This is a genomic window from Rhizobium sp. CAU 1783, from assembly GCF_054551725.1.
Genome location: NZ_JBTOLM010000006.1, coordinates 57,062 through 149,666, shown reverse-complemented (window position 1 = coordinate 149,666; position 92,605 = coordinate 57,062). Strand labels below are relative to the sequence as shown.

Annotated in this window: 90 protein-coding genes and 1 pseudogene (1 of these 91 only partly in view); 58 read left to right on the top strand and 33 right to left on the bottom strand. The window is 63.4% G+C overall.

Features of this window, described 5'->3' with window-relative positions; translation table 11 throughout:
* Positions 1-418 precede the first annotated feature (418 nt).
* The 3 genes from ACX93L_RS20505 to ACX93L_RS20495 are packed head-to-tail and all read right to left on the bottom strand — an operon-like array spanning position 419 to position 3,782.
* A complete protein-coding gene (locus ACX93L_RS20505) occupies positions 419-1,351 on the bottom strand; it encodes an N-carbamoyl-D-amino-acid hydrolase (protein WP_459406562.1) in 933 nt (310 codons plus the stop codon).
* A complete protein-coding gene (locus tag ACX93L_RS20500; protein WP_459406561.1) occupies positions 1,351-2,601 on the bottom strand; it encodes a Zn-dependent hydrolase in 1,251 nt (416 codons plus the stop codon). The genes ACX93L_RS20505 and ACX93L_RS20500 overlap by 1 nt, the downstream gene beginning before the upstream one ends.
* Positions 2,598-3,782, bottom strand: a complete 1,185-nt coding sequence (locus ACX93L_RS20495) for a diaminopropionate ammonia-lyase (protein WP_459406560.1) — start codon at positions 3,780-3,782, stop codon at positions 2,598-2,600. Before ACX93L_RS20495 ends, ACX93L_RS20500 begins: the two co-directional genes overlap by 4 nt.
* 154 nt (positions 3,783-3,936) lie before the next feature.
* Between ACX93L_RS20495 and ACX93L_RS20490 the strand changes: the two genes are divergently transcribed.
* From ACX93L_RS20490 to hydA, 6 genes are all read left to right on the top strand, one after another.
* Complete coding sequence (locus ACX93L_RS20490; protein WP_459406559.1) at positions 3,937-4,830, top strand: MurR/RpiR family transcriptional regulator; 894 nt, start codon at positions 3,937-3,939, stop codon at positions 4,828-4,830.
* Between the two features lie 138 nt (positions 4,831-4,968).
* Entirely contained in the window at positions 4,969-6,048 is a 1,080-nt protein-coding gene (locus tag ACX93L_RS20485; protein ID WP_459406558.1) for an extracellular solute-binding protein, read from the top strand.
* Positions 6,049-6,050: 2 nt separating this feature from the next.
* A complete protein-coding gene (locus ACX93L_RS20480; RefSeq protein WP_459406557.1) occupies positions 6,051-7,154 on the top strand; it encodes an ABC transporter ATP-binding protein in 1,104 nt (367 codons plus the stop codon).
* 4 nt (positions 7,155-7,158) lie between these two features.
* A complete protein-coding gene (locus ACX93L_RS20475) occupies positions 7,159-8,028 on the top strand; it encodes an ABC transporter permease (RefSeq protein ID WP_459406556.1) in 870 nt (289 codons plus the stop codon).
* Positions 8,025-8,801 (top strand): ABC transporter permease, encoded by a 777-nt coding sequence (locus tag ACX93L_RS20470; protein WP_459406555.1) that lies wholly within the window; start codon positions 8,025-8,027, stop codon positions 8,799-8,801. Before ACX93L_RS20475 ends, ACX93L_RS20470 begins: the two co-directional genes overlap by 4 nt.
* 10 nt (positions 8,802-8,811) lie before the next feature.
* Complete coding sequence (gene hydA, locus ACX93L_RS20465; protein ID WP_459406554.1) at positions 8,812-10,230, top strand: dihydropyrimidinase; 1,419 nt, start codon at positions 8,812-8,814, stop codon at positions 10,228-10,230.
* A 51-nt stretch (positions 10,231-10,281) separates the two neighbouring features.
* Here the strand turns inward: hydA and ACX93L_RS20460 are convergent, their stop codons facing one another.
* The 3 genes from ACX93L_RS20460 to tauA form a co-directional block, all read right to left on the bottom strand.
* A complete protein-coding gene (locus ACX93L_RS20460; RefSeq protein ID WP_459406553.1) occupies positions 10,282-11,115 on the bottom strand; it encodes an ABC transporter permease subunit in 834 nt (277 codons plus the stop codon).
* Positions 11,112-11,921 carry a taurine ABC transporter ATP-binding protein gene (locus tag ACX93L_RS20455; protein ID WP_459406552.1) on the bottom strand — a complete coding sequence of 270 codons (810 nt, stop codon included), beginning with the start codon at positions 11,919-11,921 and terminating at the stop codon, positions 11,112-11,114. Before ACX93L_RS20455 ends, ACX93L_RS20460 begins: the two co-directional genes overlap by 4 nt.
* 80 nt (positions 11,922-12,001) lie before the next feature.
* Positions 12,002-13,012 carry a taurine ABC transporter substrate-binding protein gene (gene tauA / locus ACX93L_RS20450; protein ID WP_459406551.1) on the bottom strand — a complete coding sequence of 337 codons (1,011 nt, stop codon included), beginning with the start codon at positions 13,010-13,012 and terminating at the stop codon, positions 12,002-12,004.
* A 328-nt stretch (positions 13,013-13,340) separates the two neighbouring features.
* On the opposite strand from tauA, the gene ACX93L_RS20445 reads away from it, so the two are divergent.
* Entirely contained in the window at positions 13,341-14,768 is a 1,428-nt protein-coding gene (locus ACX93L_RS20445; RefSeq protein ID WP_459406550.1) for an FAD/NAD(P)-binding protein, read from the top strand.
* A gap of 109 nt (positions 14,769-14,877) precedes the next feature.
* Here the strand turns inward: ACX93L_RS20445 and ACX93L_RS20440 are convergent, their stop codons facing one another.
* From ACX93L_RS20440 to ACX93L_RS20415, 6 genes are all read right to left on the bottom strand, one after another.
* Complete coding sequence (locus ACX93L_RS20440; RefSeq protein WP_459406549.1) at positions 14,878-16,242, bottom strand: O-acetylhomoserine aminocarboxypropyltransferase/cysteine synthase family protein; 1,365 nt, start codon at positions 16,240-16,242, stop codon at positions 14,878-14,880.
* Entirely contained in the window at positions 16,239-16,574 is a 336-nt protein-coding gene (locus ACX93L_RS20435; RefSeq protein WP_459406548.1) for a hypothetical protein, read from the bottom strand. The genes ACX93L_RS20440 and ACX93L_RS20435 overlap by 4 nt, the downstream gene beginning before the upstream one ends.
* Entirely contained in the window at positions 16,564-17,355 is a 792-nt protein-coding gene (locus ACX93L_RS20430; RefSeq protein WP_459406547.1) for an ABC transporter ATP-binding protein, read from the bottom strand. Before ACX93L_RS20430 ends, ACX93L_RS20435 begins: the two co-directional genes overlap by 11 nt.
* Positions 17,355-17,900: an ABC transporter permease gene (locus ACX93L_RS20425; RefSeq protein WP_459406567.1), complete on the bottom strand. Its 546-nt coding sequence runs from the start codon at positions 17,898-17,900 to the stop codon at positions 17,355-17,357. Before ACX93L_RS20425 ends, ACX93L_RS20430 begins: the two co-directional genes overlap by 1 nt.
* 460 nt (positions 17,901-18,360) lie before the next feature.
* A complete protein-coding gene (locus ACX93L_RS20420; RefSeq protein WP_459406546.1) occupies positions 18,361-19,398 on the bottom strand; it encodes an ABC transporter substrate-binding protein in 1,038 nt (345 codons plus the stop codon).
* 168 nt (positions 19,399-19,566) lie between these two features.
* The gene (locus ACX93L_RS20415) at positions 19,567-20,625 is read right to left on the bottom strand and encodes an isopenicillin N synthase family dioxygenase (protein ID WP_459406545.1); all 1,059 of its coding nucleotides are present in this window, start codon (positions 20,623-20,625) and stop codon (positions 19,567-19,569) included.
* A 466-nt stretch (positions 20,626-21,091) separates the two neighbouring features.
* Between ACX93L_RS20415 and ACX93L_RS20410 the strand changes: the two genes are divergently transcribed.
* From ACX93L_RS20410 to ACX93L_RS20370, 9 genes are all read left to right on the top strand, one after another.
* A complete protein-coding gene (locus ACX93L_RS20410) occupies positions 21,092-22,498 on the top strand; it encodes an LLM class flavin-dependent oxidoreductase (RefSeq protein WP_459406544.1) in 1,407 nt (468 codons plus the stop codon).
* Between the two features lie 36 nt (positions 22,499-22,534).
* Positions 22,535-23,803, top strand: coding sequence for an SfnB family sulfur acquisition oxidoreductase (locus ACX93L_RS20405; protein ID WP_459406543.1), 1,269 nt, complete (start codon positions 22,535-22,537; stop codon positions 23,801-23,803).
* A gap of 10 nt (positions 23,804-23,813) precedes the next feature.
* A complete protein-coding gene (locus ACX93L_RS20400) occupies positions 23,814-25,076 on the top strand; it encodes an SfnB family sulfur acquisition oxidoreductase (RefSeq protein WP_459406542.1) in 1,263 nt (420 codons plus the stop codon).
* 80 nt (positions 25,077-25,156) lie between these two features.
* A complete protein-coding gene (mgrA, locus tag ACX93L_RS20395; RefSeq protein WP_459406541.1) occupies positions 25,157-26,200 on the top strand; it encodes an L-glyceraldehyde 3-phosphate reductase in 1,044 nt (347 codons plus the stop codon).
* Positions 26,201-26,453: 253 nt separating this feature from the next.
* On the top strand, positions 26,454-27,416 hold the full coding sequence (locus tag ACX93L_RS20390) for an aliphatic sulfonate ABC transporter substrate-binding protein (protein WP_459406540.1): 963 nt from the start codon (positions 26,454-26,456) through the stop codon (positions 27,414-27,416).
* 28 nt (positions 27,417-27,444) lie between these two features.
* The gene (locus ACX93L_RS20385; protein ID WP_459406539.1) at positions 27,445-28,407 is read left to right on the top strand and encodes an aliphatic sulfonate ABC transporter substrate-binding protein; all 963 of its coding nucleotides are present in this window, start codon (positions 27,445-27,447) and stop codon (positions 28,405-28,407) included.
* A gap of 24 nt (positions 28,408-28,431) precedes the next feature.
* Positions 28,432-29,601 (top strand): FMNH2-dependent alkanesulfonate monooxygenase, encoded by a 1,170-nt coding sequence (gene ssuD, locus ACX93L_RS20380; protein ID WP_169595260.1) that lies wholly within the window; start codon positions 28,432-28,434, stop codon positions 29,599-29,601.
* A 73-nt stretch (positions 29,602-29,674) separates the two neighbouring features.
* Positions 29,675-30,511: an ABC transporter permease subunit gene (locus ACX93L_RS20375; RefSeq protein WP_459406538.1), complete on the top strand. Its 837-nt coding sequence runs from the start codon at positions 29,675-29,677 to the stop codon at positions 30,509-30,511.
* Between the two features lie 10 nt (positions 30,512-30,521).
* Complete coding sequence (locus ACX93L_RS20370; RefSeq protein WP_459406537.1) at positions 30,522-31,349, top strand: ABC transporter ATP-binding protein; 828 nt, start codon at positions 30,522-30,524, stop codon at positions 31,347-31,349.
* Positions 31,350-31,417: 68 nt separating this feature from the next.
* Here ACX93L_RS20370 and ACX93L_RS20365 read toward each other — a convergent pair whose 3' ends face one another.
* Positions 31,418-32,878 carry an FAD/NAD(P)-binding protein gene (locus ACX93L_RS20365; RefSeq protein ID WP_459406536.1) on the bottom strand — a complete coding sequence of 487 codons (1,461 nt, stop codon included), beginning with the start codon at positions 32,876-32,878 and terminating at the stop codon, positions 31,418-31,420.
* Between the two features lie 174 nt (positions 32,879-33,052).
* On the opposite strand from ACX93L_RS20365, the gene ACX93L_RS20360 reads away from it, so the two are divergent.
* The 4 genes from ACX93L_RS20360 (at position 33,053) to ACX93L_RS20345 (ending at position 35,220) form a co-directional block, all read left to right on the top strand.
* Positions 33,053-33,601 (top strand): flavin reductase family protein, encoded by a 549-nt coding sequence (locus ACX93L_RS20360; RefSeq protein WP_459406535.1) that lies wholly within the window; start codon positions 33,053-33,055, stop codon positions 33,599-33,601.
* Between the two features lie 179 nt (positions 33,602-33,780).
* Positions 33,781-33,975, top strand: coding sequence for a hypothetical protein (locus ACX93L_RS20355; protein ID WP_459406534.1), 195 nt, complete (start codon positions 33,781-33,783; stop codon positions 33,973-33,975).
* A 13-nt stretch (positions 33,976-33,988) separates the two neighbouring features.
* Positions 33,989-34,114 (top strand): hypothetical protein, encoded by a 126-nt coding sequence (locus ACX93L_RS20350; RefSeq protein ID WP_261345130.1) that lies wholly within the window; start codon positions 33,989-33,991, stop codon positions 34,112-34,114.
* 80 nt (positions 34,115-34,194) lie between these two features.
* Positions 34,195-35,220, top strand: coding sequence for an acyl-CoA dehydrogenase family protein (locus tag ACX93L_RS20345; protein WP_459406533.1), 1,026 nt, complete (start codon positions 34,195-34,197; stop codon positions 35,218-35,220).
* An 11-nt stretch (positions 35,221-35,231) separates the two neighbouring features.
* Here ACX93L_RS20345 and ACX93L_RS20340 read toward each other — a convergent pair whose 3' ends face one another.
* Together ACX93L_RS20340 and ACX93L_RS20335 are read right to left on the bottom strand one after the other, a co-directional pair.
* A complete protein-coding gene (locus ACX93L_RS20340) occupies positions 35,232-35,687 on the bottom strand; it encodes an RrF2 family transcriptional regulator (protein ID WP_459406532.1) in 456 nt (151 codons plus the stop codon).
* A gap of 239 nt (positions 35,688-35,926) precedes the next feature.
* On the bottom strand, positions 35,927-36,328 hold the full coding sequence (locus tag ACX93L_RS20335; RefSeq protein ID WP_459406531.1) for a hypothetical protein: 402 nt from the start codon (positions 36,326-36,328) through the stop codon (positions 35,927-35,929).
* A 54-nt stretch (positions 36,329-36,382) separates the two neighbouring features.
* Here ACX93L_RS20335 and ACX93L_RS20330 point away from each other — a divergent pair.
* From ACX93L_RS20330 to ACX93L_RS20215, 24 genes and pseudogenes are all read left to right on the top strand, one after another.
* A pseudogene (locus ACX93L_RS20330) lies at positions 36,383-37,024 on the top strand (ABC transporter ATP-binding protein); the annotation flags it as partial.
* Positions 37,021-37,389, top strand: coding sequence for a hypothetical protein (locus ACX93L_RS20325; RefSeq protein ID WP_459406530.1), 369 nt, complete (start codon positions 37,021-37,023; stop codon positions 37,387-37,389). The pseudogene ACX93L_RS20330 and the gene ACX93L_RS20325, both read left to right, overlap by 4 nt.
* Positions 37,364-38,389 (top strand): NADH-quinone oxidoreductase subunit B family protein, encoded by a 1,026-nt coding sequence (locus ACX93L_RS20320; protein WP_459406529.1) that lies wholly within the window; start codon positions 37,364-37,366, stop codon positions 38,387-38,389. The genes ACX93L_RS20325 and ACX93L_RS20320 overlap by 26 nt, the downstream gene beginning before the upstream one ends.
* Entirely contained in the window at positions 38,386-39,828 is a 1,443-nt protein-coding gene (locus ACX93L_RS20315; protein ID WP_459406528.1) for a nickel-dependent hydrogenase large subunit, read from the top strand. The genes ACX93L_RS20320 and ACX93L_RS20315 overlap by 4 nt, the downstream gene beginning before the upstream one ends.
* A gap of 248 nt (positions 39,829-40,076) precedes the next feature.
* Positions 40,077-41,159: a hydrogenase small subunit gene (locus tag ACX93L_RS20310; protein WP_459406527.1), complete on the top strand. Its 1,083-nt coding sequence runs from the start codon at positions 40,077-40,079 to the stop codon at positions 41,157-41,159.
* Positions 41,160-41,185: 26 nt separating this feature from the next.
* Positions 41,186-42,976: a nickel-dependent hydrogenase large subunit gene (locus tag ACX93L_RS20305; protein WP_459406526.1), complete on the top strand. Its 1,791-nt coding sequence runs from the start codon at positions 41,186-41,188 to the stop codon at positions 42,974-42,976.
* Between the two features lie 12 nt (positions 42,977-42,988).
* A complete protein-coding gene (gene cybH, locus ACX93L_RS20300; RefSeq protein WP_459406525.1) occupies positions 42,989-43,708 on the top strand; it encodes a Ni/Fe-hydrogenase, b-type cytochrome subunit in 720 nt (239 codons plus the stop codon).
* Complete coding sequence (locus tag ACX93L_RS20295; RefSeq protein ID WP_459406524.1) at positions 43,709-44,305, top strand: HyaD/HybD family hydrogenase maturation endopeptidase; 597 nt, start codon at positions 43,709-43,711, stop codon at positions 44,303-44,305.
* A gap of 11 nt (positions 44,306-44,316) precedes the next feature.
* Complete coding sequence (gene hupE, locus ACX93L_RS20290) at positions 44,317-44,892, top strand: nickel permease HupE (RefSeq protein ID WP_459406523.1); 576 nt, start codon at positions 44,317-44,319, stop codon at positions 44,890-44,892.
* A gap of 110 nt (positions 44,893-45,002) precedes the next feature.
* Complete coding sequence (locus tag ACX93L_RS20285; RefSeq protein WP_459406522.1) at positions 45,003-45,299, top strand: HypC/HybG/HupF family hydrogenase formation chaperone; 297 nt, start codon at positions 45,003-45,005, stop codon at positions 45,297-45,299.
* A 170-nt stretch (positions 45,300-45,469) separates the two neighbouring features.
* Positions 45,470-45,919: a hydrogenase accessory protein gene (locus ACX93L_RS20280; RefSeq protein WP_459406521.1), complete on the top strand. Its 450-nt coding sequence runs from the start codon at positions 45,470-45,472 to the stop codon at positions 45,917-45,919.
* Complete coding sequence (locus ACX93L_RS20275) at positions 45,916-46,764, top strand: hydrogenase expression/formation protein (RefSeq protein WP_459406520.1); 849 nt, start codon at positions 45,916-45,918, stop codon at positions 46,762-46,764. The genes ACX93L_RS20280 and ACX93L_RS20275 overlap by 4 nt, the downstream gene beginning before the upstream one ends.
* Entirely contained in the window at positions 46,761-46,976 is a 216-nt protein-coding gene (locus ACX93L_RS20270; protein ID WP_459406519.1) for a rubredoxin, read from the top strand. The genes ACX93L_RS20275 and ACX93L_RS20270 overlap by 4 nt, the downstream gene beginning before the upstream one ends.
* Positions 46,966-47,496, top strand: a complete 531-nt coding sequence (gene hybE / locus ACX93L_RS20265) for a [NiFe]-hydrogenase assembly chaperone HybE (protein WP_459406518.1) — start codon at positions 46,966-46,968, stop codon at positions 47,494-47,496. The genes ACX93L_RS20270 and hybE overlap by 11 nt, the downstream gene beginning before the upstream one ends.
* Positions 47,493-48,608 carry a hydrogenase assembly protein HupF gene (locus ACX93L_RS20260; protein ID WP_459406517.1) on the top strand — a complete coding sequence of 372 codons (1,116 nt, stop codon included), beginning with the start codon at positions 47,493-47,495 and terminating at the stop codon, positions 48,606-48,608. Before hybE ends, ACX93L_RS20260 begins: the two co-directional genes overlap by 4 nt.
* Positions 48,601-48,942, top strand: a complete 342-nt coding sequence (gene hypA / locus ACX93L_RS20255) for a hydrogenase maturation nickel metallochaperone HypA (protein WP_459406516.1) — start codon at positions 48,601-48,603, stop codon at positions 48,940-48,942. The genes ACX93L_RS20260 and hypA overlap by 8 nt, the downstream gene beginning before the upstream one ends.
* Positions 48,942-49,841 (top strand): hydrogenase nickel incorporation protein HypB, encoded by a 900-nt coding sequence (gene hypB, locus ACX93L_RS20250; protein WP_459406515.1) that lies wholly within the window; start codon positions 48,942-48,944, stop codon positions 49,839-49,841. The genes hypA and hypB overlap by 1 nt, the downstream gene beginning before the upstream one ends.
* 3 nt (positions 49,842-49,844) lie before the next feature.
* A complete protein-coding gene (hypF, locus tag ACX93L_RS20245; protein ID WP_459406514.1) occupies positions 49,845-52,121 on the top strand; it encodes a carbamoyltransferase HypF in 2,277 nt (758 codons plus the stop codon).
* Entirely contained in the window at positions 52,112-52,339 is a 228-nt protein-coding gene (locus ACX93L_RS20240; protein WP_169595223.1) for a HypC/HybG/HupF family hydrogenase formation chaperone, read from the top strand. Before hypF ends, ACX93L_RS20240 begins: the two co-directional genes overlap by 10 nt.
* A complete protein-coding gene (gene hypD / locus ACX93L_RS20235; RefSeq protein ID WP_459406513.1) occupies positions 52,336-53,493 on the top strand; it encodes a hydrogenase formation protein HypD in 1,158 nt (385 codons plus the stop codon). Before ACX93L_RS20240 ends, hypD begins: the two co-directional genes overlap by 4 nt.
* Positions 53,490-54,542: a hydrogenase expression/formation protein HypE gene (hypE, locus tag ACX93L_RS20230; RefSeq protein WP_459406512.1), complete on the top strand. Its 1,053-nt coding sequence runs from the start codon at positions 53,490-53,492 to the stop codon at positions 54,540-54,542. Before hypD ends, hypE begins: the two co-directional genes overlap by 4 nt.
* A gap of 3 nt (positions 54,543-54,545) precedes the next feature.
* The gene (locus ACX93L_RS20225) at positions 54,546-56,231 is read left to right on the top strand and encodes an enoyl-CoA hydratase-related protein (RefSeq protein WP_459406511.1); all 1,686 of its coding nucleotides are present in this window, start codon (positions 54,546-54,548) and stop codon (positions 56,229-56,231) included.
* A complete protein-coding gene (locus ACX93L_RS20220) occupies positions 56,228-57,682 on the top strand; it encodes a sigma-54-dependent transcriptional regulator (RefSeq protein WP_459406510.1) in 1,455 nt (484 codons plus the stop codon). Before ACX93L_RS20225 ends, ACX93L_RS20220 begins: the two co-directional genes overlap by 4 nt.
* Entirely contained in the window at positions 57,666-59,036 is a 1,371-nt protein-coding gene (locus ACX93L_RS20215; protein WP_459406509.1) for a sensor histidine kinase, read from the top strand. The genes ACX93L_RS20220 and ACX93L_RS20215 overlap by 17 nt, the downstream gene beginning before the upstream one ends.
* A gap of 66 nt (positions 59,037-59,102) precedes the next feature.
* On the opposite strand, the gene ACX93L_RS20210 is transcribed toward ACX93L_RS20215, so the two are convergent.
* Genes ACX93L_RS20210 through hutI form a run of 5 tightly spaced genes read right to left on the bottom strand, consistent with a single transcriptional unit; the run spans position 59,103 to position 64,981 of the window.
* The gene (locus tag ACX93L_RS20210) at positions 59,103-59,687 is read right to left on the bottom strand and encodes a HutD/Ves family protein (RefSeq protein ID WP_459406508.1); all 585 of its coding nucleotides are present in this window, start codon (positions 59,685-59,687) and stop codon (positions 59,103-59,105) included.
* Positions 59,688-59,698: 11 nt separating this feature from the next.
* Positions 59,699-61,372: a urocanate hydratase gene (hutU, locus tag ACX93L_RS20205; RefSeq protein ID WP_459406507.1), complete on the bottom strand. Its 1,674-nt coding sequence runs from the start codon at positions 61,370-61,372 to the stop codon at positions 59,699-59,701.
* 12 nt (positions 61,373-61,384) lie between these two features.
* Positions 61,385-62,185, bottom strand: coding sequence for an N-formylglutamate deformylase (gene hutG, locus ACX93L_RS20200; protein WP_459406506.1), 801 nt, complete (start codon positions 62,183-62,185; stop codon positions 61,385-61,387).
* 1 nt (position 62,186) lies between these two features.
* Positions 62,187-63,722, bottom strand: coding sequence for a histidine ammonia-lyase (hutH, locus tag ACX93L_RS20195; protein WP_459406505.1), 1,536 nt, complete (start codon positions 63,720-63,722; stop codon positions 62,187-62,189).
* Complete coding sequence (hutI, locus tag ACX93L_RS20190) at positions 63,719-64,981, bottom strand: imidazolonepropionase (RefSeq protein WP_459406504.1); 1,263 nt, start codon at positions 64,979-64,981, stop codon at positions 63,719-63,721. The genes hutH and hutI overlap by 4 nt, the downstream gene beginning before the upstream one ends.
* 121 nt (positions 64,982-65,102) lie before the next feature.
* On the opposite strand from hutI, the gene ACX93L_RS20185 reads away from it, so the two are divergent.
* Entirely contained in the window at positions 65,103-66,449 is a 1,347-nt protein-coding gene (locus ACX93L_RS20185) for a formimidoylglutamate deiminase (protein ID WP_459406503.1), read from the top strand.
* 97 nt (positions 66,450-66,546) lie between these two features.
* A complete protein-coding gene (hutC, locus tag ACX93L_RS20180; RefSeq protein WP_459406566.1) occupies positions 66,547-67,266 on the top strand; it encodes a histidine utilization repressor in 720 nt (239 codons plus the stop codon).
* A gap of 6 nt (positions 67,267-67,272) precedes the next feature.
* Here hutC (ACX93L_RS20180) and ACX93L_RS20175 read toward each other — a convergent pair whose 3' ends face one another.
* Complete coding sequence (locus ACX93L_RS20175; RefSeq protein ID WP_459406502.1) at positions 67,273-68,385, bottom strand: histidinol-phosphate transaminase; 1,113 nt, start codon at positions 68,383-68,385, stop codon at positions 67,273-67,275.
* Positions 68,386-68,517: 132 nt separating this feature from the next.
* Between ACX93L_RS20175 and ACX93L_RS20170 the strand changes: the two genes are divergently transcribed.
* From ACX93L_RS20170 to ACX93L_RS20125, 10 genes are all read left to right on the top strand, one after another.
* Complete coding sequence (locus ACX93L_RS20170; protein ID WP_459406501.1) at positions 68,518-69,285, top strand: SDR family NAD(P)-dependent oxidoreductase; 768 nt, start codon at positions 68,518-68,520, stop codon at positions 69,283-69,285.
* A 312-nt stretch (positions 69,286-69,597) separates the two neighbouring features.
* The gene (locus tag ACX93L_RS20165; RefSeq protein WP_459406500.1) at positions 69,598-70,731 is read left to right on the top strand and encodes an ABC transporter ATP-binding protein; all 1,134 of its coding nucleotides are present in this window, start codon (positions 69,598-69,600) and stop codon (positions 70,729-70,731) included.
* Positions 70,732-70,765: 34 nt separating this feature from the next.
* Positions 70,766-71,881 carry an ABC transporter substrate-binding protein gene (locus ACX93L_RS20160; RefSeq protein ID WP_459406499.1) on the top strand — a complete coding sequence of 372 codons (1,116 nt, stop codon included), beginning with the start codon at positions 70,766-70,768 and terminating at the stop codon, positions 71,879-71,881.
* A 124-nt stretch (positions 71,882-72,005) separates the two neighbouring features.
* On the top strand, positions 72,006-72,950 hold the full coding sequence (locus tag ACX93L_RS20155; RefSeq protein WP_459406498.1) for an ABC transporter permease: 945 nt from the start codon (positions 72,006-72,008) through the stop codon (positions 72,948-72,950).
* On the top strand, positions 72,947-73,747 hold the full coding sequence (locus tag ACX93L_RS20150; protein ID WP_459406497.1) for an ABC transporter permease: 801 nt from the start codon (positions 72,947-72,949) through the stop codon (positions 73,745-73,747). Before ACX93L_RS20155 ends, ACX93L_RS20150 begins: the two co-directional genes overlap by 4 nt.
* 39 nt (positions 73,748-73,786) lie before the next feature.
* A complete protein-coding gene (gene hisD, locus ACX93L_RS20145) occupies positions 73,787-75,115 on the top strand; it encodes a histidinol dehydrogenase (RefSeq protein ID WP_459406496.1) in 1,329 nt (442 codons plus the stop codon).
* 3 nt (positions 75,116-75,118) lie between these two features.
* Complete coding sequence (locus ACX93L_RS20140; protein ID WP_459406495.1) at positions 75,119-76,132, top strand: zinc-dependent alcohol dehydrogenase; 1,014 nt, start codon at positions 75,119-75,121, stop codon at positions 76,130-76,132.
* A gap of 58 nt (positions 76,133-76,190) precedes the next feature.
* A complete protein-coding gene (gene hutC / locus ACX93L_RS20135; RefSeq protein ID WP_459406494.1) occupies positions 76,191-76,922 on the top strand; it encodes a histidine utilization repressor in 732 nt (243 codons plus the stop codon).
* Positions 76,923-76,963: 41 nt separating this feature from the next.
* On the top strand, positions 76,964-78,256 hold the full coding sequence (locus tag ACX93L_RS20130) for a hypothetical protein (protein ID WP_459406493.1): 1,293 nt from the start codon (positions 76,964-76,966) through the stop codon (positions 78,254-78,256).
* Between the two features lies 1 nt (position 78,257).
* Entirely contained in the window at positions 78,258-79,403 is a 1,146-nt protein-coding gene (locus ACX93L_RS20125; protein ID WP_459406492.1) for an alpha-hydroxy acid oxidase, read from the top strand.
* Here ACX93L_RS20125 and ACX93L_RS20120 read toward each other — a convergent pair.
* The 10 genes from ACX93L_RS20120 to ACX93L_RS20075 form a co-directional block, all read right to left on the bottom strand.
* Positions 79,366-80,328 carry a DMT family transporter gene (locus ACX93L_RS20120; protein WP_459406491.1) on the bottom strand — a complete coding sequence of 321 codons (963 nt, stop codon included), beginning with the start codon at positions 80,326-80,328 and terminating at the stop codon, positions 79,366-79,368. The two genes, ACX93L_RS20125 and ACX93L_RS20120, sit on opposite strands and share 38 nt — an antisense overlap.
* 67 nt (positions 80,329-80,395) lie before the next feature.
* On the bottom strand, positions 80,396-80,971 hold the full coding sequence (locus ACX93L_RS20115; protein WP_459406490.1) for a TetR/AcrR family transcriptional regulator: 576 nt from the start codon (positions 80,969-80,971) through the stop codon (positions 80,396-80,398).
* 242 nt (positions 80,972-81,213) lie between these two features.
* A complete protein-coding gene (locus tag ACX93L_RS20110) occupies positions 81,214-82,332 on the bottom strand; it encodes a DmpA family aminopeptidase (protein WP_459406489.1) in 1,119 nt (372 codons plus the stop codon).
* Between the two features lie 30 nt (positions 82,333-82,362).
* A complete protein-coding gene (locus ACX93L_RS20105; protein ID WP_459406488.1) occupies positions 82,363-83,124 on the bottom strand; it encodes a DeoR/GlpR family DNA-binding transcription regulator in 762 nt (253 codons plus the stop codon).
* Positions 83,121-83,798 (bottom strand): adenosylcobinamide amidohydrolase, encoded by a 678-nt coding sequence (locus ACX93L_RS20100; protein ID WP_459406487.1) that lies wholly within the window; start codon positions 83,796-83,798, stop codon positions 83,121-83,123. Before ACX93L_RS20100 ends, ACX93L_RS20105 begins: the two co-directional genes overlap by 4 nt.
* Positions 83,799-83,863: 65 nt before the next feature.
* Positions 83,864-84,565, bottom strand: a complete 702-nt coding sequence (locus ACX93L_RS20095; protein ID WP_459406486.1) for a cysteine hydrolase family protein — start codon at positions 84,563-84,565, stop codon at positions 83,864-83,866.
* 10 nt (positions 84,566-84,575) lie between these two features.
* Positions 84,576-85,382 (bottom strand): ABC transporter permease, encoded by an 807-nt coding sequence (locus tag ACX93L_RS20090; RefSeq protein ID WP_459406485.1) that lies wholly within the window; start codon positions 85,380-85,382, stop codon positions 84,576-84,578.
* A gap of 3 nt (positions 85,383-85,385) precedes the next feature.
* Positions 85,386-86,282, bottom strand: coding sequence for an ABC transporter permease (locus tag ACX93L_RS20085; RefSeq protein ID WP_459406484.1), 897 nt, complete (start codon positions 86,280-86,282; stop codon positions 85,386-85,388).
* Between the two features lies 1 nt (position 86,283).
* Positions 86,284-87,414, bottom strand: a complete 1,131-nt coding sequence (locus ACX93L_RS20080; protein ID WP_459406483.1) for an ABC transporter ATP-binding protein — start codon at positions 87,412-87,414, stop codon at positions 86,284-86,286.
* 29 nt (positions 87,415-87,443) lie between these two features.
* A complete protein-coding gene (locus ACX93L_RS20075) occupies positions 87,444-88,583 on the bottom strand; it encodes an ABC transporter substrate-binding protein (RefSeq protein ID WP_459406482.1) in 1,140 nt (379 codons plus the stop codon).
* A gap of 305 nt (positions 88,584-88,888) precedes the next feature.
* Between ACX93L_RS20075 and fabG the strand changes: the two genes are divergently transcribed.
* Entirely contained in the window at positions 88,889-89,662 is a 774-nt protein-coding gene (gene fabG, locus ACX93L_RS20070; protein WP_459406481.1) for a 3-oxoacyl-ACP reductase FabG, read from the top strand.
* A 58-nt stretch (positions 89,663-89,720) separates the two neighbouring features.
* Here fabG and ACX93L_RS20065 read toward each other — a convergent pair whose 3' ends face one another.
* Positions 89,721-91,049 (bottom strand): aspartate aminotransferase family protein, encoded by a 1,329-nt coding sequence (locus tag ACX93L_RS20065; protein ID WP_459406480.1) that lies wholly within the window; start codon positions 91,047-91,049, stop codon positions 89,721-89,723.
* A gap of 10 nt (positions 91,050-91,059) precedes the next feature.
* On the bottom strand, positions 91,060-92,049 hold the full coding sequence (locus ACX93L_RS20060; RefSeq protein ID WP_459406479.1) for a phosphotransferase enzyme family protein: 990 nt from the start codon (positions 92,047-92,049) through the stop codon (positions 91,060-91,062).
* A 272-nt stretch (positions 92,050-92,321) separates the two neighbouring features.
* Between ACX93L_RS20060 and mog the strand changes: the two genes are divergently transcribed.
* Positions 92,322-92,605, top strand: the 5' portion of a protein-coding gene (gene mog / locus ACX93L_RS20055) for a molybdopterin adenylyltransferase (RefSeq protein WP_459406478.1). 238 nt of this gene lie beyond the right edge of the window; the window shows 284 of its 522 coding nt (coding positions 1-284); the start codon lies at positions 92,322-92,324; its stop codon lies beyond the right edge, outside the window.

Sequence of the window (92,605 nt, the reverse complement as noted above, 5' to 3'; positions counted from 1 at the left end):
GTTCAAATCCTGCCCCCGCAACCAACGAAACTTGTAAGTTCTCCCATTCCCGAAACTTCTGCAAAAGCTCCTCAGCATAACCCGCGAGGAGCTTTTTGCGTTTGGCAGCCATGTCGATGCTCGACTGACCTGATGACCTGAGACCCTGACCTTCCTCCAGTTTTGAGAGAGTCTTGGGTTTTTGACCTGGCCTCATGCGGCATGTTCTTCCATTGCCATTTTCATTGTGAATGGACTGCCCTTAGCATCGCAGACATGCCCGGCCTGTCCTTGGGCTGCTCCTAGCCCGAGCGCGGGTAACACGCAGTGTAGGAGTATCCAGTAACCGTAGATGATCCGAGCTCTGGAGGCATCTCAAGACGCCTCCAGAGCTCAGAGACACACCGGCAAACCTCGAGACAAGCGGTCCTGCTTAAGCTCAGCCGACGGCTTCCTGATCGACTGCCGTGAGCGCGGTATAGATTTCCGGGCGGCGGTGGAGCCGGAAGTTGAAGATGTTCGCGCGGATCTCGGTGCAGCGATCGAGATCGCATTCGTGCACGACCAACTCGTCGCCGAGCGTGCTCGCCATGGCGACGATCTCGCCGGTCGGCGCGATGATGCAGCTCTGGCCGATGAGGTCGCAATTTTCCTCCCTGCCGGCCTTGGCGACTCCGACCACCCACATGCCGTTCTGATAGGCGCCCGCCTGCATGCAGAGATGGTTGTGGAAGCACTGGAGATGGTCATGCTCCGGCGCAAGCGGGTAGTGGACCGGGGTGTTGTAGCCGATCAGCGCCATCTCGGCGCCGCGCAACGCCAGCTCGCGATAAGTCTCCGGCCAGCGCCGGTCGTTGCAGATCGCCTGGCCAATCTTGCCGTCGAAAACGTCAGCCGCGGAGAAAGGCTCGATTCCCGGCTCGAAATAGCGCTTTTCCAGGTGCTGGAACGCCCGCCAGGGCTCGTTTTCCTTGTGACCCGGAAGATGGATCTTGCGGTATCGGTGCACGATCTCGCCGGTCTTGTTGACGATGATTGAGGTATTGTAGTGCCGGACGCGGCCGTGTTCTTCCGCCAGTTCCGCATAGCCGAAGGAAAATCCGATGCCGAGCGCCTTTGCCTTGGCGAAGAGCGGGCCGACGGCGTCATTGGGCATCGAGCGTTCAAAGAAGGAATCGACCTCCGCCTGGTCTTCCATGAACCAGCGCGGAAAGAAGGTGGTCAGCGCCAGTTCCGGATAGACGACCAGATCGCATCCGCGGGCGGCGGCCTTTTCGAGGAGTGCGATCATGCGGGCGACGACACTTTCGCGGCTCTCCGAGCGGGCGATCGGCCCGAGCTGGGCCGCGCCGGTGACAACTGTTCTGGCCATCAGGCGTCTTCTCCATTTGTCGGCAGGGCTTGTTTCAGGGTGAGCTGAAGCAGCACATTCGCCCCGTTGGCGAGATCTGCCGGTGCTGTGTATTCGGTGATGTTGTGGCTGATGCCGTTGACGCTCGGCACGAAGATCATGGCAGCCGGTGCGATCCGGGCGAGCATTTGCGCGTCATGGCCGGCACCCGAAAAGAGCCGGCGGGTGGAAAGGCCGATTGCCTTCGCCGTGTCATCCACCTGTTCAATAAGCGTGGGAGCAAAATCAACCGGCTGAAAGCGCGCAAGAGTGCGACGCTCGATCGTGACCATTTCCTCACCGGCGACCTGTTCGATCAGTGCCGCAAGCTTTGCTTCCGCTGCCTGAAGCAAGGTTTCGTCGGGATTGCGCAGGTCGATTGTCATCACGGCCTTTTCGGCGACGACGTTGACGAGGTTGGGCGTTAGGGTGATCGCGCCGACGGTGCCGACCTGGTCTTCGCCCATGGCTCGAACGAAGGCGCCGACCCCTGCCGCGATGCGAGCGGCAGCAAGGCCGGCATCGCGACGCAGGCGGATCGGTGTCGTTCCGGCATGGGCAGAGCGGCCGCGGATTGTCAGTTCGGTCCAGGAGATGCCTTGAACGCCCAGCACCGTGCCGACGGCGATCGCCTCGTCCTCAAGGACCGGACCCTGCTCGATATGCAGTTCGAAATAGGCAGCGATCTCCTCCGGGCCCTGATCAGTGCCGGCATAGCCGATCGCCTGGAGCTCGTCGCCCAGCCTCTTGCCATCGATCGAGATGATATCGAGAGCTTCCGCGAGCGGCAGCCCCCCGACGAAGACGAGGCTGCCCAGCATGTCGGGAGCGAAGCGCGCGCCTTCCTCATTGGTGAATGCGGCGACGACGACCGGCAGATCGGTCTCGATGTTCCCGCCGTTCAGCGTGGCGATGACTTCCAGTCCAGCCAGAACGCCGAGTGCCCCGTCATAAAGGCCGCCGGTTGCGACGGTGTCGATGTGTGAGCCGAGCATGACGGCGGGGCCTTCGCGGCGGCCCTCACGGGTGCCGAAGATATTGCCGATCGGATCGATCGCCACGTCGAGTCCGAGCGCCTTCATTTCAGCGACCAGATGGTCGCGCCCGAGCTTTTCCGAAAGGGTCAGGGCAAGCCGGCAGACACCGCCGCCTTCCAGCGCGCCGATCTTGCCGAGACGTTCGACACGGGAGGTGAGGCGCGCTGAATCGATGCGGAGATCGCGGAGGATCATTCTCCTGCCTCCACCGCCCTGCCGCTCCTGCCGACGATAGACTGATAAAGCTCCGGATCCGTGTCGCCCTCGCTACCGAAGAAGAGCACCACCGAATTCGTGTCCAGTCCGAGTGCTTTGCGCCAATCGGGTTTTGCCGAAGCAACGAGATAGCCGGCAAGGCCGGCCACGCCGCTTTCTCCGCCGACGAGCCGCGTGCCGGCCTCACCGGAGGCAAGCAGGCGCATGGTTTCCGCCACCGCATCGTCCGGGATTGCCATGAAGGCGCTGGCGCCGCCTTCGAGGATTGGCCAGGCGATAATCGAGGGTTCGCCGCAGGCAAGACCCGCCATGATCGTTTCGAGATCGCCGCCGATGGCTGTCGGCTTGCCCGCTGCGGCGCTCTCCAAAAGGCATGCCGCCGTTTCAGGTTCGACTATCGTGACAACCGGGGCATCTGCCCCGAGCGCTTCCCAGAAATGGGCGGTGACAGCCGCGGCAAGACCGCCGACGCCGCCCTGTATGAAGATGTGCGTTGGGCGGAGGCCACCAAGCTGGTGTTCCGCTTCGTCGGCCATAACGCTGTAGCCCTGCATGACGTTGCGTGGCACGTCGGTATAGCCGGGATAGGAGGTGTCGGAGACGACGTGCCAGCCGTTCTCAGCCGCCATGCGGGCGGCCTCGCGAACGCTGTCGTCATAATTGCCGGCGGTGCGGATGACCTTTGCCCCGTAGGAGGCGATCGCCTGTTCCCGGGCTTCGGAAACGGTGGCGTGAATGAAGATCACGGCCTGGCAGCCGAACATGCGGGCGCCCCAAGCGACGGAGCGTCCATGATTGCCATCCGTTGCGCAGGTGACCGTCACTTTCGAAACGATGCCCGAATGACGTCCGTCGAGGATGTCCTGCGGTGCCGGCTTCGTGCCGGTCTCTTTCTCGATCAGGGCGGACAGCAGCCGGTAGACGGCATAGGCGCCGCCGAGAGCCTTGAACGAGCCGAGGCCGAAGCGACCGGCTTCCTGCTTGTAGAAGATGCGGGCAACGCCGGTTGTTGCAGCCAGCGCATCGAGGCTCACGAGAGGCGTCTCGGCATAACCGCGCCAGGCGGAGATGGTTGACAGAGCCTCCTTACCGGCGTCGCGCGACAGGATCGGCTTGAAGGCCTCGGGATAGGGGCTCTTTTGTGCGGGATTCCCCGCCACGAAACGGGCTTTGACAGAAGCGAATTGGGAGACCATCGTTGGGAGATTCCAAAACCGGGAAAACTGTGCGAAAGGATACCCGGCGATTGCAGTCAGTCAACACGGAATGAAAAAGATTTTTCGTTGAGGTTGATTTTTGAAAATGGAGCCGGGGATGAACGAGCAGGAAGACAGCCGTCCGATCGATGTCAGGATCATGGGAATCTATGACGAACTGACGGCGAGCGAGCGGCGCCTGGCTGCCGTCGTCATGGAGGCACAAACCAATCTCGCGAGCTTCACAGCAGGCGAATTGGCGGCGAAGGCAGACATTTCGAATGCGACCGCAGCCCGCTTCTTCAAGCGCCTCGGCTATGCCAGCTACAATGATGCGCGCATGCATGCCCGGCAGGCGGAGGACTGGGGGTCGCCGCTTTACGAACTGACGGGCACGGGCAGGAAGCGCCTCGCTCCCGGCGATTTCGGGCTGCATATTGCCCAGGATTTGCAGAATCTCACGCGGACGGCCGAGATGCTGAGCGAGGCAGATCTGGACCACGCGGTCCGGATCATTGCCGGGGCGTCGCGGGTCTTCGTCGTCGGCTTCCGCAATTCCATGGCCCTTGCAAACTATGCGCGTGGCCTGCTGACCAATGTCAGGGCGGATGTGCATCTCTTGCCCCTCGCAGGCGTTTCTATGGGCGAGGAGCTGGCCGGTATCGGTGAACGGGATGCCTTCCTTGTGCTCGGCTTCCGCCGCCGCCCCGCACTTCTGCGGGAGATCATGGCCGTTGTGAAGGAATCCGGTTCTCCCTCGGTGCTGATTGCCGACATGACGGCAGCGCGCACCGCGCAGCTCGCAACCGTCACGCTGCGCTGCCACAACCGCGGCCACTCCATGTTCGATAGCTATGCGGCGCCGATGAGCGTCATCAACTATGTCTGTTCCTCGGTCAGTCAGCAGCTCGGCGATTCGGCGGTCGAGCGGCTGGCCGAGATCGAGCACCTTCATGAGCGTCTTGATCAATTGGCAGGTCCCGTGCAGAACAAAAAAATGCCCAAGGATTAGTCATTTGATGAAAAATGAAACGTGATTTTCATATTGCATAATCTTTGAAAATGTTTTTTTATTTTGCTCGGGCCGGCCAAGAATGACCGGCTACCTGTTTAACGGTCTCTCAGAGGGGACCCCATAAGGACCGAGCCCATGGATTTTCGCATCAACCGTCGTGGACTTCTGAAAACTGCCGCTGGCGCTGCAGCGTTTGGCGCACTGCAGCCCTTCAATCGGGCATTCGCAGCCACCGATATCGTCTGGATGACCTGGGAGAACCTTGCCAAGGATGATTACCTTGCCGCCTTCCTGAAGGATGGCGACGTGTCGATCACCAAGAACTTCATCGGCACCGATGATGAGCAGTTCGCCAAGCTGCGCGCTGGTGGCGCTTCCTCTGTCGACCTCATCACGCCCGGCCTCGACAAGGTCGAATACTACGTCGCCTCCGAGCTCCTGCAGCCGATCGATTTTGCCAAGGTGCCGAACGCCTCCCTGCTCTACGACACCTTCAAGAAGACGGATCTCGGCAAGAAAGACGGCAAGACTTACGGCATTCCTTTCTACTGGGGTATCAATCCGATCGTCTACCGCGCCGATCTCATGGATGCAGAACCCGACTGGTCCGTCTTCTTCGAAGGCGACAAGTATGCCGGCAAGCTTGCCATGCGCGACTATGCGCTGGAAGGCATCATGATCGCGGCTCTCTACCTCGGCATTCCGAAGGATAAGATGTTCGATCTCGATGACAAGGAATTGGCCGAGGTCAAGAAGGCGCTGATGGCGCAGAAGAAACTGCTGCGGACCTACTGGAACTCCATCGGTGATCTGACCAACCTCTTCGCATCCGGCGAAGTCGTCTGCGCCTTCTCCTGGGTCCCGCCCTATTACGACCTTTCGGCCCGCGGCCTGAAGATGGGTATGGCGAAGCCGAAAGCCGGCGTCATCGGCTGGTGCGATACCATTGCGGTTCCGGCTGCCGTCGAAGGCGAAAAACTCGACAAGGTGTTCAGCTTTGTCAACTATCTGCTCGGACCGGACTACGGCGAAAAGCTTGCATTCGGCGGCCCCTATGCACAGGGCACCTCCGCGGCGCTCGACAAGCTTCCGGATGACCAGAAGGAGAAGATCTTCGTCAAGGATCTCTCCATCATGGACAACTTCGTCTGGAAGAAGAACCCGGCCCGTTATAACGACTGGGTTGCCCTCTGGAACGAAGTGAAGGCCAGCTGATCATGGATGCCGCAGACCGGTTAGAGGACGAGACGGAAGGGCGAGAGCAGCGCTCCCTTCTGCGCGGCATCGCCGTGCACAAGGAATATGGCGGTGTCCATGCCGTCCGCGGAGTGGACTTCCGCATCGCTCCGAACAGCTACGTGACCCTTCTCGGCCCGTCCGGCTGCGGCAAGACTTCCCTTCTGAGGATGATCGGTGGCTTCGAGGAGATCTCCTCGGGGATCATCGAGCTGGACGGCCGGTCGCTGGCGGGCACTCCCTCCAGCCGGCGACCGGTCAACACGGTCTTCCAGAACTATGCGCTCTTTCCGCATCTCTCCGTCGAGGAGAATGTCGGCTTCGGTCTCGCCTATCGCAGCCTTTCGAAGCCGGAGATCGCAGCAAAGGTCGAGCAGGCACTGTCCATGGTTCAGATGACGTCCATGGCGAAGCGGCGCCCGCGCCAGCTTTCCGGCGGCCAGCAGCAGCGCGTCGCGCTTGCCCGCGCCATCATCAACGAACCACGGCTTCTGCTGCTCGATGAGCCGCTGTCGGCGCTCGACCGGCGAATGCGCAAGGACATGCAGATCGAATTGAAGGATCTGCAACGCCGGCTCGGCATGACCTTCTTGCACGTCACCCACGACCAGGAAGAGGCCTTTGCCCTTTCTGACGAGATCATCGTCATGAACAACGGCCGGATCGAGCAGCAGAGCACGCCGGCCGAAATCTATCGACGGCCGGCGAGCGCCTATGTGGCGGATTTCATCGGTGGCGCCAATCTCGTGCCCGGCAAGATCCACAGCGTCTCCGATGGCGCCGCCGCGATCGAAACGCCACTGGGCATGTTCGGTAGCCCGAGCGTCGGCGGACTGCGCCCGGGCGCTCCGGCGGTCCTCTGCCTGCGGCCGGAACTCCTGCGGCTGGGGGGCGCTGACGGGTTCGAGGCGACGGTCACGCACGTCGTCTTCCGGGGGGCTGAATGGCTGGTGGAATCCCGAGCCCTCGGCGATCTCACCCTCTCCCTCGTTGTCCATGAGGCGGAACCGCCCACGGTGGGCAGCATCGTCCGGCTTTCATTCGATCCGGCGCGCGCCTGGATCGCCGCGGCAGACGGGACCTGAGCCCATGGAGACCTCCCGTACCGGTTTCTGGCTTTCGTTTCCGGTCTATGCCGCGGTCGCGGCCCTTTGCATCGCGCCACTGCTGATCCTGCTCGGCTACTCCTTCTTTCAGGTGAGTTTCGTCGCGATTCTCAAGGAACCCACGCTCAAGAACTATGTCCGGATCGCCGGATCCGATACCTATCGCTGGCTGATCATGAAAGCGTTCGGCTCCGGTCTCGGCATTGCGGCGATCACCGCCATCATAGGCTATCCCGTCGCGTGGTTCATCGCCAAGCGGGTGAAGGTGATGAAATCCGCCATGCTGACGCTGCTGCTGGTGCCGCTTTATACGGGTGATCTCGTGCGGATCTTCGCCTGGCGCATGCTGCTCGGCGCGGAAGGCGTACTCAATACCTTCCTGATGTGGACCGGCGTGATCCGGGAACCGATCGGGGCGCTGCTCTTCTCGTCGCTCGCCACCCATATCGTGCTCACCTACAATTACCTGCCCTTTATGGTCCTCGGCCTGTGGCTTGCCTTCGAGGCCCTCGACGACCGGCTGCTGGAGGCCGCGTCCGATCTCGGCGCCGGTACCTTCTCCACCTTCCGTCGCGTGACACTGCCGCTCACCGTGCCCGGTCTCGTTGCCGGCAGCATGATGGTCTTCGTCATGGTCGCCGGGGATTATCTTACGCCACAGCTCGTCGGCGGCGCCTCCGGTGTCACCATCATCAGCGCCATCAACGACCTGTTCGGCACGGCCTTCGACTGGCCGCTCGGCTCGGCGATCGCTTGGACCATGCTGGCCATCCTTATGCTTCTCTTCGCGGCGGCGGCAGTGACAGTCAGCCGCTCGACGCTCGGCAAGGCGCTGGCAGGAGGCGAGGCATGACGGCACGGCGTCTTCCTCTGCTGTGGGTCTGGCTGGTTTATGGCTTCATGTACCTGCCGATCGCGATTATCGCGCTGTTCTCCTTCAACGCGTCGGAGATCATCGCCTTCCCGCTCCAGGGCTTCACCTTGCATTGGTTCGGCCAGGTGCTGTCTGACGCACGCCTGACCGGCGGCCTCGGTCTCTCCTTTCTCGTATCCGTGCCGGTGGCAGCCCTTTCGACGCTCTTCGGCGGCATGGCGGCCCTTGCCTTGACGCGCTATCGGCTGCGCCATCGCGGATTGCTGTTTGCCATCATTCTCCTGCCCTTTCTCATCCCGAAGGTCATTCTGGCCGTGGCACAACTCATCCTCCTGTCGGAGCTCGGGATCGGGCGCAGCCTGCTGACGATCATTGCAGGTCAGGCGATCATCATCCTGCCGTTCACCACGCTGGTCATCGCCTCGGTGCTGATGCGCATCGACAGGCGGCTGGAAGAGGCGGCCGCCGATCTCGGTGCCAGCGCCTGGAGCGCCTTCCGCCGGGTGACCTTGCCGCTGATGAAGAATGGCCTGCTCGCGGCGTGGTTCATCGCCTTCGTGCTGTCGTCTTCCGAATACGTGCTGACCTCGTTTCTCAGCGGTCGCAGCCAGCCGCTTTCGATCCTCGTCGCCTCGGATTTCCGTTTCAACATTTCGCCGGCATTGAACGCGCTGGCACTGATGATCGTGGTCGCCAATCTCGCGCTGATCGCCTGCGGCGAATTCATGCGGCTGCGATCGAAAGAGCAATAGAGGACCTGCAATGGCCGATTTCAACCTCCTTATCCGCGGTGGCACCTGTGTCACCGCTGCCGATACCTTTCGCGCCGACGTGGCGATCCGGGCGGGCCGGATCGTCGCAACCGGAGAAGATCTCGGAAGCGCCGACAAGGTGATCGATGCATCTGGCCTGCTGGTCATGCCGGGCGGCATCGACAGCCATGTGCATCTCGCCCAGCATGCGGCGCCGGGCACGCCGCAGATGGCGGACGGTTTCGAGACTGGCACGCGTTCGGCAATCGCCGGCGGCACGACGACGGTGCTGTCCTTTGCGGTGCAGCCGCGTGGCGCCGGGCTTCGCGAGAGTGTCAAGGCCTATCACGAGAAGGCCGAGGGTCAGTCGTTCTGCGACTACGGCTTCCATCTCATCATCACGGATCCCACCCCGAACGTGCTCGGCCAGGAGCTGCCGGCGCTGGTGGGCGACGGCTACACTTCGTTCAAGGTCTTCATGACCTATGACGACATGGTGCTGAACGACCGGCAGCTTCTTGACGTTTTCGACTGTGCCCGCGGCTGCGGCGCGCTTGTGATGGTCCATTGCGAGGGCTATGACGCCATCCGTTACATGACGGAACGGCTGGAGCGCGCCGGCAAGACCGCTCCTTATTACCACGGAGAGTCGCGGCCGCAGGTGGTCGAGCGCGAAGCGGCGCACCGGGCGATCAGCCATGCCGAGCTGGTCGATGTGCCGATCATGATTGTCCATGTTTCCGGCCGGGAGGCGATGGAGCAGATCCGCTGGGCACAGCAGAAAGGCCTGAAGGTTTATGGCGAGACCTGCACCCAATACATCGCGCTGACCGCCGAGGACATGAAGGGCTTCAACATGGACGAGACGGGCGGCAAATATGTCTGCTCACCGCCGCCCCGCGATCGTGCAAGCTGGGATGCCATCTGGGAAGGCATCCGCGGTGGCGTGTTCCAGACATTTTCCTCCGATCATTGCCCCTTCTTCTGGGAGGGAACGGAGGGCAAGCAGAATCCCAAGGCGAAGACCTCGTTTCGCTGGGTGCCGAACGGCATTCCCGGCGTCGAGAATCGCATGGCGGTCTTTTTCTCGAAGGGAGTGAGCGAAGGCCGCATTTCGCTCAACGAATTCGTGGCGCTTACCTCGACCAACCACGCGAAAATGTACGGCCTCTATCCGCGCAAGGGTTCCATTGCTCCCGGCTTCGACGCCGATATCGTGCTGTGGGACGCGAATCGTGAGGAAACGATCAGCCAGTCGCTGATGCATCACGCCGCGGACTACACGCCTTATGAGGGGCTGCGAGTGAAGGGATGGCCGGTGATGACGCTGCTGGGGGGCAAGGTCGTGTGCGAGGAGGGCCGCATTCTCGGCAAGCCCGGCGATGGCCGCTTCTTGGCTCGCGCGCTCTCGCCTTATGCGGCGGCCTGACCGCGAGCGCCAATCCTCCGACTTCTCCGACGACGGCTTCCCGCAGCCTTTCTAGTCGTGCGCCCATGGAACGAGCACGCGCTCGAGAGCCCGGGCGGCGAACTCCAGCAGGATGGCGATCAGGGCAATCACGCCGATTCCCGCAATAACCACATCGGTGACCAGGAACTGGGCCGCAGACTGGATCATGAAGCCGAGCCCGCGTGTCGCGGCGATCAGTTCCGCCGCCACCAGCGTCGACCAACCGGTGCCGAGGGCGATCCGTATGCCGGTGAGGATCGACGGCAGGCTGGAAGGCAATATCACGTGCACCAGCAACTGGAACGGTGTGCCACCGAAGGAGCGCGCGGCGTTGATATGGTCCTTCGAAACCGCGCGAACGCCTGCGGCGGTGGACAGGATGATCGCGGGCAGCATGGAAAGGGCGATGACAGTGATCTTCGAGGCTTCGCCGATGCCGACCCAGATGATGATCAGCGGCAGGTAGGCAAGTGGCGGAAGCGGCCTGAGGAATTCGACGATCGGATCGAGAATGCCACGGCCGATGCGGCTGGTGCCGATGGCAAGCCCTGCCGGCACGCCGACAAGGATCGAGGCGAGCAGACCGCCGAGGATGCGGCCGAGGCTCGCAATTACGTGCTCGGCAAGGGTGGCGTCCACGAAGCCGACGGTCATCAGGCTCCATGCCGACTGGGCAACCAGCACCGGCGACGGGAGGAAGACGGGTGAGACCAGTTGCAGATGCGCCGACAAGGCCCATATCGCGACGATGATGACGACGGTGAGACCCGAATAGACGGAGATGGGAACGACGAGCCCGCGGCGCGGCGTTGGCGGCGATGTATTCTCGGCGAATTCGGCAGGGATTTCGCTTGCGAGGGTCATGCTGCGGCCTCCGTTTCTTCGGAAATCGAGTGGATCAGTCCCGTCAGGCCGTCATGCATGCGCTTGTAGAGCGGCGATGCCTTGACCTGGGCGAGGGAGGCGCCGCCCAGCAGTTCGGCGGCAAAGCCGGTCTGTATGTCCGCCGCCAGCCTGCCGGGATTGGAGGAAAGCACGACGACGCGCGAGGCGAGCAACAGGGCCTCGTCGATGCTGTGGGTGATCAGCAATGCGCCGGCCCGGCTCTTCGACCAGACGTCGAGCAGGAAGCCCTGCATCCTGGTTCGGGTCATCGCATCGAGCGCGCCGAGCGGTTCGTCGAGCAGGAGAAAAAGAGGGTCGGAGGCGAGCGCGCGGGCGATCCCTACGCGTTGACGCATGCCGCCCGACAGTTCCGATATGCGGCGTCGGCCGGCGTCCGTCAGTCCCACGACATCCAGCAGTTCCTGCGCCCGAGTATGGCGCGCCGCCTCGGGCACGCCGCGAAGCTTGAGCGGAAACGCGATGTTGTCGCGAGCGTCGAGCCAAGGATAGAGCGCATCGTCCTGGAAGACCACGGCGCGATCGGCACCAGGTCCGGAGACCGTGGTGCCGTCGACGGCAATGCGCCCGCCGGAGGGCTGGAGAAATCCGGCTGCCAGATTGAGAAGGCTCGTCTTGCCGGAGCCCGAACGTCCGATGACGACCACGAATTCACCGGTCTCGATCGAAAGATTGATCTGGTCGAGAACCAGCGGCGTCTGGCCCTCGGGTGCGCCCTTGCGCGCCGGGTAGCGCAGCGAGACGTCATGAAAGGACAATGTCGTCATGGTTAGCTCTCCTCCCGAGGCTGCGAATGGAAGTGACCCGGCCCATGTCTGCCGGGTCACTGGCGATCGGTTTGCGCTGGTCAGAACGCGAGCTTGGTCGCGTCAACCACCCAGCGGGGCGAAACATAGGGCGCGTAGTCGTCCAGGACCGCGGGGATCTTTCCCTGCTCCTTGAGGAAGGCCGAGGTTTCCGCGACCGCCTTTACGGTACCGCCACCGAGGAGATCCGCCTTGGCCTGCTCCTCGAGCGTCGGGAAGATGTAACCCTTCAGGAGAGCGGGAACTTCGTCCTGCTTGGCGCCCGTCAGGCGTGCAATCTTCTCGGCCTCGGGGGAGGTGGCGTTCCAGGCGTCCGGATTGGCGCGATAGGCAGCGGTTGCGTCTCCGGTGACGCGAACGAAGGCAGCGACGATGTCCGGATGGGCGGCCGCAAACGCCTTGCTGACGATCCATGCGTCGAAGGTTGGGCCGCCCCAGTCCGCGACGTCGGCCGATGTCGCGAGCACCGTGCCGGACTTCTTGATCTCGGCCAGGACCGGATCCCAGACATAGGCGCCATCGATGTCGCCGCGCGACCAGGCGGCGGCAATCTCCGGCGGGCGCAAATTGAGGATCTCGACCGATTTCGGATCGATATTCCAGTGCTTCAACGCAGTCAGCAGGCTGTAGTGCGCGGTCGAGACGAAGGGCGTCGCGATCTTCTTTCCGGCCAGGTCTTCCGGCTTGGCAATGTCGCGGACGGCAAGCGCTTCCGCCTCGCTGATAAGGCCGACGAGCGCGATCGTTTCGATCGGCAGGCCGCGGCTGGCGGCAGCGGCGAGTGGCGACGATCCGACATAACCGATGTCGAGCGAACCGGAGGCGATGGCTGCAATGACGTCAGCGCCGCCATCGAACTTCTGCCAGTTGATCTTGGCTCCGGTCACTTTCTCGTAGGTGCCGTCCGCCTGGGGAACGCGCGATGGCTCGACGATCGGCTGATATCCGATGTTCAAGGTAACGTCCGCCGCCGAAGCTGACGCTCCGTACACGACCGTGAAAAGGGCGGTCGCGGCAAAAAGGCCGGCCAGGTCTCTGCGTGTCAGTGCCATGATGTTTTCCTCTCCTAGATTGGTCGTCGGCATAGTGACCGGCGATTGGGAGTATGATGATGTAATCGATCAAATTAGTAGAGATAATTCCAACTCATTTTTCCTGGCAGCTGGTCACGATATTCCCCGTCTGATGGGTTTGAAGGAAGTTCGATCCGCACCCGAAGGATCGGCGACCGCGGCCCGAAATGGGAAAACAATCTCTAAGCAATCTTAATCTATAGAAATAGATGCTTTTTCCGAAGCCTTCAGTTTGGATAGTCTCCTCCCGCCATCGTGCGGTTGCGGGTAACCGCATCCAACCATTGTCTGCCCAGGAGAAATCTTAATGCCATCCTTCGTCCGCCTTCCCGTTGTTGCGATCATAGGTGGCGGCTTTAGCGGGGCGGCAATCGCCCTGCATCTGGCAAGAGCCGCCCGCGCGGGGCAGGAGGCGCGCATCATCGTCTTCGAACCGCGGGCGAAACTTGGCAAGGGGCTCGCCTACGATACCGATGAGCCGACCAACCGGGTCAACGTGCCGGCATCGAAGATGAGCCTGTTTCCGGATGAACCCGACAGCTTTTCTCAATGGATCGAGGAAACGAACGCCCTGGCTGATGACGACGAAGCGTCTGCCCGCGACGGTCAACCCTTCCCGCGTCGTCATGTCTTCGGCGATTATGTTCACGCGAAGATAGCACCCCTGCTGTCGAACGGGACGGTCGAGCATCGCCAGGCAAGGGTAACCAGACTGACGCGTTCGAACGGCCGTTGGCGTGTCAGCGCCGACGACGGATCAGACATCGAGGCGGATCTCGTCGTTCTGGCGACCAGCCATCCGGAGACCGCCCCCCCGCGTGTGCTCTCTCCCCTTGTGGGCGATCCCCGCTACATCACCGATCCGACGGCGGCCGGGGCCCTCGATGCGATCGGCAAGGACGACCGCATCCTGATCGTCGGCAACGGACTGACTTCGGCCGATGTCGTGGCGGCCCTCACGGTGCGCGGCCATGTCGGGCCTATCATGTCCATTTCGCGCCGCGGTCTGCGGTCGCGCGGCCATCCGGCAATCGTCGGCGACCCCTATGGCGACTTCGTTTCGCAACCGGCGCGGTCCGCATCGCAACTCCTGTCGCGTATCCGCAAGACACTGCGCGAGGCCGGGGATCAGGGCCTCGGTTGGCACGTGGTTCTGGACGCGGTTCGTGGCCAGGGTCAGGAGATCTGGCGAACGCTCCCCCTGTCAGAACGCCGCCGGCTGGTGCGTCACGTGCGTCCCTATTGGGATGCGCACCGATTCCGCATTGCGCCGCAGGTCGAGAATGTACTGGACCACGCTGTTCGAACGGGGCGCCTGGAGATCCTGGCCGCCTCGATCGCCTGCGCATCGAAGAGGGATGAAGCCTTGACTATTGTTGTGAGGCTCAGGGGAAGCCGTGTCTACCGCGAGCTGACGGTGGATGCAGTCGTCGTGACCACGGGTCCGGCGCATGGAAGCATCCTCGAGTCGCAACCCTTCCTCGCCGAGCTTGGGCAGCGAGGCTATCTGTCCCTGTGCCCGAGCGGGCTCGGGCTTCGCTGTGACGATCGGTCCCGTGCCTTCGGTGCGGACGGTCACGTGGCGCCCGGCCTGTTCATCGGCGGGCCGTTGGCGCGCGGCACCTTCGGCGAGCTTATGGGCCTGCCCCAGGTCACGGACCACGCCGTCTTCGTAGCGGATCAGTTGCGCACTTCCCTGGCCGAAATCGCGATCGAACCCGAGGCCCGTCGTTAAGTCCCGGGCTCCTTCCCGTAGGACGGTATCGATCGGTCAGTGGGTCGAAAAACAGAAGGGCCGGATGTAAGCGTACATCCGGCCCTTCTGCTTGCTGCTTGAAGCCTTGTCAGGCAGCTTCGATCGCTTGGGAGAGATCGGAGATGATGTCATCGGCATGTTCGATGCCGATGGAAAGACGGACATAACCCGGCGTTACCCCCGTCGCGAGCTGGTCGTCGGCAGAGAGCTGGGAATGCGTTGTCGTCGAAGGATGGATGGCCAGCGAGCGGGCATCGCCGATGTTGGCGAGGTGATAGAAGAGCTGTAGCGCATCGATGAAGCGGCGTCCGGCCTCGCGTCCCCCCTTGAGCTCGAAGCCGATAAGCGCTCCATAGGAGCCAGACTTCAGGTACTTCGCCGCACGTTCGCCGGCGATTCCCGTCTGGAACTTCGGAAAGATCACGTTCGAGACCTTCGGATGTGATTTCAGGAAGTCTGCGACCTTGACCGCGTTCTCGTTGTGCTGGCGCAGGCGCAACGGGAGCGTCTCGAGCCCCTGGATCAGCTGGAATGCGTTCTGCGGACTGATTGCTGCGCCGATGTCACGCAGCAAGACTGCCCTCGCGCGGAGAATATAGGGGAAGAAGCCGATCGCATCGGCCTTTTCAATCCAGGTCTTGCCCTGGTAGCTGGGATCCGGTTCGTTGAGGTTCGGTTGCCGGTTGGCGAGATCGGCCCAGGGGAAGTTCCCCCCGTCGATGATTGCCCCGCCGATCGATGTCCCGTGGCCGCCGATGTATTTCGTCGCCGAATAGACCACCACCGCGGCCCCATGCTCGAGTGGGCGAATGATGAGCGGTGCCGCCGTGTTGTCGACGATCAGTGGAATACCGAAGCGGCGGCCAATGGCGGCGACCTCGGCGATGGGGAAGACCTCGAGCTTCGGGTTGGGTAGAGACTCGGCGTAGTAGGCGCGGGTGCGATCGTCCGTCGCGCGCGCAAAAGCTTCCGGATCGGCCGCATCGACGAAGCGGGTCTCGATGCCGAAGCTCTTGAGTGTTGCCGCGAACAGCGCCCAGGTGCCACCATAGAGGCCGGCTGCGCTGACGATGTTGTCGCCGGCGCGGGCCACGTTGAGGATGGCAAAGGCCGATGCCGCCTGGCCGGAGGAAACGGCGAGGGCGGCCGCGCCGCCTTCGATTTCCGCCAGTCGTTGCTCGAAGGCATCCTGGGTTGGGTTGGAGACGCGACTGTAGAGATGGCCTGGGGCCTCGAGCGCGAACAGCTTGTCGGCGCCTTCGGTGCCTGGCAGCTGGTAGGACGTGGTCTGGTAGATCGGTACCGCGACGGCCCCGGTTGTCGGATCGAAGCGGAAGTTGCCGCCATGGAGCGCCAGCGTCTCCGGATGGAGGCTCCTGAAGGTCGGCGCGCCCGGCGAGACCTGCGGAGCTGCCGATTGCAGGATGGTTTCGGTCGACTGCTGAATTGTCATGGTTCTACCTCCGTTGAGCTTGGCTGATGGATTGCACGGGCATTGGCCCGAAAGGTCAGGATGACGAGAGCCGTGGCGAGAAGGGCGGCGCCGGCCCACAGGGCCTCCGGCGCGTACCAGCGGATGCCGAAGAGATGGTTGTTGGTGCAGAGCGCCTGGGCGAGATTGCAGAGGTCGGATGTACCGGCGAGGCATGTTGCCGCCTGCGCATGCGTGATGTAGCCGTTCTCGACGACGGTGCCGAAGATGAGCCACCACCAGCCGACGGCGAGTGCCGTGAGAATGGCGCCGAGGATGGCGAGCAGGACCGGGAGCCGCGGATCAGACGTCATGGGCGACCCCGAGCTGTCCGAGCAATGTCTGGCGCAGATTCACGAGATCGGCATCGTCGCGCCGGCGCGGATGTGGTTTCTCGACCGGCACCTCGGCGACGATGCGGGCGGGTCGGTCGGAAAATACGATGACGCGATCGGCGAGCAGCAGCGCTTCCTCGACGTCGTGGGTGACGAGGAGTGCGGTGAAGCCGACGTCCTTCCACAATTGCAGCAGTTCGTTCTGCATCGACAGCCGGGTGAGGGAGTCGAGCTTGCCGAACGGTTCGTCGAGCAGCAGCAGCTTCGGTTCATTGACCAGCGCCCGGGCGATGGCCACGCGTTGCGCCATGCCGCCCGAGAGCTGATGCGGATAGGCATCGGCAAAGGCTTCCAACCGCACCAGTTTCAGGATTTCGTCGATCCGGTGCCCCTGTTCCTTGAGCACGCCCCGGGCATCCAGCCCCGTCGCGATATTCTTGCGGACGGTGAGCCATGGGAACAGCGTGGCCTCCTGGAACACCAGGATACGATCCGGATCCGGCCTGTCGATCGGTTCGCCGTCTTCGCGCAACGTTCCTTCAAGCGGCGTCTCCAGCCCTGCCGCCAGGCGCAGGAGGGTCGACTTGCCGCAACCGGACGGGCCGAGAAGCGCGACGAACTCGCCCGGCTTCACCGTCATCGAGACACTGTCTAGGACCGGAAGTAGCCGGTCGCCGAGGTCGTAGGCGTGTGTGACGCGATCAATGTCGAGGGTGACATTGCGAATCTGGGGCGAGGTGGATTGAAAGGCAAGCGCCATCAGAGGATCCCCTTCTGCCAGCCAAGCAGACGATCGCGGGCGACGAAAAGCAGGCGGACGAGGCCGGCGCAGATCAGTGCCGTGACGATCAGGGCTGCGTAGACATTGGCATAGGCCGAATAGGCCGTGTTGAACTGCAGGTACCATCCAAGGCCGAACTTGGCGCCGAGCATCTCTGCGACGACCAGAACGGCAAAGGAATAGTAGAGCCCCATGAACAGGCCGACGAAGACATTGGGCAGCGAGGCCGGGATCGCGACCTTGAAGATCAGGTAGCGGTTGGAGGCCCCGAGCGTGCGGGCCACGTCGTAATAGGCGCGGTTCACCTGTCCGACGCCCGCGGCGGTCAGGATCGCGACGGGAATCCCGGAGGCCAGCGCGACGAGAAAAATCGAGGCGTGAAAGGTGCTCGGGAAGATGAAGAAGGTGCAGGGGATCCAGGCGCTGGCCGGGACCGGCCCGATCAGTTTCAAAAGTGGCATGCCCCAATAGGCGAAGCGCTTGGACCAGCCGAGCGCGACACCGGCGGCAAAGCCGACGACGATGCCGGAGAAGAAGCCGAGACCCCAGAGACGCGCGGTGTAGGCGACGCAGACGAGCAGGCGTTCCCAGTCCGTGACATAGACATGCAGCAACCCCTGCGGCGGGGAGAAAAACGGCTTCGGCAACCAGCCGAGCTTGGCCGTGACGAGTTCCCAGAGCGCCAACCAGACGCCGAGCGCGATGAACCACGGACCATAGTGGACCAGCGTCTGTGCGGACCGGCCGAACAGCGGCACCACAAGCGAAAGGACGAGGAAGGATGCGGCCACGATGCCCGTGACGACGGCGAAGAGTTCGGTCGCGCCCCAGCCGATGACATCCGGCAGCAGGGCGGTCACGGCGCTCGTTGCGGCCCAGGCTGCAGCCGCGAGCAGGCCGTCGCGCCACAGGAGGGTTCTCCGGGGCGTATCCGCCCCGGAGAGAAGTTGGACTTCGCTTCGAATGACCTCGCTCATGGCCGGCTCACGCGAAGATGTCGATGGTGATGCGATTGGCGATCTCCTCGGGATCGGTCGAGGCATCGGCAACGCCGGTCAGCTTCAGATCCTCGTAGCCGATCTTGACCTCCTTCAGCAGTTCCTTGCCGAACCAGTGGTCGTGATAGGTGAACGAGGCGAGAACTTCCGTCAGATCCTCAAGCGGCAGGCCGGGTTTCAGCGTATCGAAGTACCACTTCGCCACTTCGTCCGGATGCTGGGCGGTATACTGGTGGATCTCGAGATTGGCGGCCGCGACCCGCTTGATCGCATCCTTGTTGGCTTCGTAATAGTCGCCGTTGACGCCGAGAACGCAGCAGACGCGGTCCTGGAAGGCGCCGGTCTGGGTGTCGGCGATCTTCACGAAGCCGTGCTGTTTCTCGTAGGAATAGGCCCAGGGGTCCATGTGAGCGACGGCATCGGCTTCTCCCTTCAGGACGCCTTCGGCGACGAGGTCGAAGGGGAAGACCTTCCAGGTGACATCCGTTTCCGGATTGAGGCCCGCTTTGGCCAGCGCGGCGGAGAAGGCGACGCGGGACGGTGACATGACGTCGAAGGTGCCAATCGTCTTGCCCTTGAGGTCCGTCAACGTCGTGATGCCCGAATCCGGTTTGACGAGGACCCGCTGGCAGCCGCCATGGGAGCCGGCGAAGAGCTTGACGTCGAAGCCCTGCTCGATCGGCTTCAGCCAGTCGTAGAGCAGGCCCGGTCCGGCTTCCGCCTTGCGGGTGGCAAGCGCCTGGATCAGCGTCTGGCCGCTGGCTCCCTGGTAGAACAGCTCGACCTCGAGGCCGTGCTTGGCGTAGATGCCCTTGGCGAGACCGAAACCGACAGGCGAGTGGCAGGCGGCGACCTCGGTCCATTCGAGCTTGATGGGAATGAGATTGCCGGCAATGGCATAGGAGCCGGTTCGGCCTGCCAGCGCGCCGAAACCGGCTGCTGCGCCGGCAATACCGGCGGTCTTCAGGAGGGTGCGGCGCGAGAAGGTGCTCGCGGCCGGTTTCTTGGAAGTGTCGATGGTCATCGGTTATCCCCGTTGCTGTATGCGGGGACAGGATAAATATAAAATATATATTTGATAGATTTTATAGACTAATGAAAAACTCCTTGGAGGATTTTTCTTCTCGGCAGCCATCGCCTTGTGGCAGGCCGGTATCGGCCCCGGATGCTGGGTTCCGGGGCCGCCGGGGGATCAGTAGGCCGACGCCACGGCCTCACCTGCAAGTTGCTCCGGCGTGAGCAGGTCCGCATGGTGGGCGCGGGCGACGTCCGGATGCGAGCGCAGGCGGCTCTTCAGATGATTCTGGCCCACTTCACGGAATATCGGGTTGAGCGGATCGACGGTCACGCCGCGCTCGTCCCGCTTCAGTTCCTGCGGCAGGTCTATGACCGGAATAGTGGCGTCGTAGCGCGAACCGAGGAAGAACGCGACCGAGAAGCGTTCGACACCGGCCGGCGGGGCGACGACATCGTGCACGTCGGCCCGGACGAAGCCGTTGGTCGCCAGTTCCAGCAGCTCGCCGGTATTGATGACGAATGTGCCCGGGACCGGCGGGGCATCGAGCCAGACGCCGTCTTCGGTCTGGACGCGGAGCCCTGGAACGGTGTCCTGCAGGAGGACGGTCACGAAGCCGCCATCCTTGTGGGCGCCGACGCCCTGGTCGGTCTCAGCCACTTCGCGGCCGGGATAGCGGATGATCTTCAGGAGCTGCGAGGGCTGCGGCTCGTAGATCTGGGCGAAGGCATCTTCCGGCTGGCCGAGGGCGACCGCGATCGCCTTCAGCACATCGATCCCGACGCGGGTCACCTCTGCCTGATAGGCAAGAAGCAGCGGCTTCAGGTCCGGAAGCGCGGCAGGCCACTGGTTCGGCCCCAGAAGGCGCTTCCAGGCCGGCGTATCCGGCCCGATCTCAACGGCTTCGCCTTCGGTGTTGATGTCGAGCTGTTCGCGCCAGTCCTGCTGGCCGCGGGTGCGCTCGTAGCCGGCTCGGTTGTAACCGCGGAAATGCGGCGACTTGACCATCTCGATTTCCAACTTCTCCTCCAGCGGCAGGGCGAAGAAGCGCTTCGACGTCGCAATCACGTCGGCGATCAGCTTCGGATCGACGCCGTGGCCGGTGAGATAGAAGAAGCCGTGATCGTGAAGGGTCTTCCGCAGATCGGCAATGAAGCGTTCCCGTTCGGCAGTGCCGGCGTGGAAACGAGAGATGTCGATGAGTGGGAGATGGACGGGCAGGGTGTGGATGGTCATTTCAGTTCTCCTGGTTGCATGTCCCCCGGACGCCGCGCGCAGGAGGATGGTAAGGTGCGACCTCCGCAACGCGTCGAAACGCAGGCAGGATCGCGTGAGGGTTTGCCGGGTCCATGAGCGCTACCGCTCATCGGTGGGCGGCGGTGTCACGCTCGTGCCGGCTGCCGAAAGCGCTCATCTGGTGCGGATCGAACGCTATAATATATAAAATAGATAGACAAAGTATGTTTGTGTCGCCCGTTCGACTACAAGGGAAATGGTTTTGCCCTGGAACCCGCATCGACATCCGTCCCCCCCGTCCTTTTGGGCCGCGGGGTGGACTCAGGGGTTTTCATCAAATGGCGCTTCTACAGAAAAACCTTTCTCCAATTAATCCATAAAAAATATAGAATAACTGTTATTGTCTGCCTGCTCTGCGATGCTGCACCCCTGTTGGAACCGGGCTGACGCATACAGGAGCCTTTCGATGAGCAAGACCATTCACTTCAACGCCTTCGACATGAACTGCGTTGGCCATCAGTCGCCGGGGCTTTGGGCCCATCCGAGGGACCGCTCGTGGAAATACAAGGACCTCGATTACTGGCAGGATCTCGCCCGTACGCTGGAGAGCGGCATCTTCGACGGCATCTTCATCGCCGATGTGATCGGCTATTATAACGTCTACAAGGGCAACAACTATCACGCCATCCACCAGGCGGCACAGATCCCGGTCAACGATCCGCTGCAGCTTGCGGCGCCGATCGCCCTCGCCACAGAACACCTCGGCATCGGCATCACCGCCTCGACGTCCTTCGAGCATCCCTACACCTTTGCCCGCCGTCTCGCGACGGCCGACCACCACACCAAGGGTCGTGTCGGCTGGAACATCGTGACCTCCTACCTGGAGAGCGGCGCGAAGAATGTCGGCCAGGCCGGATTGCAGCGCCACGACAACCGCTACGATATCGCCAACGAGTATCTCGAGGTGATCTACAAGCTGCTGGAAGGCTCCTGGGAAGACGGCGCCGTCGTGCGCGACCGTGAGAACCGCGTCTTCACGCTGCCGGAAAAGGTTCACGAGATCGGCCACCGGGGCAAGTATTTCGACGTTCCCGGCTATGCGTTGACCGAACCGTCGCCGCAGCGCACGCCGGTTCTTTATCAGGCCGGCGCCTCCGGGGCTGGCAAGAAGTTCGCGGCAGAACACGCCGAATGCGTCTTCGTCGCCGCGCAGACCAAGACCATCCTGCGCAAGTACGTCAATGACGTCCGTGAGCGGGCCGTTGCCGCGGGTCGCTCGCCGGACAGTCTCAGGATCTATAACCTCCTGACGGTCATCGTCGACGAAACGGACGAAAAGGCCAAGGCCAAGTTCCGGGACTACCTGGACTACGTTTCCTATGACGGCTCGCTGGTCTTCATGTCCGGCTGGACCGGCATCGATTTCTCGCAATACCGCCCGGACGATCTGGTCCGCAAGGTCGAGACGAACGCGATCCATTCGGCGGTGGAAAGCCTTTCGGAAGGTGACCCGAACAAGCGCTGGACGATCCGCGAGCTTGCCGAATGGGGTGGTGTCGGCGGCATGGGTCCGGTCGTCGTCGGTTCTCCCGCGACCGTTGCCGACGAGCTGCAGCAATGGGTCGAGGAAACCGGTGTCGACGGCTTCAATCTCGCCTATGCGGTAACCCCGGAAACCTTCGAGAACATCGTCGGCTATCTTGTTCCCGAACTGCAGAAACGCGGCGTTTATCCGAAGGAGTATCGTCCGGGCACCCTGCGCGAAAAGCTCTTCGGTCGCGGCGCCCGGCTTGAGGCCCCGCATCCGGGTGCCCGGTATCGCGACATCGAGGCGATCAAGCGCGCCGAAGCGCTGCGTCCGACCGGAAGCTGATTTTTTCTTTCCCCTTTTCTCAATGAGGACATGACCATGGGCACTCTTCCCGAAACCAAGATCGACTATTCCATTCACCCGCGCGTCAATTCCACCGATCCGGTGGCGCCGCGCCCTCGTCCGGCGACGCCGGCCCACGTCGTCCAGACGGACGCCGAAGCCATCGAGATCGCCGAGCGGCTTGCCGAGCGGTTCAAGGTCGGTGCTGCCCTGCGTGACCGCGAGGGGCTGCTGCCCATTGCCGAACTCGACGAGTATTCGCAGAGCGGTCTTTGGAGCATCAACGTGCCGAAGGCCTACGGAGGGCCCGGCGTTTCCTACACCACGCTTGCCAAAGTGATCGAGACCATTGCGGCAGCCGATCCGGCGATTGCCCAGATCACCCAGAACCACCTTGCGATCGTCGGCACGATCGACCTCGACGGTACCGACGAGCAGAAACGCGATCTCTTTGCCCTGGCGCTGTCGGGCATCCGTTTCGGCAATGCCTTTTCCGAGCTGAAGTCGAAGACGGTTGCTGCCTTCGAGACGCGCGTTCGCTTCGAGGGCAATGACGCGATCGTCAACGGTGAAAAGTTCTACACGACGGGCGCGCTTCTTGCGCATGTTGTGCCGATCGTTGCCGTCACCGAGGACGGGCAGGCCTATCTGGTCTTCGCCGACCGGGACGCCCAGGGCCTCACGGTCACCAACAACTGGTCGAGCTTCGGGCAGCGCACCACGGCTTCCGGCGGTGTCCGGATCGAGAACGTCAAGGTACCGAAGGCCCGTGCGTTGCACGTCACGTCCTTCGAGCATCCGACGGTGGCCGGACCGGTGTCGCAGATCATCCAGTCGGCGATCGATCTCGGTATCGCCCGTGGCGCGATCGAGGATACCATCGCCTTCGTCAAGACCCAGAGCCGGCCGTGGCTCGATAGCGGCAAGGAGACCGCAGGCGAGGATCTCTTCACCATTGCGGCGATCGGCGATCTCCAGATCAAGCTGCACGCAGCCGAGGCCCTGCTCGAGATTGCCGGACGTGCGATCGACGTGGCCGATGGCGATCCGAACGAGGGAACGGTTTCGGAAGCGACCATCAAGACGGCCGAATCCAAGGTGCTGACAACCGAGATCGCCATTCTTGCCACCAACAAGCTCTTCGAGCTTGCCGGCACCCGTTCGACGCTGGCTGAGCACGGCCTTGATCGTCATTGGCGCAATGCCCGCGTGCATACGCTCCACGATCCTGTCCGCTGGAAGTTCTACCATGTCGGCAACTACTACCTGAACGGCGTCAACCCGCCGCGTCATGCGTGGAACTGAGGTGAGGCGAATGAGCCAGAACGACAGGAAACTCCACCGGGAGGCCGCGTTGACGGCAGGCCGCCCGGCACCCCATATCCCGCCGTGCCGCGTGAAAGCCAACGTCATCAAGGACGATGTCGAGGCGATTGCCGTGGCACAGGAACTGGCGCGCGAATTCGCGGCGGGTGCCGTCGCCCGCGACCGCGAGCGACGTTTGCCGATCGCCGAAATCGAGCGCTTCTCGCAGTCCGGCCTCTGGGCGATCACCGTGCCGAAGGTCTATGGCGGGGCTGGAGTCTCCGCCGTCACGCTCGCCGAGGTGACCGCGATCATCTCGGCGGCCGATTCATCGATCGGTCAGATCCCGCAGAATCACTTCTACATGGTGGAAGCGCTGCGGCTTGCCGGCTCGGAAGAGCAGAAGAGGCACTATTTCGCGCGTATCCTCGATGGGGACCGTCTTGGCAACGCCTTCACGGAAATCGGCACCAGGACGCCGGTCGACTACAAGACGAGCTTCGTGAAACGCGACGGGAGACTGCTGCTCAACGGTCAGAAATTCTATGCGACCGGTTCGCTGTTCGCCCACGTTATCGTTGCCGTGGCGAAGGACGAGGCGGGCCGGGTCCATATCGTCTTCGTCGACCGGTCCACTCCTGGCCTTGACCTGGTGGACGACTGGTCGTCCTTCGGCCAGCGGTCGACCGGCAGCGGCACAGTGACCTTCGACGACGTCGAGATCACGCCGTTCCAGATCGTTGACCACGACGTCGTTTTCGAAAAGCCAACGCCGATGGGGCCATTCGCCCAGATCATTCACTCGGCCGTCCAGGTTGGCGTTGCCAGGGGTGCCCTGGCCGAGGCGATTTCCTACATAAGAGCTCACGCGCGCCCCTTCTTCGAGCTCTCGATCGACCACGGCTATGAGGATCCGCATTCGATCCACCAGATCGGCGATGTGACGATCCGCGTTCATGCGGCCGATGCGCTGCTGACACGCGCCGGACGGCTGCTGGACATTGCAACCGCCAATCCGAACGAAAGGACTGTCGCGGAGGCTTCGATTGCTGTCGCCGAGGTCAAGGCACTCGGAACCGAAGTCGCGCAACTGGCGGCGAACAAGCTGATCGAACTCGGCGGTGCCCGTTCTACGCTCGAAAGCTACGGCCTCGACCGGTTCTGGCGCAATGCCCGCACCCATTCGCTGCACGATCCGGTGCGTTGGAAATACCACCATATCGGCAACTACTACCTCAACGGCCAATTGCCGCCGAGGCATGGTGCCCTCTAGTTGGGGGCAAGTCCAACTTGCCGGACACAGGCTTTCGACAAAGCCTGTGTCCGGTCTCTTTCGGTCAATGGAAACACTCGATGACCTACACCCCCGCACCCGACCGTTATGACAACGCCATCTATCGTCGTGTCGACCGAAGCGGCCTCAAACTACCGGCAATTTCGCTCGGTCTCTGGCACAATTTCGGCGACACGACGCCGCTCGACACGCAGCGATCGATCCTCTTCAAGGCCTTCGATCTCGGGATCACCCATTTCGACCTCGCCAACAATTACGGACCGCCGGCTGGGAGTGCCGAGATCAATTTCGGTCGTGTCCTGAAGCAGGACCTCGCCGGTCACCGCGACGAACTGATCATCTCCACCAAGGCGGGCTGGGACATGTGGCCAGGCCCCTACGGACGGGGCGGCGGCTCCCGCAAGGCGCTGCTCTCGAGTCTCGATCAGAGCCTGCAACGGCTCGGCGTCGACTATGTGGATATCTTCTATTCGCACCGTTTCGATGCCGAGACCCCGCTCGCGGAGACCGCCTCCGCACTGGCTTCCGCCGTCGAGCAGGGCAAGGCCCTCTATGTCGGCATCTCGTCCTATTCCGGCACCAAGACCCGGGAGATCGCGGAGCTGCTGGCCGAGCGAGGCGTGCCGCTGCTGATCAACCAGCCGTCCTACAATCTCTTCAATCGCTGGGTCGAAAAGGATCTGCTCGCCGCGTCCGGGGAGGTCGGGGCCGGGGTCATCGCCTTCACGCCGCTGGCCCAGGGATTACTGACCGGCAAGTACCTGAACGGTATTCCGGTGGACGCCCGGGTCAATCGTCCCGGCGGCGACTTCCTGAGACCGGACCATCTCAAGGAGGAAAACATCGAACGTGCGCGGTCCTTGAACGAGATCGCCGCCCGCCGCGGCCAGTCCCTCGCCCAGCTGGCTCTGGCCTGGGTGTTGCGCGACCCGCGTGTCACATCCGCGCTGATCGGCGCCAGTTCGGCCGCGCAGGTCGAGGAGAACGTGGCCGCGCTGAACGGCCTGTCGTTCACGGACGCGGAGCTCGCCGAGATTGATCGCTATGCCGTCGAGGGCGGGGTCAATCTCTGGGAGAAGCCGTCGCACGATCAGGCGGTCTGAGAACGCAGCTGCCGGCAATAGGCGTGGTTGGACGGTGATGAACGCCGTTTCGCCACGCTTTGGCGCGCGTACGAGTTGGAATGCGATGCGGTCATATCGGCTGTTCCGCTTCACGGAATCGCCGTTGCCGCGACAGATAATCTCCACTCGGGCTGATCGGTTGGAATAAAATTCCTTACAAAAACTATAGAGATTATTACCGTAGGACCATCGTTTTAGCGGCGCTTGCGAGGCGCTCGATCGGAGGTCGGACATGATTACCAGGAGACAGGGTCTCAAACTCGCCGCGGCGCTTGCCGTATTCGCTGTTCCGTTTGCCGGGGTGGCGCGTGCCGAAGCCAAGGTCATCCGCATCGGCTGGCAGAAATTCGGGGTTCTGGCCCTTGCCAAGCAGCAGGGCGCGCTCGAAAAGCGCTTCGCCGATCACGGCATAACCATCGAATGGTCCGAGTTTACCTCCGGCCCGCCGCTGCTTGAGGCACTCGGCGCAGGTGCGCTCGATTTCGGCCCGACCGGCGACGTGCCTCCGCTTTTTGCTCAGGCCGCGGGCGGTGATCTGGTCTATGTCGGCACCTACAAGCCGCCGGCAGCATTCCACGGAATCCTGGTGCACAAGGATTCCCCGATCAAGACGCTGGCCGACCTCAAGGGCGTCAAGCTTGCCTACAAGCGCGGATCGAGTGCGCATAACTTTGCATTCAAGGCGCTCGCCAAGGCCGGCCTCACGCCGAATGATGTCGAGAGCGTCGACCTGCCGCCCCCGGATGCGGCGGCCGCCTTCAAGAACGGAAGCGTCGACGCCTGGTCGATCTGGGATCCCTATTTCGCCGTCGCCGAGAAAGATCCGAACGCACGCCTGCTAAGCACCTCCGAGGGTATTGTCGAGGCGTGGGGTTATTTCCTTGGCAACGGCAAGTTCGCGGCGGAAAATCCGGAGCTGATCACCGAGATCCTCGACGAGCTCGCAAAGGTCGGCGCAGCCGCCCAGGCTAACATCGATGGAACCGCAGAGGCGCTTTCGCAGATCACCGGTGTTCCCGTGGACGTCACCCGCGTCACCCTGACGCGGGCCGGTTCTGATCTCGGAAAGGTCGCCCCTATCTCGGACGAGGCCGTCGCCTACCAGCAGGCACTGGCCGACGATTTCCACGCGCTCGGGGTTCTGCCCAGGAAACTCACCATCTCGGACATCGTCTGGCGAGCAAAAGCCAGCTGAGCCCGTCAACCCGCAACGGAGAGACCAGATGATTACGCGCAGGCAAAGCTTGGCCCTGATCGGGGCGGCGGCAACGTCGCTGGCGATGCCCGCCATACGGCCGGCCCGGGCAGCAACCGAATTCCGCATTGGTTGGCAGAAGAATGGCGTGCTGGCGCTCGCAAAGCGCACCGGCGCTCTGGAAAAGCGTCTCGCCAGGCACGGCGTCACCGTGACATGGGCCGAATTCACCTCAGGTCCCCCACTGCTGGAAGCCCTCGGCGCCGGCTCACTCGACTTCGGTCCGACCGGCGACGTACCGCCGCTCTTCGCTCAGGCGGCTGATGGCAATCTGCTTTATGTCGGGACCTATCGCGGCCCCTCCACCGGGTCGGCCATTCTCGTCCACAAGGACTCGGGCCTTGACAAGCTTGAAGACCTGAAGGGCAGGAAGGTCGCTTTCAAGCGCGGATCGAGCGCCCATAACTTCACGGTCAAGGCCTTGCGCAAGGCGGGTCTTTCGATCGGCGACGTGGACGCGGTCGATCTTCCGCCGCCGGATGCCGCTGCCGCCTTCAAGACCGGCAGTATCGACGCCTGGGCGATCTGGGATCCCTACTATGCGGTTGCCGAGGCAGATCCCCACGCCCGTGTGCTAACCACGGCGGAGGGTATCGTCGACAGCTGGAGCTTCTATTTCGGTAACGGCGACTTCACGGCTGCCAATCCGGACGTGATCGCCGACGTGATCGATGAACTGGCGATCACCGGTGCCTGGGCCCAGTCCCATCTCGACGAGACGGTTGCCGCACTTTCGCAGATCACCGGCGTACCGGCCGAGGTCACGCGAACCGTGCTGACGCGCAAGGGCGCCGATCTCGGCCGAGTTCATCCGCTGACCGACGAGGCGATCGCCTACCAGCAAGCCCTTGCCGATGAATTCCACGATCTCGGCATCCTGCCGAAGAAGCTCGCAATCGCCGACATCGTCTGGCGTCCGAAGGCGAGCTGAGCCATTTCCTGAAAGGACATTGACATGACGAAGACCGAAAAACCGCTCGATTTCCTTTGGTTCATCCCGACTTCGGGCGACGGATCCTATCTTGGCTCCGATGACCGCAGCCGGCCCGCCGATCCGGGCTATTTCCGCGAGATTGCGACGGCCGTCGATCGGCTGGGCTATTCCGGTGTGCTGATCCCGACGGGTGTAGCCTGCGAAGAATCCTTCGTGCTGGCCGGCCATCTTGCGGCCGTGACGGAGAAGTTGAAGTTTCTGGTCGCGATCCGCCCGGGCACGGCGTCCCCGGCCTATTATGCCCGCCTTGCCTCGACGCTCGATCGTGTGTCCAATGGACGCCTGCTCCTGAACATCGTCGCCGGCGGCAGTGCCCAGGAACTCGCCGGAGACGGCATCTTCCTTCCGCATGACGAGCGCTATGCCCATGCCGATGAGTTTTTCCAGGTCTTCAACAGCCTGATCGAGACCGGCAAGGCCAATCTTGACGGAAAGTACATCAAGGCGCTGGACGCCCAGCTCGGCATTCCGCCGGTCCAGGAACCGCGTCCGCCGCTCTATTTCGGGGGGTCGTCGGATGCGGCGATCGAGTTCTCCGCAGGTTTGGTCGACAAATATCTGACTTGGGGCGAACCGCCGGCACAGGTTGCCGAAAAGATCGCCACCGTGCGCAAGGCCGCCGCCGCCAAGGGCCGGACCGTGAGCTTCGGCATCCGGCTGCACTTCATCGTCCGCGAGACGGACGAAGAGGCATGGGCGGCCGCCGACAAGCTCATCTCGAAACTCTCCGACGAAGCCATCGCTGCGGCCCAGGAGGTGTTCGCCAAGAACTCCGACTCCGTCGGTCAGGCCCGTATGGTGGCGCTCCACAATGGTCGACGCGACAAGCTGGAAGTCTCGCCGAACCTCTGGGCCGGCATTGGCCTGGTTCGTTCGGGCGCCGGCACCGCGCTGGTCGGCTCGCCAAAAACGGTGGCGGCGCGCCTGCGCGAATATCAGGAGCTCGGCATCGATACGATTGTCGCCTCCGGTTATCCGCATCTCGAGGAAGCCTATACCGTCGCCGAACTGCTGTTTCCGGAGATCGGTCTCGGCGGCCCCCGCAACCAGATCCGCTCTTCTTTCGGCGAGCGTCAGGTCTTTGGCGGGGGTGGTCACGGCGGCAACGTCAAGCTCGTTTCCGGCTCTTGAGCCCGGGATCCCTGGATAGCCTCACGTCGGTCGACCACTCGCCGACGTGAGGCATAGGCAAGAGGAGTACCCCATGACCGCATATGACATCGCAACGGAAGCCCGGTCCGAGCGCCGGCGCGAGGAAGGGCGCTCGCTCCGGCTGCCGTCCTTTCGCCTCGGGCCGTTCCTGCCCTTCCTGCTTCCGGTCGCGGTGATTGCCGTCTGGCAGCTCCTGTCGTCGGCGGGGTGGATCTCGTCGCGCGTCATGCCGGCGCCAAGCGATGTGGTTCTCGCCTTCGTCGACCAGTTGAGCAGCGGTGCGCTGCTGAACGACATCGCCGTCAGTGGCGCCCGGGCCCTGGCCGGTCTCCTGGTCGGCGGCTCTATCGGGCTGGCTCTCGGAATCGCCAATGGCGTCTCCCGGCTGTCGGAGCAACTGACCGACACGACCCTGCAGATGCTGCGCACCATCCCGCATCTGGCGATGATCCCGCTCGTCATCTTGTGGTTCGGCATCGGCGAGGAATCGAAGCTCTTCCTCACCTCGCTTGGTGTGCTCTTCCCCGTCTATCTCAACACGTTTCACGGGGTGCGCAACGTCGACCGCGACCTGCTGGAAATGGGCCGGGTTTACGGCATGAGCGGGTTCACCTTGTTCCGCAAGGTCATCTTTCCCGGTGCCCTGCCCTCGATCTTCGTCGGCTTGCGCTATGCGCTCGGCATCATGTGGCTGACGCTGATCGTCTCGGAATCGATCGCCGCCTCCTCGGGCATCGGGCACATGGCCAATGAAGCGCGCGAATTCATGATGACCGACGTCGTCGTGTTGTCGCTGCTGATCTACGCGGCACTTGGCAAGCTGGCCGACATGATCGCCCGGGCACTCGAACGGCGCAGCCTTTCCTGGAACCCCGCCTATCAGCGCTGAGGAGCGAACCATGAACCGCTATTCTCTTCACATGCTCGCGGAGCGCCCGGAATACATGAGGACCGATGCGGATGATGCTAAAGGTCCGGTCGCCGCGGATCGAACCGGCCCCGTGGCCATTCGTCTGCGCGGCGTCGAAAAACGTTTCGGCGACAATCACGTCCTGCGGGGGATCGATCTGGACGTTCCTGCGGGCCAGTTTCTCGCAATCGTCGGCAAGAGCGGTTGCGGCAAGAGCACGCTCCTGCGGCTGCTGGTTGGCCTCGACGAACAGAGTGCCGGATCGCTCGGCTTCGGCGACACCGATGGCCACCCGGCATCGCCGAATGCGCGCATTGTCTTTCAGGAGCCGCGGCTTCTGCCCTGGGCGAGCGTGCTGGACAATGTCGTGGTTGGGCTGGGCGAGGGTGTGGACCCATCCCGCGCGCGGCGTGAAGCGCTGGCGGCCCTGGAAGAGGTCCAGCTTCCCGAAAAGGCCGCACAATGGCCGTCTCGCCTGTCCGGCGGTCAGCGGCAGCGCGTCGCGCTGGCGCGAGCGTTGGTCAGCAGACCCGGCCTGCTTGTGCTGGACGAACCGCTCGGGGCGCTCGATGCGCTGACCCGCATTACCATGCAACAGCTCATCAGCCGCGTTTGGCGTGAACTCGGGTTCACTGCCGTCCTCGTCACCCACGATGTCAGTGAGGCGGTGAACCTTGCGGATCGGGTGATCGTGCTCGATGAAGGTCGAATTGCCCTCGATCTCGAGGTCCGGGCGGAGCATCCGCGGCATCATGGTGATCCCGCCCTCGGCGCGCTGGAGCGGCAGTTGCTCGAAGCGATCCTCGGCGAAGGGTGAAGGTGAGGAACGGAAACGAATGGGTGACGGGACGGCCTCCGACCTGACGATAGGAGGCCGTCTTGCGACTAGGAATGCTTGAAGAGTGAGTGACGAGCAGTGTTGCCTTCGAGGATCGTCGAGGCAATCTGTTCGCATTGCGCGGCAATCTCAGGAACGCCGGTCAGTTCGCCGAAAGTGCCCCGTGCCAACGGACCGGCGATGAAGAGGCCGTGCACAGCCAGACCGTTCCGTCCAATCGCGCGGCTTTGACGGTCGCAGGCAAGGCCGAGCCCATGAGGGTCCCCCTTCACGAGGCCGTCGGCTTCCAGATCGGTGAGGTAAGGTTGTGCGGCGATGGCGCCCTTGTGATCCGGTCCGGTCGCCACCACCACCCACTCGAAGCTCTGTCTCTCCACGACGCCTTCCGGCCTGACGATCAGGTCGACGGAAATAGCGTGGGCGCCGCGCTCGACGCGACAGATGCGGCCGACCCGGAAGCTGAGGCCTCCGTCATCGACGGCCTGGCGGACAAGGGCGGCAACCTGTGGCGGCATCCTGTAGCGATGTGTTTCGAAGCGTCGCCGAAGATGCCGGAGCAGACGAGACTGTTCGGTTTCGATCAGCGCATGCCAGATCGTCTGCCCCTGCTGGCGCAGGGCATCGAACACGCTTTGCCACGGCAGGCCGGCGCGCTCGGCATCGGCTATGGCCAGTCGGACTCGCCGCAGAAGGTCGCGCGCGCTGGATGGAGCCGGAACCACGAAGTTACCCGTGGAAGCCGGCTGTACGGGCGGCTGTGCCTGGGGCAACAGACCAGACCGGGAAAATGCCACGATTTCTCCGTTGTGACCGCGATTTCGAAGCGATGCCACGATGTCGAGCGCTGTGAGGCCGGCGCCAAGCACCAGAACCCGCTCGCCGGAGCGAATGGGCGCGAGGGCATCCGTTTCTGACGGATCGGTGATGAACCGAGGATGGCCGTTGAGCGCCAGTGCGATCATGCCGGGAGCCTTGGGTTTGGGATGGCTCGTCGCGATGACGACGATGTCCGCGTCGACCCCGGTGCCGAGGTGGCCGCTCACGCGCCACCCGCGACCGTTCCTCTTCACAGTCTCCACGCATTCGCGGACATGTCGAATGGAGCCTTTGTCGAGGAAGGGTTGCATCGTTTCGGCCATGAAGCGGGCGAAATCGGAGCGTCGGGCATAGATGGCGCCTGTTTCCGTGCGGGCGTCGGGGTCCGCTTCGACCGCGCCGCTGGTTTCGAGCCAGCGGACAAACGCCGCGGGTTTGCCGGGGGTGCCACGCATGCGCGCTGCCTCGACATTCAGTCTGAGCGCCGGATCGGTGGTGTCGTAGGCAAGGCCCGACCCAAGCGATGAGCGCGGTTCGAAGATCGTGATCTCATGTTCGCCCCAGTCGGAGGCAATTGCCAGCTCGCGGGCGAGCGAGGCACCAGTGAAGCCGCCGCCGATGATGGCGACGCGGCAGTGCCGGTTGCCGAGCGGTGTGATATGTCTTTCAAAGGGCAGGGTAATTCGCAGCATTCCGTTCTCCCTTCGGTTGAAGCGGCGGACCTCGAAAGTGCCTCCGAACGCAATTGGCACAGACATATTTTCTATAAAATATATAGATTATAAAATCGGATGTCTACGATAACGACGTTTGCGCCGTTAGAAATGTTCCCCGACATGTGTTCGCCATCTTCCACGGAGGTCCCGATGAGCAGCTCTTCCATCAACCTCGGCCTGGTCAGGCGCGACCCGATCTACGCGGCTGCGGAGCACGCCGTCGACGCGGACGGACTGAAGTCTGCGCTCCGCAATCTGACGGGCGGCGTCAGCATCATTACGGCCGGCGAGGGAGAAGCGCGCACGGGTGCGACCGTGACGTCGGCTACTGCCCTTTCGGTCGAACCGCCGCGCATGCTCGTCTCCCTTAACCGGACGTCATCGACCTGGCCGGTGGTCGAGCGTTATGGACACTTCTGCGTCAACATCGTCGGTCCGCTGCATGAAGGCCTGGCAAACCAGTTCGCCGGTCGCGGCGGTCTCAAGGGGCCGGACCGTTATCGCGGCGCCAGCTGGACCACGCTCGTCTCCGGTGCACCCGTCCTGGAAGATGCGGCATCGGCGATCGACTGTGAGGTTGAAGAGGTGCTGGAGCGCCACAGCCACGCGATCGTCATCGGCCGTGTCGTTGGCATCCGCGTTCTCGGCGGCGGCTCCCTAGTCTATGGCAACGGTCGCTATTCGGCATTTGGCGGGTGACGGACTTCCCTCCGGGGCCGGCTTCGACATTTTTTCCCGTCGCCTCGGCCGGCGGAAAGATGTCCCAAGCCGGCTCCGTATAATAGAATAGTGTTTTTATCGAAAATATTGACGATCGGACAAAATGCGGCGACACTGGGGCATCTGCTCATGATGAGCGCAGCAGGAGGAATGAAGACATGCCTTTCGGTATAGAAACCTTTTCCTTCGATCTGTTCGGGATCTCGCGCAGGCCCGCGAAGGTTGATCGCTCGACGTCGAGCGAAGTCTCGACGCCCGGGGAAGAGACCGAGGCTCGACAATCCGGCGAGGGTGCCAAGTCTGCCCGCGACCGCGAAAACTTCTTTTTCTGGGGCATGTTCCCGGTTCTCTAGTCAGGAGGCGATCATGGCCCAGTTTCAGTCGAGTTCCTTGAATGCCCGTACGAACACATCAGCGCCGGCGGATCGTCTGGCGCATGTGGCCGTCGCCTGCGCAGTGTTCTTCATCGCATCCATCGTCGTTCTGCTTTGACGGCACACGTTTTCTCTGTCGTCGGCCGGCGCACGGCAAAGCCGCTGTCTCAGCCGGGACGGGTATTCGAGGATCAAGCGATGGGAACCATTACGCATCTGCATGAGCACCTGCGCCCTGTGCCCTCCCGTATCGACGCGGAGGACGCCGTGGTGGCCATTGCGTCGGCCCTGCGCCCCACTCCGGCCGAGCCGAAGCGCGAGGCCGCAGCAGACATTTTGGGGCCATCCGGTCTGCTGGCGGTGTCGGTACCGAGTGATTTCGGTGGTCTCGACGTCTCCAACATCATCCTCGCCGATGCGGTCGCCCTTCTGGCCGCGCTTTCGCAAGATCTCGCCGAAGCCTTCGCTTCCCACTGCGTGACATTGGAAACGGTCCGCGGCGGCGGATCCGAGGAGCAGCGGCGGAGTGTTTTCGCGAGGGTCGCATCAGGGGATCGCTTCAGCGGCCCTACCGCGATCGGGATTGACCCGCAGGGCATCACGACATCCTTTGAGCCGGAAGGAATGGGGTTCCGACTGACCGGGCGGGCGGAGTTCACCAGGACCGCTTTGGCTGCCGAATGGCTTGCGGTGCCCGCCCTGGGCGACCAGGAAAAGGTTGCGTTGCTGCTCATCTCACGTGGTACGCCCGGTGTTGTTGGCCAGCCTCTCGGTGATGCAGGACGTGTTGCCACGGTCGTGTTCGACAGTGTGCATGTCGCTGCAGATGCCGTGCTTCCGCTCTCGCATCAAGCGCCCGCAATGTCGGAAGCGTTGGCACTGCTGCTCGTTGCCGCGACCTCCCTCGGCAGGGCGCGCCGCCTTGCCAGAGAGCGTCTGGCTGCAACGACCGATGTGTCGGGCGTCGATGAATTTCTCGTTGGCAAGGGCGAGGTGGAGATCGAGATGATTGGCGCGCTGCTGGCGCGCGTGGCGGAAGCGATAGATGTGGCGCAGGTCAATGCATCCGTCGCGGCGATTGCGGATGCACGGCGGCTTGCCTTGATCCTCGGGATCGCCCTGCGGGGCCTGAATGATGGCAGGCTCGACCTTCGCGGAGACGAGTCCGCGGTCAAGGCTCTTGGCAGGCAGGCCATCTCGGCCCGCCAGCCACAGTCGCACTGATCAGGAAACGCTTATTGCGCCTGCGGCTCGGCCAGGAGTGCTGAAGCACCCTTCTTGCCTTCGGTGAACTGGGTCAGCGTCATGTTGTCGAGAATGGTGGCGATGGCGTCGCGCACCTCGGTCATCGACAGTCTCACCTGACAGGCTTCCGGGTCGGCGCAGTCGTCACAGGCTTCGAAGGCGGTGCGGCTCGCGCAGCGGATCGGAGCGAGCGGCCCGTCGAGCGCCCGGATGACCTGGCCGATCATGATCTCGTCTGCCGGCTTGGACAGCGAATAGCCGCCGTTCGGTCCCTTCTTCGAGCGAAGAATGCCGTTGTTTCGCAATTCGAGAAGGATGGTGTCGAGAAACTTCTTCGGGATGTTGTTGCGCGTGGCGATCTCTGTGACGAACGCGGTTTCGCCCGGACCGAGCTGCGCCAGATCGACCAGCGCCTTCAATCCGTATTTGCCTTTTTTCGTGAGCATTGCGGGACTCGATCAGGTTCTTGCAAGCTGGCGGCCTGTGGCTGGCCAGCCGTGTCGCGGCTATATTCTCTAAAATAGATAGTTTTTACTTGTTAAGCGTGCAAGCGCTAACTCGCGCTTTGTGCCGCCCAGATAGGCCGTTCGGGTGATTTCTTCGGAACCTGTGCTTCGATTCCTGATTTTTCCCGGTCATCCGCGAATGCGTGCGAGAACACGGTCCAGTCCGTCGAGGAGCGCCGTCATGCCGCCATTCCAGTCAAATCCATCCACACCTGTTCGTGGAGCTCGCCCTTCGTGGCGCTCGCTGCGGCAAGCAGGTCGTATTCCTCACGGGTTTCGCGCTGGACGGCCGTGCCGAGCGAATTGAACAGAGCTGCGGTGAACTCGTCGGGCGGAAAGATCGCCGTGACACCCTCCCGGTCTTCGACGAAGGGCAACGGTAGCGCCTGGGTAAGGTGGACATCCGTGCCGATCCATTCGAGAAGGGTCTGGCGCTCGGTCGCTGCGATGATGCAGATGACGCGCTGGCCGCGCTGGAAAACGAGGGGCCGAATAACCTCCTCGGCGATCTGCGGGCGAATGGCGAGGAAGACGGCTTCGGATCCATCGATGACGGACTTGTTGTCAGAGGCAACCCGCACGTCCGCGAATTCGGCGGCGAGGGCGCCCGCGGTCTCCGCATTGCGGGGCTATTCAATCAAACGCCGCCCCGGCAGCTGGCGCAGACACTCGGATTGTTGCCGCAGTCGCCGATTGCGCCTGAAGGTACAACGGTTGTCGACCTCGTCAGCCGCGGACGGCATCCGCATCACGGAATGCCGTCGGGCTGGACCCGGCGCGACGATGAGGCGTTGGCTGCGGCCCTATAGGTAACGAGAACGGTTGATCTTGCCGAGCGGCCAGTGGACGAGCTTTCCGGCGGGCAGCGCCAGCGTGTGTGGATTGCCATGGCCTTGGCGCAGCAGACGGATCTGCTGCTGCTGGACGAGCCGACCACCTTTCTCGACATCAGCCATCAGGTCTAGGTGCTCGATCTTTTGACCGACCTGAACCACACCCGCGGGACCGCCATCGTCATGGTCCTCCACGACCTGAACCTTGCCGCGTGTTACGCCGACCATCTGGTTGCGATGGCGCAGGGACGCCTGCATGCCTCCGGCAGACCGGAGGACGTCCTGACCGCAGAAAACGTGCGCGATGTTTTCGGACTGGAGAGCCGCATCATTGCCGACCCGACGTCGGGAAAGCCGATCATGCTACCCATCGGCAGGCACCGGATGTTCGCGGAACGGGATCATCTGGCAAAATTGGACAATCTAGGGAAAGAGGAGCGATGATGACCGGAGTTCACGAACTCAAGCTCACGGGTACCGCGGTGCCGATGAACGCCTCGGCCATGCTCGATGAGATCTGCGAGCATTTTGTCGAGCACTCCGATGTCCGGCGAAACGGGAGAGCCGTCCAGCTGACCAGCGAGACGGGAACCGCGGATATCCGCATCGAGCAGAAAAGTAGCCGGACAATTAATGTGCCTGCCGATGGCGCGCCCGGGATCTTCAATGCGCTGATATGTCTGACCCTAAGACGATCGCTCGGCGCCGGAACCAGTCGGGCGGCGGACTGTTGTCCGAACGCTTGGTTGACCGACCCGCTCCGAGATGCGAGGTTCGGCAACTATGTTCACCGGCAAGACCACAGTTGATCGACCGAAGAGCTTGCTTTGGCTGCAAGCCGGCAGTTGCGGCGGATGCACCATGTCCGTGCTGGACAATGGCGCCCAGGGCTGGGCGCGTGAACTGAAGGCCTTTGGTATCGACCTGTTGTGGCACCCATCCCTGAGTGAGGAGACGGGCGTCGAGGCAATCGAGATTCTCGAAGCTGTGGCCGACGGCCGGACACCACTCGATTTTCTCTGCATTGAAGGCTCCATCCTACGCGGTCCCAACGGCACCGGGCTTTTCAACCGCCTCGCCGGCACAAATCGCACCATGTACGAATGGGTGAAGCGCTTGGCCCCCCGTGCCGAATATTGCCTGGCAGTCGGCACCTGTGCATCCTACGGTGGCATTCATGCCGCCGCTCCGGACCCGACTGATGCCTGCGGACTGCAATATGAAGGCTCGCTTTCAGGTGGGGCGCTCGGCAGCGATTTCCGTTGTCGGTCCGGCCTGCCGGTCATCAACGTGGCGGGCTGCGCACCGCATCCCGGCTGGATCATGGAGACGATCGTCGCTCTGCAGATGGGCGATTTCGATGACCGCGATCTCGACCGTCTAGGCCGGCCGAAATTCTACGCCAAGACGCTTGCGCACCACGGCTGCGAGCGCAACGAATATTATGAATTCAAGGCGAGCGCCGAAAAGTTCTCCGATCTCGGATGCATGATGGAGCATCTTGGCTGCAAGGCGACGCAGGCGGTCGGCGACTGCAACCAGCGCGGCTGGAACGGCGGCGGCTCGTGCACCCATGGCGGCTTTTCCTGCATCGCCTGCACCTCGCCGGCCTTCGAGGCCTCGACGGGCTTCCTCGAAACGACGAAGGTCGGCGGCATCCCGGTCGGTCTGCCCCTCGACATGCCGAAGGCCTGGTTCGTCGCCCTTGCAGCCTTGTCCAAGTCCGCGACGCCGGACCGTGTGCGTGAAAACGCCACCTCCGATCGCGTCATCCTCGACCCCAGGCGTAACGGAAAGCCCCGCGAATGAGCCGCGTCGTCGCAGGTCCGTTCAATCGCGTGGAGGGCGATCTTGAGGTAACCCTCGACATCAGCGACGGCGTCATCGCCAAGGCCGAGGTCACCACCACGCTCTATCGCGGTTTCGAGCAGATGCTCGCGGGCCGGCCCGGCCTCGACGCACTCGTGGTCGCGCCGCGCATCTGCGGCATCTGTTCCGTATCGCAGTCGATTGCCGCCGCCGCCGCCCTGCGCGACCTGGCGGGCGGCCGTGCCGCACCGAACGGCTACCTTGCCGCCAACCTGGCGCATGCGGCCGAAAACATCGCCGATCACCTGACCCATTTCTACCTGTTCTTCATGCCCGATTTCGCGCGTGACGAATATGCCGGGCGTCAGTGGTTTGGCAGTGCCGTCGAGCGCTTCAAGGCGGTGAGTGGCGGAGGCTCGGCCGAATTCCTGCCGATGCGAAAGCGTCTGCTGGAGGTCATGGGCGTCATCGCCGGCAAGTGGCCGCATTCGCTGGCCTTCCAGCCCGGCGGTACCACGCGGGCGATCGATGTCGGCGAGCGTGTCCAGCTGGCGACCCTTCTCGGCGAGTTCGAGGTGTTTCTCGAGAGGGTGCTTTACGGCGTGCCCCTGGCGCAGGTCTTTTCCATGGAGACGGAGGACGAGCTTGCCGCCTATGCGGGCGAACTCGGTGGCGACTTCCGCTTCTTCCTGCGCCTCGCCGACGATCTGGCCTTGTCGCGGCTCGGCATGGGACCGGGTAGGCTGTTGTCCTACGGCGCCTACCACACGGCGGACGGATCGCTGATGCCCGCCGGCGTCGCGGCCGCCGACGGAACGGTTGCCGCGCTTGATGTCGAGGCTATCTCCGAGGACGTCGCGCATTCGTGGTTCATGAAGAACGGGGACAGGCCGTGGGATTCCGAGACCGTGCCGACCGCGGAGAAGGAAGGGGCCTATTCCTGGGCCAAGGCCCCGCGGCTCGCAGGTTATCCCGCGGAAACAGGCGCCGTTGCCCGGCTCGCGGTTGCCCGGCATCCTCTGATCCTCGCTCTCATTGCCCGCGACGGCGGCACGTCTGTGCGAACACGGATCGTCGCCCGGCTGGTCGAGACGGCTTTCCTCGTCCACAGCATGCAGGGGTGGCTCCGCCAGCTTCGCCTGAAGGAAGAGTTTTGCAGTCATTTCGCCCTGCCGCATGAGGCAACGGGTGTCGGGCTAGTGGAAGCCGCCCGCGGCGCGCTCGGTCATTGGGTGAGCCTCCGTTCCGATAGGATCGAGCGCTATCAGATCATTGCACCGACCACTTGGAACTTCTCGCCGCGCGATGCCGCCGGCGTTTCCGGGCCGCTCGAGAGCGCCTTGGCCGGCCTCGACACCGGCGGCCTTGGTGCGAAGTCGGCCACCCTCCAGCATGTGATCCGGTCCTTTGACCCCTGCATGGTTTGCACAGCCCACTAAGCCGGCCGGCAGCCGCGCCCGGAGCCGGCAAGACCGTTTGCAGCGATGTAAGCCGCCTTTACGGTCAGCTCTCCCGCTGGCGCCGGGCTGCCATTCCCGAATCCGGAAATAGTTCATTTATATCAATAGTGTGACAGGGAAGTCTTCGACGTGGGCCGAACTGGTCCGCTTCTTGCTGTTCCCTCCTGAGACAATACCGCGACGTCCGTCGGGCGCCGTGATCGGGGATGGAATGCCGGAGGAGCACTATGGCAACTGCTGAGACTTTCTATGACGTCATTCGCCGCCAGGGGATCACCCGGCGCAGCTTCACCAAATTCTGCAGCCTGACGGCCGCCAGCCTGGGCTTCGGGCCCGGGGCCGCGACCGCGATGGCCGAGGCGCTCGAGACCAAGGAGCGCGTGCCGGTCATCTGGATGCACGGGCTCGAATGCACCTGCTGTTCGGAAAGCTTCATCCGCTCGGCGCATCCACTGGTCAAGGACGTCGTCCTGTCCATGATCTCGCTCGACTATGACGATACGATCATGGCCGCCGCCGGCCATCAGGCAGAAGCGATCCTCGAGGAGACCAAGGAAAAGTACAAGGGCAAGTACATTCTCGCCGTCGAGGGCAACCCGCCGCTCAACGAGGACGGCATGTTCTGCATCGACGGCGGTCGGCCCTTCGTCGAGAAGCTGAAATGGATGGCCGAAGACGCGATGGCCGTCATTGCCTGGGGCGCCTGCGCGTCCTGGGGCTGCGTCCAGGCCGCCAAGCCGAACCCGACCCAGGCCACCCCGATCGACAAGGTCATCCGCGACAAGCCGATCATCAAGGTCCCCGGCTGTCCCCCGATCGCCGAGGTCATGACCGGTGTCGTCACCTTCATCACCACCTTCGGCCGGCTGCCTGAACTCGACCGCCAGGGGCGCCCGAAGATGTTCTACTCGCAGCGCATCCACGACAAGTGCTATCGCCGCCCGCATTTCGATGCCGGTCAGTTCGTCGAGGAATGGGACGATGAGGGCGCACGCAAGGGCTACTGTCTCTACAAGATGGGCTGCAAGGGCCCGACGACCTACAACGCCTGTTCCACCGTCCGCTGGAATGGCGGCGTTTCCTTCCCGATCCAGTCGGGCCACGGCTGCATCGGCTGCTCGGAAGACGGCTTCTGGGATCAGGGCAGCTTCTATGACCGCCTGACCAACATCCACCAGTTCGGCATCGAGTCGAACGCCGACAAGATCGGCATGACCGCAGCCGGTGTCGTGGGCGGGGCGATCGCCGCGCATGCGGCCCTGACCGCCGTCAAGCGCGTCACCACGAAACGCGAAAAAGCCGACGCTTAAACAGATCCGGGGTAGGAAACAGCATCATGACCATTCAAACGCCGAACGGCTTCTCGCTGGACAATTCCGGCAAACGCATCGTCGTCGATCCCGTCACCCGCATCGAGGGTCACATGCGGGTCGAGGTCAACGTCGACCAGGACAACATCATCCGCAATGCGGTCTCGACCGGTACCATGTGGCGCGGCATCGAGGTGATCCTCCGAAATCGCGACCCGCGCGACGCCTGGGCCTTTACCGAGCGGATCTGCGGTGTCTGCACCGGCACGCACGCTCTGACCTCGGTGCGCGCGGTTGAAAACGCGTTGGGAATCACCATCCCGGAAAACGCCAACTCGATCCGCAACCTGATGCAGCTCGCGTTGCAGGTTCATGACCACGTGGTGCATTTCTACCATCTTCATGCGCTCGACTGGGTGGATGTCGTCTCGGCAATCTCGGCCGATCCGAAGGCCACCTCGGCGCTGGCACAGTCGGTATCCGACTGGCCGCTTTCCTCTCCGGGTTACTTCAAGGACATCCAGACCCGCCTGAAGAAGTTCGTCGAATCGGGTCAGCTCGGCCCGTTCAAGAACGGCTACTGGGGAAGCCCGGCCTACAAGCTGCCGCCCGAAGCCAACCTGATGGCGGTCGCGCACTATCTGGAAGCCCTCGACTTCCAGAAGGAGATCGTCAAGATTCACACCATCTTCGGCGGCAAGAACCCGCATCCGAACTGGCTGGTCGGCGGGGTTCCCTGTCCGATCAACATCGACGGCACGGGTGCGGTCGGCGCGATCAATATCGAGCGCCTGAACCAGGTGACCTCGATCATCGACCAGCTCATCGAGTTCAATGACAAGGTCTACGTTCCCGACGTCATCGCCATCGGCTCGTTCTACAAGGACTGGCTCTATGGCGGCGGCCTATCGAGCAAGAACGTGCTTTCCTACGGCGACGTGCCGGAGCATGCCAACGATTATTCGGAAGCGAGCCTGAAGCTGCCGCGCGGCGCGATCATCAACGGCAATCTCGCAGAAGTCCTGCCCGTTGATCACGCCGACCCCGAGCAGATTCAGGAATTCGTTGCCCATTCCTGGTACAAGTATCCGGACGAGACCAAGGGCCTCCACCCGTGGGACGGCGTCACCGAGCCGCACTACGAGCTCGGCCCGAACGCCAAGGGAACCAAGACCAACATTGAACAGCTCGACGAGGGCGGCAAGTACTCCTGGATCAAGTCGCCGCGCTGGCGCGGCCATGCCATGGAAGTCGGGCCGCTGGCGCGCTGGATCATCGGCTACGCCCAGAACAAGGCGGAGTTCAAGGATCCAGTCGAAAAGCTGCTCAAGGACCTCGACCTTCCGGTTTCGGCACTGTTCTCGACCCTCGGCCGCACCGCTGCCCGCGCGCTGGAATCCCAGTGGGCCGGCTACCAGATGCGCTATTTCCAGAACAAGCTGATCGCCAACATCAAGGCCGGTGACCAGAGCACGGCCCATGTCGACAAGTGGAAGCCGGAGACCTGGCCGACGGAAGTCAAGGGCGTTGGCTTCACCGAGGCGCCGCGCGGAGCGCTTGCCCACTGGATCAAGATCAAGGACGGCAAGATCGAGAACTACCAGTGTGTCGTCCCGACCACCTGGAACGGCAGCCCGCGCGACCCGAATGGCAACATCGGAGCCTTCGAGGCGTCGCTGCTCGACACGCCGATGGCCAATCCCGAACAGCCGCTGGAAATTCTCCGCACCCTGCATTCCTTCGACCCGTGCCTGGCATGCTCGACGCACGTCATGAGCCCGGATGGACAGGAAATGGCCAAGGTTCAGGTCAGGTGAGGAGGAGCCGCCATGAGCATGAACAAACCACTGGCGGGCGACTCGCACGGTGAGGCCGTCGTCGAGCGCGAAACCGTCTACGTCTACGAAGCACCGGTGCGCATCTGGCACTGGGTGAATGCCTTCGCCATCTTTACGCTGGCCTTGACCGGCTATTTCATCGGAACACCGCTCCCGAGCATGCCGGGGGAGGCAAGTGCACACTTCCTGATGGGGTACATCCGGTTCGCGCACTTTGCGGCAGGTCAGATCCTGACGGTCTTCCTCCTGATGCGGATCTACTGGGCCTTCGTCGGCAATCCGCATGCCCGGCAGATCTTCTACGTGCCGTTCTGGAGCGGGCAGTACTGGAAAGAATGGCTGCATGAGGTCAAGTGGTACAGCTTTCTCACGAGCCAGCCGAAGAAGTATATCGGCCACAATCCGCTTGCGCAGTTTTCGATGTTCCTGGCCTTCACCGTGCCGCTCGTCTTCATGGTCGCCACGGGCTTCGCCCTCTACAGCGAGGGGACCGGACACGACAGCTGGCAGTATGCCCTGTTCGGCTGGGTCTTCTCGATCTGGCCCAACAGCCAGGACGTCCACACGTACCACCACTTCGGCATGTGGGTGATCCTGCTCTTCGTCATGATCCATATCTACGTGGCCGTGCGCGAGGATATCATGAGCCGCCAGAGCATCATTTCTTCGATGATCTCGGGCGAACGTCTCTTCAAGGATCGGGAGGACTAGATGGAGACCTCCACTTCCTCCGGTCCGAGCATTCTCGTGCTCGGCATCGGAAACATCCTCTGGGCTGACGAAGGCTTCGGCGTTCGTGCTGTCGAGGCCTTCCACAAGGCCTACGAGGTGCCCGACAATGTCACCATCCTCGACGGCGGCACGCAGGGGCTCTACCTCGTGCAATTCGTCAATGATCACGACCGCCTGATCGTTTTCGATGCCATCGACTATGGCCTGGTTCCTGGCACGATGAAGGTCGTTGAAGACGACGAGGTCCCGAAGTTCACCGGGGCCAAGAAGATGAGCCTGCATCAGACCGGCTTCCAGGAGGTGCTGAGTGCCGCCGACTTCATGGGGCACTACCCAGAGCGCCTGGCGCTCATCGGCTGCCAGCCGCTGGATCTCGAAGACTGGGGTGGTCCGCTGACCCCGCCGGTCAAGGCGGTCATCCCGGCGGCGGTTGAAACGGCGGTCCGCATTCTGCGCGGCTGGGGCGTGGCCGTGAAGGCAAGGCCGGAAGGGGTGGACGTTCTGCCACTCCTCGAGAACGACATCGATTTTGAAAACTACGAGCGGCGTGTCGAACTGGCCGCACTCAATCCATGAGGAGGAACCCAATGAACCACAAGACCTTGGCGATGACGCTTACCGCGCTGGCGCTGCCAGGCGTAGCCAATGCCCATGTCGGCCTGCATACCGATGGCGCGCTTGCTGGGATCGGCCACCCGTTCAGTGGCCTCGATCATGTCCTGGCCATGGTTGCGGTCGGCTTCTGGGCTGCATCCCTCGGCGGGCGGGCCCGCTGGATCGTTCCGCTGACCTTTGTTGCCGTGATGGCGCTTGGCGGCGTCCTGGGCATCCTCGGTGTCCGGCTTCCGATGGTCGAAACCGGGATTGCCCTAACGGTAGCCGTAGTGGGTCTGTTGGTGGCTTTCGAAGTGAAGGTTCCGACCCCGGCCGCCGCCGGCATCGTCGGTCTCTGCGCGCTGTTCCACGGCCATGCCCACGGCAGCGAGCTTCCGTCAATGGCCAGTGCCGGCGGCTATGTGTTCGGCTTCGTGGCGGCGACGATCGTCCTGCATCTGATCGGGATGGGCCTTGCATCGCTGCGTTTCGGCAGTGCCGGGCGGTTTGCCGGACGAGCAGCAGGCGCGGCCGTTGCCCTGGCGGGCGCCGCCCTGATGGCTGGTTGATCTCTCCCGGGGCTTGAGCCTCCCGGAAGCCGCGCGGACCCCGCCGCCGCGCGGCTTCTACTGTTAAGGATTCGGAAAACGTCGCGGGCATCACGAGGGAGACGGACGTCATGTGCATAGGAATTCCGATGCGGGTCATCTCGGACGGTGATTTCGTCGCCGAATGCGAGCGCCATGGCGTGATATCGTCGGTTTCGCTCATGCTGGTCGGCCCGCAGGCCGCCGGAACCTATCTCCTGACCCATCTTGGCTCGGCCATCCGCGTTCTTGATCCGGTGGAAGCGCGCGCGATCGACGATGCGCTTGCCGGGCTTGCCGAGGCAGTCGAAGGCAGGTCCTTCGAATCCCTTTTCGCCGACCTCGTTTCCCGCGAACCGGAATTGCCGCCGCACCTCCGTTCGGAATGAAAAGTAAACTTTCAGTGTGGAAATTGACTTTCCATATTTCCGGCGAAACTATCTCTGCAGCCTGAAAATTTCCCTTCCAGAACAACGGAATCTTTCTTTTCTCGGTTTGGCACGGCGTTTGCTGTTCAGTTTCTGAGAATGTTCTGAATGGTGAAATTGTGGAGGAGATAATGCCATCCAATCTGGTCCGCGCCCTCAGCGAAAGGGCTCGCCTGCCTGTCGTCGATGAGACGAGCATCGATGCCTTTCTCTCGCCGGCTGCCGGCGAGCCCGAAAATACGGTGCTGTTCTTCACCGGCGATCCCGCGCAGCGGCCCGAAGCCGACGACGTTGCCGTCGTCCTCCCCGAACTCCTCCAGGCATTTGGTGGCCGCCTACGCGGTGCGGTCGTGCAGCGCGGCACGGAGGACAAGCTCAAGTCACGGTTCAACGTGGTTGTCCTGCCGAGCCTCGTCGTGACCCGTCGTGATCAGCCAGTCGGTGTGCTGGGTAAGATCCGCGACTGGTCCGAATATGTCGAGAAGATCGGCGGATGGCTGTCGCCAGATGCGCCGGTCATGCTGCCGTCCGGCGGACCGAAGGTGGAAATCACCCATGCTGGCAAGGAGATCGTAAGATGAAGGCAGGTTTCTGGGTTGCCCCCGAGGGCGAAGATGCCGCAATGACGGTGATGCCGATCGGCGCCGAACCGCCGCTGCGTGCACGCAAGCTGAATTTCCTTGCAACGAGCACGGCCGAGGAGATGATCCGGCGATGTCGCCGGACGGCAGAGCTTCTTCCGGAGCTTGCCGATGCGCTCGCGGTCCAGATGGCCGATCAACCGGGTAGGCTTTTCGACATCACCGACTTTCCCGAAGACGACCGCGAGCTGATCACCCAGACCCTCGGCGAAGGTGAGGTGGCCGGTGTTGCTGCGTTGGCTGGCGGAGTTACGGCACAGATGCAAGAGGCCGTGATGGCCGGCGTCTGGCGCATCCGCTTCACCGATGCAGACGGCCGGCTGCTCGCGGATTACATCGAAGTGGCGAGCATTCCGGCCGCCGTGCGCCAGGCCTGCTCCGTGCTGCAGCCGACGGTCAGCCATGGGCCGGCTCCGGCAGGCGCGATGAACGTCATGCCGGTTCTCACCGAGATCGGCGACCGGACGGGCCGCTATCGTGAGGGAGACCCTGCTCACATCATCACGTTCTCGCTCTTTCCGATGAGCCCCGAGGACATGAGCTTCCTGCAGGACACGCTGGGTGCCGGTCCGGTACAGCTGACCTCGCGCGGCTATGGCACCTGCCGGATCGTCGCGACCGGCGTGCGCAATGTCTGGTCGGTCCAGTTCTACAACGCCATGGACACGATCATTCTCGATACCCTGGAGATCTGCGACATTCCCGCCGTCGCGATCGCGGCGGAAGAGGATTTCCGCGACTCCGAGGTGCGTCTGCGCGAGATCGAGGAGGCCTATTTCAAATGAGCGCCTTCGAGAACTTCGGCAAGCGCGAGACCGTGTCGGACGACGACCGCATGGAATGCGGCATCTGCTGGCATGTCTATGATCCCGCCGAAGGCGATCCCGTCTGGCAGATCCCCCCGGGCACGCCCTTCTCGGCGCTGCCCGAGGACTGGCGCTGTCCGAATTGCGATGCGCTCCAGTCGAAATTCATGAGGCTCGGCGATGCAGGCTGACATGGCTGCGGACGAGCTAGCCGGCGGCGATCCGGCGCTGGCGCTGGGGCAGCGGCTGGAGACGTGCTACCGGCACATCCATGCCACGGCCATGGCCGACGTGCCGATCTGCAATCCGGCGCTCGGTGTGGCGGCGACCGGTTTCAGAACCTATGGCGGGCGTGCCTTCGGCATCGTCACGACACCCTGGTTCATGAACCTGGTGGCCAGCGACCTGCCAGACGGCACGCCGTCTGCACCGACAGGCACCGGCATGACGGTACGCATCGGCTTGCCCGCCGGCGAGGTCGATTTCATCGCCGGCGAACTCGATGGTTTCGGCAGGGTCGATTCCTGTTCGCTGTTTTCGCCGGTCTTCGAATTCGTTTCGATGGAGGCAGCGCTAGAAACGGCAAAAGAAGCAGTTCGCGCCTTCTTCGATCCGGCCGCCCTTGAGCCCTCACCGCCGCCACCCGCCGCCGTCAACCGGCGGGATCTTCTGCGCGGCAGCTTCGGAAAACGCGAGGAGGTGTCGGAATGACGTTTCTTCTCGGAGCCGGTGTCATCAGGATCGACGTGACGGTGTCGCGCGCGCTCGCATGCTCCGTGGCGGTCAAGGCGAACCGGCCCCAAGGTTTGACACGGATGTTCGTCGGGCGCCGGCCCGAGGAGGCTCCCGCACTTGCGGGACAGGTCTTTTCACTTTGCAGTTTCTCGCAGTCGGTCGCAGCGCGGCTCGCAGTTCTCAGTGCGGCTGACCTCCCGATTGGCGATGACGAACGGCGGCGCGCCGCTGCTGGTCTGCTGGCTGAGAGGATTTTTGAATCCCTCAGGGCGCTGATCCTTCATTGGCCGGTTTCAATGCCCGAACCCCTGACGGCCGCGGCTGGAAAGCACCTGCGGGAAGCGCTTGCCGCATCGCAGGCGATCATCGCGGAAGTCAAGGCGAAGGATGTCGACCGCCAGAGACTGGCGGCGGCAGCTGCTCGATTGTCCGGTGCCGCGACGGGTCTCGGCATTCCCGCGCAGGGTTCCATACCGCTGGCGGGTACCGCCTGTGCGGCAATCCTCGGCGATGCCGCCAGTGACCACGCCTTTGCCGGCCGTCGGCCTGACCGCCTGACGATCGCCGACGACGCGGAAGTCGTTGCCCGTCTTTATGAGGAAGCCGACTATGCGGCACTGCCTCATCTGTCCGGCCGGGTTGCGGAAACCGGCGCCTATAGCCGACCCGGTGGGGTCGACGGAAACCAGCAAAGCTCGCATCTTGCCGATCGGTTTCTCGCCCGGACCGGTGACGTTGGTCGCTGCCTGGGAGCACTTCACGCCCTTGTCGAAACCGGCGAGCAGGACTGGGCCTTGCTCGCCGACTCCGGACCCAGCCCGGGGGCGGGCGGCTATGGCGCGGTGGAATGTGCGCGCGGCAGGCTCTATCATCAGGCCGAACTTGGTGCCGACGGCAGGCTTTCGGCCTACCGCATCCTTGCGCCGACGGAGTGGAACTTCCATCCGGCCGGCCCCTTCGTGGAAACCGTCCTGTCCTCGCGCATCGGCACGGGAGAAATGGCGGTGCGGTCGGTCTCGCGGCTCGCGGTGCTTTTCGACCCTTGTGTCGCCTTCGAGGTGGACGTCCGGGAGGCGACCCATGCATGAGATGTCATTGATGGAAAGCGTGATCGACATTGCCTGCGAGACGGCCCGGCAGAACGGCGCGACCAGGGTAAAGTCGATCCGTCTCGATGTCGGCGTGCTGAGTCATGTCGATCCGCATGCGCTTCTGTTCTGCCACGAGGCGGTCCGCCATGGCACGATCGCCGCGGATGCGGAGCTGGAGATCAACCGCGTTGCCGGACAAGGCTGGTGCCTCGACTGCGGCAAGACGGTCGCCTTGCAGGAGCGCTTCGGGGCGTGCCCGGACTGCGGAAAGTACCGCGTGCAGATGACTGCGGGCGATGAATTGAAGATCAGGGACATGGAGGTGATCTGATGTGCACGGTATGCGGTTGCGGAACTTCGACCATCGAGGGCCAGAAGGGCGGTTCAGGCGCTCATGGGCACGACCACGAACATCGCCACGGCCATGGACACCATCATGACCATGATCACGCCCACCATCACCATGCCGACGAGCACGACCATCATCACGCGGAAGATGGCAGCGTCCATTATGGGCAGGGGATCGCAGGGGTTCATGTTCCGGGCATGAGCCAGGAACGCATCATCCAGGTGGAGCGTGACATTCTGTCGAAGAACGACGCTTACGCGATCGAGAACCGGCGCTATTTCGGCGAGCATGGCATCTTCGCGCTGAACTTCGTCTCCAGCCCCGGTTCGGGCAAGACCAGCCTGCTGGTGCGCACCATCAGCGATCTCAAGGGACGCCTGATCATCAACGTGATCGAAGGTGATCAGCAGACCTCGAACGACGCTGCCCGCATCCGCGAGACGGGCGCGCGGGCAATCCAGATCAACACCGGCAAGGGTTGCCATCTCGACGCCCACATGGTCGGTCATGCGACCGAGGATCTTGCTCCAGAGCCGAACTCGGCGTTGTTCATCGAGAATGTCGGCAACCTGGTCTGTCCTTCGGCCTTCGATCTCGGCGAGGCGCACAAGGTCGTGGTCCTCTCGGTGACCGAAGGCGAGGACAAGCCGCTCAAATATCCCGACATGTTCGCTGCCGCCGATCTCATGATCCTCAACAAGGCCGACCTGTTGCCGCATCTCGACTTCAATGTCGGGCTCTGCATAGCGAACGCGCTGCGCGTCAATCCGCGCCTGCAGACGCTCACCGTCTCGGCTCGCACCGGCGAGGGCATGGAGGCCTTCTACGCCTGGCTCGAAACCTCGGCCGCACGCAGGTCGACGCGGACAAAGGTGGCCTGACCGATGACGGCTGCGCTCGCACGATCGCTGGAAAGCCCGGTGCGCCGGCTGCGGCTGAGAGTGCGCGGCGCGGTTCAGGGCGTTGGCTTCCGGCCTTTCGCCTACCGGCTCGCCCGCTCGATGCAGCTTTCCGGCTTCGTACTGAACGACAGTGCCGGCGTGCTGATCGAGATCGAGGGGGCCGCTGCTACAGGCTTTTCCGAGGCGATGCGGAAGGGAGCGCCACCGCTTGCCCGCATCGACGAAGTCGACGTGATGGAACTCGCGCCAGCTGGCGGCGAAACCTTCGAGATTCTGGAGAGCCTCGGCGGCCGCACCGCCACGCGCATCGGCGCGGACGCCGCGACCTGTCCCGACTGTCTCGGGGAACTGCGGGACCGGGGAAGTCGCTTCTTCGGCTATGCCTTCGTCAACTGCACCCATTGCGGTCCTCGTTTCACCATCACCCGCGCGCTTCCCTACGACCGGGCGCAGACGTCGATGGCGCCCTTTCCCATGTGCCGGGCCTGCGCGGCCGACTATGCCGACCCTGAGAACCGGCGCTTCCATGCCGAGCCGGTTGCCTGTCCCGCCTGTGGCCCGAGGCTCAGCCATCCGGTCGAAGACGTGGCCGTCGCCATCGAGACCGGGGCAATTGTCGCGTTGAAAGGCATCGGTGGTTTTCACCTCGTCTGCGACGCCAGCAACGACGGGGCGGTTTCCCGGTTGCGACAGCGAAAGGCGCGCGACGAAAAGCCCTTTGCCGTGATGGTTGCCGACATCGAAGCGGCGCGGAGGCTCTGCGTTTTGACTGACGTCGAGGAGGTCCTGCTGGCGTCCGCCGCCCGGCCAGTCGTTCTGGTCGAGCCCCGTGCGGCAGGACTCTCGCCGCTTCTTGCGCCGGGCCTTGGCCGTATCGGCGTGATGCTTGCCTATGCGCCGGTCCATCACCTGCTTTTCGATGCGCTGGCTTCGATGGATCCGCATCGTCCCGCCGCGCTGGTCGCTACCAGCGCCAATCCCGGCGGCGAGCCGCTGGTCGCGGACAATGCCGATGCCGAACGCCGCCTTGGCGCCATCGCCGACCTGATCGTCACGCACGACCGCGATATCGCCGTACGCGCCGACGATTCCGTCATGCAGGTGGTCGATGGCGCTCCGGCCTTCCTCCGCCGTGCGCGTGGTTTCGTCCCCGAACCGGTCGATCTCGGCGAGGACGGGCCATCGGTCATCGCGACGGGCGCGGACCTGAAGAATACTGTCTGCGTGACGCGCGGGCGGGAAGCGTTTCTCTCGCAGCATGTCGGCGGTCTCGACAATGCCCAGGCGATCCGCTTCCAGGAAGAGGCGATCGCCCATCTCTGTTCGATCCTCGACGTCAAGCCGGACTACGCCGCCTGCGATCTGCATCCGGATTTTCGTTCGGTGCGGATCGCCGAAAGCCTCGACCTGCCGCTGATCAAGGTTCAGCACCATCTGGCCCACGTCGCCGCCGTCGCCGCGGAACATCGTCTTGCCGGCCCGGTCGTCGGGCTGGCGCTGGACGGTCACGGTTTCGGGACGGACGGAACGGCCTGGGGCGGTGAAATGCTTGTGGTTGACGATAGTGAATGGCGGCGTGCGGGCTCACTTTCGCCCCTGTCTCTGCCGGGTGGCGATAAGGCTGCGCGCGAGCCGTGGCGCATGGGCGTCTCAGCGCTGGTTGCCGCGGGCCGCGTTGATCTTGCCGCCAGCCTCTGGTCTGGGCATCCGGGCGTCTCGCAATTGGTGACGATGTTCGCCCGCGGCATGCAGCCTGCCATGACGACGAGCCTCGGCCGCCTTTTCGATGCGGCGGCAGCGATTGCGGGTGTCCGCCTAGTCCAGACTTATGAAGGGCAGGCGGCGATGGAGTTCGAGGCGCTGGTTCGTGCACCTCGCTGCCTCGATGGCGGCTTTGTCATCCGCGACGGCATTGTCGATTTCGGCCCTCTCCTCCTGCATTTGGCGGACCGGCGGCCCGTCCCGTCCGCGGCTGCCGATCTTTTTCATGGCACGCTGATCGCCGGTCTTGCGGAATGGGCGGCCGCCGAAGCGCGCCGCCTCGGCATCAGGCAGGTCGCGCTTGGCGGCGGATGCATGATGAACCGCGTCCTCGCGGGTGGTTTGGCCCAGGCCATTCGAGCGCATGGCCTCGAGCCGCATTTGCCACGCCGCGTACCCGCCAATGACGGCGGCATCGCGCTCGGCCAGGCGGCCAATGCGCGGCAGGTCATCATGAAAGAATCTATGCAAGGGGAGGAAGGCCGGACATGTGCCTAGCGATACCGGTTCAGGTCAAGGAAGTATTGCCCGACGACATGGCAAAGGTGACGCTCGACGGCGTCACAAAGGTCGTGTCCATTGCGCTCGTCGATGATGTGAAGCCCGGAGACTATCTGGTGCTGCATGTCGGCTACGCGCTCGCCAAGATCGACCCCGAGGAGGCGGAACGGACGCTTGCGCTCATCCGGGAAGCGGCGCTGGGAGAAGTGGTATGAAATACATCGATGAATATCGCGACGGCAGGCTCGCCAAGGACATCGCCCGGCAGATCGTCGCGGCTGCCGATCCGGCGCGTTCCTATCATTTCATGGAGTTCTGCGGGGGCCATACCCATGCGATCTCCCGCTACGGCCTCGAAGACCTGCTGCCTTCCAATGTGCGCATGATTCACGGGCCAGGCTGTCCCGTCTGCGTGCTGCCGATCGGCCGAATCGATGCCGCGATCGCCCTTGCCATGCGGCGCGAAGTCACACTCTGCACCTATGGCGATCTGATGCGCGTGCCGGGGTCCAACGGTTCGAGCCTCCTGAAGGCGAAGGCCGCGGGCGCCGACATCCGCATGGTCTATTCGACGCTCGATGCCTTGAGGATCGCCGAGGCCGAACCGCACCGGGAAGTCGTTTTCTTCGCTATCGGCTTCGAGACAACGACGCCGCCGACGGCGCTGGCGCTCAAGGCCGCGATCGCGAAGAAGCTTCCCAATTTCTCGATCTTCTGCAACCACGTGCTGACCCCGGCGGCGATCCAGAACATTCTGGAAAGCCCGGATGTGCGCAAGCTCGGCACGATCAAGATCGACGGTTTCATCGGCCCGGCGCATGTCAGCACGGTAATCGGCACGGAGCCCTACGAGTTCTTTGCCGAAGAGTTCCAGAAGCCGGTGGTGGTCGCGGGCTTCGAACCGCTCGACGTCATCCAGGCGATCCTGATGCTGGTGCAGCAGGTCAATGACGGCCGACACGAGGTGGAGAATCAGTATATCCGCGCCGTCACCACGCTCGGCAACGAAAAGGCTCAGAACGAGGTGGCGACCTTCTTCGAACTGCGCGAGAGCTTCGAATGGCGTGGCCTCGGCGAAGTGCCCTACGGCGCGTTGCGCCTCAGGCCGGAATATGCGCAGTACGATGCCGAAAAGCGGTTCTCGATGGTGACGCCCGCGGCAAAGGACAATCCCGCCTGCGAATGCGGAGCCATCCTGCGCGGCGTTAAGAAGCCGGCGGACTGCAAGCTGTTTGGCACCGTGTGCACGCCCGACACGCCGATGGGGTCATGCATGGTGTCTTCGGAAGGCGCTTGCGCCGCACACTGGACCTACGGCCGCTTCCGGGAGAAGGCGCGTACGCAGGATGAGGGGAGGGCCGTCGCATGAACGTTGCGATAAAGGCTTACAAACGCAAGCTCGACATTGCCAACGGCCGCGTGGATCTGTCCCACGGCGCGGGTGGCCGGGCCATGGGTCAGTTGATCGAGGGCATCTTCCACAAGGCCTTCGACAATGAATGGCTGAGGGCCGGAAACGACCAGTCGGCCTTTGTCGTACCTGGTGGCCGCATGGTTATGACCACCGACGGCTATGTCGTCTCACCGCTGTTCTTCCCCGGCGGCAATATCGGCACGCTTGCCGTTCACGGCACGATCAACGACATCGCCATGGCCGGTGCCGTGCCGCTCTATCTTTCCGCGAGCTTCATCATCGAGGAAGGCTTTCCGCTCTCCGATTTGGAGCGCATCGCCGAAAGCATGGGGGACGCCTCTCGCGAAGCCGGCGTTCCGATCATCACCGGCGACACCAAGGTGGTGGAGCGTGGCAAGGCCGATGGCGTCTTCATCTCGACGGCCGGCGTCGGCATGGTTCCGGCCGGCCTCGATCTGCGTTCGGACGCAGCCCGGCCGGGAGATGCGGTCATCGTCTCGGGTTCGATTGGCGACCATGGCGTCGCCGTCATGTCGAAGCGTGAAAACCTCGAATTCGACACCGCCATCGTCTCCGACAGCGCCGCACTGCACGGGCTCGTGGCGTCAATGGTCGTGGCAGGCGGCCAGCACATCCGCCTGATGCGCGATCCGACCCGCGGCGGCATCGCTGCGACGCTGAACGAGATCGCCCACCAGTCAAAGCTCGGCTTCCGCATCGACGAGGATGCCATTCCGCTGAAGCCGGAAGTGGCGGCAGCCTGCGAGTTCCTCGGGCTCGACCCGCTGAACGTCGCCAATGAGGGCAAGCTCGTGGTCGTCGTTGCGCCGGAGGGTGCCGAGGCGGTGCTTGCCGCCATGCGGGCGCATCCTCTGGGGGCGGAAGCCGCACTGATCGGCCATACCGTGGCCGACGACCATTGTTTCGTGCAGATGGCGACCAGCTTTGGCGGCGGCCGGATCGTCGACTGGCTTTCTGGCGAGCAGTTGCCGCGGATCTGCTGAACGATGCGTATCCTGCTTCTCTGCCACAGCTTCAACTCTCTGTCCCAGCGCCTGCATGTCGATCTCCGTCGGGCGGGACACGAGGTTTCGGTGGAGCTCGACGTCCACGATGATCTGACCCGCGAGGCGATCGCGCTGTTTTCGCCGGATCTCGTCGTCGCGCCTTTCCTGAAGCGGGCCATCCCGGCCGACGTCTGGCGCCGCACGCTCTGTCTTATCGTCCATCCCGGCATTCGTGGCGACAAGGGGCCGAGTGCGCTCGACTGGGCAGTCCTCGATCAGGAAGAGATCTGGGGCGTGACGCTGGTCGAAGCCCGCGAAGAGATGGACGCAGGCCCCGTCTGGGCCTGGCGGGAGTTCCTCATGCGCCCCGCGCGAAAGTCGAGCATCTATCGCCATGAGGTGACCGAAGCCGCCGTGGCCTGCGTGTTCGAGGCCATCGGTCGGCTGAAACGGCAGGAGGGCGCTGCCATGCCAGCGAATTGGGGGGCTGGGCGCGAACGTCCCGCCTGCCGTCGGGCCGACCGGATGCTCGATCCGGCGGGGCAGACCGCGGAAGAGGCATTGCGCATCATCCAGGCATCCGACGGTGATCCCGGCGCTTCTCTGACGATTGGATCGGAGACGTTTCTCGTGTTTGACGCCAGCCTGGCATCCGGCCTCTCCGGAGCACCCGGCACGCTTCTCGGGCGTTGCGGCAAGGCCCTGGCTGTTGCGTTCCGCGAAGGTGCGCTGTGGATCGGTCATCTGCGTGCTGCTCGGCCCGGAAGTCTCAAGCTGCCGACGATAACCCTGCTCGGTTCGGAAGCACGGGAGCTTCCGGTGGTGCCGGGCCCGCAAGCCTGCCGCTATCACGAGGTGGACGGCGTCGGCTACCTCGATTTCCGTTTCTACAACGGTGCCATGTCTGCCGAAGACTGTGACGAACTGCGCGAGGCGATTGTTGCGGCCAGGGAGCGGGCGCTGCCGGTGCTCGTTCTCCAGGGGGACGCAGATTGCTGGTCTAACGGGATCCATCTCGGTCTGATCGAAACCGCAGACAGTGCGGCAGACGAATCCTGGCGCAACATCAACGCCATGAACGATCTCGTGCGGGAGATCATCGTCTCGGACGACCGGTTGGTGATTGCCGCTGTTCTTGGCAATGCCGGTGCCGGAGGCGTCTTCCTGTCGCTTGCCGCCGACGAGGTCTGGATGCGCGACAGTGTCATTCTCAATCCGCATTATAAGGACATGGGGAACCTCTATGGTTCAGAATACTGGACCTATTTGCTGCCAGCCCGTGTCGGCGAGGCGCGTGCCCACCGCGTGACGCAGGCGAGGCTGCCTATGGGCTCAGACGAGGCCCTCGAGCTGGGTCTCGCGACCCATGTGCTTCCGGTTGATGTTGATCTTGCCATGCGCGAAGTTCGTTGGCGTGCCGCCGAACTCGCGCGCGCGCCCGATATCGCCGACCGAATCGCTGCAAAACGCGAGCGCCGGATGCGGGACGAAGCTGAAAAGCCGCTCTCAACCTATCGAGCCGAGGAACTGCAGCGGATGCGGCGCAACTTCTACGGTTTCGATCCGAGCTATCACGTGGCGCGGTTCAACTTCATCCGCAAGACACCGAAGTCGCGCACACCGGTCACACTCGCCGTTCACCGTGCCGGAGGGGACACGGCGGGCCGCAGGAGGAAAGTCCAATGACAAACCCGCACGCAACCGTTCTCGTCGTCGACGACGAGGTGCGCTCGATCGAAGCGATCCAGCGGGTGTTGTCCGATGAGTTCGAGGTCATCGGTGCCCGCAATGCCAAGGAGGCGGAAGAGGTGCTGGAGGGCGAGATGGTGCAGGTGATCCTGTGCGATCAGCGCATGCCCGGTGAATCCGGCGTGGAATTCCTCAAGCGCGTGCGCGAGCTTTGGCCGGATACCATTCGCATCATCATATCCGGCTATACTGACAGCGTTGATATCATCGAAGGCGTCAACAATGCCGGGATCTACCAGTACATCACCAAGCCGTGGAGCCCGGACAAGCTGATCGACTGCGTGCGCGAGAGCGCCAACCTCTGGCGTCTGCAGCACGAAGTTTCCGACATGCGCATCGAGGTGAAACCGGCGAGCGAGGCCTTGCAGAAGGTCATCAGCGATCGTCGGCGCAGCCAGGGCCAGTCCTTCGGCTTCGATCGCATCATCCACAGGCCGGAGAGCCCGCTTGTCGGCTCGATCTCGCTGGCGAAACGCGCCTCCCGCTACGATGTCTCGGTCCTTGTCACGGGCGCGTCCGGCACCGGCAAGGAACTCCTGGCACGTGCTATCCATCAGGAATCGGCCCGCGCCGATAGGCCCTTCGTGGTCGAAAACTGCGGTGCGCTGCCGGACGAGCTGCTCGAAAGCGAACTCTTCGGCTGCAAAAAGGGTGCCTATACCGGCGCCTACCAGGATCGCATCGGGCTCTTCGAGCTCGCCGACAGCGGCACGATCTTCCTTGATGAAATCGGCGAGACCTCCCCGGCCTTCCAGGTCAAGCTGCTGCGCGTGTTGCAGGAGGGCGAAATCCGCCCGCTCGGGGCGCAGCGTCCGCGAAAGGTGAATGTCAGGGTTATTTCCGCCACCAACCGTGACCTGCTGGCCGAAGTTGCCGCGGGCCGCTTCCGCCGCGACCTCTACTATCGCCTCGCCGCCTTCCCGATCCACATGCCGGCACTGAAGGACCGCGTCGAGGACATTCCGGCGATCGCGGCCCGGATCCTGACCCAGATAAACCAGTCCTTCAACCGGCAGGTGGCCGGTTTCCACCCGCGTACCCTTGATCTCATGACGGCCTATGCATGGCCAGGCAATGTGCGTGAACTGCAGAATGAGATTCAGCGCATGACGGTACTCTCCGACGGCAACGCGCCGCTGGCGCCAGATCTTCTGTCGCCGGCGATCCGCAACGGCGAAGCCGCAGTAGCGCCGGTCTCGGACGGTACACCTCGCCAGCTGAAGGACATGGTGGAGGAGATCGAACGGGCCGCGATCGAGGCAAGCCTTGCGCGACACGACGGCAACATCAGCCGCACGGCCGATGAACTGGGCTTGTCGCGGGTTGGATTAAGAAGCAAGATCGAGCGATACGACCTCAGGCGCTATCGCGATGACGAAACTGACTGATACGGCGGAACGTCAGGGTGGCGAGGATCTCATAGGCAAGATCTCTCTGCCTGACGTCTTCGCGCTCGATGGTTCGAGCGAGGCCATGTGGGTGGATGTCATTCACCGCATGGAGGAGGTCTATTCCGAACTCCTGCGCAACGAGACGGATCTCGAGCGCAAGAATGCCGAGCTGGAGGAAGCGCAGACCTTCATCTCGAGTGTCGTGGCGTCCGTCTCGGACATCCTCATCGCCTGCGGCAGCGACGGGGTGATCCGCAAGGTCAACCCTGCCTTCCTGACGCTGGTCGGGCTCGAAGAGGCCACGGTCATCGGTACGCGTATCTTCGACTATGTCGTCGAGACCGACCGCAAGGAGGCCGAGAGGTTGATGAGCGCCGGCCAGGAGGGGCGCGTTCTCGAAGGCGACCTGCATTTCAGGGCCGCTGCGGGGCGTGAGGAATGCCTTGCAATGCGCTGCGCCGCGCTGTTCGATGGTCGCCGGCGACGCTTCGGCGCCGTTCTGACCGGCCGTCCGATCAGCGAGCTCAGGCAGGCCTATCAGGCGCTGCATCAGGCACATCTCGATCTACAACGGGCTCAGCGAAAGCTGATCGAGCAGGAAAAGATGGCAAGCCTCGGCCGACTGGTCGCCGGCGTGGCCCATGAACTCAACAACCCGATCAGCTTCGTCTATGCCAACATCTACACGCTCGATCGCTATCGCAAGAATCTCGTTTCCTATCTCAATGCGGTGCACGAGGGTGCTGGCGACGAGCAGATCGCCGAGCTGCGGAAACGCCTGAAGATCGATGCGATCCTCGCAGACATTGCCCCCTTGCTCGAAGGCACGATCGAGGGTGCCGACCGGGTGAGCGACATCGTCAAGAATCTGCGACGGCTTTCATTCACCGAGACGGCGGAGCGCCGGCCGGTCGATCTCGACCGGGTGTTGCGCAATTCGGCCCATCTCGCCACGCGCGCCAAGAACTCCCGGGCCAGCCTGACGATCGACAGCGATCCCGACCTGTTCATCGACGCCCATGAGGGGCAGATCCACCAAGTCGTGGTGAACCTGATCGACAATGCACTCGATGCTGTCGCAAATCGGGCCGATGGCAAGGTGCACCTCAGCGCGAGGCGCAGGGGAAAGGCCGTCGAACTCGTCGTCAGCGACAACGGACCCGGTATCGCCGAGGCCGAAATGAGCAAGGTGTTCGAGCCTTTCTTCACCACCAAGGATGTCGGCGAAGGAACCGGGCTGGGACTCTGGATATCCTTCACCATCGTGCAGGATTACGACGGCGAGATCACCGTCAATAATAATGCCGACGGCGGCGCCGAGTTCCATGTGATCCTGCCGCTTTCCAGCTAGGGCAGGTCCGCCTTCCCGTGATCGAAAACACGGTCCGGATGGCGGATGATCCGACAAGCTACCGTGTCATTCCCCGGAGGACGCTGCCCCGGACAGAACGATCACGAAAGCGTTTGTGGGCTCGTCTGTCTCGATGGTCGCCTGCTCGCCCACCTGGAGTGTCAGCGTGTCGAACGCGTGGAGGCGTGACCAGGTCTCGCCTGTCAGCACCTGCATCGCTCCTGTCGGGATGAAAAGGGTTAGATCGGCGGCGCGAAGCGGCCACAATCCGTGGATCGTTTCGTGCGACATGGCATGGGCAAACCGCCCGCGCCGCGTCATCACGTTCAGATCCATCGTAGGCCCACCAATGTTGCGGCTGGAAATCGTCCAGTCGCCGGGGAAGGCAAAAGGCGGTCCGCCGCGCGTCAGCGCGACGGTCCGTTTCTCGGGCAGGTCGAGCAGCAGGCCCTCGCCGTCGAGCAGTGCGATCGTGCGGTCGATCCCGGGGAACAGGGAAAACGGACCATCCGCGCCGACATGGGCGATCGACAGACGCCAGTCGAACGCGTCGATGCCGCCGTCTTGCGGTACCAGCATGATCTCTTCCGTCATACCCTGGCCGTTCTTCCAGGGCATGCGGCTGTAGCTCTCGCGCCGGATGATCCGCATGGTGCTTCGCCTCAGTTGCCGAGAATGCCGGGCAGGCGAAGGCCCTTTTCCTTGGCACACTCGACGGCGATGTCGTAGCCCGCATCGGCATGGCGCATGACGCCGGTTGCCGGGTCGTTCCACAGGACCCGTTCGAGGCGGCGGGCGGCATCATCGGTGCCGTCGGCGCAGATCACCATGCCGGAATGCTGGGAGAAGCCCATGCCGACCCCGCCGCCATGGTGCAGCGAGACCCAGGTGGCACCCGAAGCCGTGTTGAGCAGTGCATTGAGCAGCGGCCAGTCGGAGACGGCGTCCGAACCATCCTTCATTGCCTCCGTCTCGCGGTTCGGCGAGGCAACGGAGCCGGAATCGAGATGGTCGCGGCCGATGACGACCGGGGCTTTCAGCTCGCCGTTCCGCACCATCTCGTTGAAGGCGAGGCCGAGCTTGTGGCGGTCGCCCAGACCCACCCAGCAGATGCGCGCCGGCAGCCCCTGGAAGGAGATGCGCTCGCGCGCCATGTCGAGCCAGTTGTGCAGGTGCTTGTTGTCGGGAAGAAGCTCCTTCACCTTGGCATCGGTTTTGTAGATGTCTTCCGGATCGCCGGAGAGAGCGGCCCAGCGGAACGGGCCGATGCCGCGGCAGAAGAGGGGACGAATATAGGCCGGAACGAAGCCGGGGAAGGCGAAGGCGTTTTCCAGGCCTTCTTCCTTTGCGACCTGGCGGATGTTGTTGCCGTAGTCGAGGGTCGGCACGCCCATGTTCCAGAAATCGACCATGGCGGCGACATGGATCTTCATCGACGCACGGGCGGCGTGTTCCACCGCCTTCGGGTCGCTTTCCTGCTTGGCGCGCCATTCGGCCACCGTCCAGCCGAGCGGCAGGTAGCCGTGGATCGGGTCGTGTGCCGAGGTCTGGTCGGTGACGATGTCGGGCTTCACGCCGCGCTTGACCAGTTCCGGGAAGATTTCCGCTGCGTTGCCGAGCAGGCCGACCGACTTCGCCTCGCCGGCCTTGGTCCATTCATCGATCATCGCCAGCGCTTCATCGAGCGTCTTCGCCTTGGCATCGACGTAGCGGGTGCGCAGCCGGAAATCGATGCGGGTCTCGTCGCATTCGACGGCCAGGCAGCAGGCGCCGGCCATGACGGCGGCGAGCGGCTGGGCGCCGCCCATGCCGCCGAGACCGCCGGTCAGGATCCACTTGCCCTTCAGGTTGCCGGCATAGTGCTGGCGGCCTGCTTCAACGAAGGTCTCGTAGGTACCCTGAACGATGCCCTGCGTGCCGATATAGATCCACGAACCGGCTGTCATCTGGCCGTACATGGCAAGACCCTTCTTATCCAGTTCGTTGAAATGTTCCCAGGTGGCCCAGTGCGGCACGAGGTTGGAGTTGGCGATCAGGACGCGCGGCGCATCCTTGTGGGTGCGGAACACGCCGACCGGCTTGCCCGACTGCACGATGAGGGTTTCCTCTTCGGTGAGCGTCTTCAGCGTCGCGACGATCCGGTCGAAATCCTCCCAGGTGCGCGCCGCGCGGCCGATGCCGCCATAGACGACCAATTCATGCGGACGTTCGGCTACGTCGGGGTCGAGATTGTTCATCAGCATCCTGAGCGGCGCTTCCGTCATCCAGCTCTTGGCGTTGAGTTCGGTGCCCTGCGGCGCACGAACGTCACGGGTGTTGTGGCGTGGGTTGGTCATGGTCTTTTCCTCTCAGGCAGCGAGATGGAGCGCAATCTCTTCGATGCGCTCAAGGATCGATTTCAGGTGTTTCCGCAGGCGTGCAGCCCGTTCGGGGTCGTAGGCGAAGGGGGGCGCTTCGTTCGTCAGATGACTGATCTGCGCGAGTTCCATCTGGATGGCGTGCACGCCGTTCTCGGGCTTGCCGTAGTGGCGCGTCGTCCAGCCGCCCTTGAAGCGGCCGTTGACGATCGCCGTGTAACCTTGGGCAGCGCGGGCAATCTCGGTGACAGCCGTCTCGATGCGCGGATGGCAGGTCCGGCCCATGTCGGTGCCGATGTTGAAATCGGGAAGCCGTCCCGCAAACAGGAAGGGGATCAGCGAACGGATCGAGTGGCAGTCATAGAGCACGGCAATGCCATGGATCGCCTTGACGCGCTCGATCTCGGACACAAGAGCCGCATGATAAGGTGCGTGGAAATTCTCCAGCCGATAGCCGATGTCGGCTTCGGTCGGTGTGGCGCCATCCTTCCAGATGGGCAGTCCGTCGAAATCCGTTTCCGGCACCAGGCCGGTGGTGTTCTGACCCGGATAGAGGCTGGCGCCCGTCGGGTCGCGGTTCGCGTCGATCACATAGCGGTGGAAGGTGGCGCGTACCGTCGTCACGTTCGGCAGGAGACCGGCGTAGAGGTCATGGATATGCCAGTCGGTGTCGGCCAGCAGTCGACCGTTTTCGTTGAGGCGTTCCCAGATGTCCGCCGGCACCTCCGTGCCCGTGTGGGGGAACGCGAGAATAACCGGCGAAGTGCCGCGGGTGACGTCGAAGACCGCCATCTCAACCCTCCAGGGCCGGCAGCAGGCCTTCGGACACGCTGGCCGTCAGCCTTCCGTCCGCCACCAGTGCGCTGGCCGCGGCAAGATCGGGTGCCATGAAGCGGTCCTCGTCGAGCGTCGCGACCACGGCGCGCAGGGCGGCGATCGCCTTCTGCAGTTCCGGGCTGGTCGTCAGCGGCTCGCGCAGTTCCACGCCCTGGGCGGCCGTCAGCATCTCGATGCCGACGATCGAGAACAGGTTGTCGGTCATCTGCAGCAGGCGTCGCGCGCCATGGCAGGCCATGGAAACGTGGTCTTCCTGGTTGGCGGATGTGGGGGTCGAGTCCACCGAAGCTGGATGCGCCATCTGCTTGTTTTCGCTCATCAGCGCGGCGGAGGTCACTTCGGCGATCATCAGGCCGGAATTCAGCCCCGGCTTCCGGGCGAGGAAGGCGGGCAGGCCGTAGGAAAGGGCAGGGTCGACCAGAAGCGCGATGCGCCGCTGGGCAATCGCCCCGATCTCGCAAACTGCGATGGCGATCTGGTCGGCGGCGAAGGCCACCGGTTCCGCATGGAAATTCCCGCCGGAGACGACGCTGTCGTCCGACAGCACCAACGGATTGTCGGTGACCGCGTTGGCCTCGATTTCCAGCGTGCGGCCCGCCATGCGCAGAAGGTCGAGGCAGGCGCCGTCGACCTGCGGCTGGCAGCGGATGCAATAGGGGTCCTGCACCCGTTCGTCGCCTTCGAGATGGCTCTGGCGAATGACCGAGCCGTCGAGAAGCGCGCGCAGCGCCGCGGCGGTGTCGATCTGGCCCTTGTGGCCGCGCAGCGTGTGGATGTCGGCGGTAAACGGGGCGGACGAGCCCATCGCTGCATCGGTCGACAGCGCGCCGGTGATCAGCGCCGCCTGCGCGGCCCGATGGGCGCGGAACAGACCGGCGAGCGCCAGTGCCGTCGATGCCTGGGTGCCGTTGATCAGCGCGAGCCCTTCCTTGGCCGCGAGCACGACCGGCGTCAGCCCCACGCGCTTCAGCGCCTCGGCACCAGAGAGCCGTTCCCCCTGATAGAAGGCTTCCGCTTCGCCCATCATGACGGCGGCCATATGGGCAAGCGGCGCAAGATCGCCGGAGGCGCCGACGGAGCCCTTTTCCGGAATCAGGGGGGTCACGCCCCGTTCCAGCATGCCCTCAATGAGGCGAACCAGCTCCAACCGGACACCGGATGCGCCGCGACCGAGCGAGATCAGCTTCAGCGCCATGATCAGGCGAACGACGTTTTCCGGCAGCGGATTGCCGACGCCGCAGCAATGGGAGAGGATGAGGTTGCGCTGGAGCGTCGCGACATCGGCGGCATCGATCTTGATCGACGCGAGTTTGCCGAAGCCGGTGTTGATGCCGTAGACCGGGGCGTTGCCGGCCGCGATCTGTGCGATGCGGGCGGCGGCACGTTCGATCCCTGCGTCGAAGGCGCGGTCGAGCACGGCCGTCTCGCCGTTCCAGTAGATGGCTTCCAGTTGCTTCAGCGAAACCTCGCCGGGGCGCAGCGTCACGGTCATCGGTTTATTCTCTTTCCCTTGAAAACATGTGCGAACAGCGGATTGAAGCCGATGCGGTAGACGAGCTCCGCCGGGCTCTCGATGTCCCAGATGGCGAGATCGGCGGATTTTCCGATCTCGATCGTTCCGGTGGTTGCACCAAGGCCGAGCGCCTGCGCGGCAACACGCGTCGTGCCTGCAAGGCATTCCTCGACGGTGAGGTGAAACAGCGTCGCCGCCATGTTCATGGCGAGCAGCAGCGAGGTGAGTGGCGAGGTGCCGGGATTGCTGTCGGTCGCGACCGCGATCGGTGTGCCGGCCTGGCGCAGCAAGGCGACCGGTGGCTTCTTCGTCTCCCGGATCGCATAGAAGGCACCAGGCAGAAGCACCGCAACCGTTCCGGCCTCGGCCATCGCGCGCCCACCGTCGTCGTCCAGATATTCGAGATGGTCGGCCGAAAGCGCGCCGTAGGACGCGGCCATCCTGGCACCGCCGAGATTGGAGAGCTGTTCGGCGTGAAGTTTGACGGGCAGGCCGAGCGCCCTTGCCTTGTCGAACACCCGACGCATTTCATCGACCGAAAAGGCAATGCCCTCGCAGAAACCATCGACCGCGTCGACAAGCCCTTCCGCATGGGCGCGCTCAAGCCCGGGCAGCACCACGTCGTTGATGTAGTCGTCGTTCCGGCCCTTGTACTCGACCGGTGTCGCATGGGCGGCAAGGTAGGTGGTGACGACGCGCACCGGCCGCAGGCTTTCGAGCGCGCGGGCGGCTCGGAGCATGCGTAGTTCCGCCTCGATGTTGAGGCCGTAACCCGACTTGATTTCGATGGTGGTCACGCCTTCGGCGATGAGCGTGTCGAGCCGGGGCAGGGCCGTCTCGACCAGGCCTTCAACGGTAAGCGCATTGGTGGCGCGCACGGAGGACACGATGCCGCCGCCGGCGCGCGCGATGTCCTCATAGCTAGCACCTTCAAGCCGCATCTCGAATTCGCGGGCGCGGTTGCCGCCGTAGACGAGGTGGGTGTGGCAGTCGATCAGGCCCGGCGTCACCCAGCGACCGCCGAGGTCGTGGGGTAAGGAGTTCGCTCGCATATCCTGCGTCACGTCAGCTATTTCCCCGACCCAGGCGATCCGTTCGCCTCGGGTCAGGATTGCGCCGCCGTCGATGATCCCGAGCCCCACCTTCGACGGGTCGAGCGTCGCGATGCGCGCATTGGTCCAGAGCGTCTGATGCTCCGGCGGTGCACCTTCCCGAGTTGCAGATTCGTTCCCGGCCATCTGGGTTGACCCTTTCATTTGTTGAAAACATGTATATACATAATAAGACGATTGGCAAGGCCAAATTTGAAATCGGCGGTGCGCCAGGCATACTGGTCCGCCCAAACCGGAGACGATGTCCGTGATGACGATCCATGCGAAGTCCGCGCTCTTGGCCGATGGATGGGCCTCCAATGTCAGGATCGACGTCGACGGTGCGAGGATCGCGGGTCTCACCAAAGATGCCGACGCCGCGCCCGGTGATGATCGCCGTGACGTCGTCGTGCCGGCCCTTGCCAACCTTCACAGCCATGCCTTTCAACGCGCCATGGCCGGGCTTGCCGAAACGAGGGGGCCGTCGGATGACAGCTTCTGGAGCTGGCGGACCACCATGTATCGCTTCGCGCTGTCGATGACGCCGGATCATGTCGAGGCGGTCGCCGCCCAGCTCTATATGGAGATGCTGGAGGCCGGCTATTCGCGGGTCGGCGAGTTTCACTATCTGCACAACGACAGGGATGGCGGCCACTACGGGGACATTGCCGAAATGGCCGGTCGCATCGCCGCCGCCTCGGCCGAGGCCGGCATCGGATTGACGTTGTTGCCTGTCTTCTATGCGCATTCCGGTTTCGGCGGACAGGCGCCGATCGAGGGCCAGCGCCGCTTCATTCATTCGCCCGAGAGCTTTGGCCGGCTGATGGAGCGCTGCACGGCACTGGTCCACGCACTGCCCGGCGCCGTCCTTGGCATTGCTCCGCACAGCCTCAGAGCGGCGACGGAGGAGGAATTGCGCGCGGTGCTGCCGCTTGCCGGTACCGGACCGATCCACATCCATGTCGCCGAGCAGGTGAAGGAAGTCGAGGACAGCCTGGCCTTCTCGGGCGCGCGCCCCGTTGAATGGCTGATCGACAACATGCCTGTCGATGGCCGCTGGTGCTTCATCCATGCCACCCACATGACGGATGACGAGACGCGGCGGATGGCGCGAAGCGGTGCGGTTGCCGGGCTTTGCCCGATCACCGAGGCCAACCTCGGCGACGGTGTCTTCAATGCCCCGCTCTTCCTCGGCGAAGGGGGACGGTACGGTGTGGGTTCCGATTCGAACGTTCTGATTTCACTGCCGGAAGAATTGCGTGTCCTCGAATACTCCCAGAGGCTGACCCGCCGGGCGCGCAATGTGATTGCCGATCCGGGTGGTTCGACTGGCCGCAAGCTGTTTGACGGTGTTCGGATCGGCGGGAATGCTGCGCTCCAGTCCTCGACCGGTCTCGAGGTTGGAGGCGATGCCGATATCGTCGCGCTCGATGTCTCCGCGGCGGCGCATGTCGAGGGTGACCAGCTGCTCGATCACTGGATCTTTGCCGGCGGCATCACGGTGGACGCCGTGTGGGCCGGCGGCCGCAAACGTGTCGAAGGCGGGCGGCATCTGCATCGGGAGGCGATCACGCGCCGGTTCCGCACGGTGATGACGGATCTGCTCGGCAGCTGAGTCGTCGAAGCGCGGTGCAATATTTCCTTTCTGTCGTGGCCGATGCTGGGCTACATCAGCGCGAGGCTCATACAGAAAGCGGCGAGTCGTGGCGGATATCATCGGCAGGGACCCGACCCTGCACCAGCGCATATTGAGCGATATCGAAGGCAAGATCGTTTCCGGCGAGTGGCCGCCGGGCCATCGTTTGCCGTTCGAGGTCGACCTGGCAGCGCAGTATGACTGCTCGCGCATGACGGTGAACAAGGTGATGACGCAGCTCGCCAAGTCCGGCCTGATCGAGCGGCGCAAGAAGTCGGGCAGTTTCGTCACGCAGCCGCAGGCGCAATCTGCCGTGCTCGAGATCAATGACATCGAGGCCGAGGTCCGGTCGCTGAACCTTGCCTATTCCTTTGCGCTGAAACGCAGCGAAACGCGCAAGGCGACAGCCGCCGACGTCCGCCTCCTCGAGGTCTCGCCCGGAACCAGGGTGTTGTCGATGACCTGCATCCATTTTGCCGGAACGCGGCAGTTCTGCGTCGAGGAGCGGTTGATCAATCTTGCCAACGTGCCGGAAGCGGAGACCGCCGATTTTGACAGCCTTCCTCCCGGCCAGTGGCTGATCCGCCAGGTTCCCTGGAGCACGGCTGAACATCGGATTCGGGCCGTATCGGCTTCGGCCGACATGGCCTCCATGCTCGGCATATCCAAGGGTACGGCCTGCCTGGTCGTCGAGCGTCGCACCTGGAGCGGGCTCGGGCCGATTACGCAGGTCCGCTTCACCTATCCGGGCGACACGCATGCGCTCGTCGCCCGGTTCACGCCGGCGTCTCAATAGGCTGCGTTAGCCGGCAGTGCCGATGTCCTTCAGCCCACCGAGGAAGTGGTCGTTCTCCGCGCGGGATCCGATGCTCACCCGGATGAAGGTTTCGAAGCCTGGCTGCTTCCACGGCTTGATGATGACCCCGCGCCTGAGCAGCGCTTCGGCGATCTGGGTCGCGCCCGTCCGCATGTCGACGAACAGGAAATTGCATTTCGATGGTGCCGTTCGATAACCCAGCTCGTCGAGGGCGGCCTTCATGCGCTCGCGCTCGTCGAGGGCAAGCTCGATCGAGCGCTTGAGGTGGTCTGCGTCGTCGAGGGCGGTGACGGCCGATGCCTGGGCGATGGCGTTGGTGTTGAAGGGGGTGCGGGCACGGTTGAGGAAGTCGCAAAGGCTTCCGTCACTGACGATGCCGTAGCCGATCCGCAGGCCAGCCAGACCGAAGGCCTTGGAGAAGGTGCGCAGAACCACCCAGTTGCGGGCGCTATCCCTCAGCATCTCGACTGCGTTCGGATAGTCCTCGCCGGCGGCATATTCGGCATAGGCCTCGTCGACGACGATCAGCGTTTCCGGATGCAGCGCAGCGACGACTGACGACAGTTGCATCGGCGTCAGCCAGCAGCCGACGGGGTTCATCGGGTTCGAGAACATCAGCATGCGCGGCTTGTGGGAAACGGCATCCAGAAGTGCGTCCATGTCGACGGTCAGGTCCGACGTGACGGAAATCCGCTCGACCTTGCCGCCCATCAACGTCGTGTAGTCTTCATGCAGGGGAAAGGACGGATAGAGGGTCGCCACGGTGTCGCCCGGGCGGACCACCGAGCGGCAGATGACGGCGATCAGGTCTTCGGAGCCGTTGCCCAGGATGACCTGGTTGTCCTCGACGCCGAAATCGGCGGCCAGTCGGGCGCAGAGTGCGCGACCCTGCGGATCGGGATAGAGCCGGGCCAGCTCGCCAATGTCAGGAAAGAGCCGCCGCAGTGTTGGCGACGGGCCGAGCGGATTCTCGTTCGAGCCGAGCTTGGCGATGTCATCGACTTTGTACTTCGCCCTCACCTCCCCCAGCGTCAGGCCTGCATTGTAGGGAGCGATCGAGCGGATTTCCTCCCGGATGGGGCTTGAAGGGTTCGCCATTTTGCAGTCTCCATGAGGTGCGTTTGCCAAGCCTCATTCATAGGCTCGGATTGCCGGTCTGTATATATGTATAGACATGTTATTGCGAAAATGCTGTGATTCCTGTCAGGGAATTCGAAACAAGGAGCCGTCATGACCCGTCCAATCTTCGACCTTTCCGGCCGCCGCGCCCTCGTGACCGGCGCCAGTCGCGGCATAGGTCAGTCCATCGCGGTCGCCCTGGCGGAGGCTGGCGCCGATGTGGCCGTTACCGCGCGGACGGTCGAAGGGCTGGCGGAAACGCGGGCACTGATCGAGAAGGCCGGCAGGCGCGCGGTGACGCTGGCTCAGGACGTGCGCGACGTCGAGGACTGCGGAATCGTCACCCGGGCGGCGGCCGACGCTTTGGGCGGCCTCGACATCCTGATCAACAATGCCGGGTTCGAGAATGTCCGGCCATCCTTCGACGTGGACGAGGCGCTCTGGGAGCAGATCCTGTCGACCAATCTGAAGGGTGCGTTCTTCTGCGCCCAGGCGGCGGGGCGGATCATGGCCGAAACGGGTGGGGGCGCGATCGTCAATCTTTGCTCGCTGACCTCCTATGTCGGCATCCCGACAGCGGTGCCGTATGGTGCCTCGAAGTCCGGACTTCTCGGCGTGACACGCGCTTTGGCTGCCGAATGGGCAACGCATGACATTCGCGTCAACGCCATTGCGCCCGGCTATTTTCGAACTGCCATGACAGAAGTCTTCTACGAGAACGACGACTGGCAATCGCGCATGCTGGACAAGATTCCCCAGCGTCGTTTCGGCAAGGAAAGTGACATCGGCGGCGTCGCCGTCTTCCTCTGCAGCGAAGCTGCGGCCTACATCACCGGCCACTGCATCCCCGTCGATGGCGGCTATCTGGCCTCCATCTGACGTAAACTGCACACGCCGCGCCCACGCGCTATCCGGCGGTGTAAACCGTACCGGACACGCGCGGAGCGCGCTTGCTTTTCCTGCGGCGGGCGACAAGACTGGTCGCCGCGATCGGTCTTGTCTTTCGCGTCTGCACAAATATTGATCAAGCAACTTTGCGGCGCAAAAAATGCGCAAATTTGGTTGACGGTACTTGTACGAATATGTATAGACAACTTAATGCAAGGGCCGGGCGATCGCCTTTCGCCGGGTCGGTAAAATGAAGTTTCGCGGCGGCTTCGGTCGCTCGACGAAACAGGACAGGGGAATGTCATGGGCGTTGTTGCTGCGGACCTCCATCCGGCCGGATCGACCGGTCAGATCGCTGTTTCCGTCCAGGATGTCGGCATGGTTTTCGGCGATGTCCATGCCGTCAGGAATGCCTCGTTCGATCTGCCGAAGGGCAAGTTCCTGACAATTCTCGGCCCCTCCGGCTCGGGCAAGACGACGCTCCTGCGCATGATCGCCGGCTTCGATCGTCCGACCAGTGGCGAGATCTTCATCAATGGCCAGCCGGTCAGTGCGGTCCCGCCGCACCGGCGTGCGATCGGTATGGTGTTCCAGAAACTGGCGCTCTTCCCCCATATGACGGCGGCCGAAAACGTCGCTTTCCCGCTCAAGATGCGCCGCCACGACGCCCGGACGATCCCGGAAAAGGTCGAGCGCTATCTCAATCTGGTCCGTCTCGGCGGCTATGGCGGCCGGCGCATCAACGAGCTCTCTGGTGGTCAGCAACAGCGCGTCGCGATCGCCCGCGCCCTCGTGTTCGAGCCGGACCTGCTTCTGCTTGACGAGCCGCTCGCCGCGCTCGACCGCAAGCTGCGCGAGGAGATGCAGCTCGAATTCCGCCGCATCCAGAAGGAACTCGGTGTGACGACGATCAACGTCACCCACGACCAGCGCGAGGCGCTGGTGGTGTCCGACGAGATAATCGTCATGAGCGGTGGCGCGATCCAGCAGAAGGCGCGGCCGGTCGATGCCTATCGCGCGCCGTCCAATGCCTTCGTCGCCAATTTTATTGGCGTCACCAATTTCATTGAGGGCAAGATCGTCGATCTTGCTGCGCCGACGGTGGTCATCGAGGCGAACGGTTTGCGCCTTGTGGGTGTCGCAGCCGAGGCCGCGCTTTCGGCGGGGGCTGCCTGTGCCGGCGCGGTGCGTGCCGAACAGATCCGCATCGCCCCGAAGGACGGTCGACTTGAAGGCCTCGATACGGTCGTTGAAGGCCAGGTCGTCGACTGTATTTTCGAGGGCGAGCGCGTCGTCTATGAAATCCGGGTTCCGGGACTGGCGGGCGTGCTGATGCGCGTCTTCGACCACGATCCCGAATCGCATCTGCAGTTCGGCCCCGGCGACGAAGTTCGTCTCGGCTGGAATGCACGGGATATGCATGTCTTTCAAAAATGACCCCGAGAAGGTCCAGCCAGAGGAGAATTCAGTAATGTCGAATGAAAAATTCCTGTCCGCGCAGATCCGCCGCCGGACGCTGCTTGCATCCATGGCCGCGGCCGGTGCCTCCGCTGGTCTGTCGACGCTCGGTGTCGGTCGCGCCTTTGCTCAGGAGCCGGAAAAGCCGGCCGAGATCATCGTTCGCGCCTGGGGCGGCAGCTGGGTCGACGCGCTGAAGGCTGGCGTCTCCGACAGCTTCACGAAGGCAACGGGCATCGCTGTCCGTCACGACCTGACCGAAGACAATGAAATCCAGCCGAAGGTCTGGGCCGCCGTCGCGCAGGGTCGCGTTCCGCCGATCCACATCAACTGGGATACGACGACGAACGCCACCAAGTCGGCGCTGCGCGGCGTGACCGAGGATTTGTCGGACCTGCCGAACCTAAAGAACGCCACCGATCTGGCCAAGCCGGTCGGTCTCGACGGCTATCCGATCGTCAATACCTACGGCTATGTCTACGTGCTGGCCTATCGCCCGTCGGCCTTCCCCAACGGCGCGCCGAAGTCCTGGAAGGATCTGCTTGATCCCAAGCTGAAGGGCCGCATCGCGCTCTACAATGACGGCATCGGCTTCCACTTCCCGGCCCAGGTCGCCGGCGGCGGCAAGCTTGAGGACATTCCCGGCAACATGCAGCCGGCCTGGGACTTCATTTCCAAGATCAAGGAACAGCAGCCGCTGCTCGGTGAGGACCCGGATTTCACCACCTGGTTCCAGAAGGGCGAGATCGACGCCGCCTGCACCATCTCAACCAATGCGCGTGAAGCCAAGAAGAACGGCATCGAAATCGCCTGGGTCGTACCGGAGGAAGGCGCCAAGTTCGACACCGACGGCCTGTGGATCCCGAAGGGCCTGCCGGAAAACGAGCTTTACTGGGCCAAGCAGTACATCAACCATGCACTGACGAAGGAAGCCCAGCAGATCTGGCTCGACGGACTCGGCCTTCCGGGCGTCATCCCGGGCGTCAATCCGCCGGCTGACCTCGTGGGCGATCCGTCCTACCCCACGACCGAGGAAGAGTTCAAACACCTGATCCGTATCTCCTCCAAGGTTCAGGTCGAGAACGAAAGCCAGTGGTTCGCCAAGTTCAAGGAAATCATGCAGGGCTGATGCCTTGCCTGCCCGCCGCGTCCCCTCTGGCGGCGGGCACCCTCCTTTCGCGACTTAGAATTTTACGCAGTCCGGACGCAAAGCCGCTTAGCACTTTTGCTGGAACTGCCTGAGGATCGGTAACATGCGCGCTCCCCGTGCCGCATATCCCCTGACGTGGCGCGTCATGGATGTGCTTGAACGCCTTGCGGCCATGCTCTGGCCATCGAGTTTGCAGCGAGGCCTGCCTTATCTGATGCTGTTGCCTGCGCTCGTGCTCGTGGGCCTGCTTGTGCTCGGTCTGATCCAGATCGGCGACGCCAGCCTCCGGACGCTCGATACCAATACCTTCCTGATGTCGGAAAACTACACGTTCGCCAACTACCAGCGCGCGCTGACGGAAAGCTTCTTCGCGACCGTGGCCGGCCGCAGCCTGATGGGCTCGGTGATCGTCACCGCGATCACGCTGCTGTTTGCCTTCCCCTACGCCTATCTGATGGTCCGCACGCCATCCTCGGCGCTTCGCAAGTTCCTGCTCGTCGCGCTCTTCCTGCCTTTCTTCATCGGCCAGGTGGTGCGCGCCTATGGCTGGCTGATCATTCTCGGCAACCAGGGCATGGTCAACGAAGCCCTTGGCCTCGTCGGCGTGCCGCCCATTCGCCTCCTGTACAACTATCCGGCCGTCCTGTTCGGCCTCGTCCAGTACATGCTGCCCTTTGCCGTCCTGATGCTGGCGCCCGCGCTGACCGCGATCCCGAGCGAACTGGAATCGGCCGCCGCCTCCCTCGGTGCAGGTTGGGTCCGCACCTTCCGTCACGTGGTCCTGCCGCTGTCGCGGCCCGGGCTGGTCGGTGCCGGCCTCGTGGTGGTGACATTGTCGCTCACCGATTTCGCCATCCCCGCCATTCTCGGCGGCGGCACGCAGGATTTCATCGCCAACGCGATCTACGACCAGTTCTTCCGCACCTCCGACCAGGGCATGGGCGCCACGTTGTCGCTGATGCTCGTCGCGGTCGGCTCCATGCTCGTCGGCGTGGTGTTCATGCTGTTCGGCGCCGGCACGCTCGCCATGGGGGATACCCGCAAATGACCGGAAGCCGCAGCAAATCCATCACCCTCTGGGCTTTCGTCGTGACCGCGCTCGTCATGCTCTCGGCACCCACCATCGTCGTGCTCGGCGCGTCGTTCACCGCGGGCAACATCATCACCTTCCCGCCGGAAGGCTTGTCGCTGAAATGGTACGGCCAAATCGCGCAGGCCGCCGACCTTCGCCAGGCCTTTGTTCGCTCGCTGATCGTCGCCACGATCTGCACCGTGATCGCCATCCCGGTCGGCACGCTTGCCGGCATCGCGCTCGCCAAGCACCGGGTGCGGTTCGCCCGCTCGATCCAGATCTACCTGTTGCTGCCCTTCACCATCCCGCTGATCGGTTCGGGCATCGGCATGATGCTCGTCTTCGGCCAGATGGGTGTGGTCGGCAAGCTGTGGCCGCTCGGCATCGCCTGCTGCGTCATCAACCTGCCTTTCATGATCTGGGCGGTGACGGCAAGCGCCAGCAACCTGTCGCCCGATCTCGAACTGGCCGCCGCCAATTGCGGGGCGCCGCCGCTGCAGCGTTTCCTCTACATCACCTTGCCGGCCGTGCTGCCGGGCGTCATCACCGGATCGCTGTTGATGTTCATCCTGGCACTCAACGAGTTCCTGGTGAGCCTGCTGTTGGTCGATGCCCGGAGCGTGACGTTGCCCGTGCAGATCTACAATTCCATCCGCTCGATCATCACGCCGGATCTCGCCGCCATCTCGGTGGTGTTCATCGCTTGCGCCGGACTGGCGATCGCGCTGCTCGACCGCCTGGTCGGCCTCGACATCTTCCTCAAATCGAAATGACCCTTCGGCCCTTGCCGGCCACACCTCAAGGACAAGACGATGACCAATGTGTCTTTCTACGAATATTCCAAGCTCAACGCCGAAGAGAAGGCCGCCCTGCTGCGCCGTTCGGAAACCGACATCTCGAGCTTCATCGAGAAGGTCGCGCCGATCCTCGAAGCGGTGCGCACGGAAGGTGATAAGGCGATCGCCCGTTTTGGCCGTGAGCTCGACAAGGCCGATGTCACCGAGGCCAATCTCAAGGTGACCGAGGCCGAATTCGACGCCGCCTTCAAGCTGGTCGACAAGAGCGTCATCGAATCGGTCCAGTTCGGCATCGACAACATTCGCCACTTCCACGAGGAGCAGAAGCCGGAGGCCATGTGGCTGAAGGAAATTCGTCCCGGCGCCTTCGCCGGCGACCGCTTCACGCCCATCCAGTCGGTCGCGCTCTACGTGCCGCGCGGCAAGGGATCCTTCCCGTCGGTGACCATGATGACCTCGGTCCCGGCCGTCGTCGCCGGTGTGCCGAACCTTGCCATCGTCACGCCGCCGGCCCCGGATGGCTCGGTCGATGCCGCGACGCTGGTTGCCGCGCGTCTGGCCGGCGTCGAGACCGTCTACAAGGTCGGTGGTGCCCAGGCCGTCGCCGCCGTCGCCTACGGCACCGAGACCATCAAGCCGGCGCTGAAGATCGTCGGGCCCGGCAGCCCGTGGGTGGTCGCCGCCAAGCGCTCGCTGTCCGGCGTCATCGACACTGGCCTGCCTGCCGGCCCTTCCGAGGTGATGATCCTCGCCGACGACACGGTCCATGGCGGCCTTGCCGCGCTTGACCTGCTGATCGAGGCGGAACATGGCCCTGACTCCTCCGCCTATCTTGTCACCCATAGCCGTCGCGTCGCCGAAGAAGCGCTCGCCGCTCTCCCCGAGCACTGGGCGAAGATGACCGAACAGCGCGTCGTCTTCTCGAAGGCCGTGCTGACCGGCAAGACCGGCGGCATCGTTCTCACCTCGTCGATCGAGGAGAGCTACGCCTTCGTCAACGCCTATGCGCCCGAGCACTTGGAGCTGCTGTCGGAAGAGCCTTTCATCCATCTCGGTCACATCACCGAGGCCTCCGAAATCCTGATGGGTACCCATACCCCGGTCAGCATCGCGAACTTCTCGCTCGGCCCGAACGCGGTTCTGCCGACCAGTCGCTGGGCCCGCACCTTCGGTCCGTTGTCGGTCACCGATTTCGTCAAGCGCAGTTCCATCGGCTACGTGACCGCGCCCGCCTATCCGGAATTCGCCAGGCATTCCCACAATCTGGCGATCTACGAAGGCTTCTCCTCTCATGCGCTGGCCGTCTCGCCGGTCCGTGATGCCTATCTGAAGAAGGGCGCCTGAGCCATGAAGGCCGTGCGGCTCCACGATGCGAAGGACCTGCGGGTGGAGGCGGTGGCGGCGCCCGCCGCCCCGCCGCCCGGCTTCGTCAATCTCGAGGTCCGGGCCGCCGGCATCTGCGGCTCCGACCTGCACAACTATCGCACCGGCCAGTGGATCTCGCGGCGGCCGTCGACAGCCGGGCATGAATTCTGTGGCCGTGTCACCGCGGTCGGCGAAGGTGTCAGCGACCTCGCCGTCGGAGACGTGGTTTCCGCCGATTCGCGCATGTGGTGCGGCACCTGCCCGGCCTGCGCCAGCGGCCGCAGCAATGTCTGCGAGACGCTGGGTTTCGTCGGTGAAGTCTGTGACGGCGGCTTTGCCGAGGCGGTGCAGCTGCCGGCGCGGCTGGTCCTGCGGCACGATCCCGCACTCTCTCCGCACATCGCCGCCATGGCCGAGCCGCTGGCGGTTGCGCTGCATGCGGTTCGCCGCCTGGCCGTTCCGGCCGGCGAGCCGGTTCTCGTCATCGGCTGTGGAACGATCGGCGGGTTGAGCGCCCTTCTGTTGTCGCGACTGCATGACGGACCGCTGCTGCTCGCGGATCTGAACGCCGAGAAGGCCGCGCTTGTCGCCGGGGTGACCGGCGGTGCGGTCGTCGGCCTCGACAGGGCGGAAATCGAAACAGCCCTTTCAGGCGGCAGGCTGCGCCATGCGCTGGATGCCACCGGCAGCATTCAGGCGATCGCCCGGGCGCTCGACCTGTTGTCGGGCGGCGGGGCGCTGGCGCTGGTCGGCATCAGCCACGGCAAGCTCGACTTCGATCCCAACATTCTCGTCGAGCGCGAGATTTCTCTCGTCGGTTGCCACGCCTTCGCGGACGAGCTGCCAGAAGCCGTGCGCCTGCTCGGCGATCTCGCGCCGGCACTGCAGCGTTTCATCGAGGTGCTGCCGGCACTCGATGATGTGCCCGGAGCCTATGAACGCCTGCTGCGGGGCGAGAGCAGGGCGTTGAAGACGATCATCGAGGTGGCGGGTTAGTCGCCCGTCGCGTCATCCCGGATGCCGGCCTGTCAGGCGGCGGTGGAGGCAGTGAACCATGAATACGCTTTCAGATTCCGCATCGCCGCTCTATGAGAAGGTGAAGGACTTCGTCCTCGGCAATATCGGCAGCGGCAAATGGGCCCGCAACAGCCGGCTGCCATCGGAGAACGAACTCGTCTCCGCCCTCGGTGTCTCGAGAATGACCGTCCACCGGGCGCTGCGCGAACTCACCTCCGAAGGTCATCTGCGCCGCATTCAGGGCGTCGGCACCTTCGTCGCGCCGCCGAGACCGCAATCGACTCTGATCGAGATCAGCAACATCATCACCGAGATCAAGGCGCGCGGCAGCCGGCACCGGGCCGAGGTGGTCGTGCTCGAACGCATCGAAAAGCCGGAAGCGGAACTCCTGCTCGCCTTCGAGTTCGAGACCGTAAAGCCAGTCGACCATTCGGTCGTGATCCACTTCGAGAACGATCTGCCGGTCCAGCTCGAGGAACGCTACGTCAATCCCGACCTCGTTTCCGGCTATGTCGATCAGGACTTCACGGTGATCGCCACCTATGACTACCTGCAGAACGCCACGCCGCTGACTGAGGTGGAGCATCTCATCAGCGCCCTGCCGGCCGGTGCGGATCAGGCCCGCCTACTGCGCATACGCCCCGGAGATTGCTGCCTGGTCCTGCACCGCAAGACCTGGACCGGGCCGGTGGTCGCCACGGTCAACACGCTGACCTACGTCGGCAGCCGCTATTCACTCGGCAGCCGCTACCTGCACGGCGGCAAGTGACCGCCGACCCCGCACCAGAAAGATCATCCGGAAAGATCACCATGAGCCAGCCCACGAGCCGCACCGCGGAAATCAGGAAGATCGCCAAAGCCGGGGACGGCAGGGCGGAACGATTGCTGGCCGAACTGCTGCGCGATCTTTTCCGGATCGAGGCCCAAAACGTCACGATCAACCACGATCAGTACAGCCTCAACTCGCTCAACGGTTTCTTCGAGACAGCCGATGGCGACTTCTTCTTCAAGTTCCACCAGGAAGAGGGCGAGGAGGTCATGAGCGGCGAATATTATCGCGCCGACATCCTGGCCCGGGCCGGCCTGCCGGTGGACCAGCCATTGCTGATGTCGGTGCTTCCCGGTGAACAGATCCTCGTCTATCGCCGTCGCACCGATCCGCGCTTTTCCGACGTCCTGAGGGCTCTGGACCTGAAGGATGAGACGGCGGCGCGGGAAAGGGCCGTCGAGGCCGAACGCCGGCTGAGCGAAGCCGTGCTGAAAGTCTATCTCGACACACTGCATCCGGTCAGCGCCGACGAGGTGGCGGCAGAGCCGATCCACCGTCTGTTCTACGAACGGCTTATCGACCCGCCGGCCGGAACCTATCCGGGCGGGCGCATGGCGAGCTTCTATGTCGGCAAGGACTTCGCCTTTCCCGGCCTGACACTCGATTGGCACACACTTTCGCGTTGCCGGTTCGTCGTGAACGGCATCGAATATCGCGACAGCATCGGGACCCTCTTCGACGCGGCGCATGAGCGGCTGGCCCCGACGCGCCTCGCGGATGCTGGCGGGGTGACGGCGCATGGCGACGCCCACAACGCCAATGTCTGGTACGAGGAGCGCGACGGCGCGGCGCGGCTTTCCTTCTTCGATCCCGCCTTTGCCGGCGAGAACATTCCGACGCTGCTGGCCGAGGTGAAGACGACGTTTCACAACATCCTCGCCCACCCGCTCTGGCTCTATGATCCGGCGATGGCGGCCGAACGCTACACGGCAAGCGTTGCACGCGACGGCGATCTCCTGCGGATCACCACCGACTTTGCGCCGAGCGCGGTTCGCCGGGGGCTGCTGGATGTGAAGGCGGAGGCTCTCTGGCGTCCGCTGCTTGCGGAACTGAAGGCGCGCGAAATGCTTCCCGCCGATTGGCGCCGGGTCGTGCGGCTCGGCCTGTTCCTCTGCCCGACGCTGGTCATGAACCTGCGCGCCGGTGCCACGACCCATAACCCGGTTTCGTCTCTCATCGGCCTCTCCGTTGCGGTCATGGCCGGCAGCGAGCCGATGGGCGGCGAGGATGCCATTTCACGCTTCTTCGACATGATCGACCCCGACAGAGACTGACATGACCCTGGTCAACATCCACGACTTCCGTGACCTCGCCCGGCGCCGTCTGCCGAAGATCTTCTTCGACTATATCGACGGCGGGTCGTTCGAAGAGGAAACCATGCGCGCGAACCGGACGGATTTTGCCGGTTTCGAGCTGCGCCAGAACGTGCTGGTGGAGCCGCGTCCTCAGGACCTTTCCACCACCTTTCTGGGGGCCCGTCATCCCCTTCCGTTCATGTTGGGGCCGGTGGGCTTCCTCGGGCTCTATTCGGGAAAGGGCGAGGCGAAGGCGGTGCGGGCGGCCCATACCGCCGGCATCCCCTTCTGCCTGTCGACCTTTTCGATTGCCTCACTCGCCGACCTTCGGGCGGTCACGAAGGGGCCACTGCATTTCCAGCTCTATGTGCTGGAGGACCGGTCCCTGTGCGAGGATTTCCTGCAGGCCGCGGAGCACGCTGGCGTCGATACCCTGTTCGTGACCGTCGACACTGCGATCACCGGCATCCGCGAGCGGGATGTGCGCAATGGCTTCCGGTCGTTGACGCGCGTGACGCCGGGTCTCTTCGCCCGCCTTGCCATGAAGCCGCGTTGGCTCGCCGATGTCGCCCTTGCCGGAATGCCATCGGTCAGGGCGATCGAGCATCGGCCGGAATTTGGCCGCGGTGCGCTGGAACAGGCGGCCAATCTTTCGCGAGGGATCGACAAGACGCTCTCCTGGAAGGATATCGCCTGGTTGAGGGAAAGATGGAGGGGCAAGCTCGTCGTCAAGGGCGTTCTTTCTGCCGAGGATGCCGTGAAAGCCCGGGATGTCGGCTGCGACGGCGTGGTAATCTCCAACCATGGCGGTCGCCAACTGGACGGCGCGTCGAGCACGATCCGTGCGCTACCCGGTATCCGGGCTGCCGTCGGACCGGACTTCTGCCTGATGCTCGATGGCGGCATCCGCCGCGGCACCGATGTGATCAAGGCGGTCGGGCTCGGTGCCGACGGTGTGATGCTCGGTCGTGCCTATGCCTATGGCCTTTCGGCTGCCGGGCAGGAGGGGGTCTCCGAGATCATTGCGATCCTTGCGCGGGAGATTTCGATCAGCCTCGCCTTGATGGGGATCGCCTCGATCGATGAGCTCAAGAGCCAGGGGATGGAGGCGGTTCGTCCGCGTTGACGTCCCTGGTGACGGTCTTTTGGGATCGCGCGATCAGCATAATGCCGGCCAGCGAAACGAACAGTCCGGCAAACATGGCGAGGGACAATGGCTCGTCGAACATCAGCCAGGCCCAGATCATCGTGACCGGTGGGCTGAGATAGAGGACAGCGGTCACTCGCGCCGGCGAGGACTTTCGCAGCGCGATATAATAGAGGCTCCAGGAGCCGAAGGTCGCGACGACCACGAGCCACAGGATGCCGAACGCGAAACCCGGCTCCGCGATCGGCATAATGCGACCCTCCCGCCAGGCGAACAGCGCGAAGATCGCAGCCGCCGTGAGGCATTGGATGCAGAGGCTTTGGTGTACTGGCATCGCAACGGCTGGACTGCGCTTCTGGAGAAGCGAGGCCAGCGCGAAGGCGAAAGTGCCGAGAGCGGGCAGCGCGTAGGACCAGAGCGGCACCACGCCGAATTCAAGCGACGCACCGGAGGCAATGAGCACACCTGCGAGGCCGACCGCCGATCCGAGCCACTGGCGCCCGTTCAGTCCCTGTCCGAGGATCGGCCAGGACAAGAGCGCGACCGCAAGCGGCAGCATGTCGGAGATCAGGGCCACGAGGCCCGTCGGAACACCCTGTTCGATGGCGAGCGCGAAGCTTGCCAGATAGCCGGACATGCCGATCGCTCCGAACAGCATGTGGGAGAGCACGTCCCTCCGCTTGAGCTTCGGTCCGACCGTCAGCGCCAGCGGAAGGAGCAGAAGCCCGGAACCGAGGCTGCGCCACAGCAGAATGAGGAATATCGGCGCATGCCCGACCGCAAAGCGGGTGCCGACAAAGCCTGCGCTCCATGAAATGACGAGCGCCACTTCGAGAAGCAGCATGACGACGTTGGCGCCGAGCCTGGTTCTTGCGTCTGGCAGGCTGGGCAGGACGTCGGTCATGGTCTGGATCTTTTCGGACGACGGAATGGGCGAAGGGTGAACGACGGGCGCCTGGCGGAAATGTCCGTCAGAACTGCTCGAGCAGTGAGACGGCGATCCGGCGCGCACTCTTCAGCCGACCGTCATGACCATCGAGCCCGGCGCGGGACATGGCTCCCTCGAGGAGGTAGGACAGATGTTCGGCGGTCTCTTCGATGATCGGGCCACCCTTCGGCCTGAGCTCGAGGAGATATTGCCGGAACAGCCGCTCGACCTCTTCCTTCTGCGCTGCGACGGTCACGCGACCGGGGTCGCCAACGCCCAGCTCGGCGGCGGCATTGAGCAGGCCGCAGCCGCGGAAACCACACTCATAAGCAAGATGGGCGTGATCGACGTAGGAATCGAACACCGCCAGCACCCGTTCCTGCGGTGTTGATGCCCGCGCCAGCCGTTCTTCGCGGAACGCTCTCCATTCCGAGCAACGGCCATCGAGATAGGACTTCACGAGATCGGCCTTGGAGGAGAAATTGTTGTAGAGGCTCATCTTGGCGACACCGGCCCTTGCCGTGATTGCATCGATGCCGGTCGCCCCGACGCCTTCGGCATAGAACAATTCTGCAGCGGCTTTCAGCAGCCGTTCCTTTGCCGTGGCCTTTTGGGTCATTCGTCGCTCCAATCTATAGATAGACCGATCTACCTAATTCGAAGCGCTGTCAAGAGTTCCACGCCCGAAAGCGGTTGGTCGGCGCTGGTTTGGCCAGCGCCCTCGGAAGCGGAAACTCTCACTTCCGTGCCGCCATCATGTCGGATGTGCCCGGGCGTTTCGGGTTTCTGTTTGTGCTTTCCCACGAAAGCGAAGCTGCGGCAGCGAACCGGTTCGGTGGATGGAGACGAGCGGCGGGCTTCTTACTCGCCGCTGCGTCGCATCAGCCGAGCCACCGCCGCGGCGTCGATCGCCGGGATGAGATAGCGGTCATGGGTCGTCCCACCGGTCGTTTCCGCCGCGATCATCGCATTCACCACCGCCTCTTCCACGCTTTGCACCACTGCCTGATAGATCGGGTCAAGCACATCGTCATTGATCATGGCGATGGTCAGAACAGCTTCCGCCTTGTGGCGCATCGGATGGGGGTTGGCGGTCGAAAAGGCAAGGAAGATGTCGCCGGAATTGTTGCCGCCGATCGTGCCGTTGCGGCCGATGCCGATGGCGCCGCGCCGGGCGAGTTTCTGCAACTGGTGGGGTGCGAGCGGCAGGTCCGTGGCGATCACGACGATGATCGAGCCGCGCTCGGAAAGGCCGGGGTCATCCTGCTGCATGAGCTTGCCGACGGGCACTCCGCCGATCGTCAGCCAGTCGCGCTGTCCGTGATTGGCCTGCACCAGGGCCGCGACAGTGAATTTCCGGTCGTCGAGGGTAACCAGTCGCGAGGCGGTGCCTGTGCCTCCTTTGAAGCCGTAGGCGATCATGCCGGTGCCGCCGCCGACATTGCCCTCTGCGACCGGGCCGGTATTTGCCCCGTTTAACGCCTCGAAGACGTGATCGACCGTGAGATGCTGGCCGTTGATGTCGTTGAGCAGCCCGTCATAGGTTTCCGCCACCACCGGCATGATCCATAAATGTTCATCGCCTTCGTAGGTCGCGGCATATCGGTCGATCATCCAGCGCACCGCGCCATGATGCGCGATGCCGACACTGTGGGTATTGGTGATCAGCACGGGGCCGACGAAATAGCCGCCGTCCTCGATCCAGTGCGAGCCGGTCATTTCGCCATTGCCGTTGAAGCGATGGATGCCGGCAAAGACCGGAACGGGTTCAGCGGCCGTCGCATGCGGCAGGATCGCGGTCACGCCGGTGCGCACCGGCCGCTTGCGGCCGGGGCGGGGTGTTTCCTCGCGGATCGTGGAGAACCCGACATGGATGCCGGCGATGTCGGTAATCGCGTTGAGCGGGCCTGGCGTCCCGTCGAAGGGGATGCCGAAATCGCGGGCGCGTTTTCGCTTCTCGGAGGATGTGTCGGTGGCCATGCGTCCTGCCTTGTCTTCGGGCTCTTCCGGTCAGCAGATGGTGAGCTTCACGCCGTTGCCGTCCAGGCTGGTCTTCAGCTCGTCCCCCGGCATCCTGTCCGTGACCACATGTTTGATGTCGCGCCAGGGCGCATAACGGGCCGGAAACAGCCGGTCCTGCTTGGAGTGGTCGGCGACGACGACGGTACTGGCGGCACGCGCCACCATGGCGCTGTAGACCGCGCCGCATTCGAGAAGCGCATCGGACGGCCCGTCGGGACCGAGGCCGCTTGCGCCGAGAACGGCGAAATCGGCGTAGAAGGAGTTGAGAAACGACACCGCATGCGCGCCAACGGTGGCCCCCTCGGTGGCGTGATAGTCGCCGGGAAGCATGACCACCTTGATGGTCGGATTGATGGCCAGCACGGTCGCAACACCGAAGGAGTGCGTGAGCACGGTGATGTTCTTCATCTCGACCGCGATGCGCCTTGCGGTGTGCACCGTCGTCGAGCCTGAGCCGATCATCAGGACCTGAGCGCCTTTCAGGATCTGTACCGCCGCTTTCGCGATCCGCTCGCGCTCGGCGACGAAGAGGGTGTGGCGTTCGGTGACCGATGGCTCGGTGGAGAGCGAGCGAACGGCGCCGCCATAGGTGCGGTTGAGCAGGCCCTGTTCGGTCATCTCGTCGAGATCGCGGCGGATGGTCTCGGTCGAGACGTCGAGCCGCCGGGCAAGTTCGGCCACCCGCAGGCTGGGTGCCTGGTTGAGTTCGGTCAGGATGCGCTCTTGGCGTACGCTCTTCGGTTTCCTCATCCCCGCACGCTCCTCTGCCTTCCGTCCGTCTTTTCGTTGACCCATTCCCGCCCGCCGGCGAGCACTGCGTCGTAGACCGCGCCGCCGATCGCCCGGCCGGCGCCGGTGTGAAGCCCGGCATAGGTCTCACGCTGATCGGCGACCGGGCAGGCGACCGCGATGCAGTCGGTTCCGGTGCCGGTGACGACGAGGCCGTCCCTGGTCCAGCCGAGATCGATGACCGCTGCGGTGCGCGCCTCGGTGGCGATCGACAGGGCCTCGATCAGGCCGGCTTCATCGAGCGGCTGGTCGATATGGGCAACGAGATTGATCGTGCCCGCCTGCCCGGAATGGGGCGTGTCCGCGCCGACGCGGCCGGCATTGGCAAGGCCGACGGTCGCCAGGCAGAAGCCGGTCGCTTCGCCGCTTTGCCGGACGGCCTGATGGTGTTTTGTCACGTCGCGCGATGTCATCATCTGCACGGCATCGCCGTAGCCAGCCGTCGTTAGCCGCTCGCGCAGAAGGGCTGCCGGATCGACGCCGATCGGCAGGTCCGCTTCGGAGACTTCGAGCCAGGCGATGGTGTCGGCGCGGACAAAGCCCGGCCGCGTCAGGGACCAGCTGAGCACCGCCTGTTCGGCGGCGAAGCGGACGGCGAGGGTCTTGGCGATACAGATGATTTCGGGCGCTTTCATCGGCCAAGTTGTGTCAGGAACGGCCAAGCCGGACAAGTCTTGGGCGCACGCCATCCCCGACTGTCTCATCCTTGCGCGGGCGGCAGATAGCCGATCAGCTCGTCAGTGTTCATCACATTGGCGTAGATCATGTGGATGCGCTCCAACTCGCTCACATGCAGGTCCATCGAGCCTGCCGCGCAGGCGTCATCGACGACGATGACGTCGAAGCTCTCGTCGGCGAGGCTGCGCACCGTCGAGGAGACACACTGGTCGGTGAAGATGCCGGTGCACACCACATGGGTGATGCCCATATTGCTGAGCACGAGTCTCAGATTGGTGCCGGTCAGCGCGCTGTCTGTGGTCTTGGTGACGACGATCTCGCCTTGGAGCGGGGCGATCTGCGACAGGATCTGCGAGGCCTGGTCGTCCTTCGGCAGCAGCAGGTTGTTCCAGCCGGGCTTCTTCTGGCTGAGCGATCGGTCGCGACCGTCCGCGCGCAGGCAGGCGATGCGCGCGAAGAGCACGTCGAGACCGAGCGTGCGGAAACGCTCCAGCAGGCGCTGGTTGTTGGGGATGACGGTGCCGTGCATGCGCTCATGGAACGGTGTCCAGGCGTGGTAACGGGCAAGATCTTCTCCCGACAAAGCTTCGGGATCCGGGCGATCGAGATAGGTGTTCTGCATGTCGATGACCAGCAGCGCCACCTTGCCCTTTTCAAGCACCGGATCCTCGGGCTCCGGCGCGCCCTGATAGTAGAAGGAGCGGCGTTCGGTCTTCCAGCTCATCGGCCCGCCCTCATGCATCCGCCTGGCGGCGGCGCACCAGCATGATGACAAGCCCGCCGGCCAGCAACAGCGCGGCAGCCGAAAGCGTGCTCATCGTGCCGAGGGCCGGCACCATCGGCGAATAGCCGGCGACCATCTTGGAATAGAGCCATTTCGGTATCGTCGAGTCGACACCGGCCGTGTAGAGCGACAGCGGGAAGTTGCCCCAGGAGAGCAGGAAGGCGAAAAGCGCGCCCGACCAGATGCCGGGCCAGAGGATGGGGAGGGTGATCTCGCGCAGGATGAACCAACGGCTGGCGCCGAGGTCGCGGGCGGCCTCTTCCAGCGTCGGATCGAAGGAGTAGACCTGGATGGCGATGACCAGGGTCACCACCGGCACGATCCAGACGAGATGGGCGACGACTGCCGTCTGCCAGCTCGGATTGATGCCGAGTGCATTGAACCATAAGAGGAGGGCGAGCCCGAGTACCGGCTGGGGAAAGAAGACGGGCAGAAGGATCGCCTTCTGAAACAGCTTGCGGCCTCTCCAGTCGTAGCGGGCGAAGGCGAGCGCGCCGAAGAAGGCGAAGACCACCGAGATAGCCGTGACGATGAAGGCGATCAGCAGCGAGTTCTGCACCAGCGTCTGGATTTCCAGCGAAGCAAACGTCTTGCCCCACCATTCAGTCGAAAACACCCGGATAGGGAAGCCGAAGTAACGCCCCTTCGACAGACCGGCCAGCGCGCCGCAGACGATCGGCAGGTAGATGGCGAGAACGACGAAGGCGGTCCAGAGCTTGACGAAGGCGCGGGCGCGGATCTGCGAGCGGGTTTCCATGTCTCACTTCTTTCCGAGAATGCGGTCGAGATCGAGCTTCGACAGGACGTAGAGGGCAAGCCCGCTGACGATGGCGACGAGCAGGATGGCGAGTGCGGAACCCAGCGGCCAGTTCTGCGCATAGGTGAAGGCGACTTCGATGTCCTGGGCGATGGTGATGACCGATTGGCCGCCGAGGATCTTGGATTCGGCGATGGCGCCGGCGCCCAGCACGAAGGTGAGCAGCATGCCGATCAGGATGCCCGGCATGGCGAGCGGCAGTTCGATCTCGCGCCAGATCATGAGCCGGCTAGCTCCAAGGTCGCGGGCCGCATCCACCAAGTCCTTCGGGATCATGGCGATGCCGAGCGACATCGGGAAGAGCATGAACGGCAAGTAGACATAGAGCATGCCAAAGAGGATGGCGCCGGGTGTGTAGAGCACTTCGGGGCCGCCGGAAAAGCCGAGCCATTTCAGCCCGCCGTCGAGCACGCCGTTCTTGATGAAGAACAGCACCCAGCCATAGAGACGGACGTTTTCCGAGACGAAGAGCGGGAAGACGAAAAGCACGCCGACGAAGCCCGACCATTTGCCGAACATGCGATTGAGACCATAGGCGATCGGATAGACGATCACTGCCAAAAGCACCACGGTGGCGAATGCATAGGCGAGCGACCAGGCAAACGACATCCACACCGTGTTGGAGGTGTCGAAGATCGCCGTGAAATTGGCCAATGTGAAGGAACGGAAGACGTCGAAGCTTTTCGGAGTGGCAAAGGCGTAAGCCGCGACCGTCAGCAGCGGGGCAAGGAAGCCGAGCACCAGCAGGATGACGACAGGACCGGCGGAGCGGAGGCCGGCGGAGATCGCGGGCAGCGCACTTGTGCGGCTTGCCATGTCCTCGTGGGTAACAGCCGCCATGTCAGTCTCCCACCACGATGGCGTCGCGGGCATCCCAGCCGATGGTGACGGTGTCGCCCGCGGAGATGCCGGCGACGGCCGTGCGCGCCGCCTCGACGAGGTAGATCCGTTCGCCCGAATGCACCTGGTACTGCATGCGCGAGCCAAGCGAGTATTCGTTGTAGATCCTCCCGGTAATCAGGTTGTCGGCGCTCGAGGGGCCGGTGACGAAGCGCATGGTTTCGGGCCGCACGATGACGGTGGCCGTGTCGCCGATCGCCTCGTTGACCGGAGCCACCGTGATTGGCTTGCCGTCGGTCAGCGTCCAGGTTCCGTGACCCTCGCGCTTCACTTCGAAACTGTTCACCTCGCCGAAGAACTCGGCGACGAAACGGGTGGCGGGCCGGGTATAGATTTCCTCCGGCGTGCCGATCTGCACGAGGCGTCCGCGGCTCATGACGCCGACGCGGTCGGACATCACCATGGCTTCCTCGAGCGAGTGGGTAATGTAGACGAAGGTCTTTCCGCTCTCGCGGTGCAGGTCCTTCAACTCCTTCTCCAGCACCTTCTTCAGCTTGTAGTCGAGTGCCGACAGCGGTTCGTCGAAGAACAGGACGTCCGGGTCATAGGCAAAGGCGCGGGCCAGCGCCACGCGTTGCTTTTCGCCGCCCGAGCAGCGCATCACGTTCTTGGAGTAGTAGCTCTCGGGCAGGCGCACCATGCGCATCAGTTCGAGCGCGCGGGCCTTGCGTTCGGCCGCCGGCATTTTGCGGACCTTCAGCGGGAACTCGATGTTCTCGCCGACGGTCTTGTGCGGGAAAAGCGCGAGCGACTGGAAGACGAGACATGTCGGCCGCTTGTCGGCCGGCACGTCGTTGATCAGTTCGCCGCGCAGCGTGATGTAGCCTTCCGACGGCGATTCCATGCCGGCCAGCATGCGCAGAAGCGTCGTCTTGCCGGACCCGGAAGGTCCGACGATGGTGACGAACTCGCCCTCCCTGATGTCGACATTGATGCCGTCGACCGCGGCGAAGTCGCCGAAAATCTTGCGGACATCGACCAGCTGCAGAACCGGTGCCGTTATGGCCTCGACTGCGTCTTCGGTCTCCGATGGGGCGTAGGTCAGGGTGGGCGAGATCATCGCAAGGCTCATTTCGTTTGCTCCGTCAGGGCAGGGCCGGCTCAGCCGCGCAGGCGCTTGGCCGCCGTCATCAATTCCAGTGCCTTGTCGTAGTCGGGCACGATGTCGTACTCGGCCGAACGGGCCATGTCCTCTTCAAGGCTGTCCCACTGGATGGCTTCCAGTTCTTCCTTGGTGAAGAGTTCGAAGCACTTCGGATTGCCCATCTGGCTGACCGGGTTGAACGTGCCTTCGGCAAAGGCGACGGTATGGGCGACTTCCGGATCCTGGACATATTTCAGGAATTCCACGGCAAGCGGCGAAAGCTCGGGATTGTTGACGGTCGAGGTGATCTCGATCCACGAGATCCCGCCCTTGCCGTCGATCGGCCCCTTGAGTGGGGTGATCGCACGCAGGTTCGCATAGCCGTCGGCACGGGCCGGAGAAACGGAGTAGGTGCCGCCGGTCATGTAGAGGTCGATCTCCCCCGAGACGAGTGCCTGGTTGAGCGAGGCCATGTCGCCGACCATCTTGGCGCCCTTGAACACCTTCTCGGCGGTCGCGGAGAAGGCCTTGAACTCCTCTTCCGAGTGTTCCTTGAACGGATTGATGCCGGCAATCAGGAAGATGTTGAAGACGTTCCAGTCGTCGGATTCCTGGATGCCGTACTTGCCGGCGAGCGAGGCATCGTTGAACAGGTCCCAGCCCTGTTCTTCCGCCGTCGTCTTGCTGACCTTGTCGGTGTTGACGACGAAGCTGTAGGGGCCGAAGCGCTGGGCCATGCCGAGCAGGTCCTTGCCGTCGTCGCTCATCGCCCAGCGATAAGGTGCCTTGAAGTCGGGCAGCATGGTGTCGAAATAGGGTTCGAACTCGGCGCGCGGCAGCGGCTTGATCAGGCCGGCCGGCGCCATGACCTTGCGGGCCCAGGGATTGTTGACGTTGATGAGGTCCCAGATCTTGGTCTCGCCGGCGCGCAGCCTGTTGATCATGGTCGGGTCGTTGGTCAGGCTCTCGGCCTTGACGGTCGCCGACTGGCTGGAGCGGAAGGGGTCCAGCACCTGCGCGGAATTGTAGCCTTCCCAGCAGAGGATGTTGAGCTCCTTTTCACGGGCTGCGAAGGCGCGGGTCGCACTTGCGAGCGGTCCGGAGAAAGCGGCCGCGCCCATCATCTGCATCATGTTGCGTCTGGAGATTTTCATCATTGTCGTTCCCCTTGTCATGGCCGGATTGATCGGCTCGTGGATGCGTTATGTTGGAAGTGTGTCGCAAAAATGTGTGGTTTACAACATGTATTTTGTTGTTCATTGTGCGTTGCGCAATGAGGCTATCGGGAGCATCCGGGTATCGTTCCCAATTTCGTGACGCGGCTCGAAATCCGCTTAATCTCGCGCATTTGCTTTGCATTTCTTTTGTGCAGACGGCGTGGCGATGTTTTAATCTGACGCATGAAATTGATGCAGGTGCGACACTCAATTTGTGGAAACCACAACAATAAAGCGAGCAGGACATGTTGAAGTCACTTCAGGGGAAAACCGTCATCGTGACCGGCGCAAGCCGGGGTATCGGCAAGGGTATCGCCTTGCGTTTCGGGGAGGCGGGACTGAATGTTCTCGTCGTGTCGCGCAGCCAGGCCGATGCTGGCGGGGTGGCGTCAGAAATCGGAGCCAATGCCTCGGGATTTGCCGCGGATGTCAGCACCGAGGAAGGGTGCAAGGCGATGGTCGAGGCAGCCGTCACCCGCTACGGCGGCGTGGACGTACTGTGCGCCAATGCCGGCATCTTCCCGGCTGCCAAACTGGGTGAAATGACGGCGGCCGATTTCGACCACGTCATCTCGACCAATCTCAAGAGCACCTTCCTCAGCGTCTCGGCGGTGCTACCTGCGATGACCAGGGCAGGTGCGGGCCGTATCATTATCACCTCGTCGATCACCGGACCGATCACCGGCTATCCGGGCTGGTCGCATTACGGGGCGAGCAAGGCCGGCCAGCTCGGCTTCATGCGCACGGCGGCGATCGAACTGGCGCCGAAGAAGATCACCGTCAATGCCGTGATGCCCGGCAACATCATGACGGAAGGCCTTGAGGGCAATGGTCCGGATTACATCGCCGCTATGGAGGCTTCCGTGCCGCTGCGCCGTCTGGGAACGCCGGAAGACATCGCCAATGCCGCGCTGTTCTTTGCGTCGGAAGAGGCGGCCTACATCACCGGCCAGTCGATCGTCGTCGATGGCGGCCAGATCCTGCCGGAATCGCTCGGCGCGCTGGAGGCGATGGGCTGAAAACGGAAGAAGCCGGGCGAGACCGTCGCCCGGCTTCTTTGCAAGCTGTTCAGGCGCCTCAGCGCGCCTTGAGGATTGTATCTAGCGTGCCGGTGAATAGGTCGGCATCCTCTTGCGAGAAGCACAGCGGCGGACGGATCTTCAGCGTCGCGCCATACTTGCCCGCAGCCCCGATGAGGATCCCGTTCTGCTTCAGCTGGTTGATCGCATGGGTGGCGAGCGCTGTGTTCGGCGTGCCGTTTCCGGGGTCGACGAAATCGAGGCCGATGAAGAGGCCCGCGCCGCGAACCTCACCGATTTCAGCATGCGTCGCCCGCAGGTCCGTCAGCGACTGCCTGAAATAGGCGCCGACCGTGTTCGCGCGCGCAACCAGTTCTTCCTCTTCGATCACATTGAGGACGGCATGGCCGGCCGCGGCCGCCACCGGGTTTCCGCCGAAAGTGTTGAAATAGCCGGTCTCCTCGCAGAACCGTTTCAGGAATTCCGGCCTTGTGACGACGCCACCCATCGGGAAGCCGTTGCCCATGGGCTTGCCCATCGTGACGATGTCGGGCGTCACGCCGTGCCGTTCAAAGCCCCACAAGCCTCCGCCGGTGCGGCCGAAGCCCGGCTGGACCTCGTCGGCGATCAGCAGGCCGCCGGCGCGATGCACGACATCGGTGGCAGCCTTCAGGAAGCCCGCGGGATCGGCATAGATGCCGTCGCTCGAAAAGATCGTATCGATGACCAGCGCGGCTAGGCCGATGCCGCGCGAGTTCAGGTCCGAAATCGCCGCTGCGACCGACGCCGCGAAACTTTCCTCGACGCTCATGCCTTCGCGGGCGGCGGGGGCCGGGATGATTGCCACGAAGGGCGCGGGCTTGCGTTTGCGTAGTGACGACGGCGAAATCTCGGTCACCAGCGCCGTGTTGCCGTGATAGGCGGCCTCGGTGACGATGAAACCTTCCGCACCGGTCGCGATGCGGGCGATCCGCATGGCGAGATCGTTGCTCTCGCTGCCGGTGCAGGTCATCACGACATTGCTGAGACCCACCGGAAACTTGGAGAGCAGCTTTTCGCTGTAAGCCTCGACGACGCGATTGAGGTAGCGCGTGTGGATGTTGAGTTCGCCGACTTGGCGTGCAACGGCCTCGACCACTCTGGGGTGGCAGTGGCCGACCGACGGTACGTTGTTGTAGACGTCGAGATACTTGCGGCCGTTGACGTCATACATGTAGGCGCCTCTGGCGCGCACCATCTCGATCGGCTGCTCGTAGAAGAGAACGGAGGAGGCACCGAAGGCGGCCTGGCGCCGGGAAACGCGCTCGGCGAGATCCGGCGGAAAGCCTTCCGTCCGTGATGCATCGAAGCGGTTGAGGTCGAGGATTTCCTTGGTGGCGGTGCTCATCCGGGCCTCCTCAGCCGTGTTCTGCCAGGTAGCGCTCGGCGAGCGCCACGGTGCCGTCGGTATAGGCCGTGCCCATGGACTGCGCCGTGGGGGTCTCCGCATGCGAGGCGATCCACGCGGTGAGTTGCATGCGCCGAAGCATGATGAACATCGGAAGTGCCGCCTCGTGTTCCGGACCGAACGGCGCGACGCGACGGTAACCTTCCAGCCATGCTGCCATCAATTCGGGGATGAAGGGCTCATGCTCCATGAAGCTGATCGCGGCGGCGAAGTCATAGGCGAACCAGGAGAGGCCACAATCGTCGAAATCGATGACGCCAAGCCGATCGCCCTCGACCAGCAGGTTGGCGGCCCGCATGTCGCAGTGAACGAGACCGAACCGGTCGGCGCCGTATCCATAGGCCCGGGTCTGCCTTGCCAGAAGCCCGTGTGTCCGCTCAAGAACTGCCTTGCCCTCAGGCGTCAGACCGAGAGCGGCGCGCCAGTCGCCCCAATAGGCGTCGCTGCCGATGATATGGTCGAAATCCCAGGTCTTGCGGATGAAGCGCTCCGGGCGCACCCAGTTTAAGCTGTGACCGTGCAGCCGCGCATTGATCTCGCCGAGTGTGCCGTACCATTTCGACAGATCGGCCTCGGCATCCGGCTCCTTGCCGGCCATGAACTCGAAGGCAACGGCGCGGCGCATCGTCTCTCCGTCTGAAAAGACCTGCAGCAAATTGCCGTCGCTGGCCGCCATGGGCCGGGGGGTCGCAACGATTCCCGCCTCCCGCAGGGCCTCGATCCAGGCAAGTTCGGAGAGGATCTCCGAATCGGTGTGATAGTCGGGGCGGTGTACCCGGATGATCAGGTCGCGCCCGGTCCCCGGATCGGTCAGCCGGAACGTTGCGTTCTCGGAAATCGTCAGCAGCTTCAGATGCGCATCGGGCGAGGCGCCCCAGGCGGGGGTGAGGTCCTGCAGGCCGTGCTCAAGTCGGGAAAGGAAATCTGCATCGTACAACAAATCGGCCGCCTCAATCGCATTATTGTTGGCAAATCCAACATCATTGATGTTGGATTTGCAACATAAAAGATGTGAGGTCCATCATCACATGTGGCAGAAAATGCAGGCAGGAAGGCCGTCAGGCCGCGCTATCCTCGCTTGGCGGCCACGGAAAGAGTTTGTGAAGAGCCTTGTTCGGGTGGCGGTTTCATGCAAACCGGAAGGTCATCCGTCAGAAAACGCGCGATCCGTCAGCGGGTATCGCAGCACAAGTCCGTCTTCGGAGGTTCAAAATGCAGATTGCCATCGTCACCGTGTCGGATCGCGCCAGCAGTGGTGAATACGAGGATCTGAGCGGTCCGGCGATCGAGGGCTGGCTGAAGGAAACCGTCGTTTCTCCCTATGAGATCGTCCGGCGCGTCATTCCCGATGGTGTCGCCTCGGTCAGGGACACGCTGATCGCGCTCTGTGATCAGGAGGGCGTGGACCTCATTCTTACAACCGGTGGCACCGGACCTTCCCCGCGGGATGAAACGCCGGAAGCGATGCGCGAGGTTCTGGTGAAGGAACTGCCGGG

What these genes read in the sequence shown, in the direction of transcription:
- ACX93L_RS20170 (WP_459406501.1), top strand. Translation starts at nt 68,518, where the DNA reads ATGACCCGTCCAATCTTCGACCTTTCCGGCCGCCGCGCCCTCGTGACC.
- ACX93L_RS20165 (WP_459406500.1), top strand. Translation starts at nt 69,598, where the DNA reads ATGGGCGTTGTTGCTGCGGACCTCCATCCGGCCGGATCGACCGGTCAG.
- ACX93L_RS20215 (WP_459406509.1), top strand. Translation starts at nt 57,666, where the DNA reads ATGACGAAACTGACTGATACGGCGGAACGTCAGGGTGGCGAGGATCTC.
- ACX93L_RS20370 (WP_459406537.1), top strand. Translation starts at nt 30,522, where the DNA reads ATGAACCGCTATTCTCTTCACATGCTCGCGGAGCGCCCGGAATACATG.
- tauA (WP_459406551.1), bottom strand. Translation starts at nt 13,012, where the DNA reads ATGGCACTGACACGCAGAGACCTGGCCGGCCTTTTTGCCGCGACCGCC.
- ACX93L_RS20095 (WP_459406486.1), bottom strand. Translation starts at nt 84,565, where the DNA reads ATGAGCTGGAAGACCGAACGCCGCTCCTTCTACTATCAGGGCGCGCCG.
- ACX93L_RS20280 (WP_459406521.1), top strand. Translation starts at nt 45,470, where the DNA reads ATGCCATCCAATCTGGTCCGCGCCCTCAGCGAAAGGGCTCGCCTGCCT.
- ACX93L_RS20090 (WP_459406485.1), bottom strand. Translation starts at nt 85,382, where the DNA reads ATGGAAACCCGCTCGCAGATCCGCGCCCGCGCCTTCGTCAAGCTCTGG.
- hutU (WP_459406507.1), bottom strand. Translation starts at nt 61,372, where the DNA reads ATGACCAACCCACGCCACAACACCCGTGACGTTCGTGCGCCGCAGGGC.
- hydA (WP_459406554.1), top strand. Translation starts at nt 8,812, where the DNA reads ATGGCCGATTTCAACCTCCTTATCCGCGGTGGCACCTGTGTCACCGCT.
- ACX93L_RS20305 (WP_459406526.1), top strand. Translation starts at nt 41,186, where the DNA reads ATGACCATTCAAACGCCGAACGGCTTCTCGCTGGACAATTCCGGCAAA.
- ACX93L_RS20210 (WP_459406508.1), bottom strand. Translation starts at nt 59,687, where the DNA reads ATGCGGATCATCCGGCGCGAGAGCTACAGCCGCATGCCCTGGAAGAAC.
- ACX93L_RS20420 (WP_459406546.1), bottom strand. Translation starts at nt 19,398, where the DNA reads ATGACCATCGACACTTCCAAGAAACCGGCCGCGAGCACCTTCTCGCGC.
- ACX93L_RS20410 (WP_459406544.1), top strand. Translation starts at nt 21,092, where the DNA reads ATGAGCAAGACCATTCACTTCAACGCCTTCGACATGAACTGCGTTGGC.
- ACX93L_RS20500 (WP_459406561.1), bottom strand. Translation starts at nt 2,601, where the DNA reads ATGATCCTCCGCGATCTCCGCATCGATTCAGCGCGCCTCACCTCCCGT.
- hybE (WP_459406518.1), top strand. Translation starts at nt 46,966, where the DNA reads ATGCAGGCTGACATGGCTGCGGACGAGCTAGCCGGCGGCGATCCGGCG.
- ACX93L_RS20480 (WP_459406557.1), top strand. Translation starts at nt 6,051, where the DNA reads ATGGATGCCGCAGACCGGTTAGAGGACGAGACGGAAGGGCGAGAGCAG.
- ACX93L_RS20160 (WP_459406499.1), top strand. Translation starts at nt 70,766, where the DNA reads ATGTCGAATGAAAAATTCCTGTCCGCGCAGATCCGCCGCCGGACGCTG.
- fabG (WP_459406481.1), top strand. Translation starts at nt 88,889, where the DNA reads ATGTTGAAGTCACTTCAGGGGAAAACCGTCATCGTGACCGGCGCAAGC.
- ACX93L_RS20360 (WP_459406535.1), top strand. Translation starts at nt 33,053, where the DNA reads ATGAGCAGCTCTTCCATCAACCTCGGCCTGGTCAGGCGCGACCCGATC.
- ACX93L_RS20485 (WP_459406558.1), top strand. Translation starts at nt 4,969, where the DNA reads ATGGATTTTCGCATCAACCGTCGTGGACTTCTGAAAACTGCCGCTGGC.
- ACX93L_RS20455 (WP_459406552.1), bottom strand. Translation starts at nt 11,921, where the DNA reads ATGACGACATTGTCCTTTCATGACGTCTCGCTGCGCTACCCGGCGCGC.
- ACX93L_RS20075 (WP_459406482.1), bottom strand. Translation starts at nt 88,583, where the DNA reads ATGATGAAAATCTCCAGACGCAACATGATGCAGATGATGGGCGCGGCC.
- ACX93L_RS20115 (WP_459406490.1), bottom strand. Translation starts at nt 80,971, where the DNA reads ATGACCCAAAAGGCCACGGCAAAGGAACGGCTGCTGAAAGCCGCTGCA.
- ACX93L_RS20140 (WP_459406495.1), top strand. Translation starts at nt 75,119, where the DNA reads ATGAAGGCCGTGCGGCTCCACGATGCGAAGGACCTGCGGGTGGAGGCG.
- ACX93L_RS20325 (WP_459406530.1), top strand. Translation starts at nt 37,021, where the DNA reads ATGATGACCGGAGTTCACGAACTCAAGCTCACGGGTACCGCGGTGCCG.
- hutI (WP_459406504.1), bottom strand. Translation starts at nt 64,981, where the DNA reads ATGGCCGGGAACGAATCTGCAACTCGGGAAGGTGCACCGCCGGAGCAT.
- ACX93L_RS20155 (WP_459406498.1), top strand. Translation starts at nt 72,006, where the DNA reads ATGCGCGCTCCCCGTGCCGCATATCCCCTGACGTGGCGCGTCATGGAT.
- hypD (WP_459406513.1), top strand. Translation starts at nt 52,336, where the DNA reads ATGAAATACATCGATGAATATCGCGACGGCAGGCTCGCCAAGGACATC.
- ACX93L_RS20310 (WP_459406527.1), top strand. Translation starts at nt 40,077, where the DNA reads ATGGCAACTGCTGAGACTTTCTATGACGTCATTCGCCGCCAGGGGATC.
- hupE (WP_459406523.1), top strand. Translation starts at nt 44,317, where the DNA reads ATGAACCACAAGACCTTGGCGATGACGCTTACCGCGCTGGCGCTGCCA.
- ACX93L_RS20345 (WP_459406533.1), top strand. Translation starts at nt 34,195, where the DNA reads ATGGGAACCATTACGCATCTGCATGAGCACCTGCGCCCTGTGCCCTCC.
- ACX93L_RS20475 (WP_459406556.1), top strand. Translation starts at nt 7,159, where the DNA reads ATGGAGACCTCCCGTACCGGTTTCTGGCTTTCGTTTCCGGTCTATGCC.
- ACX93L_RS20440 (WP_459406549.1), bottom strand. Translation starts at nt 16,242, where the DNA reads ATGACAATTCAGCAGTCGACCGAAACCATCCTGCAATCGGCAGCTCCG.
- ACX93L_RS20385 (WP_459406539.1), top strand. Translation starts at nt 27,445, where the DNA reads ATGATTACGCGCAGGCAAAGCTTGGCCCTGATCGGGGCGGCGGCAACG.
- ACX93L_RS20320 (WP_459406529.1), top strand. Translation starts at nt 37,364, where the DNA reads ATGTTCACCGGCAAGACCACAGTTGATCGACCGAAGAGCTTGCTTTGG.
- hypE (WP_459406512.1), top strand. Translation starts at nt 53,490, where the DNA reads ATGAACGTTGCGATAAAGGCTTACAAACGCAAGCTCGACATTGCCAAC.
- ACX93L_RS20505 (WP_459406562.1), bottom strand. Translation starts at nt 1,351, where the DNA reads ATGGCCAGAACAGTTGTCACCGGCGCGGCCCAGCTCGGGCCGATCGCC.
- ACX93L_RS20125 (WP_459406492.1), top strand. Translation starts at nt 78,258, where the DNA reads ATGACCCTGGTCAACATCCACGACTTCCGTGACCTCGCCCGGCGCCGT.
- ACX93L_RS20285 (WP_459406522.1), top strand. Translation starts at nt 45,003, where the DNA reads ATGTGCATAGGAATTCCGATGCGGGTCATCTCGGACGGTGATTTCGTC.
- hutC (WP_459406494.1), top strand. Translation starts at nt 76,191, where the DNA reads ATGAATACGCTTTCAGATTCCGCATCGCCGCTCTATGAGAAGGTGAAG.
- ACX93L_RS20445 (WP_459406550.1), top strand. Translation starts at nt 13,341, where the DNA reads ATGCCATCCTTCGTCCGCCTTCCCGTTGTTGCGATCATAGGTGGCGGC.
- ACX93L_RS20400 (WP_459406542.1), top strand. Translation starts at nt 23,814, where the DNA reads ATGAGCCAGAACGACAGGAAACTCCACCGGGAGGCCGCGTTGACGGCA.
- ACX93L_RS20435 (WP_459406548.1), bottom strand. Translation starts at nt 16,574, where the DNA reads ATGACGTCTGATCCGCGGCTCCCGGTCCTGCTCGCCATCCTCGGCGCC.
- ACX93L_RS20270 (WP_459406519.1), top strand. Translation starts at nt 46,761, where the DNA reads ATGAGCGCCTTCGAGAACTTCGGCAAGCGCGAGACCGTGTCGGACGAC.
- hutG (WP_459406506.1), bottom strand. Translation starts at nt 62,185, where the DNA reads ATGGCGGTCTTCGACGTCACCCGCGGCACTTCGCCGGTTATTCTCGCG.
- hypB (WP_459406515.1), top strand. Translation starts at nt 48,942, where the DNA reads ATGTGCACGGTATGCGGTTGCGGAACTTCGACCATCGAGGGCCAGAAG.
- ACX93L_RS20430 (WP_459406547.1), bottom strand. Translation starts at nt 17,355, where the DNA reads ATGGCGCTTGCCTTTCAATCCACCTCGCCCCAGATTCGCAATGTCACC.
- hisD (WP_459406496.1), top strand. Translation starts at nt 73,787, where the DNA reads ATGACCAATGTGTCTTTCTACGAATATTCCAAGCTCAACGCCGAAGAG.
- ACX93L_RS20260 (WP_459406517.1), top strand. Translation starts at nt 47,493, where the DNA reads ATGACGTTTCTTCTCGGAGCCGGTGTCATCAGGATCGACGTGACGGTG.
- ACX93L_RS20415 (WP_459406545.1), bottom strand. Translation starts at nt 20,625, where the DNA reads ATGACCATCCACACCCTGCCCGTCCATCTCCCACTCATCGACATCTCT.
- ACX93L_RS20120 (WP_459406491.1), bottom strand. Translation starts at nt 80,328, where the DNA reads ATGACCGACGTCCTGCCCAGCCTGCCAGACGCAAGAACCAGGCTCGGC.
- ACX93L_RS20175 (WP_459406502.1), bottom strand. Translation starts at nt 68,385, where the DNA reads ATGGCGAACCCTTCAAGCCCCATCCGGGAGGAAATCCGCTCGATCGCT.
- ACX93L_RS20390 (WP_459406540.1), top strand. Translation starts at nt 26,454, where the DNA reads ATGATTACCAGGAGACAGGGTCTCAAACTCGCCGCGGCGCTTGCCGTA.
- ACX93L_RS20405 (WP_459406543.1), top strand. Translation starts at nt 22,535, where the DNA reads ATGGGCACTCTTCCCGAAACCAAGATCGACTATTCCATTCACCCGCGC.
- ACX93L_RS20490 (WP_459406559.1), top strand. Translation starts at nt 3,937, where the DNA reads ATGAACGAGCAGGAAGACAGCCGTCCGATCGATGTCAGGATCATGGGA.
- ACX93L_RS20150 (WP_459406497.1), top strand. Translation starts at nt 72,947, where the DNA reads ATGACCGGAAGCCGCAGCAAATCCATCACCCTCTGGGCTTTCGTCGTG.
- ACX93L_RS20275 (WP_459406520.1), top strand. Translation starts at nt 45,916, where the DNA reads ATGAAGGCAGGTTTCTGGGTTGCCCCCGAGGGCGAAGATGCCGCAATG.
- hutH (WP_459406505.1), bottom strand. Translation starts at nt 63,722, where the DNA reads ATGACCGTGACGCTGCGCCCCGGCGAGGTTTCGCTGAAGCAACTGGAA.
- ACX93L_RS20080 (WP_459406483.1), bottom strand. Translation starts at nt 87,414, where the DNA reads ATGAGCCTTGCGATGATCTCGCCCACCCTGACCTACGCCCCATCGGAG.
- ACX93L_RS20100 (WP_459406487.1), bottom strand. Translation starts at nt 83,798, where the DNA reads ATGAAAGCGCCCGAAATCATCTGTATCGCCAAGACCCTCGCCGTCCGC.
- hypF (WP_459406514.1), top strand. Translation starts at nt 49,845, where the DNA reads ATGACGGCTGCGCTCGCACGATCGCTGGAAAGCCCGGTGCGCCGGCTG.
- ACX93L_RS20085 (WP_459406484.1), bottom strand. Translation starts at nt 86,282, where the DNA reads ATGGCGGCTGTTACCCACGAGGACATGGCAAGCCGCACAAGTGCGCTG.
- ssuD (WP_169595260.1), top strand. Translation starts at nt 28,432, where the DNA reads ATGACGAAGACCGAAAAACCGCTCGATTTCCTTTGGTTCATCCCGACT.
- ACX93L_RS20340 (WP_459406532.1), bottom strand. Translation starts at nt 35,687, where the DNA reads ATGCTCACGAAAAAAGGCAAATACGGATTGAAGGCGCTGGTCGATCTG.
- ACX93L_RS20065 (WP_459406480.1), bottom strand. Translation starts at nt 91,049, where the DNA reads ATGAGCACCGCCACCAAGGAAATCCTCGACCTCAACCGCTTCGATGCA.
- ACX93L_RS20460 (WP_459406553.1), bottom strand. Translation starts at nt 11,115, where the DNA reads ATGACCCTCGCAAGCGAAATCCCTGCCGAATTCGCCGAGAATACATCG.
- ACX93L_RS20470 (WP_459406555.1), top strand. Translation starts at nt 8,025, where the DNA reads ATGACGGCACGGCGTCTTCCTCTGCTGTGGGTCTGGCTGGTTTATGGC.
- ACX93L_RS20375 (WP_459406538.1), top strand. Translation starts at nt 29,675, where the DNA reads ATGACCGCATATGACATCGCAACGGAAGCCCGGTCCGAGCGCCGGCGC.
- ACX93L_RS20315 (WP_459406528.1), top strand. Translation starts at nt 38,386, where the DNA reads ATGAGCCGCGTCGTCGCAGGTCCGTTCAATCGCGTGGAGGGCGATCTT.
- ACX93L_RS20105 (WP_459406488.1), bottom strand. Translation starts at nt 83,124, where the DNA reads ATGAGGAAACCGAAGAGCGTACGCCAAGAGCGCATCCTGACCGAACTC.
- ACX93L_RS20295 (WP_459406524.1), top strand. Translation starts at nt 43,709, where the DNA reads ATGGAGACCTCCACTTCCTCCGGTCCGAGCATTCTCGTGCTCGGCATC.
- ACX93L_RS20365 (WP_459406536.1), bottom strand. Translation starts at nt 32,878, where the DNA reads ATGCTGCGAATTACCCTGCCCTTTGAAAGACATATCACACCGCTCGGC.
- ACX93L_RS20355 (WP_459406534.1), top strand. Translation starts at nt 33,781, where the DNA reads ATGCCTTTCGGTATAGAAACCTTTTCCTTCGATCTGTTCGGGATCTCG.
- ACX93L_RS20110 (WP_459406489.1), bottom strand. Translation starts at nt 82,332, where the DNA reads ATGGCCACCGACACATCCTCCGAGAAGCGAAAACGCGCCCGCGATTTC.
- ACX93L_RS20220 (WP_459406510.1), top strand. Translation starts at nt 56,228, where the DNA reads ATGACAAACCCGCACGCAACCGTTCTCGTCGTCGACGACGAGGTGCGC.
- hypA (WP_459406516.1), top strand. Translation starts at nt 48,601, where the DNA reads ATGCATGAGATGTCATTGATGGAAAGCGTGATCGACATTGCCTGCGAG.
- ACX93L_RS20240 (WP_169595223.1), top strand. Translation starts at nt 52,112, where the DNA reads ATGTGCCTAGCGATACCGGTTCAGGTCAAGGAAGTATTGCCCGACGAC.
- ACX93L_RS20130 (WP_459406493.1), top strand. Translation starts at nt 76,964, where the DNA reads ATGAGCCAGCCCACGAGCCGCACCGCGGAAATCAGGAAGATCGCCAAA.
- ACX93L_RS20225 (WP_459406511.1), top strand. Translation starts at nt 54,546, where the DNA reads ATGCGTATCCTGCTTCTCTGCCACAGCTTCAACTCTCTGTCCCAGCGC.
- ACX93L_RS20350 (WP_261345130.1), top strand. Translation starts at nt 33,989, where the DNA reads ATGGCCCAGTTTCAGTCGAGTTCCTTGAATGCCCGTACGAACACATCA.
- mgrA (WP_459406541.1), top strand. Translation starts at nt 25,157, where the DNA reads ATGACCTACACCCCCGCACCCGACCGTTATGACAACGCCATCTATCGT.
- cybH (WP_459406525.1), top strand. Translation starts at nt 42,989, where the DNA reads ATGAGCATGAACAAACCACTGGCGGGCGACTCGCACGGTGAGGCCGTC.